Annotated in this window: 92 protein-coding genes and 1 pseudogene (1 of these 93 running past the window's edge); 59 read left to right on the top strand and 34 right to left on the bottom strand. The window is 69.2% G+C overall.

Annotated features, from left to right (window positions below; all coding sequences use genetic code 11):
* Nucleotides 1-238: 238 nt before the first annotated feature.
* The 6 genes from ASG72_RS04790 to ASG72_RS04765 form a co-directional block, all read right to left on the bottom strand.
* Nucleotides 239-1,354, bottom strand: coding sequence for an ABC transporter ATP-binding protein (locus tag ASG72_RS04790; protein WP_056709525.1), 1,116 nt, complete (start codon nucleotides 1,352-1,354; stop codon nucleotides 239-241).
* Nucleotides 1,355-1,356: 2 nt separating this feature from the next.
* Nucleotides 1,357-3,081 carry an iron ABC transporter permease gene (locus ASG72_RS04785; RefSeq protein WP_156395794.1) on the bottom strand — a complete coding sequence of 575 codons (1,725 nt, stop codon included), beginning with the start codon at nucleotides 3,079-3,081 and terminating at the stop codon, nucleotides 1,357-1,359.
* A gap of 115 nt (nucleotides 3,082-3,196) precedes the next feature.
* Nucleotides 3,197-4,522 carry an extracellular solute-binding protein gene (locus tag ASG72_RS04780; RefSeq protein WP_056709520.1) on the bottom strand — a complete coding sequence of 442 codons (1,326 nt, stop codon included), beginning with the start codon at nucleotides 4,520-4,522 and terminating at the stop codon, nucleotides 3,197-3,199.
* 138 nt (nucleotides 4,523-4,660) lie between these two features.
* Nucleotides 4,661-5,602 carry a glutaminase gene (locus ASG72_RS04775; RefSeq protein ID WP_056709518.1) on the bottom strand — a complete coding sequence of 314 codons (942 nt, stop codon included), beginning with the start codon at nucleotides 5,600-5,602 and terminating at the stop codon, nucleotides 4,661-4,663.
* Nucleotides 5,603-5,618: 16 nt separating this feature from the next.
* On the bottom strand, nucleotides 5,619-6,356 hold the full coding sequence (locus ASG72_RS04770) for a methyltransferase domain-containing protein (protein ID WP_244488694.1): 738 nt from the start codon (nucleotides 6,354-6,356) through the stop codon (nucleotides 5,619-5,621).
* 192 nt (nucleotides 6,357-6,548) lie between these two features.
* Nucleotides 6,549-7,244, bottom strand: a complete 696-nt coding sequence (locus tag ASG72_RS04765) for a Crp/Fnr family transcriptional regulator (RefSeq protein WP_244488693.1) — start codon at nucleotides 7,242-7,244, stop codon at nucleotides 6,549-6,551.
* Between the two features lie 297 nt (nucleotides 7,245-7,541).
* On the opposite strand from ASG72_RS04765, the gene ASG72_RS04760 reads away from it, so the two are divergent.
* The 3 genes from ASG72_RS04760 to ASG72_RS04750 all read left to right on the top strand — a co-directional run bounded on the left by ASG72_RS04760 (nucleotide 7,542) and on the right by ASG72_RS04750 (nucleotide 10,714).
* Entirely contained in the window at nucleotides 7,542-9,314 is a 1,773-nt protein-coding gene (locus ASG72_RS04760) for an ABC transporter ATP-binding protein/permease (RefSeq protein ID WP_056709511.1), read from the top strand.
* Between the two features lie 101 nt (nucleotides 9,315-9,415).
* Nucleotides 9,416-9,697: a hypothetical protein gene (locus ASG72_RS04755; protein ID WP_056709505.1), complete on the top strand. Its 282-nt coding sequence runs from the start codon at nucleotides 9,416-9,418 to the stop codon at nucleotides 9,695-9,697.
* A 138-nt stretch (nucleotides 9,698-9,835) separates the two neighbouring features.
* Nucleotides 9,836-10,714: a transglutaminase family protein gene (locus tag ASG72_RS04750; RefSeq protein WP_056709504.1), complete on the top strand. Its 879-nt coding sequence runs from the start codon at nucleotides 9,836-9,838 to the stop codon at nucleotides 10,712-10,714.
* Nucleotides 10,715-10,731: 17 nt separating this feature from the next.
* On the opposite strand, the gene ASG72_RS04745 is transcribed toward ASG72_RS04750, so the two are convergent.
* From ASG72_RS04745 to ASG72_RS04735, 3 genes are read right to left on the bottom strand one after another with little or no spacing between them, the layout of a single operon-like run.
* Nucleotides 10,732-12,384: a sensor histidine kinase gene (locus tag ASG72_RS04745; RefSeq protein WP_056709503.1), complete on the bottom strand. Its 1,653-nt coding sequence runs from the start codon at nucleotides 12,382-12,384 to the stop codon at nucleotides 10,732-10,734.
* A complete protein-coding gene (locus ASG72_RS04740; protein ID WP_056709502.1) occupies nucleotides 12,384-12,944 on the bottom strand; it encodes a sigma-70 family RNA polymerase sigma factor in 561 nt (186 codons plus the stop codon). The genes ASG72_RS04745 and ASG72_RS04740 overlap by 1 nt, the downstream gene beginning before the upstream one ends.
* The gene (locus ASG72_RS04735; protein WP_056709500.1) at nucleotides 12,941-13,156 is read right to left on the bottom strand and encodes a NepR family anti-sigma factor; all 216 of its coding nucleotides are present in this window, start codon (nucleotides 13,154-13,156) and stop codon (nucleotides 12,941-12,943) included. The genes ASG72_RS04740 and ASG72_RS04735 overlap by 4 nt, the downstream gene beginning before the upstream one ends.
* A 242-nt stretch (nucleotides 13,157-13,398) precedes the next feature.
* Between ASG72_RS04735 and ASG72_RS04730 the strand changes: the two genes are divergently transcribed.
* On the top strand, nucleotides 13,399-14,196 hold the full coding sequence (locus ASG72_RS04730; RefSeq protein WP_056709498.1) for a response regulator: 798 nt from the start codon (nucleotides 13,399-13,401) through the stop codon (nucleotides 14,194-14,196).
* Between the two features lie 32 nt (nucleotides 14,197-14,228).
* On the opposite strand, the gene ASG72_RS04725 is transcribed toward ASG72_RS04730, so the two are convergent.
* On the bottom strand, nucleotides 14,229-14,507 hold the full coding sequence (locus ASG72_RS04725; protein ID WP_056709492.1) for a hypothetical protein: 279 nt from the start codon (nucleotides 14,505-14,507) through the stop codon (nucleotides 14,229-14,231).
* A gap of 119 nt (nucleotides 14,508-14,626) precedes the next feature.
* Here ASG72_RS04725 and ASG72_RS04720 point away from each other — a divergent pair, with 119 nt between their 5' ends.
* Together ASG72_RS04720 and ASG72_RS04715 are read left to right on the top strand one after the other, a co-directional pair.
* Complete coding sequence (locus ASG72_RS04720; RefSeq protein WP_056709487.1) at nucleotides 14,627-15,100, top strand: DUF992 domain-containing protein; 474 nt, start codon at nucleotides 14,627-14,629, stop codon at nucleotides 15,098-15,100.
* 202 nt (nucleotides 15,101-15,302) lie between these two features.
* Nucleotides 15,303-15,614 carry a hypothetical protein gene (locus ASG72_RS04715; protein ID WP_056709486.1) on the top strand — a complete coding sequence of 104 codons (312 nt, stop codon included), beginning with the start codon at nucleotides 15,303-15,305 and terminating at the stop codon, nucleotides 15,612-15,614.
* A gap of 15 nt (nucleotides 15,615-15,629) precedes the next feature.
* On the opposite strand, the gene ASG72_RS04710 is transcribed toward ASG72_RS04715, so the two are convergent.
* The 4 genes from ASG72_RS04710 to polA form a co-directional block, all read right to left on the bottom strand.
* The gene (locus ASG72_RS04710; protein ID WP_056709485.1) at nucleotides 15,630-17,006 is read right to left on the bottom strand and encodes a CHASE3 domain-containing protein; all 1,377 of its coding nucleotides are present in this window, start codon (nucleotides 17,004-17,006) and stop codon (nucleotides 15,630-15,632) included.
* A 73-nt stretch (nucleotides 17,007-17,079) separates the two neighbouring features.
* A complete protein-coding gene (locus ASG72_RS04705) occupies nucleotides 17,080-17,499 on the bottom strand; it encodes a hypothetical protein (RefSeq protein ID WP_056709484.1) in 420 nt (139 codons plus the stop codon).
* A gap of 3 nt (nucleotides 17,500-17,502) precedes the next feature.
* Entirely contained in the window at nucleotides 17,503-17,868 is a 366-nt protein-coding gene (locus tag ASG72_RS04700; RefSeq protein ID WP_056709483.1) for a hypothetical protein, read from the bottom strand.
* Between the two features lie 188 nt (nucleotides 17,869-18,056).
* Nucleotides 18,057-21,107, bottom strand: a complete 3,051-nt coding sequence (gene polA, locus ASG72_RS04695) for a DNA polymerase I (protein ID WP_056709482.1) — start codon at nucleotides 21,105-21,107, stop codon at nucleotides 18,057-18,059.
* A 95-nt stretch (nucleotides 21,108-21,202) separates the two neighbouring features.
* On the opposite strand from polA, the gene ASG72_RS04690 reads away from it, so the two are divergent.
* Entirely contained in the window at nucleotides 21,203-21,883 is a 681-nt protein-coding gene (locus ASG72_RS04690; protein ID WP_056709480.1) for a nitroreductase family protein, read from the top strand.
* Nucleotides 21,884-22,174: 291 nt separating this feature from the next.
* Nucleotides 22,175-24,613: a methyl-accepting chemotaxis protein gene (locus tag ASG72_RS04685; RefSeq protein WP_162246191.1), complete on the top strand. Its 2,439-nt coding sequence runs from the start codon at nucleotides 22,175-22,177 to the stop codon at nucleotides 24,611-24,613.
* Nucleotides 24,614-24,670: 57 nt separating this feature from the next.
* Here ASG72_RS04685 and ASG72_RS04680 read toward each other — a convergent pair whose 3' ends face one another.
* On the bottom strand, nucleotides 24,671-25,075 hold the full coding sequence (locus ASG72_RS04680; protein ID WP_056709476.1) for a cytochrome c family protein: 405 nt from the start codon (nucleotides 25,073-25,075) through the stop codon (nucleotides 24,671-24,673).
* A 266-nt stretch (nucleotides 25,076-25,341) separates the two neighbouring features.
* Here ASG72_RS04680 and dxs point away from each other — a divergent pair, with 266 nt between their 5' ends.
* The 8 genes from dxs to ASG72_RS04640 are packed head-to-tail and all read left to right on the top strand — an operon-like array spanning nucleotide 25,342 to nucleotide 34,810.
* Complete coding sequence (gene dxs, locus ASG72_RS04675) at nucleotides 25,342-27,294, top strand: 1-deoxy-D-xylulose-5-phosphate synthase (protein WP_082540078.1); 1,953 nt, start codon at nucleotides 25,342-25,344, stop codon at nucleotides 27,292-27,294.
* On the top strand, nucleotides 27,291-28,250 hold the full coding sequence (gene ispH, locus ASG72_RS04670; RefSeq protein WP_056709475.1) for a 4-hydroxy-3-methylbut-2-enyl diphosphate reductase: 960 nt from the start codon (nucleotides 27,291-27,293) through the stop codon (nucleotides 28,248-28,250). Before dxs ends, ispH begins: the two co-directional genes overlap by 4 nt.
* 52 nt (nucleotides 28,251-28,302) lie before the next feature.
* The gene (gene bchI, locus ASG72_RS04665) at nucleotides 28,303-29,292 is read left to right on the top strand and encodes a magnesium chelatase ATPase subunit I (RefSeq protein ID WP_056709473.1); all 990 of its coding nucleotides are present in this window, start codon (nucleotides 28,303-28,305) and stop codon (nucleotides 29,290-29,292) included.
* Entirely contained in the window at nucleotides 29,289-31,049 is a 1,761-nt protein-coding gene (locus ASG72_RS04660) for a magnesium chelatase subunit D (RefSeq protein WP_082540077.1), read from the top strand. Before bchI ends, ASG72_RS04660 begins: the two co-directional genes overlap by 4 nt.
* Before the next feature lie 25 nt (nucleotides 31,050-31,074).
* Nucleotides 31,075-31,962, top strand: coding sequence for an alpha/beta fold hydrolase BchO (bchO, locus tag ASG72_RS04655; RefSeq protein WP_056709469.1), 888 nt, complete (start codon nucleotides 31,075-31,077; stop codon nucleotides 31,960-31,962).
* Nucleotides 31,963-31,980: 18 nt separating this feature from the next.
* Nucleotides 31,981-33,528 (top strand): phytoene desaturase, encoded by a 1,548-nt coding sequence (locus tag ASG72_RS04650; RefSeq protein ID WP_056709467.1) that lies wholly within the window; start codon nucleotides 31,981-31,983, stop codon nucleotides 33,526-33,528.
* Nucleotides 33,509-34,570, top strand: coding sequence for a phytoene/squalene synthase family protein (locus ASG72_RS04645; protein WP_056709465.1), 1,062 nt, complete (start codon nucleotides 33,509-33,511; stop codon nucleotides 34,568-34,570). Before ASG72_RS04650 ends, ASG72_RS04645 begins: the two co-directional genes overlap by 20 nt.
* A 12-nt stretch (nucleotides 34,571-34,582) precedes the next feature.
* The gene (locus ASG72_RS04640; protein WP_056709463.1) at nucleotides 34,583-34,810 is read left to right on the top strand and encodes a hypothetical protein; all 228 of its coding nucleotides are present in this window, start codon (nucleotides 34,583-34,585) and stop codon (nucleotides 34,808-34,810) included.
* Here ASG72_RS04640 and ASG72_RS04635 read toward each other — a convergent pair.
* Entirely contained in the window at nucleotides 34,758-35,669 is a 912-nt protein-coding gene (locus tag ASG72_RS04635) for a carotenoid 1,2-hydratase (RefSeq protein ID WP_200939900.1), read from the bottom strand. The two genes, ASG72_RS04640 and ASG72_RS04635, sit on opposite strands and share 53 nt — an antisense overlap.
* A 2-nt stretch (nucleotides 35,670-35,671) precedes the next feature.
* On the bottom strand, nucleotides 35,672-37,153 hold the full coding sequence (crtD, locus tag ASG72_RS04630; protein ID WP_056709462.1) for a 1-hydroxycarotenoid 3,4-desaturase CrtD: 1,482 nt from the start codon (nucleotides 37,151-37,153) through the stop codon (nucleotides 35,672-35,674).
* Between the two features lie 111 nt (nucleotides 37,154-37,264).
* Between crtD and ASG72_RS04625 the strand changes: the two genes are divergently transcribed.
* The 11 genes from ASG72_RS04625 to pufM all read left to right on the top strand — a co-directional run bounded on the left by ASG72_RS04625 (nucleotide 37,265) and on the right by pufM (nucleotide 47,137).
* Nucleotides 37,265-38,134 (top strand): polyprenyl synthetase family protein, encoded by an 870-nt coding sequence (locus tag ASG72_RS04625; protein ID WP_056709461.1) that lies wholly within the window; start codon nucleotides 37,265-37,267, stop codon nucleotides 38,132-38,134.
* Entirely contained in the window at nucleotides 38,134-39,258 is a 1,125-nt protein-coding gene (locus tag ASG72_RS04620; protein ID WP_056709458.1) for a methyltransferase, read from the top strand. The genes ASG72_RS04625 and ASG72_RS04620 overlap by 1 nt, the downstream gene beginning before the upstream one ends.
* An 86-nt stretch (nucleotides 39,259-39,344) precedes the next feature.
* A complete protein-coding gene (gene bchC / locus ASG72_RS04615) occupies nucleotides 39,345-40,277 on the top strand; it encodes a chlorophyll synthesis pathway protein BchC (protein WP_056709457.1) in 933 nt (310 codons plus the stop codon).
* The gene (locus ASG72_RS04610; protein WP_056709455.1) at nucleotides 40,274-41,290 is read left to right on the top strand and encodes a chlorophyllide a reductase iron protein subunit X; all 1,017 of its coding nucleotides are present in this window, start codon (nucleotides 40,274-40,276) and stop codon (nucleotides 41,288-41,290) included. The genes bchC and ASG72_RS04610 overlap by 4 nt, the downstream gene beginning before the upstream one ends.
* An 8-nt stretch (nucleotides 41,291-41,298) precedes the next feature.
* Nucleotides 41,299-42,837, top strand: a complete 1,539-nt coding sequence (gene bchY, locus ASG72_RS04605; RefSeq protein WP_056709453.1) for a chlorophyllide a reductase subunit Y — start codon at nucleotides 41,299-41,301, stop codon at nucleotides 42,835-42,837.
* Nucleotides 42,837-44,273, top strand: a complete 1,437-nt coding sequence (bchZ, locus tag ASG72_RS04600; protein WP_056709452.1) for a chlorophyllide a reductase subunit Z — start codon at nucleotides 42,837-42,839, stop codon at nucleotides 44,271-44,273. The genes bchY and bchZ overlap by 1 nt, the downstream gene beginning before the upstream one ends.
* 85 nt (nucleotides 44,274-44,358) lie before the next feature.
* Entirely contained in the window at nucleotides 44,359-44,598 is a 240-nt protein-coding gene (locus ASG72_RS20585; protein WP_156395792.1) for a hypothetical protein, read from the top strand.
* A gap of 132 nt (nucleotides 44,599-44,730) precedes the next feature.
* The gene (gene pufB / locus ASG72_RS04595; protein ID WP_056709450.1) at nucleotides 44,731-44,949 is read left to right on the top strand and encodes a light-harvesting antenna LH1, beta subunit; all 219 of its coding nucleotides are present in this window, start codon (nucleotides 44,731-44,733) and stop codon (nucleotides 44,947-44,949) included.
* Nucleotides 44,950-44,964: 15 nt separating this feature from the next.
* Complete coding sequence (pufA, locus tag ASG72_RS04590; protein ID WP_056709448.1) at nucleotides 44,965-45,165, top strand: light-harvesting antenna LH1, alpha subunit; 201 nt, start codon at nucleotides 44,965-44,967, stop codon at nucleotides 45,163-45,165.
* Between the two features lie 133 nt (nucleotides 45,166-45,298).
* Nucleotides 45,299-46,123 (top strand): photosynthetic reaction center subunit L, encoded by an 825-nt coding sequence (gene pufL, locus ASG72_RS04585; RefSeq protein ID WP_056709446.1) that lies wholly within the window; start codon nucleotides 45,299-45,301, stop codon nucleotides 46,121-46,123.
* Between the two features lie 45 nt (nucleotides 46,124-46,168).
* Nucleotides 46,169-47,137 carry a photosynthetic reaction center subunit M gene (gene pufM / locus ASG72_RS04580; RefSeq protein WP_056709444.1) on the top strand — a complete coding sequence of 323 codons (969 nt, stop codon included), beginning with the start codon at nucleotides 46,169-46,171 and terminating at the stop codon, nucleotides 47,135-47,137.
* Nucleotides 47,138-47,264: 127 nt separating this feature from the next.
* On the opposite strand, the gene ASG72_RS04575 is transcribed toward pufM, so the two are convergent.
* From ASG72_RS04575 to ASG72_RS04565, 3 genes are all read right to left on the bottom strand, one after another.
* Nucleotides 47,265-48,197, bottom strand: a complete 933-nt coding sequence (locus ASG72_RS04575; RefSeq protein ID WP_056709441.1) for an aldo/keto reductase — start codon at nucleotides 48,195-48,197, stop codon at nucleotides 47,265-47,267.
* A 228-nt stretch (nucleotides 48,198-48,425) separates the two neighbouring features.
* Entirely contained in the window at nucleotides 48,426-50,249 is a 1,824-nt protein-coding gene (typA, locus tag ASG72_RS04570) for a translational GTPase TypA (RefSeq protein ID WP_056709439.1), read from the bottom strand.
* Nucleotides 50,250-50,400: 151 nt separating this feature from the next.
* Nucleotides 50,401-51,687, bottom strand: coding sequence for a TAXI family TRAP transporter solute-binding subunit (locus ASG72_RS04565; protein WP_082540076.1), 1,287 nt, complete (start codon nucleotides 51,685-51,687; stop codon nucleotides 50,401-50,403).
* A gap of 114 nt (nucleotides 51,688-51,801) precedes the next feature.
* Here ASG72_RS04565 and ASG72_RS04560 point away from each other — a divergent pair, with 114 nt between their 5' ends.
* From ASG72_RS04560 to ASG72_RS04530, 7 genes are all read left to right on the top strand, one after another.
* A complete protein-coding gene (locus ASG72_RS04560) occupies nucleotides 51,802-52,473 on the top strand; it encodes a phosphoribosylanthranilate isomerase (protein ID WP_056709436.1) in 672 nt (223 codons plus the stop codon).
* A 22-nt stretch (nucleotides 52,474-52,495) separates the two neighbouring features.
* A complete protein-coding gene (trpB, locus tag ASG72_RS04555; RefSeq protein WP_056709435.1) occupies nucleotides 52,496-53,713 on the top strand; it encodes a tryptophan synthase subunit beta in 1,218 nt (405 codons plus the stop codon).
* Between the two features lie 118 nt (nucleotides 53,714-53,831).
* Nucleotides 53,832-54,677: a tryptophan synthase subunit alpha gene (trpA, locus tag ASG72_RS04550; protein WP_056709433.1), complete on the top strand. Its 846-nt coding sequence runs from the start codon at nucleotides 53,832-53,834 to the stop codon at nucleotides 54,675-54,677.
* A 27-nt stretch (nucleotides 54,678-54,704) separates the two neighbouring features.
* A complete protein-coding gene (gene accD / locus ASG72_RS04545) occupies nucleotides 54,705-55,610 on the top strand; it encodes an acetyl-CoA carboxylase, carboxyltransferase subunit beta (protein ID WP_056709431.1) in 906 nt (301 codons plus the stop codon).
* A gap of 27 nt (nucleotides 55,611-55,637) precedes the next feature.
* On the top strand, nucleotides 55,638-56,960 hold the full coding sequence (locus tag ASG72_RS04540) for a folylpolyglutamate synthase/dihydrofolate synthase family protein (RefSeq protein WP_056709429.1): 1,323 nt from the start codon (nucleotides 55,638-55,640) through the stop codon (nucleotides 56,958-56,960).
* 35 nt (nucleotides 56,961-56,995) lie between these two features.
* Entirely contained in the window at nucleotides 56,996-57,856 is an 861-nt protein-coding gene (locus ASG72_RS04535) for an aldo/keto reductase (protein ID WP_244488692.1), read from the top strand.
* Between the two features lie 230 nt (nucleotides 57,857-58,086).
* Nucleotides 58,087-58,683, top strand: coding sequence for a hypothetical protein (locus tag ASG72_RS04530; RefSeq protein WP_056709426.1), 597 nt, complete (start codon nucleotides 58,087-58,089; stop codon nucleotides 58,681-58,683).
* A gap of 423 nt (nucleotides 58,684-59,106) precedes the next feature.
* Here ASG72_RS04530 and ASG72_RS04525 read toward each other — a convergent pair whose 3' ends face one another.
* Nucleotides 59,107-59,856, bottom strand: coding sequence for a sulfite exporter TauE/SafE family protein (locus ASG72_RS04525; RefSeq protein ID WP_056709424.1), 750 nt, complete (start codon nucleotides 59,854-59,856; stop codon nucleotides 59,107-59,109).
* Between the two features lie 230 nt (nucleotides 59,857-60,086).
* On the opposite strand from ASG72_RS04525, the gene ASG72_RS20220 reads away from it, so the two are divergent.
* Nucleotides 60,087-60,752, top strand: a complete 666-nt coding sequence (locus tag ASG72_RS20220) for a L,D-transpeptidase (protein WP_244488691.1) — start codon at nucleotides 60,087-60,089, stop codon at nucleotides 60,750-60,752.
* A 51-nt stretch (nucleotides 60,753-60,803) separates the two neighbouring features.
* Here ASG72_RS20220 and ASG72_RS04515 read toward each other — a convergent pair whose 3' ends face one another.
* Together ASG72_RS04515 and ASG72_RS04510 are read right to left on the bottom strand one after the other, a co-directional pair.
* A complete protein-coding gene (locus tag ASG72_RS04515; RefSeq protein ID WP_056709421.1) occupies nucleotides 60,804-61,706 on the bottom strand; it encodes a hypothetical protein in 903 nt (300 codons plus the stop codon).
* A 23-nt stretch (nucleotides 61,707-61,729) separates the two neighbouring features.
* Nucleotides 61,730-62,467 carry an IclR family transcriptional regulator C-terminal domain-containing protein gene (locus tag ASG72_RS04510; RefSeq protein WP_200939886.1) on the bottom strand — a complete coding sequence of 246 codons (738 nt, stop codon included), beginning with the start codon at nucleotides 62,465-62,467 and terminating at the stop codon, nucleotides 61,730-61,732.
* Between the two features lie 111 nt (nucleotides 62,468-62,578).
* On the opposite strand from ASG72_RS04510, the gene ASG72_RS04505 reads away from it, so the two are divergent.
* The 6 genes from ASG72_RS04505 to ASG72_RS04480 all read left to right on the top strand — a co-directional run bounded on the left by ASG72_RS04505 (nucleotide 62,579) and on the right by ASG72_RS04480 (nucleotide 67,113).
* Complete coding sequence (locus ASG72_RS04505) at nucleotides 62,579-63,436, top strand: CoA-transferase (RefSeq protein WP_280137734.1); 858 nt, start codon at nucleotides 62,579-62,581, stop codon at nucleotides 63,434-63,436.
* On the top strand, nucleotides 63,436-64,212 hold the full coding sequence (locus ASG72_RS04500) for a CoA-transferase subunit beta (protein WP_056709415.1): 777 nt from the start codon (nucleotides 63,436-63,438) through the stop codon (nucleotides 64,210-64,212). Before ASG72_RS04505 ends, ASG72_RS04500 begins: the two co-directional genes overlap by 1 nt.
* Entirely contained in the window at nucleotides 64,209-64,919 is a 711-nt protein-coding gene (gene pcaH / locus ASG72_RS04495) for a protocatechuate 3,4-dioxygenase subunit beta (protein ID WP_056709412.1), read from the top strand. The genes ASG72_RS04500 and pcaH overlap by 4 nt, the downstream gene beginning before the upstream one ends.
* Complete coding sequence (gene pcaG / locus ASG72_RS04490; RefSeq protein ID WP_056709410.1) at nucleotides 64,909-65,499, top strand: protocatechuate 3,4-dioxygenase subunit alpha; 591 nt, start codon at nucleotides 64,909-64,911, stop codon at nucleotides 65,497-65,499. The genes pcaH and pcaG overlap by 11 nt, the downstream gene beginning before the upstream one ends.
* Before the next feature lie 24 nt (nucleotides 65,500-65,523).
* Nucleotides 65,524-66,432, top strand: coding sequence for a ribokinase (locus tag ASG72_RS04485; protein WP_056709408.1), 909 nt, complete (start codon nucleotides 65,524-65,526; stop codon nucleotides 66,430-66,432).
* Between the two features lie 165 nt (nucleotides 66,433-66,597).
* Nucleotides 66,598-67,113: a TIGR02281 family clan AA aspartic protease gene (locus ASG72_RS04480; RefSeq protein WP_056709406.1), complete on the top strand. Its 516-nt coding sequence runs from the start codon at nucleotides 66,598-66,600 to the stop codon at nucleotides 67,111-67,113.
* Between the two features lie 71 nt (nucleotides 67,114-67,184).
* Here the strand turns inward: ASG72_RS04480 and ASG72_RS04475 are convergent, their stop codons facing one another.
* The 3 genes from ASG72_RS04475 to ASG72_RS04465 form a co-directional block, all read right to left on the bottom strand.
* Entirely contained in the window at nucleotides 67,185-67,805 is a 621-nt protein-coding gene (locus tag ASG72_RS04475; RefSeq protein WP_056709405.1) for a TadE/TadG family type IV pilus assembly protein, read from the bottom strand.
* Between the two features lie 7 nt (nucleotides 67,806-67,812).
* Nucleotides 67,813-68,421 (bottom strand): TadE/TadG family type IV pilus assembly protein, encoded by a 609-nt coding sequence (locus ASG72_RS04470; RefSeq protein WP_162246190.1) that lies wholly within the window; start codon nucleotides 68,419-68,421, stop codon nucleotides 67,813-67,815.
* 192 nt (nucleotides 68,422-68,613) lie between these two features.
* Entirely contained in the window at nucleotides 68,614-69,120 is a 507-nt protein-coding gene (locus ASG72_RS04465; protein WP_082540072.1) for a pilus assembly protein N-terminal domain-containing protein, read from the bottom strand.
* Nucleotides 69,121-69,534: 414 nt separating this feature from the next.
* Between ASG72_RS04465 and ASG72_RS20215 the strand changes: the two genes are divergently transcribed.
* From ASG72_RS20215 to ASG72_RS04425, 9 genes are all read left to right on the top strand, one after another.
* Nucleotides 69,535-69,699 (top strand): Flp family type IVb pilin, encoded by a 165-nt coding sequence (locus tag ASG72_RS20215; RefSeq protein ID WP_082540071.1) that lies wholly within the window; start codon nucleotides 69,535-69,537, stop codon nucleotides 69,697-69,699.
* 169 nt (nucleotides 69,700-69,868) lie between these two features.
* Nucleotides 69,869-70,378, top strand: a complete 510-nt coding sequence (locus ASG72_RS04460; RefSeq protein ID WP_056709402.1) for a prepilin peptidase — start codon at nucleotides 69,869-69,871, stop codon at nucleotides 70,376-70,378.
* Between the two features lie 143 nt (nucleotides 70,379-70,521).
* Complete coding sequence (cpaB, locus tag ASG72_RS04455; protein ID WP_056709964.1) at nucleotides 70,522-71,298, top strand: Flp pilus assembly protein CpaB; 777 nt, start codon at nucleotides 70,522-70,524, stop codon at nucleotides 71,296-71,298.
* Nucleotides 71,295-72,752 (top strand): type II and III secretion system protein family protein, encoded by a 1,458-nt coding sequence (locus tag ASG72_RS04450; RefSeq protein WP_056709400.1) that lies wholly within the window; start codon nucleotides 71,295-71,297, stop codon nucleotides 72,750-72,752. Before cpaB ends, ASG72_RS04450 begins: the two co-directional genes overlap by 4 nt.
* A 61-nt stretch (nucleotides 72,753-72,813) precedes the next feature.
* Complete coding sequence (locus ASG72_RS04445) at nucleotides 72,814-73,521, top strand: CpaD family pilus assembly protein (RefSeq protein ID WP_244488690.1); 708 nt, start codon at nucleotides 72,814-72,816, stop codon at nucleotides 73,519-73,521.
* A complete protein-coding gene (locus ASG72_RS04440; protein ID WP_056709397.1) occupies nucleotides 73,521-74,786 on the top strand; it encodes an AAA family ATPase in 1,266 nt (421 codons plus the stop codon). Before ASG72_RS04445 ends, ASG72_RS04440 begins: the two co-directional genes overlap by 1 nt.
* A 52-nt stretch (nucleotides 74,787-74,838) precedes the next feature.
* Entirely contained in the window at nucleotides 74,839-76,272 is a 1,434-nt protein-coding gene (locus ASG72_RS04435) for a CpaF family protein (RefSeq protein WP_056709395.1), read from the top strand.
* A 28-nt stretch (nucleotides 76,273-76,300) separates the two neighbouring features.
* Entirely contained in the window at nucleotides 76,301-77,278 is a 978-nt protein-coding gene (locus ASG72_RS04430) for a type II secretion system F family protein (RefSeq protein WP_056709393.1), read from the top strand.
* A 9-nt stretch (nucleotides 77,279-77,287) separates the two neighbouring features.
* Nucleotides 77,288-78,265, top strand: coding sequence for a type II secretion system F family protein (locus ASG72_RS04425; RefSeq protein WP_056709391.1), 978 nt, complete (start codon nucleotides 77,288-77,290; stop codon nucleotides 78,263-78,265).
* 147 nt (nucleotides 78,266-78,412) lie between these two features.
* Here the strand turns inward: ASG72_RS04425 and ASG72_RS04420 are convergent, their stop codons facing one another.
* Complete coding sequence (locus ASG72_RS04420) at nucleotides 78,413-79,228, bottom strand: tetratricopeptide repeat protein (protein ID WP_244488689.1); 816 nt, start codon at nucleotides 79,226-79,228, stop codon at nucleotides 78,413-78,415.
* Nucleotides 79,229-79,405: 177 nt separating this feature from the next.
* On the opposite strand from ASG72_RS04420, the gene ASG72_RS04415 reads away from it, so the two are divergent.
* The 3 genes from ASG72_RS04415 (at nucleotide 79,406) to ASG72_RS04405 (ending at nucleotide 82,125) form a co-directional block, all read left to right on the top strand.
* Nucleotides 79,406-80,806, top strand: a complete 1,401-nt coding sequence (locus tag ASG72_RS04415) for a leucyl aminopeptidase family protein (RefSeq protein WP_056709389.1) — start codon at nucleotides 79,406-79,408, stop codon at nucleotides 80,804-80,806.
* Nucleotides 80,807-80,884: 78 nt separating this feature from the next.
* Nucleotides 80,885-81,238, top strand: coding sequence for a MarR family transcriptional regulator (locus tag ASG72_RS04410; protein WP_056709387.1), 354 nt, complete (start codon nucleotides 80,885-80,887; stop codon nucleotides 81,236-81,238).
* A gap of 29 nt (nucleotides 81,239-81,267) precedes the next feature.
* Nucleotides 81,268-82,125 (top strand): C40 family peptidase, encoded by an 858-nt coding sequence (locus tag ASG72_RS04405; protein ID WP_056709385.1) that lies wholly within the window; start codon nucleotides 81,268-81,270, stop codon nucleotides 82,123-82,125.
* A gap of 84 nt (nucleotides 82,126-82,209) precedes the next feature.
* Here the strand turns inward: ASG72_RS04405 and mutS are convergent, their stop codons facing one another.
* Nucleotides 82,210-84,861: a DNA mismatch repair protein MutS gene (gene mutS, locus ASG72_RS04400; RefSeq protein WP_244488712.1), complete on the bottom strand. Its 2,652-nt coding sequence runs from the start codon at nucleotides 84,859-84,861 to the stop codon at nucleotides 82,210-82,212.
* 338 nt (nucleotides 84,862-85,199) lie between these two features.
* Between mutS and ASG72_RS04395 the strand changes: the two genes are divergently transcribed.
* Nucleotides 85,200-87,035 (top strand): methyl-accepting chemotaxis protein, encoded by a 1,836-nt coding sequence (locus tag ASG72_RS04395; protein WP_056709381.1) that lies wholly within the window; start codon nucleotides 85,200-85,202, stop codon nucleotides 87,033-87,035.
* Nucleotides 87,036-87,263: 228 nt separating this feature from the next.
* The gene (locus ASG72_RS04390; RefSeq protein ID WP_056709379.1) at nucleotides 87,264-89,549 is read left to right on the top strand and encodes an NADP-dependent malic enzyme; all 2,286 of its coding nucleotides are present in this window, start codon (nucleotides 87,264-87,266) and stop codon (nucleotides 89,547-89,549) included.
* Between the two features lie 79 nt (nucleotides 89,550-89,628).
* Here the strand turns inward: ASG72_RS04390 and ASG72_RS04385 are convergent.
* Nucleotides 89,629-89,796 (bottom strand): annotated as a pseudogene (locus ASG72_RS04385) (plasmid stabilization protein); the annotation flags it as partial.
* Between the two features lie 81 nt (nucleotides 89,797-89,877).
* Here ASG72_RS04385 and ASG72_RS04380 point away from each other — a divergent pair.
* The 3 genes from ASG72_RS04380 to ASG72_RS04370 all read left to right on the top strand — a co-directional run bounded on the left by ASG72_RS04380 (nucleotide 89,878) and on the right by ASG72_RS04370 (nucleotide 92,054).
* Entirely contained in the window at nucleotides 89,878-90,489 is a 612-nt protein-coding gene (locus ASG72_RS04380) for a LysE family translocator (RefSeq protein ID WP_056709375.1), read from the top strand.
* A gap of 93 nt (nucleotides 90,490-90,582) precedes the next feature.
* A complete protein-coding gene (locus ASG72_RS04375) occupies nucleotides 90,583-91,287 on the top strand; it encodes a CoA transferase subunit A (RefSeq protein WP_056709373.1) in 705 nt (234 codons plus the stop codon).
* 113 nt (nucleotides 91,288-91,400) lie between these two features.
* Nucleotides 91,401-92,054 carry a 3-oxoacid CoA-transferase subunit B gene (locus tag ASG72_RS04370; protein WP_056709371.1) on the top strand — a complete coding sequence of 218 codons (654 nt, stop codon included), beginning with the start codon at nucleotides 91,401-91,403 and terminating at the stop codon, nucleotides 92,052-92,054.
* A gap of 433 nt (nucleotides 92,055-92,487) precedes the next feature.
* Here ASG72_RS04370 and bluB read toward each other — a convergent pair whose 3' ends face one another.
* Entirely contained in the window at nucleotides 92,488-93,141 is a 654-nt protein-coding gene (bluB, locus tag ASG72_RS04365) for a 5,6-dimethylbenzimidazole synthase (protein ID WP_056709369.1), read from the bottom strand.
* Nucleotides 93,138-94,457, bottom strand: a complete 1,320-nt coding sequence (locus tag ASG72_RS04360; RefSeq protein WP_056709367.1) for a cobyrinate a,c-diamide synthase — start codon at nucleotides 94,455-94,457, stop codon at nucleotides 93,138-93,140. The genes bluB and ASG72_RS04360 overlap by 4 nt, the downstream gene beginning before the upstream one ends.
* A gap of 110 nt (nucleotides 94,458-94,567) precedes the next feature.
* Between ASG72_RS04360 and ASG72_RS04355 the strand changes: the two genes are divergently transcribed.
* The gene (locus ASG72_RS04355; RefSeq protein ID WP_056709366.1) at nucleotides 94,568-95,665 is read left to right on the top strand and encodes a cobalt-precorrin-5B (C(1))-methyltransferase; all 1,098 of its coding nucleotides are present in this window, start codon (nucleotides 94,568-94,570) and stop codon (nucleotides 95,663-95,665) included.
* Between the two features lie 8 nt (nucleotides 95,666-95,673).
* Here ASG72_RS04355 and cobM read toward each other — a convergent pair whose 3' ends face one another.
* The 3 genes in view from cobM to ASG72_RS04340 are tightly spaced (each overlapping or abutting the next) and all read right to left on the bottom strand, a layout consistent with a single transcriptional unit that may run on beyond the window.
* On the bottom strand, nucleotides 95,674-96,438 hold the full coding sequence (gene cobM / locus ASG72_RS04350; protein WP_056709364.1) for a precorrin-4 C(11)-methyltransferase: 765 nt from the start codon (nucleotides 96,436-96,438) through the stop codon (nucleotides 95,674-95,676).
* A complete protein-coding gene (locus tag ASG72_RS04345) occupies nucleotides 96,435-96,824 on the bottom strand; it encodes a cobalamin biosynthesis protein (RefSeq protein WP_056709362.1) in 390 nt (129 codons plus the stop codon). The genes cobM and ASG72_RS04345 overlap by 4 nt, the downstream gene beginning before the upstream one ends.
* Nucleotides 96,821-97,102, bottom strand: partial view of a bifunctional cobalt-precorrin-7 (C(5))-methyltransferase/cobalt-precorrin-6B (C(15))-methyltransferase gene (locus ASG72_RS04340; RefSeq protein WP_056709360.1) — the 3' portion only. 969 nt of this gene lie beyond the right edge of the window; 282 of the gene's 1,251 nt are visible here — the last part of the coding sequence; its start codon lies beyond the right edge, outside the window; the stop codon is at nucleotides 96,821-96,823. The genes ASG72_RS04345 and ASG72_RS04340 overlap by 4 nt, the downstream gene beginning before the upstream one ends.

Here is a 97,102-nt window from a genome sequence, read left to right as displayed (position 1 = left end):
CCCCTCTCCTTACAGGAGAGGGGTTCCCGCGCTTGATCATCAGGAAAAGGGAGACATCAGGAGGAGGGACATCCCCCGTTCCATCTCGTCGAGAGGCCGCCGCAAGCGCGCGCGAACCCCTCTCCTTACAGGAGAGGGGTTCCCCGCGCTTGGTCATGAGGGAAGCCGCTTCCGCTACGTCAGTTCCGCCGGCCCCCAGCACCTCCGGGCACCAGGGAGACGCAGAAGCGGCTGCAACTCAATCCGCCAGGAGCAGCAGCGAGTCCGTTTCCAGATCCAGCATGGCCTGCGCCCCGGGGTCGAGCAAAGCGCGGCCCGAGGTGAAGGCGGCGTCGACGGCGACCTCCGTGCCGGCCACCGCCACGAAATAGCGCATGGTCGAGCCCAGGAATTCGCGGCTCAGGACAGTGCAGGGCAGGGCCGCGCCGGCGATCGGCGCACCGAGCGGCACCAGCCGCGCATGCTGCGGCCGGAACACCAGCTTCGCCCCGGCCGGGCAGATCCGGTCGCCGATCGGGATGCCGGCGCCGCCCGGCAGCGCGAAGCGGCGCGCGCCGCCCTCGCCCTCGACCCCGCCCGCCAGGATATTGGCGGTGCCGAGGAAATTCGCGACGAAGAGGTTGGCCGGGCGCTCATAGAGCTCCATCGGCGTGCCGACCTGCTGGATCGTGCCGTCATTCATCACCGCGATGCGGTCGCAGATCGTGTTGGCCTCCTCCTGGTCATGGGTCACGAAGATCGTCGTCAGCCCGAGCCGCTGCTGCAGATCGCGCAGTTCGCGGCGCACCTGGACCCGCATCTTCGCGTCGAGATTGGACAGCGGCTCGTCGAGCAGCAGCACCTTCGGCTCCACGGCGACGGTGCGGGCCACGGCGACGCGCTGCTGCTGCCCGCCGGAGAGCTGCGAGGGGCGGCGATCGGCGAGATGCGACAGGCCGACCAGCCCGAGCGCGACATCGACCCGCCTCGCCACCTCCGCCCGCGACACGCCGCGCTCCTCGAGGCCGAAGGCGACGTTGCGGCGCACGCTCATATGCGGCCAGAGCGCATAGGATTGGAACACCATGCCGACATCGCGCTTCCAGGGCGGTAGCGCCGAGATGTCCCGTCCGCCGATCATCACCCGTCCCGTATCGGCCTGGTTGAAGCCGGCGATCAGCCGCAGCAGGGTCGTCTTGCCGCAGCCCGACGGGCCGAGAAAGGCGAAGAATTCGCCGGGCGCGATCGACAGATCGATGTCCTTCAGCACGTGATTGGTGCCGTAGGACAGGTTCACCCCCGAAATTTCCACGGCGACGGCCGGGGTCGAGAGGGTCGTATCCGCAGCGGCGCGGATTGCCGGATCGGCGCTCATCGTCACTGTCCCATGCCCTTCGCCTTCTGGCTGCGTTCGATGATGATATGCGAGAGGAGCGTGCAGGCGGCGACCAGCAGCACCGCGACGACGCCGAGCGCGGCGCCTGGCCCGCGCCCCGCCGCCGATTGCATGAAGACATAGAGCCCATAGGCCAGGGGCGCGTCGGAATTGGACTGCACCAGCATCAGCGTCGCCGAGAGCTCGACCGCCGCGGTCGAGAAGGAGGTGACGAAACCGGCCAGGATGCCGCCGGCCATCAGCGGCACGACGATCCGGCGAACGGTACGGGCCTTGGTGGCGCCGAGATTCTCCGCCGCCTCCTCGAGCGAGACGGAGATCTGCTGCAGGGCGGCATAGCAGGCGCGCAGCGCATAGGGCAGCCGCCGGATCGCCAGCGCCAGCACGATGGTGATCCAGAGCGTCGCCAGCGGCGTGCCGTCGGGCAGAGTGACGCCGTAGAAGGTCCGGAGATAGCCGATGCCGAGCACCACGCCGGGGATGGCGAGCGCCGCGGTCGCCATCCAGTCGAGCCATTCCCGCCCGATCAGCCTGGTGCGCAGCACGAGATAGGCGATCGCCACCCCCAGCACCACGTCGATGGCGCCGGCGATGCTGGCATAGATCAGCGTGTTCTTGATGTAGACCGAGCTCTCGCCGAAGACCCGGCCGTAATGCGCCAGGGTATAGGCGTCCGGCAGCGGCGAGAACGACCAGATCGTGGCGAAGGACAGGAGCAGCAGCCCGAGATGCGGCGCCAGCACCAGCGCCAGGATCAGCGCCACCACGCCATAGCCGAAGATCGCCTCGCCCGTCGTCATCCGCCGCCGCGCCAGCCCGCCGCCGCCGCGCTGGGTGGTGGCGTAGTCGCGACCCTTCATGGCGCGCGCCGAGAGCCACATGGCGAGGACCGAGGCGACGATCAGCACCACCGAGATGACATAGCCCATCGGGTCGGCGATGCCGATCGAGGTGACGCGGAGATAGGCCTGCGGCGCCAGCATGTCCTTGACGTTGAGCAGCAGCGGCGTCGCGAGATCGTCGAAGACCTTGACGAAGACCAGCGAGGCGCCGGCGAGATAGCCCGGCATGGCGAGCGGGAAGACGATGCGCCGGAACAGCCGGAAGCCGGAGCATCCGAGGTTCTGCGCCGCCTCCTCCATGGCCCGGTCGATATTGCGCAGGCTGGCCGAGAGGTTGATCAGGATGAACGGGAAATAATGCACCGACTGCACGAAGATGACGCCATTCAGCCCCTCCATGAAATCGAGCTTGAAGCCGAGATACTCGTCGAGGAGCAGGTTGATCGAGCCGTTGCGGCCGAAGAACAGCTGCATCGCCACCGCGCCGACGAAGGGCGGCATGATCAGCGGCAGGAAGCCGAGCGTCTGGACGATGGCGGCGCCGCGGAAGGCGTAGCGCGTCGTCAGATAGGCCAGGGGCAGGGCGAAGACCGAGGCCCAGACCACCGACATCGCCGAGACGTAGAAGGAATTCCACAGCGAGCGCATGAACAGCTCGGTGCGAAAGAAATCGTAGAAATTCACCAGGGTGAAGGTCGAGCTGCCCTTCTCGGTGAAGGCGACATAGATCACCGTCGCCACCGGCAGCACCAGGAACATCAGCAGGAAGGCGGTGATGGCCAGCGCCAGCGCGATCTGCCCCGGCGTGGCCGTGAGGCGGCGGGCGCGCGCTGCGGCGGGAAGGGTCTGCGAGACGATGGCCATGCGCATCCTGGTCGATGACGGCAAGGGCGCGGCGCGCACCGGGGGCACCGCGCCGCGGCGATCCCGATGGGCACCAGCCCGATGATGAGGGGGTGAAGGCGGCCCGTCGCGGGCCTCAATTCGCGGCCTTCAGCGCCTCCTCCGCCTTGGCCTTGGCCTTGGCGTATTGCTCGCGGGCGAAGCCGGCCCATTGGTTCTCGATCTCGGCCTGCCGCGCGCCCTTCTGCTTGTCGCCGGTGAAGGCGCCGCGCAGCTCGGGGCTCGCCGCCTGCGCTTCGCTCACCGGCATCGCCGCCAGCAGGAGCCGCGCCTCTTCGGCGAGCGCCTTGGCCTTGTCGTTGGGCTTCTTGGCCAGCGCCGCCTCGACCTCGTGCAGCACCTTGTTGACGCCCTTCAGCGCGTCGAGCTGGAAGGAGATCAGCTGGTCGAACAGCGTGTCGACCACGGCGGTGCGCTGTTCGGATTTGTCGACGTCGAAGCCGATCATCTTCTGGAAGCGCGGATCGGTGAAGGGGTTGGGGTAGTCGGGGCCGGCCTTGGCATAGACGGCCGGGTTGACCGGCAGGCGGCGGATGCCCTTGTCGAGCAGCACCTCCTGGCCGGCCGGCGACAGCAGGAACTCGATGAAGGCCTCGGCCGCCGCCTTGTTCGGCGGGTTGGCGACGATCGCGACATTGGCCGGCACCACCGTGGTGACGCTGGGATAGACGAATTTGACGGGGAAGCCCGAGGCCTGCGCCGAGAAGGCGAAGAAGTCGATGACGATGCCGACGCCGACCTGGCCGGAATTGACCTGCTCCGGCACACCGAAGGAGCGCTCGCTGATCCCCCGGAAATTGCCGGCCATCTCCTTGATGGTGCGCCAGCCCTTCTCCCAGCCCTCGCCCTGCAGGATCGTCTCGATCGTCAGATGGGTCGTGCCGGAGCGCGACGGGGCGGCGATCGAGACATGGTCGTAGAAGGCGGGCCTGGCGAGATCCTGCCAATCCTTCGGCTCGGGCAGGCGGTTCGCTCTGGCATAGCGCTCATTCCACATGATGCCGTAGCCCGAGGCCGCGAAGCCGAAATAATAGCCCTCGGGATCGTTGATAGGGTAGGAGCCGATCTTCTCGGGGATGCCGGCCGCCTTGGGCTTGTAGGCGGAGAGCAGCTTCTTGCCCTTCAGCACCTCGAAGGCGTCGGGAGCCGAAGCCCAGAACAGATCGACCTGGTTGTTGGCCCGGGTCTCCTCGACGAATTTCACCCCCGCATTGGTGTTGCGGTTCTGGACCTCCAGCGTCACGCCGGGAACGGCGGCCTCGAACGCCTTCTTGATCGGATCGGTGACGTCCTTCGAGAACGAGGTCACGACCGTGACCTTGCCGCCCGGCGCCTGCGCCAGGGCGCTGGTGGCGGTCAACAGGCCGAATGCGGCCGCAAGCGCGAACCTACGCGAAATCATGTGCTCTCCTCCCTGGCCGGCCGCGGCCATGGGGCCGCGCGGCACGTCGAACCGCCTTGCTGCGGTGTTGGTCACAAAACTGTCATGAAACGCCGACCAGTGTCACCCTCTGTTTCGGGGGCGACCGGTCCCGCCCCGTCAGGCCTGCCCGCTCGGCGCGAAGACCGACCAGCCGGTCGCTTCCGCCAGCCGCTCGAGCGCCAGCGTCCCCAGCATCGAATTGCCGTTGGCGTTCAGCCCCGGCGACCAGACGGCGATCGAGGCCTTGCCCGGAGCGATCGCCAAAATCCCGCCGCCGACGCCGGATTTGCCGGGCAGCCCGACGCGGAAGGCGAAATCGCCGGAGGCGTCGTAATGGCCGCAGGTCAGCATCAGCGCGTTGATCCGGCGCGCCCGCTGGGGCGAGACCACCCGCGCCGCCTGCCGGCCATGGCTGCCGCCCTGCATCAGGAAGCGCCCGGCCATGGCGAGCTGCCGGCAGCTCATCGCGATGGCGCATTGGTGGAAATAGACGCCGAGCGTCAGCTCCGGCGCATGGCGGATATTGCCGAAGGCCCGCATGTAATTCGCCAGCGCGATGTTGCGGAAGCCGGTCTCCTGCTCCGCCCTTGCGACCGCCTCGTCGATCACGATCGTCTCGTCATCGGCGAGATAGCGGACGAAGCGCAGCAATTCGCCGATGGCGAGCTTCGGCGCATGGCCGGCGAGGTTGACGTCGGCGACGACCAGCGCCCCGGCATTGATGAAGGGATTGCGCGGGATGCCCTGCTCGCGCTCCAGCTGCACGATCGAGTTGAACGGCGTGCCCGAGGGCTCGCGCCCCACCCTGCGCCACAGCGCATCGCCGATCTTGCCGAGCGCCTGCGTCAGCGCGAACACCTTCGAGACGCTCTGGATCGAGAAGGGCTGCTCGGAATCGCCCGCCTGATGGACCGTGCCGTCCGCGAGCACGACGCAGAGCCCGAATTGGCGAGGATCGATCCGCGCCAGCGGCGGGATATAGCTCGCCACGGTGCCGCGCTCGCTGCACGCCGCCATCTCGGCTGCGATGTCCGAGACGAGCCGCGCCAGATCGGTCACGCGCGCGGCCCCGCTGTCAGCCGGCCCGGCGATAGACCCAGACGCGGGCGGGCGGAATATTGCGCAGCACCCAATCCGAGACCTGCGATTTCAGGCCCGCGCCCTTGCGCGGCACCGGCGAGATCACGGAATAGGTGAACTGGATGAAGGGCGCCCCGTCGACGGCGAGCGAGAAGGCGTCCTTGACCAGGGCGCTCCGCTGGGCGGGGGGCCGGGTGAACAGCGGCAGGCTGGAGACGATCGCGCTCGCCTTCTCCGTGAGATGGCCGGCGAGCGTCGTCGACAGCGCATAGGCATCGCCCTCGACGATGGTCGCGCGCGGGAAGCGCTCGCGCAGGAGCGCGCAGAATTCCGGGCTGTACTCGACCAGGATCAGCCGGGATTCGTCGATGCCGCGGGCGATCAGCGCCTCGGTCACCGGGCCCGTGCCGGGGCCGATCTCGATCACCGGGCCGGGGCTGGCGGGGTCGACATAGGAGGCCATGCGCCGCGCCAGGAACGGGCTCGACGGCGTCACCGAACCGGTCCGCAGCGGGTCGTCGATCCAGGATTTGATGAAGCGGGCCTCGTCGCCGAGCTTGGTGCGGGCTTCGCCCGCCGCGCGCGAGACGCGCGTCTTCAGCTTGGTGGCCGTGCCGCGCACTTCGTCCTCGACCTTGTAGCGGGCGGCGCTTACCCGCAGCCGCGCCTCGGCGACGCTGTCCATGAAGTCGGCGGCCGTGACCCGGACCTCGCCCTCGATCCGCGCGGCCATGCCGCTGCCCCCGAGAGGGACTGGACGGCGCCGGCGCTGGGGAAGGGTGGTGGACATTGAGCCTCGTGTCCCGCCGCGAGCGCAGCGACAATGACAGTGCAATGACGTTAACCAGCAGACATATGGGGTCAAGAGGCTTGATTGGCCAGAGGCTTCTCGAGCGACCGGCCGAATTCGCCGGCTCCGCTCGCCTCAGAGCAGCGGGCGCGGTTCCAGCTCGCGGTCGAAGAGCGAGGCCATCCTGGCCGTCAGACGCGGGTTGAGCAGGGTCAGCCGGCCGCCGGACATGGCGAACAGCCCCGCGCGCCGCAGCCGCGCCCAGGTCTTGCTGGTATGCACCAGGGACAACCCCAGCGCATCGGCGAGCTGCTGCTGCGTCAGCGGGAACTGGAAACTATGGTCGTTCACCAGCCCCAGCGCATCGGCCCGGCGGTAGAGCGAGATCAGCAGCGCGGCGATCCGCTCCGAGGCGTTGCGCTGCCCCACCGACGTCAGATTCTCGTCGATCAGACTCTCCTCGCGCGAGCCCAGCCAGGCCACCTCATAGGCCAGGGCAGGCATCTTGACGAAGAGGTCCCAGATCCGCTTGCGCGGGAAGGTGCAGAGCTCGACATCGGTCAGCGCCTCGATGCCATGGGCGGAGGCGCTGAGCAGCGAGGCCTGCAGTCCCACCAGATCGCCCGGCAGCAGGAAATTCAGGATCTGCCGCCGGCCATCGGCCAGGGATTTGTAGCGGAAGGCCCAGCCGGAGAAGAGCGTGTAGAGCTCGGCATCCTCCTGCCCGGGATGGATGATGTCGGTGCCCGCGGCGACGAAACGATGCTCCAGCTTCGTCGCCTGAATGAAGCGCACCTCCTCATCGGATTTGTCCTTGAAAGCGGGTTTCATCCGCAGCGGACATGCGAGGCAGGGCACGGCAGGTTGGCCGCGGTGATCCGGCTTCATCATCGTCTATGAGAACTCCCGTCTCGTCACGTCACCCTTTGCGCAATTGCTGCGGCAGTTCAATAACTCAAGTAAGTTTCTCCCCCTCTCGCGTGGGGTCGGACTCCGTAACGGCAGTCCGTTGACGTGCGGAACCCCGAGGCCGGTCTAGACGTTGTCAAACGCGCCCGATCGAGCGGCGCTGCCCCCTTGAGAAGCCCGTGCATGTCGCCGAATCCTCCTGTCGCGAAACGCTCCCGCATGGGCCGTTTTTTCCGGACCGCTCTGGGCTTCTGGAGCGGCGCGACCCGGCTGCGGGCCTGGCTCCTGACCGGAACGGTGCTGCTCTTCGCCGCAGCGCAGATCGCGACCGCCGTCGCCGTCAATGGCTGGAACCGGCTGTTCTTCGACGCGCTCGAAAAGCGTGACGTCGCCGCGGTCTGGTCGGCCGTCGGCTGGCTGCCGCTGCTGGTGGTCGCTTCGGCCCTGACGCTGTCCTCCCTGGTCGTCAGCCGGATGCTTCTCCAGGCGCGCTGGCGGGAATATCTGACCGACCGGCTGGCCGGCTGGTGGATCGCCGATCAGCGCTATTACCGGATGCAGTTTACCGCGACCGAACAGACCGCGCCGGAATTCCGGATCGCCGAGGATGTCAGGCTCTCGGTCGAGCCGCTGGTGGAATTCGCCATCGGCCTGATCAGCGCCGCCGTCACCGCGGCGACCTTCGCCGCCATCCTCTGGCACGTCGCGGGCTCGGCCCGCTTCACCATCGGCGGCACCGAACTGGTGATCCCGAGCTATATGGCGCTGGCGGCGATCGTCTATGCGATCATCGCCTCCTTCGCCGCCTATTTCGCCGGGCGCCCGCTGGTCGGCCGGATCTCGGCCAAGAACGAGGCCGAGGCGCAGTTCCGCGCGGAGATGACGAGACTGCGGGAAAACGCCGAGAGCATCGCGCTGATCCGCGGCGATGCCGATGAGCGGCTCTCTGTGCGTGAGAATTACCGCCGCGTGCTCTCCGCCTGGTTCGGGGTGATCCGCCAGCAGGGCGTCGTCGCCCTCGTCCTCAACACCAATGGCGCGCTGTTCCCGATCGTGCCGCTACTGCTGATCGCCCCGAAATATCTGTCGGGCGAGGTCACGCTCGGCGCGGTGATGCAGGTCGTCGCGGCGTTCAGCGCCGTGCAGGCGGCACTGATCTGGTTCGTCGACAACTTCGTCCGCCTGGCCGAATGGTTCGCCTCCGTCGCCCGTGTCGACGAGCTGCAGGAGGCGATGGAGGCGCTGGATGTCGGCACCATCATGGAGGGCGAGACGCAGATCGCGCTGACCGAGAGCGAGGATGGCGCCATCCATCTGGAAAACCTCTCCGTCGCCCACAGCAATGGCCGCGTCGTCATCGCCGACGCCTCGGTCGTCATCAATCTCGGCGAGAAGGTGCTCGTCGTCGGCGAGAGCGGCACCGGCAAGAGCACGCTGATCCGGGCGCTGGCGGGGCTCTGGCCCTGGGGCTCGGGCTCGATCGCCGTGCCCCGCGGCAAGTCGATCGCCTTCGTGCCGCAGAAACCCTATCTGCCGATCGGCACGCTGCGCACGGTGGCGCTCTATCCGGAGGCCGAGAAACCTGTCGCCGACGAGGTTGTGGTTGCCGCGCTGAAGCGGTGCGGGCTGGCCTATATGGCGAAGCGCCTCGACGAGACCGAGCGCTGGGACCAGATCCTCTCCGGCGGCGAGCGCCAGCGCATGGCCTTCGCGCGCCTGCTGATCCAGCGCCCGGACATCATCATCATGGACGAGGCCACCTCCGCCCTGGACGAGGACAGCCAGGATTCTCTGCTGCGGCTGTTCGATCAGGAGCTCGCCCATGCCACGCTGATCAGCGTCGGCCATCGCCCGGGGCTCGAGGATTACCACGAGCGCAAGATCACGCTGGAGAAGCGCCTCGCCGGCGCCCATCTCACCTCGCGCCGGCTGGGCAAGTCGCTGTGGCGGCTGTTCAGGCAGCACAAGGCCGCCAACGACACGGCGACGTGAACGGCGCGCGCTGCGCCTCGGACGGAACCAACCGGATGAATCGGCGTTAACATCTGCAGAAACCGGCCATATCGGCCGATCCAGAGCGCCGGGAGAGACAGATGTTGAACGACAGCCTTGCCCCGATCAAGCGCGGCCTCGCCTTCTTCGGCGTCATGGGCGCCGCGGTCGCGGCCCTGACCTTCGGCGCCGATCTCCAGATTCCAACCGACCAGAGCTCGACCACCGTGGCGCAGGCCAAGCTCGAGCGGAAGGTCCCGACCGATGTCCGCTTCGCCGCCGTCGATCCGGCCCAGCGCAGCGTCGGTGCCACCAAGCGCGCCATCGCCGGCCCGCAGCAGGCTCTGAACCAGACCTCCACCGCCGCCGCGATTCTGCGCTGAGGCGCCGGAACTTTCGTCCGCACACCACGTTGTCATGACAGCGCTCCCCTCGCGCGATCCACTTCAAAGCCGCCTTTGGGCGGCTTGTTTTTTTGGAAAAGATGCGAAGGTCGCGGCAGCTTTTCGGCCGAGGGTTTCATGTATCTCCGCATCCGCCACGCCACCACCTACAGCTATGCAGGCCCGGTCCAGTTCGGCCCCCACCGCCTGATGCTGCGCCCGCGCGACAGTTTCGACCTGCGCGTCGTCGACACTTCGCTGCGCATCACCCCGGCGGCGCGGCTGCGCTGGATGCACGATGCCTATGGCAATTCCGTCGCCATCGCGAATTTCACCGAAAAGGCCGACAAGCTCGACATCGTCAGCGAATTGCTGGTCCAGCGCTTCGGCTCGGCCATGCCGCGCACCCAGATCGAGCCCGACGCGGCAATCACCGGCGTCGTCTATTCCGAGGCGGAACGGGCTGTGCTGCAGCCCTATCTGAACGAGGCGGCGGCCGATCCCGATCAGGTGCTGGAGCGCTGGCTCGCCGATTTCCGCGCCCGCATCGGCCAGGGCAGCGGGCATCTGCTGCGCGACCTCGCCCATGAGATCTATGGTGGGCTCTCCTATGCGCTGCGCTATGACGAGGGCACCCAGCATCCGGCCGACACCATCCGCCAGGGCTCGGGCTCCTGCCGCGACTATGCCTGGCTGTTCATCGAGCTCGCCCGGCGCATGGGCTTCGCCGCGCGCTTCGTCACCGGCTATATCCATGACCGCTCGCCGGACGCCAACGGGCTCGTCTCCAGCGTCGGGCTGACCCATGCCTGGGCCGATGTCTTCATCCCCAATGACGGCTGGGTCGAGTTCGATCCGACCAACGACCTCGTCGCCGACCGGCAATTGCTGCGGGTCGCCGTGGCGCGCATCCCGGAAGACGCCTCTCCGGTCCAGGGCAGCTTCACCGGGCTGACCGGCTCCTTCCTCGGATTGAGCGTCGGCGTCACCATCGAGACGGTCGACGCGCCGGGCTGAGACAACCCCCGAGACCGTCAGACCCGGTGGCGGACCTGCCAGGCGCCGAGCAGCCGCCCCTGCGGCGCGCGGCTCTGCACCGCTTCCACCTGCGCCAGCAGCCCTGCGAACAGCTTGGGCGGCGCGCTATGGGCGACCTCGCGATCCGCCTCGATGGTGATCTCGATCGTCTCCGGGTCGAGATCGACGACCGAGAGCCGCAGCGCGACGCCCGGCTCCGAGCGGAGGCCGCGCGACGCCACGTCGACGATCAGGAATCCGAGCGGGATGATCCGGTCGACGGAGAGCACCGCGCCGGTATCGACGAGGCTCGACAGCCAATTGTCCCGCGCATCGAGCAGATTGGCGATCATTGTCGCGACATCCTCGATGAACAGCTCGACCCGCACCGGCTGCATCTCGCCATCGGCCAAAGTGAAGCGATAGGCGGCGGAGAGCACATGGACGCGGCATTCCGCATCGGCCAGGGCCATGCGAGCCTCGCCGCGATAATCGCGCTTGGTCAGGCCGATATAGCTCTGCACGACCTGCAGGCTGTTCTTGACGCGGTGGTGCAGCTCGCGGACCAGGAACCGATTATCGTCGAGCGCGGTCTGCAGCCGGCGCTGGCGCACCTCCTGCTCGTCGACCATGGTGTTGAAGGCTTCCGCCACGCTGCGGATGTCATAGGGCATGTCCGGCGCCACGACGGCGCGCGCGGTCGAGAGCGTGGTGCGGGCGCGCGCCGCAGCCTCAATATTGCGCAGCCAATGGATGCAATGCCGGTCGATGGCGCGCAGATACACGAGGCAGAGCAGGATCAGCGTCAGCAGCGGCGCGAGCAGCAGCACCAGAAACTGCGTCCGCGCCGCGCGTGCCAGCGCGGTGTCGAAGCTGGCGATCACGTAGAGATCGGGCTCCGCGATCATCCGCGCGGTATAGATGCGGGATTCGCCGCTGCGGCTGTCCGCCTCCCAGCGCGCGGTCTGCGCCGGCAGGACATCCTTCGCCGGCAGCCAGTCGGTGCCGCTGCCGGTCGCGCCGCGCGCGACGATGACGCCGGATTGCCGGCTGACCAGCGCCGATTGCAGCCCGGATTCCGCCTCGCCGAGATTGAACACCTGCTGCAGCAGATCGGGGTCGACCAGCAGCAGCCCTTCCTGGAACGGCTTGGCGAGATCGTCGTCGCGGGCATAGACCGCGAGATAGCGGCGCCCGCCCATCGCCACGTAATCATAGCGCGCCTGGGTCAGCATCGCCCCGGCCCAGACCTCTCCGGCAGGCCGCGCCCGCAGCGAGATCATCGCCTGTTCCAGCTGCGGCGCCTGCACGGTCGGATCCGAGGAAGCGGCGCAGATGCGGGCCTCGCCGAGAATATAGAGCGCGCGGTAGCCGGGGATCTGTTCGAGCAGGCGCCCCGCCGCGGCGGAGCAGGCCTCGGAGCCCTCTTCCGCCTGCCGGCTCAAGGTCGCGCCGCTGGCCAGGAGCGAGCGCAGGATGCCGCGATACCAGACGCGCGCGCGGATGACGTAATCATCGCCCGTGCGCTTATGCGCCGTCTCGATCCCGGAGGTGACCGTCTGATACGTCGTCGTCGCCGTGATCGCGGTCAGGCAGGCGATCGGGAGAGCGATCCCGATCAGCAGTGCCAGAAGCCGGCCGCGGACAGTCCTGAACGACGCCAGCCTCATCAGAGGCCGACGATTTCGGAGCCGCCCCTTTGAATGGCGGCCGTGCTCTTTCGATCGGGCCCGAGATCGTCGACCCCGCCAATCGACAAGAGTTCGGCCAGCTTGGTCCGCGCCCGGTTGACGCGGCTCTTGATGGTCCCGATGGCGACGCCGCAGATTTCCGCCGTCTCCTCATAGGAGAGGCCGGTCGCGCCGACCATGATCAGCACTTCGCGCTGCTCTTCCGGCAGTTTCGCCAGGGCCTTGCGGAAATCGGCGAGGTCGAGATGGCTCTCCTGATTGCCATGCGTCGCCAGACGCTCGGCATAGGTTCCTTCGCTGTCCTGCACCTCGCGGCCGCGCTTGCGGTAGAGCGAGTAATAGGTGTTGCGCAGGATCGTGAACAGCCAGGCGCGCAGGCTGGTACCGGGCTCGAACTTCTCCGAATTGCCCCAGGCCTTCAGCAGCGTATCCTGCACGAGATCGTCGGCGAGCTGCATGGAGCCCGAGAGCGAGGCCGCAAAAGCCCGCAAATTCGGGATCTCCTTGATCAACCCGTCCTTGAAATCAGACGCGCTCATGAGAGGTTCCCGTTCTTGGCCCGCATCTCCTGCGCTTCGAGCTGCGCCAGAAGCACCAGAAACTTGTCCGGGACCGGCGTGTTGACGATGTCGTCGTAATGCGCCTTCAGCGAACGTCCGATCGATTCCTGGATGCGGGGGTCGAGGACGAGCTCGGCCTCGTCACCGCCCTCGCCTCCGGATCTCGCCATCGGCACATTGCTCTTGCTCATGTCAGCCCTCGCGCCAAAGCAGGCCCGCTTTTCCAGCAGGTCCTGCACACAGTCTCAAATAACTGCGGTCGGGGCTTCGCAAACACCCAGTCCGCCGGAAGCCGGTCGCCATGCGCAACCGACACTTCCACGCGTAGACAATGGCTGGTTTCCGGGAAAGTTCCATGATCGGCAAAAAATAAATTGCTTGTCTTGAGGGGGTTGTCAGTGCTCATTTCCGCGACTTCAACGGGATTTTCTGCATGTCGATCGCGAAAGAAATTGCGCCTCATCTGCCGTATCTGCGCCGGTTCGCCCGGGCGTTGAGTGGCACCCAGGCCAGCGGCGATGCCTATGTGGTGGCCATGCTCGAAGCGCTGGTTCTCGACCCGGCCTCCTTCCCCACCGGGCTGGAGCCGCGCATCGGCCTGTATCGCATCTTTCTCCGGATGTGGTCGTCCGTCAGCCTGAACACGGCCGGCACGCCCGTCGCCGAAATTTCCCGCAATCCGGCCGAGCGCAATCTCGAGGCCCTGACCCCGCGCCCGCGCCAGGCCTTCCTGCTGCGCACCGTCGAGGGCTTCTCGATCGACGAGGTCGCTGCGATCATGGATGTCCCGGCCGCGGAAGCCACGGCGCTGATCCAGGCCGCCGGCCAGGAGATCGCCGAGCAGGTCGCGACCGACGTTTTGATCATCGAGGACGAGCCTATCATCGCGCTCGACATCGAGACGATGGTCCAGGAGCTCGGCCATACCGTCACCGGCATCGCCCGCACCCATCGCGAGGCGGTGGCGCTGGTCGCCTCCAAGCGGCCGGGCCTGGTGCTTGCCGACATCCAGCTGGCCGATGGCAGCTCGGGTCTCGATGCGGTGAACGAGATCCTGTCCTCGATCGACGTGCCGGTGATCTTCATCACCGCCTATCCCGAGCGGCTGCTGACGGGCGATAGGCCCGAGCCCGCCTTCCTGATCACCAAGCCGTTCCAGCCGGAGGCGGTCAAGGCCGCGATCAGCCAGGCGCTGTTCTTCGACCGGCGTGCCGGGCGCAAGGCGGCCTGAGCCGTCGCGCCGTGATCCGCCCGGACAATCGGCTAGCAGCCGGCGTGTCGCCGGCTGTCGCCGTGTTCGCTGCGATGCAGGGCTCCCAACTCTTCCTCGGCGCCCACCGGCTGCCAGCGCGCCTGGAACTGACGCGACGCCGCGTCGTCGGCGTGCCTTTGCGCCCCGAGAATGGCGAGAGCCTCCCCCGTGCCGAAGCCCGCGTCCAGCAGCGCCTCGAGAGCGAGGAAGGGCGGCGCTTCGCAATGCCCGTCGTCGCCGAGCAGGATCGGTCGCGGAGCAGCCTTGAGAAATCTGTGAGCTACCAGCATGGGCCTATCCGTGGGATGGTGAGAAACGAACGCCCGCATCTCGCCAGAGTTCCTGCCTATGCCGGGATTATGAGCGGTTTGCGGCGGTTGCAGGCCGATTTCACGTCAGGAGAACAGGCATGCTGACACGCCCTCTCTGGATCTCGGCGGCGATGGTCGCCTGCGCCACGCTGGGATGGGGACCTGCGGCCCTCGCCCAGGGTGGCCCGCCCTCCGGCCGCTTGTCTTGCAACATCAGCCAGGGCCTGGCGCCGGTGGCGAGCGGCCAGCGCCCGGTGAATTGCCGCTATTCGCCGCGCCGCGGCCCCGACCAGCGCTATAGCGCGACCATCCGCAGCTTCGGCATCGATCTCGGCTCGATCAAGGCGACCACCATGTCCTGGCGGGTCTATGGCCCCTATGCGCGGGCCCCGCTGGGCGCGCTCGAAGGCGCCTACAGGACCGGGCGCGGCGTCTCCGGCAATGGGCTCGTCGGCGGGCCCGATGGCGGGGTGGTGCTCCTGCCGCTCGGGCTGCAGGGTGCCCGCGGCGTCAATGCCGCGGTCGGCGTCACGGCTTTCGAGCTGAAGACGCGGGAATCGCGACGTCGTTGAGCGGTGGTTACAGTTTGCTAACGATAAGCCTTCAATTTAAGTCAAATGCGACGTTACCGCGGCCGCGGCGCTGCTTCGGACAGGAACATCGAGGAAAAGCTGACGTTGTCCTGCCAAGTTCCAATGCCTGTTTTCGTGGAAGGAGGGCGGATTGATGTCTGATGTCCGTATCCTGATTGTTGAAGACGATCCTTTTATTGCCATGGACATCGAATCCGCGGTGGCCGAGGAGCTCGGCGACGACGCGGTGATGCTGATCGTCGCCTCGGTCGAGGCTGCCAAGCGCGAAGCCGCCAAGAACTGGTCCTGCGCCCTGCTCGACATCGACGTCGTCGGCGGCAAGACCTTCGACGTCGCTGCGAGCCTGCTGCAGAACGGCGTGCCCTTCGCCTTCGTCTCCGGCTCGACCCCGCTCGACGTGCCCAAGCCCCTGCGTGACGTGCAGTTCCTGCGCAAGCCCTTTTCGACGACCGACATCGTCAGCTTCGTCGCCAGCGCCGTCGACTCGCGCTGAGCGGCCGCGCCGCCCTCAGCCTCGCTTCGGAAAGACGAGGCTGATCCGGGTCCCGGGGCGCGCGGCGGCGGGATCGACCGCAGCGCTCTCCATGGTGGCGCCCATGCTGCGCAGCATCGAGGCGACCACGGTATGACCCAGACCCTTGGCCTCCTTGCCTGATCCGAGGCCGACACCGTCATCCTCGATGGTCAGCAGCAGCGCCTCGTCCTCCGGCGACGCTCCCTTCGTCTCTTGGAAGCTGACGCGGATGCGTCCGGGCTGGCCGGCCGGAAACGCGTGTTTGATGGCGTTGGTCACCAGCTCGTTGACGATCACCACGAAGGAGACGGCGTCCTTTCCCGGCAGGCGGATGGCGCCCATGTCGAGCTCGATCGCGATCGGCCTTCCATCCGCGGCGCGGCCGATCTCGGCCAGGAGATCCTCCATATAGGGCTGCGCGTCGATCTCGTCGGTGGCCAGGTTGAGGCGCAGGCGCCTCTGCCCGGCGGCGATCGCCTGGATGCGCGACTGCGCCTGCGCGAGAGCGTCCTTGACGGCGGGCTCGCCGCTCTGCCGGCTCTGCACGCTCAGCAGCGCCGAGACCATGGCGAGGTTGTTGCCGACGCGATGGCTGACATCGCCGAGCAGAGCCTCGATCCGCAGCCGCTCGTTCTCGAGCTCCTGCGTCCGCTCGCCGACCAGCCGCTCGAGCTCGGCATTGCTGACGGCCAGCAGGCGGCTGCGGCGCTGCCGCATCCGCAATTGCAGCCAGGCGGCGAAGGCCAGCGCCGCCAGCGCGATGACGATGCCGATGCTGGCGAGCAGCCGGCGCTCCGCTTCCCGCTGGTTGAGCTCGACCAGCCGCAAATTCTCGGCGAGCTGGATCTGCTGGGTGATGGAGCGCAGGCTCGTCATCGCCGCTCCGCCGCCGCCGGCGCGCAGCGCGGCGACCGCCTGGGCGACGCGGCCGCTGCGGGCGAGCTCGACGGTGCTTTCCAGCTCCCCGATCTTGGTGGCGGTGAGGGCGCGCAGCTGGGCGACGCGGTCGCGCTGCGCTTGGTCGCCGGCGACCAGATCCTCTAGCGCCTCGAGCTCCGGGAAGGCGCGCGAGCGGCCATTCGCATAGGGTGTGAGATAGCTCTCGTCGGCGGTCAGCAGGAAGCCGCGCTGCCCGGTCTCGGCATCGCGGAGATGGCCGAGGAAGCGCTCGGCCCGCTCGCGGATCGCGATGGAATGGGAGACCTCGTTCGCCGCCTTCTGCGCCCCGGCATTGATCCAGGCCGCGACGGTGATGGAGATGGCGACCACCGCGATGGCGACGATGGTCGAGGTGGCCGAACGCAGCTTCGGCCCGAAGCTCGGCAGGACAGGCAATGCGAAGCGGCCTTGCGGCCCGGCGTGCGAGTTCATGCGGTCTTCTAAACGAACTCGCCGCCAGGCCCTATGTAAAAAGACGTATCTGATCGGCAGGGTCGTGAGGCCGTCAGACCTCGTCGCGGCGGAACAGCCGCCGGCCGATGACCAGCCCCAGCACTACGACGCCACCCACCGCCGCCGTCCGCCAGTTCATGTTCTTGGACTTGGCGAATTTGGCGGCGAAAGGCGCCGCCATCAACGCCGTCTGCGCCATCGGCAGCGGCCGCGACGGCCGCGGCTTGTTCTTCACATAGGAAGCCAGGCCGATGCTGAGGAGCGCGAACAGGAACAGGCCGCCCGCGATCCAGAGGCTCGCCGCGACGACACCCTGCGTAAAGGCGATGTAGCTGTGGAGTGCGCTCAGCCCATAGCCGAGCGCACAGACCATCAGCAGCCCCGCCAGCCCGTAAAGCGCGAGAACCGTGACGTTTCGCTTGACGACGCCGGAGACTTCCGACGCCACATAGGTCCCGAGCGCCCCGAACATGGCTCAGCGCGACGCCAGGAAGCCGACGAACAGGCCGACCGCCGCAGCCAGGCCGAGAGCCCGCATCGGGCGCTCCTGGACCTCCTGCATGATCATCCGCTGGAGATCGCCGACCTGCTCGCGCGCGACGTCGCCGAGCCGGTCCGTATCGACGCCGACCGAGCGCAGCGTCGCGTTGACACCGGCCGCGACCTCCTCGGCCCCGCGCGTCAGGCTGGCCTCGATGTCACCGGCATGGCGCTTCACCTCCTCGCCGGCCTGGCGCGCCTTGTTTGCGGCGGTCTCGGCGGCGGAGCCGATCTCGTCCTTGGCGCGTTCGAAGCTGGAACCGGTTTCGGATTTGTTGGAAGAGGGATTGGTGTTGGCCATGGCGGGTTTTCCTGTCGCTGCTCTCGAAGACGGTGGCGCGGCCTGAGACTGAAGCCCAAAGGAGCCTCAACCCGCGGCGGCGCGTCTCTGGCTAACGCGGTCGCATCCGCTTCGTTCCCGCTTCTCGCGCCGTCGACGCGGCAAAATCCGGCCGCCTGACGCAGGGTCGCCGCAGCAGGGCGGCCGAGTCAATGCGCCTCGTCCCAATTGCCGGCGGCGCGGGCATCGACCTGCAGCGGCACGCGCAGCTGTACGGCGGGGTGCGGGGCATCGACCATCACCTTGCGGATCAGCGGGATCGTCGCCTCGACCTCGTCGTCGGGCACCTCGAAGACCAGCTCGTCATGGACCTGCAGCAGCATCCGCGCATCGAGCTTGGCGGCCGCCAGCGCCCCCTCCATCCGCGCCATCGCCCGGCGGATGATGTCGGCGGCCGAGCCCTGGATCGGTGCGTTGATCGCCTGCCGTTCGACGAAGGCGCGCTCGGACGGGTTGCGCGAGGTCACGGCGGGAAAATGGCAGATGCGGCCGAAGACGGTGGTGACGTGGCCGTTCGCGCGCAGGAAGCTCTTGGTATGCTCCATATAGTCGCGGATGCCGGGGAAACGTTCGAAATATTTGCGGATATAGGCTCCCGCCTCCTCCCGGCCGATGCCGAGCTGGTTGGCGAGGCCGAAGGCCGAGATCCCGTAGATGATGCCGAAATTGATCGCCTTGGCGCGGCGCCGCACCTCGCTCGGCATGCCCTCCACCGGCACGCCGAACATCTCCGAGGCCGTCATCGCGTGAATGTCGATGCCGTCGGCGAAGGCCTGCCGCAATTGCGGGATTTCGGCGATATGCGCCAGCAGCCTGAGCTCGATCTGGCTGTAATCGGCCGAGACCAGCTTGAAGCCCTTCTGCGCCACGAAGGCTGTGCGGATCTTGCGGCCGGCCTCGGTGCGGATCGGGATGTTCTGCAGATTGGGCTCGGCCGAGGAGAGCCGGCCCGTGGTGGTCGCGGCGAGGGCGAAGCAGGTATGCACGCGGCCGGTGCGGGGATGGACATAGGCCGGCAGCGAATCGGTATAGGTCGATTTCAGCTTGGAGAGCTGCCGCCATTCCAGGATCCGCCCGGGCAGGGCATGGCCCTGTTCGGCCAGCTCCTCGAGCACGCCGGCCCCGGTCGCCCATTGCCCGGTCGCGGTCTTCTTGGCGCCGGGCAGGCCCATCTTGCCGAACAGGATGTCGCCGAGCTGCTTGGGGCTGCCGATCGTGAAGGGCTCGCCCGCGAGCGCGTGGATCTCCTCCTCCAGCCGCGCCAGCGATTGCGCGAAATCGCCCGAGAGCCGCGACAGGATCTGCCGGTCGATGGCGATGCCATGCGCCTCCATCCGCGCCAGCACCGGCACGAGCGGGCGTTCCAGCGTCTCGTAGACGGTGGTCCTGCCCTCCGCGGCCAGGCGCGGCTTCAGCACCTGCCAGAGCCGCAGGCTGACATCGGCGTCCTCGGCGGCGTATTCGGTCGCCTTGTCGAGCGCCACCCGGTCGAAGGTGACGGCGGCCTTGCCGGTCCCCGCGACCTGCGCGAAGGTGATCGGCTGGTGGCCGAGATGCAACTCCGCCAGCCGGTCCAGCCCATGGCTGTTGGCACCGGCGTCGAGCGCATAGGAGATCAGCATCGTGTCGTCGATCGGCGTCACCCGCACCCCGTGCTGCGCCAGCACCTGCAGATCGTATTTGACGTTCTGGCCGACCTTGAGCACGCCGGGGTCGCAGAACAGCGGCTTCAGCGCCGCCAGCGCCTCCGCCATCGGGATCTGCCCCTCCAGCAGCCCGCCGCCGAACAGGTCGCTGCCGCCGCGATGCGCCAGCGGGACATAGCAGGCCCGGCCGGGCGCGACCGCCAGCGAGATGCCGACGAGCTCCGCCTGCATCGGATCGAGCGAGGTCGTCTCCGTGTCGAAGGCGACGATGCCGGCCTCGCTCGCCCAGCTGATCCAGCGCAGCAGATCGGGCAGGCTGCGCACGCATTCATAGGCCGAGCGGTCGATCGCTCCGGTTTTCGCCTGGGCCTTGCGCTGCGCGGCCAGGGCCGCCGGGCCGATCCAGACATCCCCGCCGGACGGATCGGGCGCCGCCAGATCGGCCGGTGTCGCGACGGCGAGGCCCGGCGCCTCGACCGTATCGAAGCCGGCATAGAGCGCCTTGAGCTCGGCCGCCCGCGAACCGCCGGGCGCCAGCGCCGGATCGGGATCGATCGCGGCGACGTCGCAATCATAGGCCTCGCCCGCCCGCTTGGTGATGGTGGTGAACTCCATCGCCTTCAGGAAGGCGACGAGCTTCACAGGATCCGGCCGGCCGAGCGTCAGCTCCGACAAGGGCGTCTCGACCGCGACGTCGTCGACCAGCGCGACGAGCTTGCGGGAGATGCGGATCCGCTCGACGATGTCGGGATTGGTCAGCGTCTCCCGGCGCTTGGGCTGTTTGATCTCCCCGGCGCGGGCCAGAAGCGTTTCGAGATCGCCGAATTCGCCGATCAGCTGCGCCGCCGTCTTGATGCCGATCCCCGGCGCGCCCGGCACATTATCCGTCGCGTCGCCCGACAGCGCCTGCACATCGACCACCTTGTCGGGCGTGACGCCGAAATACTCGACCACCTCCGGCTCGCCGATCTTGCGCTCGGCCCGGAACCCCTTGCCCTTGCTGGCGTCGCCGGAAGCGGGGTCGTACATCGCCACGCCCGGCCCGACGAGCTGCATCAGATCCTTGTCGGCCGAGACGATCAGCACGTCGGCGCCTGCCTCCCGCGCCTGCCTGGCATAGGTGGCGATCAGGTCGTCCGCCTCATAGACGTCCTGCTCCACCGGGATCAGCCCGAAGGCCCGCACCGCCTCGCGCATCAGCGGGAATTGCGGGATCAGATCCGCAGGCGGCTCCGAGCGATTGCCCTTATAGGCGGGGTAGATCGCCTTCCGGAAGGAATTCTCGGATTTGTCGAAGACGATGGCGAGATGCGTCGGCTTCACGCCGAGGACGCCGTCTTTCACGAATTGGAAGAGCTTGGTCGCGAACAGCCGCACCGCGCCGGAAGGCAGCCCGTCCGAGCGCGAGAGATATTTCCGGTCCTGATTGATCGACTGGAAATAGGCGCGGAAAATGAAGTTCGAGCCGTCCACCAGGAAAAGATGGTCGCCGGGCTTCAGCGCCGGGCCGGCGGATTTCGGGTTCGGGGAGGGGTCTTGCGCAGCTTCGCTCATGCGGCCGACCTTAAGCGGCGGGCGGCGGCCGGTCCATTGCGCAATCCCGCCGAAACGGGGAAAGCTCGGACAATTCACGTCAGGAGAGAGACGCCATGGCTGCTGCGGCGCCGACCATTCCCCTCGATTTCCAGCCGCTCGACGAGGCCGAGATGCTGCCGCGCGCCCAGGCCCTGCTGGCGCAGATGCGCCGCCGCCGCACGGTACGCGATTTCTCCTCCCGGCCGGTGCCGCGCGAGCTCATCGAGACGGCGGTGCGGATCGCCGGCACCGCGCCCTCCGGTGCCAATCAGCAGCCCTGGCACTTCGCCTGCATCGCCGATCCCGCGCTCAAGAAGGCGATCCGGGCCGGCGCCGAGGAGGAGGAGCGCGCCTTCTATGCCGGCCGCGCCGGGGAGGAATGGCTGGACGCGCTGTCGCATCTCGGCACCGATGCCGACAAGCCCTTCCTGGAGGTCGCGCCCTGGCTGATCGTGATCTTCGCGCAGCGCTGGGGCGTGGATGACGCGGGTCGCAAGGTCAAACATTACTACGTGCCGGAATCGGTCGGCATCGCCACCGGCTTCCTGATCGCCGCCTTGCACGAGCTCGGCCTCGCCAGCCTGACGCATACGCCAGCGCCCATGAACTTCCTCAACGCCCTCTGCGGCAGGCCCGAGCACGAGAAGGCGATGATCCTGCTCGTCGTCGGCTATCCCGCCGAACCCTGTTTCGTGCCGGCGATCGGGCGCAAAGCGCTGGAGGAGATCGCCTCCTTCCCTGTATCGGCGGCCTAAACCGCCTCCCGATCCGGTTAACGAAAGGCTTCGCGAACCCCCTGGATTTTCGGCGATGATTTTGAACAGAATGTAATATCTCCAATTGTATAGGCCATGATGGCACAGAGAAAATTCATCTTTTGAGAATGTAAAGTTGAGAGGTTTCTCCGGCCGACGCGAGGCTGCCCCCTGCGGCGCCTGCGGCTCAGGATCTTGACGGAGAAACCCATGCGACTGCGCATACCCGACCTGAAGATTGGGTCGAAGATTCTTGTCCTGCTCGGTTCCGTTGCCGTCCCTTTCGGCCTGATGACGTTTCTCTACGTCGCCCAGGCGAACAAGGACATCGCCTTCGCCGATCTGGAGCGGCGGGGCGTCGAATATATCGAGGTGCTCTCTCCCGTGGTGACCGCGCTCGCGGCCAGGGAGGAGGCGCCGCTCGCCGCAGCGATCGCGGCGCTGGCCGCGGAATCGAAGAGCTTCGATGTGCTGTTCAAATCGCAGGAGGCCGTGGCGGCGCTGCGCCAGGCGGCGGCCGGGAGCGACAGGGCTCTCGCCCTCGATGCGGCCAAGGCCGCGATCCAGAAGGTCGCCGACGGCTCCAACCTCACGCTCGATCCCGATCTCGACAGCTATTACCTGATGGATGCGGTCGTCCTGCGCATGCCGGAGCTGACGGCTTCCACGCATCATCTGCGCGGCGCGGTCGAACCCTATCTGGCGGGGCGGCGCGGGCTGGCGGAATTCTCGGCGCTGGCCATGGCGTTCAGCCGCTATGAATCCGCCGCCTCGGCGCTGCAATCGGCGCTGGCTTCCAGCATGGACAACAATGCCGACGGCACGGTGCGGGCCGCGATCTCCGCCCCGCTGGACAGGCTGCGCGACGCGGCGCAGGGGCTGTCCAAAGCGCTCCTTACGGGGCGCGAGGCGCTGCTGCGGGGCGAGGCCTTGTCGGGCGCGCGGCAGATCCTCGACGCGGCCGATGCCGTGATCGCGGCCAATGCCCGGCTGATGCATCCGGTCGAGAAGGATCTGGAGCGGCTGCTGCAGCGGCGCATCGACGGCTTCAAGGCCGATATGCGCCTGAAGATGGGGATCGTGCTCGGCTTCTTCCTGCTGACCATCATCCTGGGCGTCTCCATCCTGCGCTCGATCAAGCACCCCATCAACGATCTCGTCGGCACGATCCGCCGCTTCCAGCATGGCGATTACGCCTCGCCGGTGGCCCATGCCGCCAAGCGCAACGAGATCGGGGAGATCGCCCGCGCCTTGCAGCAGTTCCAGCAGCTCGGCGCCGTCCAGGCCCTGAACAATGCCGCGATCGAAGCCTCGGGCACCTGCCTGATGATCACCGATCCGCAGGAGCGGATCGTGGTGATCAGCAGCGGCCTGCACCGGCTGCTGTCCGAGCTCGAACCGGCCTTCCAGGCCGGCGATCCCGGCTTCTCCGTCGCTTCCATGGCCGGGCAGTCGATCGATTGCTACCGCCTGAATCCGCGCCTCTCGCGCCTCGTCCTGAGCGATGACGGGCGCGCGCGCCAGGTGAAATACGAGATCGCCGGCCGCACCATCCATGTCGCGATGAGCTACATCCTCGGCGGCGATGGCGGCGTCATCGGCCACACCATGCTCTGGAACGACGTCACGGCCGATCTCGCGGCGCAGCAGGAGATTGCCTGCGTCGTCGCCGAGGCGGGGCGCGGCGAATTCAGCCGCCAGCTCGATCTCGCCAGCAAATCGGGAGCCGCGCTGGAGATCGCCCAGGGGCTCAACACGGTCTCGGCGACCGTCCAATCGGCGATGCTGGATTTCGCGGCGAGCCTGTCGGCGATCGCCCAGGGCGATTTCAGCCGCATGATCGGCACCGATTACGCCGGCGTCTTCGGCACGCTGCGCGACGAGATCAACCAGACCAATCTGCGGCTCTCGCAGACCATCGCCAAGGTCCAGCAGACCACCCGCACCGCCACCGGCTTCTCGGAGGAGATCCGCAGCGGCTCGGACGATCTCGCCTCGCGCACCGAGGAGCAGGCGAGCGCGCTGGTCGAGACCGCCGCCACCATGGAGCAGCTCGCGGCGTCGGTCCGCTCCAGCGCCCAATCGGCCAGGCAGGCCGCCGGCCGCGCCAGCGAGACGATGGCGCTGGCCGAGCGCGGCGGCGCCATCGCCGGTGAGGCCATCGCCGCCATCGGGCGGATCGAGCAGAACTCGCGCCGCATCACCGACATCACCTCGGTCATCGACGAGATCGCCTTCCAGACCAATCTCCTGGCGCTCAACGCCGCCGTCGAGGCGGCGCGTGCGGGCGATGCCGGCCGCGGTTTCGCGGTGGTGGCCTCCGAGGTCCGGGCGCTGGCGCAACGTTCCAGCGCCGCGGCGAAGGACATCAGCGCGCTGCTGGCGACCTCGGAAGAGGAGGTCGCGGGCGGGGTCAAGCTCGTCCGCTCCGCCGGGGATTCGCTGGCGGATATTCTCACCGCCTCCCAGTCGCTTTCCGCCGCGGTGGCGGAGATCGCCGCCGCCAGCGGCGAGCAGGCGACGGGGATCGAGGAGGTGAGCCGGACGACCGAGCATCTCGACGAGACCACGCAGCGCAATGCGGCGCTGGCCGAGCAGAGCCTGGAGGCGGCGCGCCAGCTCTCCGGCCAGATGCGCGGGCTCGATGCGATGGTGGCGGGCTTCGTCACCGCCGATGGCGGGCGGGGCACCCCGGCCGCGGCCGGTCAGGCGCTGAAACTGGCATCCTGAACGCGAAAGGGCGGGTCCCGGCGGACCCGCCCTCGATCGTCGCGGCCGGCGCAGGCCTCAGGGCTTCTTGCCGTCCATGCCGAACTGCTTGAGATAGGCGACGAGTTCGTTGATCCGTGCCTCGTCCTTCAGCCCGGGATAGACCATCTTGGTGCCCGGGGTCACGCCGCGCGGATCCTTGATGTAGACGCGGAAATTCTCCTCCGTCCAGGTCTTGTCCAGGGCCTTGTAGGCGGCGGAATAGGTATAGCCGGCCGCCGTCCCCGCCTTGCGCTGGCCCGACAGGATGCCGTTGAGCTGCGGCCCGACCCCGTTCTTCGCGGTCTCGCCGACCTGGTGGCAGGCGCGGCACTGCAGGAAGACTTTCTCTCCCGCCGCGGCGTCCTGGGCCTGGGCCGGTGAGACGAGCGCCGGACCGAAGGCAAGGACAATGGCAGCGGCGGCGTAGGTAATGCTGTTCATGGCGGGCGTCCTCCTGGAATCATTCCGATTCGAGACTAGGGCGCTCCACTAACGGGACAAGCCTCCAGTCGGCGGCATTTCGCCGCCCGAACGCCGCGACGCGCGGAGCCGGGCAGCTGCGGGCTCAGACGCTGCCGGCCTGTTCGAAGAGGGCCAGCAAGGCGATTGCATCTCCCGCAACTCCTTCGTACTGTATCGCCAGGCTTACATCAATGTGTTAATTCAGGTTGACAGTTTGGCCGAGAGATCGCGATGGGGGACCACCGATGCCGCAGACGCCCTTGCTCGACCGCATCGCATCTCCGGCCGATCTGCGCGGGCTGAGTCCCGGCGAGCTCCGCCAGCTCGCGGATGAGCTGCGAGCCGAAACCATCGACGCGGTCTCCGTCACCGGCGGTCATCTCGGGGCGGGGCTCGGCGTGGTCGAGCTGACGGTGGCGCTACACCATCTCTTCGATACGCCGCGCGACACCCTGATCTGGGATGTCGGTCACCAGGCCTATCCGCACAAGATCCTGACCGGGCGGCGCGACCGCATCCGGACCCTGCGCCAGGGCGGCGGGCTGTCGGGCTTCACCAAACGCAGCGAGAGCGCCTATGACCCGTTCGGCGCCGCCCACACCTCCACCTCGATCTCGGCGGCGCTGGGTTTCGCCGTGGCGCGCGATCTCAAGGGCGAGGACGGCCATGTCGTCGCGGTGATCGGCGACGGCGCGATGTCGGCGGGCATGGCCTATGAGGCGATCAACAATGCCGGTGCCCTCGGCAAGCGGCTGATCGTCATCCTCAACGACAACGACATGTCGATCGCCCCGCCCGTCGGCGCGCTCTCGGCGCATCTCGCCAAGCTGCTCTCGGGCAAGGCCTATCTGTCTCTGCGCGACCATGGCCGCCAGCTGACGCGGCGCTTCGGCAAGCGGCTCGACCGCGGCATCACCCGCGCGGTGGAGCATGCCCGCGGCTATCTGACCGGCGGGACCCTGTTCGACCAGCTCGGCTTCTATTATGTCGGCCCGGTCGACGGGCATAATCTCGACCATCTGCTGCCGGTGCTGCGCAATGTGCGCGATGCCGGGCAGGGGCCGATCCTCGTGCATGTCGTCACCCAGAAGGGCAAGGGCTACGCCCCGGCCGAGGCGACGGCCGACAAATACCATGCCGTCGTCAGGTTCGACGTCGCGACCGGCGCGCAGGACAAGCCGGTCTCGGCCGTGCCCGCCTATACCAAAATCTTCGCCCAGGCGCTGGTGGCGGAGGCGGCGCGCGACCCCGCCATCGTCGCCATCACCGCGGCCATGCCCTCCGGCACGGGGCTCGACCTCTTCGCCAAGGCGCATCCGGAGCGCTTCTTCGACGTCGCCATCGCCGAGCAGCATGGCGTCACCTTCGCGGCCGGCCTCGCCTGCCAGGGCCTGAAACCCTTCTGCGCGATCTATTCCACCTTCCTGCAACGGGCCTTCGACCAGATCGTCCATGACGTCGCGCTGCAGAACCTCCCGGTCCGCTTCGCCATCGACCGGGCCGGGCTGGTCGGGGCCGACGGCGCCACCCATGCCGGCGCCTTCGACACCGCCTATCTCGGCTGCCTGCCGAATTTCGTGCTGATGGCGCCGGCCGACGAGGCGGAGCTCGTCCATATGGTCGCCACCGCCCGGGCCCATGACACGGGGCCGATCGCCTTCCGCTATCCCCGGGGCGACGGCACCGGCGTGGCGCTGCCGGCCGAGGGCGTGCCGCTCGCCATCGGCCGCGGCCGTGTCCTGCGCGAGGGCACACGCATCGCTCTGCTCTCCTACGGGACGAGGCTGGCCGAATGCCTCGAGGCGGCCGAGCGGCTGGAGCGGCTGGGTGTCTCCACCACCGTCGCCGATGCCCGCTTCGCCAAGCCGCTCGACCGGCCGCTCCTGGCCCGGCTCGCTTTGCATCACGAGGCGCTGATCACCGTCGAGGAAGGCTCCGTCGGGGGGTTCGGCTCCTTCGTGCTGCATGCTCTGGCCGATATGGACCTGCTCTCCCACGGGCTGAAGGTGAAGACCCTGTGCCTGCCGGACCTGTTCCAGGACCACGACACCCAGGCGCGGATGTATGCCCAGGCGGGGCTCGATGCCGGCTCCATCGCCGACACCGCGCTGCGCCTCTGCCGCCCCGTCCTCGCCGCCGGGCGCAGCGCCTCGGCCGGCGCGGCGGCGCTGCGGCTGGTCCAGGAGCCGGCGCGATGAGCCGGCACGGCCTGCGCCCGCTGACGGTGCTGCTGGCGAAGCCGCGCGGCTTCTGCGCCGGCGTGGTGCGCGCGGTCGAGATCGTCGAGCGGGCCGTGGCCCGGCACGGCGCGCCCGTCTATGTCCGCCACGAGATCGTCCACAACACCCATGTCGTCGAGGGGCTGCGCGAAAGGGGCGCGGTCTTCGTCGGCGAGGTCGACCAGATCCCGCGCGGCGCCACCACGATCTTCTCCGCCCATGGCGTGTCCCGCAGCGTCGAGGCCGCGGCGGCCGCGCGCGGGCTCGACGTGATCGACGCCACCTGCCCGCTGGTGAGCAAGGTCCACAACCAGGGCCGGCGCTATGCCGAGCTCGGCTATGACGTGGTGCTGATCGGCCATGAGGGCCATGCCGAGGTCGAGGGCACGCGCGGGCAGATCGCGGGCCGGCTGCATGTCCTGGCGACGCCCGAGGAGGTGGAGGATCTCGTGGTGCGCGACGCCGGCCGCGTCGCCTACATCACCCAGACGACCCTCAGCCTGCAGGATACGCGCGAGGTCATCGCGGCGCTGTCCCGGCGCTTCCCGGGGATCATCGGGCCCGATACCCGCAATATCTGCTACGCCACGCAGAACCGCCAGGCGGCGGTGCAGGAAATGGCGCGCCATTGCGAGCTGATCCTGGTGATCGGGTCCAGCTCCTCGTCGAATTCCAGCCGGCTGCGCGAGGTCGGCGCCCAATGCGGAGTCGAGAGCCGCCTGATCGAGGGGCCGGACGCGATCGATCCGGCCTGGTTCGCCGAGGTCGACACGGTCGGGTTCAGCGCCGGCGCCTCCGCGCCGGAGCGGCTCGTCCAGGAGACCATCGATCATCTGCGCGGGTTTCGCAGCGTAACGGTGAGGGAGCTCGACGGCGAGGAGGAGGAGGTGGTCTTCCGCCTGCCGCCGCGCCTCGCCGAGGCGGTGGCGTCGTGAGAGCCGCGAAACCGACGGCCCAGCGCGCCGAAGCCGGGTGACGGAGAGCCCCATGGCCAAGCCTTTCCCATTCTCGGCCATCGTCGCGCAGGAGGAGATGAAGCGAGCCTTGCTGCTGGCGGCGATCGATCCGAGCATCGGCGGCGTGCTGATCTTCGGCGATCGCGGCACCGGCAAATCCACGGCCGTGCGGGCGTTGGCCGCGCTGCTGCCGCCGATGCGCGCCGTGGTCGGCGATCCCTATAACCGCGCGCCCGATCCCGCCGCCCGCGGCGAGAAGACCCATCTCGTCCCCGTGCCCGTCGTCGATCTCCCGCTCGGCGCGACCGAGGACCGGGTGGTCGGCGCGCTCGACCTCGAAAAGGCGCTGGTCAGCGGCGAAAAGGCCTTCCAGCCCGGGCTTCTCGCCCGCGCCCATCGCGGCTTCCTCTATATCGACGAGGCCAATCTGCTCGAGGATCATCTCGTCGACGTCCTCCTCGACGTCGCCGCCTCGGGCGAGAACGTTGTGGAGCGGGAGGGGCTGAGCCTGCGCCATCCCGCCCGCTTCGTCCTCGTCGGCAGCGGCAATCCGGAGGAAGGCGAGCTGCGGCCGCAGCTGCTCGACCGCTTCGGCCTCTCCGTCGAGGTGACGACGCCGGCCGATCTGCCGACAAGGATCGAGGTGGTGAAGCGGCGCGACGCCTTCGACCGGGATCCCGAGGGCTTCATCGCGCTGTGGCGGGCGAAGGACGCGGCGCTGGGCCGCAGGCTCACCGCCGGGCGCAAGCGCCTGCCCGAACTGGTCACCTCCGACGCCGCCCTGCACCGGGCGGCGGAGCTCTGCCTGCATCTCGGCACCGACGGGCTGCGCGGGGAGCTCACGCTGATCCGGGCGGCCCGCGCCCTCGCGGCGCTGGAGGGCAAGGCGGAGGTGCTGGACTGCCATATCCGCAGCGTCGCGCCGATGGCGCTGCGCCACCGGCTGCGCCGAAACCCGCTGGACGAGGCCCGCGCCACGCTGCGGGTCGACCGCGCCCTCACCGAGGTGTTCGGGCCGTGAGCGGCGCAGGCGCCGCGATCCCCGAGCCGCCCTCGCTCTGGCAGCGGGCGGAGATCGCCATCGCCTTGCTCGCGCTCGATCCCGCGGCTTTGGGCGGGCTCAGCCTGCGGGCGCCGGCCGGCCCGGTGCGGGAGGCGCTGCTGGCGCGGCTGGCGCGGCTCCTGGACGGCCGCCCGCTCCGGCGTCTCCCGGCGCAGATCGCCGATGCGCGCCTGCATGGCGGGCTCGATCTCGCGGCGACCCTGGCGAGCGGCCGGCCGGTCAGCGAACGCGGTCTCTTGGCCGAGAGCGATGGCGGCGTTCTCGTCGCGGCCATGGCCGAACGGATGGAGACCGGGCTCGCGGCGCGGCTCGCCGCGGTGCTGGACAGCGGCGAGGTCGCGGCCGCGCGCGACTTATCTGGCAGCGGCCCGCTCAGCCGCATCGGCATCCTCGCCTTGGACGAGGGGGCGAGTCTCGACGAGGCGCCACCGCCCGCCCTGACCGAGCGGCTCGGCCTGATGCTGGACCTCACCGGCCTCAGCCATCGCGACATCGCGCCGGACGGCATCGACCCGGCCGACCTGACCGATGCGCGCAGGCGGCTGCCTGGCATCACGATCGGCGACGAGGCGATAGAGGCCCTCTGCGCCGCCTGCCTGGCGCTCGGCATCGGCTCCGGCCGCGCGCCCTTGCAGGCGGTGAAGGCGGCGCGGATGCTCGCCGCGCTGGCGGGGCGCGAGGCGGTCGCGCAGGAGGATGCGGCTCTGGCCGCGGCGCTCGTCCTGGCTCCGCGCGCCACGCAGAACCCCGCGGCCTCGCAGCCCGAGGACGCGCCGCCGCCACCGCCCCAGCCCGACCCGGTGGAGGCGGAGGACCCGGCGGCGAAGGACCGGCCGGCGGAGCTCGACGATCTCGTCCTCGAAGCCGCGCGCGCGGCGATCCCTGCCGGCCTGCTGGCGCAGCTCCTTGCCCAGGGCGGCCGCTCCCGCGCCGGCACGGCGGGCAAGGCCGGGCTGATGCAGAGCTCGGCGCTGCGCGGGCGCAGCATCGGCGCGCGTCCGGGCGAGACCGGCCGGGGCGCGCGGCTCGCCATCGTCGAGACCCTGCGCGCCGCCGCGCCCTGGCAGACCCTGCGCCGGCGCGAGCAGCCGGACCGCAGCGGCCTCATCATCCGCCGCGGCGATTTTCGCGTCGCCCGCTACCGGCAGCGCAGCGAGACGGCGACGCTGTTCATCGTCGATGCTTCGGGTTCCTCGGCGCTGCAGCGCCTCGCCGAAGCGAAAGGCGCGGTCAGGCTGCTGCTGGCCGAATGCTATATCCGCCGCGACGAGGTCGCGCTGATCGCCTTCCGCAGACGGGAGGCCGAGCTGGTGCTGCCGCCGACCCGCTCCCTCGTCGCCGCCGAACGTGCGCTCGCCGCGCTGCCGGCCGGCGGTGCCACCCCGCTCGCCACCGCCATCGCCGCCGCCGCCGCTCTGGCGGAGGGCGTCGCCCGCAAGGGCCGGACCCCGGCCTTGGTCTTCATGACCGATGGCCGCGCCAATATCGACCGCGACGGTCAGCCCGGCCGCGTCAAGGCGCAGGAAGATGCGATGCAGGCCGCGCTCGCCCTGCGCGGGGCGGGGCTGCGCGCCCTGCTGATCGACACCTCCCCGCAGCCGCAGCGCCAGGCCGCGGCGCTGGCGCAGGAAATGGGGGCGCGCTACGTGCCGCTGCCGCAGGCCGACGCCGCCAGCGTCGGCCGTGCCGTCGGCGCGCTGCTGCCGGGGCGCTGACCATGCCGCCCCCGATGGCGCCGCCATGAGCGCCCTGTCCTGGCAGCGCGACGGGCAGGATTGGCCGAACCGTGCCGCGAGCCGCTTCGTGACGGCGGCGGGGTTGCGCTGGCATGTCCAGATCATGGGGCAGGGGCCCGTGCTGCTGCTGCTGCACGGCACCGGCGCCGCCACCCATTCCTGGCGCGGCCTCGCCCCGCTGCTGGCGGAGCGCTTCACGATCGTCGCTCCGGATCTGCCCGGCCATGGCTTCACTGAGGCGCCGGAGCCGGAGCGCCTCTCGCTGCCGGCCATGGCCCGCGCCGTCGCCGCCTTGCTCGGGCAGCTCGCCATGTCGCCGGAAATCATCGTCGGCCATTCCGCCGGCGCCGCCATCGCGCTGCGCCTGGTGCTGGACAAGGCGGTGCGGCCGCGCGCGATCGTCAGCCTCAACGGCGCGCTGCTGCCGTTCCGGGGCGTCGCCTCGCAGCTCTTCCCGTCTCTGGCCCGGCTGCTGGTGCTGAACCCGCTGGTGCCGCGCTTCTTCGCCTGGCGCGCGGGAAGTGCCGGCGCCGTCGAAAACCTGCTGGAAGGGACGGGATCGCAGATCGACGCGGCGGGGCTGCGCTTCTACCAGCGGCTCTTCGCCAGCCGCGTCCATGTCGCCTCCACTCTGGCGATGATGGCGCATTGGGACCTGCACGGGCTGGGGCGGGACTTCTCGAAACTCGACCTGCCGATCCTGCTGATCGCGGGGAGCGCCGACAGGGCGGTGCGCCCCGCGGAGGCGGCCGCGCTCGCCGAACGCCTGCCCCGGGCCCGGCTCCACAGGGTCGCGGGCGGGCATCTCGTGCATGAGGAGGATCCCGCTCTGATCGCCCGGCTGATTTACGCCTTCATGGAGGAGCGGAATGACTTGCGCCCATCCAATTGACATATACGATGTCCAATTATGTTGACGCGCCTGCCCCAGCGCCATTACCCGTCCCGCCCCGCCACTGAGGCCGCGCCGGACAGGCGGCCGCATGCGGTGATCATCGGCGCCGGCTTCGGCGGCCTCGCCGCGGCGATCCGTCTCGGCGCCCGCGGCTACCGCGTCACCATCCTGGAAAACCTCGATCAGCCGGGTGGACGGGCGCGGGTCTTCCGCCAGGACGGCTTCACCTTCGATGCCGGGCCGACCATCGTCACAGCGCCCTTCCTGTTCGAGGAGCTGTGGGCTTTATGCGGGCGGCGGATGCAGGACGATATCCGCCTGACCCCGCTGGACCCGTTCTACCGGCTGTATTTCGACGATGGCACGACGCTGGACTGCTCCGGCGACGATGCGGCGATGCGAGACCGGGTCGCCGCGCTGGCCCCCGGCGATGTCGAGGGCTACGCGGCCTTCCTGCGCCGGGCCGAGGCGATCTACCGCGTCGGCTTCGAGCAATTGGCGCATGTCCCCTTCGGCAGCCTGCGCGACATGCTCCGGGCCCTGCCCGGCATGGCGCGGCTGCGGGCCGACCGCAGCGTCCATGCCCTCGCCGCCCGCCATGTTCGCGACGAGCGGTTGCGCACCGCGTTGAGTTTTCATCCGCTGTTCATCGGCGGCAATCCCTTCGCCGTCACGGCGATCTACGCGCTCGTCATCCATCTCGAACGCGCCCATGGCGTGCATTTCGCCCAGGGCGGCACCGGGGCGCTGGTCGCGGGCCTGCTCAGCCTTGCGAAGGGCCAGGGCGCGCGGATCCGCTATGGCGCGCAGGTGCGGGAGATCACCACGGCGTCCGGCCGCGCCACCGGCGTCATGCTCGCATCGGGGGAGCGGATCGGCGCCGAGATCGTCGTCTCCAATGCCGATGCGGCGCATACCTACGGCACGCTGCTGCCCTCCGTGACCAGGCGGCGCTGGAGCGACCGCAAGCTGGCCCGCGCCCGCCATTCGATGAGCGTCGTCGTCTGGTATTTCGGCACGCGGCGCCGCTATGAGTCGGTGCCGCATCACGCCATCCAGTTCGGGCCGCGCTATCGCGGGCTGATCGAGGACATCTTCGAGGCGAAGCGGCTCTCGGCGGATTTCAGCCTCTATCTCCATCGGCCGACCGCGACGGATCCGAGCCTCGCCCCCGATGGCTGCGACGCCTTCTATGCGCTGGTGCCGGTCCCCAATCTGCAGGGCGGCCTGGACTGGGCGGCGGAGGCCGAGCCGTTCCGGCGCCGCATCCAGGCGCGGCTGGAGGCGACCTTGCTGCCGGGGCTGGGCGAGGCGCTCGTCACCTCGCGCCTGATGACGCCGCGCGACTTCGAACGCGAGCTGCTCTCCGCCCATGGCGCGGCCTTCGGGCTGGAGCCGCGCCTGCTGCAGAGCGCCTGGTTCCGCCCGCATAACCGCAGCGAGGAGGTCGAGCGGCTCTTCCTCGTCGGCGCCGGCACGCATCCCGGCGCCGGGCTGCCCGGCGTCCTGTCCTCCGCCAGAATCCTCGACACGGTGGTGCCCCATGCGACAGAACTGGCTTGAGCCCGCCCCCGCCGATCTCGCCGCCTGCCACCGGCTCCTTCGCGCGGGGTCGAAATCCTTCTATGCCGCCTCGCTCCTGCTGCCGCGCGAGATCCGCGGCCCGGCGACGGCGCTCTACGCCTTCTGCCGCCTCGCCGATGACGCGATCGATGACGGCCCCTCCGATCCCGCGACCGTCGAGGCCTTGCGGCGGCGCATCGGCGATGCCTATGCCGGCCGGCCCCAGGATCATCCCGCCGACCGGGCCTTCGCTGCGGTCGTCCGCCGCTTCGCCCTGCCGCAGGCGGTTCCGCTCGCGCTGATCGAGGGCTTCGCCTGGGATGCGGCGGGGCGGCGCTATCAGAGCTTCGCCGAGCTCTGCGACTATGCCGCCCGCGTCGCCGGCAGCGTCGGCGTGATGATGGCGACGGTGATGGAGCGGCGCAGCCCCGAGGTTCTGGCGCGGGCGGCGGATCTCGGCATCGCCATGCAACTGACCAATATCGCCCGCGACATCGGCGAGGATGCGCGGCGCGGCCGGCTCTATCTGCCGCTCGACTGGCTGCGGGCGGAAGGGCTCGACCCCGATCGCTTCCTGCAGGACCCCGTCCCCTCGGCGGCTTTGGCGCGGCTGGTGGAGCGCCTGCTGGGCGAGGCCGACCGGCTCTATCTCGGTGCCGATGCTGGTATCGCCCGGCTGCCGGCCGGCTGCCGGGCCGGAATCCGCGCCGCGCGGCTGATCTATGCCGAGATCGGCGGGGAGGTGCGGCGCCAGGGCTGCGATTCCGTCTCGCGCCGCGCCGTCGTCGGCAGGCGGCGCAAGCTCGCGCTCCTGGCGCGCGCCATGCTGCCCGTCCGTGACGACGAGGCGCGGCTCGCCCTGCCGCCGCTGCCGGCCAATGCCGGGCTGGTCGAGGCCGTCGCCATGATGCCGGCTCCCGCGCGCCCGCCGCTGCGGATCGGCGGCGCGCCCTGGTGGAACTTCACCGCCCGTGCCACCTCCGTCATCGAGATGTTCGAGCGGCTCGGCCGCATCGAGCGGACGGCGATCAGGCGGCCCTGAGCGGAGAAGGCGATGGCCTCCAGCACCCTGATCATCGCGGAAATGCTGCTGACGCTCGGCCTCTGCCTCGGCTTCGGCTTCTGGCAGCTCTGGGATCTGCGGCGCGAGAAGATGAAGGACGCGGCGAAGGCGGCGGAGCGTCGCGCCATGGCGGCGGCGACCCCGGATCCGCCCGCCGAATCCGGCCTCAGCCGCGACGCGGCATCCGGAACGGCAGCATCGCCTGCACCACGGGGCTGACGAAGCGATCCAGCGCCAGGCTCTCATGCATGGCGGTGACGCTCTCGCCCTCGAGCCCCATGCGCACCAGCGAGCGGGCATAGAAGGGCGTGTCCTCCAGCGTGCGGATCAGCGCGGCCGGACGGCCGGGCTCGCTGCGCGTTTCGCGGGGGATCAGCCAGCCGCTCCTGCGCAGATGCGCAGGCGGCGGCAGAGCGAGCGGGGTCGACTGGCCGTCCGGGCCGAAACGCCAGCCGAGATCGAAGCGCGAGCCGTCGCGGCGGGTGCCGCCATAGAGCACCGCCGCGCCGTCCCGCAGCGGCCCGCGCGACCAGTGCCAGTCGCGGAACCCCTCGGCCAGCGGCGCGTCGCCCTGGTTCATGTCGAGATAGCCGGGGCCGCTCCAGCGCAGCGCCGGCCTGTCCAGATCGACCGTGACCTCCGCCAGCGGGGCGATCGGCCACCAGCGATGCCGGCCGTCGGCGTTCAGCAGGACGCGATGGTCGGTGATCGCCCGCGGCGTGATCCGCACCACCCCGCGCACGCGCCGCGGCACCGGCAGCGGCATCCCGATCTCGTCGACCGTCACGGTCAGCGTCGTCCCGTCCCAGCTAAGCGCGCTGGGTCCGATCACCAGCCGCTCGGGGCCGACCGAGACAAGCCTTCCGCCGCGCTCCGTCATCGTCCAGCGGCCGACGCCCGGCCCGTACAGGGCGATGTTCAGCGCGCAATGCTCGCGCGGATCGGCGGGCCCGCCCCGGCGCGCCCAGGCGTAATAGGGCGAGAACACGCTGCCGATGAAAGCGATCAGGCTGATGCCATAGCGGCCGTCGTCGCTGAAGGCATCGGCATACCACCAGGCATAGCCGCCTGCCGGGATGGTCAGGTCGAAGCGAGGTCCGCCGCCACCGCCTGCGCCGCCAGCAGCCCCGACAGCGCCGCCATCGGCACGCCCGGCCCCGGATGCACGCTGCCCCCCGCCCAGTACAGCCCCTTCAGCCGCGAGCGGCTGCCCGGCCGCGCGAAGCTCGCCAGCGCCCCATGCGTCGCCCTTCCGTAGAGCGCCCCGCCGGTCCCCGGATACAGCCTCTCCCAATCCGCCGGCTGCGTCGTCAGCTCCGCCCCGGGGGCGATCGTGAGCCCGCATCGGGCGAGCTTCGTGAACACGCGGTCCCTGCATCGTTCGATCTCCGCTTGCGGCAATGGCGCGCCGTCGCCCGATGGCGGCGCGTTGACGAGGATGAGCAGCCGCTCCGGAACGCCGCCCGCCATCGATCCCTCACCGTCGCGATCCTGCGCGCAGACATAGATGGTCGGGTCGTCCGGCAGCCGGCCGCGCTTGAAGATCGCGTCGAATTCGGCGCGGTAGTCGCGGCCGAACACGACATTGTGCCGCTGCAGCGGAAAGCCGCTGGTCTCGGCGCGCAGTGCGAAGGTCACGGCCGAGAGCGAGCGGGCCCGCGCCGGCACCGGCGCCGCGTGGCGCGCCACGGCGCCGCCGAGCCGGCCCGAGGCGAGGGCGTTCAGATCGGCGTTGCTGATCACGATCGCGGCCGGGATCTCCTCGCCATCGGCGAGCCTGACGCCGCCGACGCGGCCATCGGCGATCAGGATCTCGCCGGCCGCCTGTCCGTAGCGCAAGGTCGCGCCCCGCGCCTGCGCCAGCTCCGCCAGCACCTGCGCCAGCCGGTGCATGCCGCCCTCGACCAGGAAGACCCCCTCCTGTTCGACATGGGCGACCAGCATCAGGATGGCCGGGGCGGCGAAGGGCGAGGAGCCGCAATAGGTGGCGTAGCGGGCGAAGAGCTGGCGCAGGCGCGGATCGCCGAAGCGCCGGCCGAGCGCGCCCCACAAGGTGCCGAACGGGTTGGCCTGCAGCAGCGGGCCGAGCCCCGCCCGCCGGACGAGGGCGAGCGGTCCCGGCCGCTCCCGCGCCATGAAACTATCCTTCAGCGCATCGTGCACGGCGCGGGACTGCTCGCAGAAGGCGAGGAAATTGCCGGCTTCCCTCGGCCCCGCGAATGCGCCGATCGCATCGGCCGAGGCGCGGCGATCGGCGAAGAGATCGAGCCGCTCGCTGTCGCTCCAGGCATGGCGGGCGAGGATGGCGGCCCGCTCCAGCCGCAGATGATCGTCGAGCCCGGCGCCGATGTCGCTGAAGATCCGGTCGAACACCCAGCGCATCGTCATCACGGTCGGGCCGGCGTCGATGACGCTGCCGCCGACCGTGACGCGGCGCATCTTGCCGCCCGGCTCGGCCTCCTTCTCGACCAGCGTCACGGTATGGCCCTGGGCCGCCAGCAGCAGCGCCGCCACCAGCCCGCCGATCCCGGCCCCGATCACCACGATGCGCTGCCGCGCCATGCACCCTGCCTGTCCCTGAGCCGGCCTCGATTGACAAGGCCCCAGCATGTGTCCAGATTAACTTACACATAACGTGACAATGAACATAAACATTTGTGACGGGAGAGGGCGATGGACGCAGGCTCACGCATCGAACAGACCCTCGATCTCGCCCTCGCCGCCGCCCATCGCCAGCATTGCCCGCCGCTGCTCGCGCAGGCGATGCGCCACGCCGTCTTCCCCGGCGGCGCCCGCATCCGCCCGCGGCTGACGCTGGCGGTCGCGGCGGCCTGCGGCGACAGCCAGCCGGCCACCGCGAACGCCGCCGCGGCCGCGATCGAATTCCTGCATTGCGCCTCGCTGGTGCATGATGATCTGCCCTGCTTCGACGATGCCGCGATCCGGCGGGGCAAGGCCTCGGTTCACAAAGCCTTCGGCGAGCCGCTCGCCATTCTCGCGGGCGATGCGCTGATCGTCCTCGCCTTCGAGACGCTGGCCGAGGCCGGCGCCCTGCAGCCGCAGCGTCTCGCCGCGCTGATCCGCGTCGTCGGCGCGGCCGTCGGCAGCCGCGGCGGCATCGTCGCCGGGCAGGCCTGGGAATCCGAGAGCGAGGTCGATTGCAGCCTCTATCACCAGGCCAAGACCGGCGCGCTCTTCGCCGGCGCGACCATGGCGGGCGCCGCCGCGGCGGGCGTCGCCCATCAGGCCTGGCGAAGCCTCGGCGAAAAGCTCGGCGAAGCCTTCCAGATCGCCGACGATATCCGTGACGTCGCCGCGACGCCCGACGAGCTCGGCAAGCCCTGCGGCCAGGACGCCGCGCATCTGCGGCCCAATCTCGCGCTGGAACGCGGGCTCGGGCCGGCGATCGCCCAGCTCGACAGCCTTGTCCTGGAAGCCATCGACGCGATTCCCGCCTGTCCGGGGCGGGTCGAGCTCGGCACCCTGATCGGCCTGACGGCCAGGAGCTTCCTGCCGGCGGGGCTGGCGCGCCGCGCCGCCTGATGCGCGACCGCCTCGCCGCCTGGCGCAACCGGCTGGTCGCGAGCCCGGCCTTCCAGCGCTTCGCGGCGGGGTTTCCGTTGACCCGGCCGATCGCGACCCGGCAATCGCAGGCTCTGTTCGATCTCTGCGCCGGCTTCGTCTACGCCCAGATCCTGGCCGCCTGCGTCGAGCTCGGCCTGTTCGAGATGCTCGAGCCGGAGCCGCTCGATCTCGCCGGCATCGCCTCCCGCACACAATTACCGGAGGCGGCGGCGGTGCGGCTGCTCGACGGCGCCGTCGCGCTCGATCTGCTGGAGCGGCGGGCCGGCGGCCGTTACGGCCTCGCCATGCTGGGCGCGGCTCTGCGCGGCAATCCCGGCATCGCCCGGATGATCGCCCATCACCGGCTGCTCTATGCCGATCTCGCCGATCCGGTCGGGCTTTTGCGCGGCGAAGGCAGGCCGACCCGCCTCGAAGGATTCTGGGATTACGCGACCAGCGCCAGCCCCTCCGACGCCGCGCCCGATGCAGTGGCCGCCTATAGCGCGTTGATGGCGGATTCGCAGCATTTCGTCGCCGACGATCTGGTTGCGGCCCATGATTTCCGCCGCCACCGCGCGGTGCTCGACATCGGTGGCGGGGACGGTGCCTTCCTGCGCGCCATCGCCCGCCACGCCCCCGCCGCGACGCTGACCGTGTTCGATCTCCCCGCGGTCGCGGAGCGGGCGACATTGCGCTTCGCGCAGGCGGGGCTCACCGATCGCGCCCGCGCCATCGGCGGCGACATGCATCGCGATCCGCTGCCCGGCGGCGCCGATCTCGTCACTCTGGTGCGGGTACTGCACGATCACGACGATGATGCGGTGCGGGCGCTGCTGACGCGGCTGCGGCAGGCCATGGTACCGGGCGCGACCTTGCTGATCGCCGAACCGATGGCGGGCCTCCCCGGCACGGCGCGCATGGCCGACGCCTATTTCGGCTTCTACCTCCTGGCGATGGGCAGCGGCCGGGCCCGCACCCCGGCCGAGCTCTGCGCCATGCTGCAGCGGGCGGGTTTCACCGCCGTGAAACCGCTCGCGACGCGCCGGCCGCTGCTGATGGCGGCGATCGTCGCGAGCGTTCCTGACAGCACGAGTGTCAAATAGAATTGACATATGAAATCGTTGTTCTAACCTGACACATCAGGCGGTGACGCGGCTCAACCGAGCGCCACCCTGCCCGGGGTGCCCCTATGCGAGCCTTGGCCGTCCTCCTCGAAAGTCCCCGGCAGCTGGCGCTCAGCCAGCTCGAGCTGATGGCTCCCGGCGAGGGCGATGTCGTGGTCGCCACCGAATGGAGCGGCATCTCGACCGGCACCGAACGCCTGCTCTGGTCGGGCCGCATGCCGGATTTCCCCGGGATGGGGTACCCGCTGGTGCCGGGCTATGAGAGCGTCGGCCGCATCCTCTCGGCGGGGCCCGAGGCGCGGCATCGGATCGGCGAACGCGTCTTCGTACCGGGGTCTCGCGGCTTCAAGGCCGCACGCGGCCTGTTCGGCGGCGCCTCCTCGCATCTCGTCGTGCCCGCCGCCAAGGCCATCGCCATCCCCGAGGGGCTGGAAGAAAACGCGGTGCTGCTGGCCCTGGCCGCGACGGCCCATCACGCGCTCGCCGGCCATGAGCTGCCGGAGCTGATCATCGGCCATGGCGTGCTCGGCCGGCTGCTGGCGCGGATCACCCTGGCGCTCGGCGGGCAGCCGGTGGTCTGGGACATCGACGAGCGGCGCCACGCCGGCGCGCAGGGCTATGATGTGGTCGCCGCGGAGGCCGATCCGCGCCGCGACTATCGCGCGATCACCGATGTCAGCGGCGACGCCGCGCAGCTGGACGCGCTGATCGCGCGGCTGGCGCCCGGCGGCGAGCTCACGCTAGCCGGCTTCTACGAGCAGCCGATCTCCTTCGCCTTCCCACCGGCCTTCATGCGCGAGGCGCGGCTGCGCGTCGCTGCTGAGTGGCGCCAGGCCGATCTCGAAGCCGTGACGGCGCTGCTTGCACAGGGGCGGCTCTCGCTCGGCGGGCTGATCACGCACCGTCAGGCCGCGAGCGAGGCGCAGAGCGCCTATCGCACCGCCTTCACCGATCCGCTCTGCCTGAAGATGGTCCTGGACTGGAGAGCCTGCGCATGAACATCCAGATCCGCAACCCGGTCCCCTCTCCGGCCGCCGCCATGGCGGCGAGGCTGCGGGCGGAAGCCTCCGAGCCGCAGGACGCCGTCGCCACCGCCGCGCCGAGCAAGGAGACGCAGATCATCGCGATCTACGGCAAGGGCGGCATCGGCAAATCCTTCACTTTGGCCAATCTCAGCTACATGATGGCCCAGCAGGGCAAGAAGGTCCTGCTCATCGGCTGCGATCCCAAGAGCGACACCACCTCGCTGCTCTTCGGCGGCAAGGCCTGCCCCACCATCATCGAGACCTCCTCGCGCAAGAAGGCCGCGGGGGAGGAGGTCGCGATCGGCGATGTCTGCTTCAAGCGCGACGGCGTCTACGCCATGGAGCTCGGCGGCCCGGAGGTCGGGCGCGGCTGCGGCGGGCGCGGCATCATCCATGGCTTCGAGCTGCTGGAAAAGCTCGGCTTCCATGATTGGGGCTTCGATTTCGTCCTGCTCGACTTTCTCGGCGACGTCGTCTGCGGCGGCTTCGGCCTGCCGATCGCGCGGGACATGTGCCAGAAGGTCATCGTCGTCGGTTCCAACGACCTGCAGTCTCTTTATGTGGCTAACAATGTCTGCTCGGCGGTGGAATATTTCCGCAAGCTCGGCGGCAATGTCGGCGTCGCGGGCATGGTCATCAACAAGGATGACGGCACCGGCGAGGCGCAGGCCTTCTGCGCAAAGGCGGGCATTCCGGTGCTGGCCGCCATCCCGGCCAATGACGACATCCGTCGCAAGAGCGCGAATTACGAGATCATCGGCCGGCCCGGCGACGTCTGGGCGTCCCTGTTCGAGGAGCTCGGCCTGAACGTCTCGGAGGCGCCGCCGATGCGCCCGACGCCGCTGTCGCAGGATGCGCTGCTCGGCCTGTTCTCGAGCGAGAGCACCGGCCGCGACGTCGTCCTCGTCCCGGCGACCCTGGAGGACATGTGCGGGCCCTCGGCGCTGAAGAAGGCCACCCTCGAAATCGTCTACGACCGGGTCTGAGGCGCGCCATGACAGTCCACCAGCCTCGCCCCGACGCAGCCTCCGCCCCCGCCATCGACGCGGCGGCGACGCAGGGCGACGGGCTCGGCTGCCATTCCGGCAAGCAGGCGCTGCGCGAGGCCGCGGCCGCCGCCGGCAGCAGCGCGATGCTGGAGCAATTCGCCCGGGATTATCCGGTCGGCCCGCATGACAAGCCGCAGAGCATGTGCCCCGCCTTCGGCTCGCTGCGCGTCGGGCTGCGGATGCGCCGCACCGCGACCGTGCTTTCCGGCTCGGCCTGCTGCGTCTACGGCCTGACCTTCACCTCGCATTTCTACGGGGCGCGCCGCAGCGTCGGCTATGTCCCGTTCAACTCCGAGACGCTGGTCACCGGCAAGCTGTTCGAGGATATCCGGGAGGCGGTCTTCCAGCTCGCCGATCCCGCGCTCTACGACACCATCGTCGTCACCAATCTCTGCGTTCCCTCGGCCTCCGGCGTGCCGCTGCGGCTGCTGCCGAAGGAGATCAACGGCGTCCGCATCATCGGCATCGACGTGCCGGGCTTCGGCGTGCCGACCCATGCCGAGGCCAAGGACGTGCTCGCCGGCGCGATGCTCTCCTATGCCCGCAAGGAAGCCGAAGCCGGCCCGGTCGCGGCCCCGCGCGCCGGCAGGCCGGAGCGCCCGACGGTGGCGCTGCTCGGCGAGATGTTTCCGGCCGATCCCGTCGGCATCGGCATGCTGCTCGCCCCGCTCGGCCTCGCCGCCGGCCCGGTCGTGCCCACGCGGGAATGGCGGGAGCTCTATGCCGCGCTGGATTGCGCCGTCGTCGCGGCGATCCACCCCTTCTACACCGCCTCGATCCGCGAATTCGAGGCGGCCGGGCGCGGCATCGTCGGCTCCGGCCCGGTCGGGGTCGAGGGCACGGCCGCCTGGCTCGCCGCCATCGGCGCGGCCTGCGGCGTGCCGGCAGCGCTGGTCGGCGCCGCGCAGAACGCGATCCTCCCGGCGATCGGGGCGGCTCTGGCCAGCAGGCCGATCGGCGGCCGGATCACTTTGTCGGGCTATGAGGGGTCGGAGCTGCTCGTCGCGCGGCTGCTCGTCGAGAGCGGGGCCGATCTGCGCTATGTCGGCACCGCCTGCCCGCGCACCCCCTGGTCGGAGCCGGACCGCGCCTGGCTCGAGCAGCGCGGCGTCCTGGTGCAGTTCCGCGCCACGCTGGAGCAGGATCTGGCGGCGATGGCGGAGTTCCAGCCGGATCTCGCGATCGGCACCACGCCCGTCGTGCAGGCGGCGAAGCAGCAGGGCATCCCCTCGCTGTATTTCACCAATCTGATTTCGGCGCGCCCGCTCTTCGGCCCGGCGGGCGCCGGCTCACTCGCTCAGGTCGTCAATGCGGCGATGGCCAACAAGGACCGCATGGCGGCGATGCAGCGCTTCTTCGACGGGGTCGGCGAAGGCGACAGCGCCGGCATCTGGCAGGACACGCCAAAGCACCATCCCGATTTCCGCGAGAAATTCGCCCGGCGGGCCGCCAAGGCCAGGGCGATGGCCGAGGAGATCCCGTGATGCTGGTCCAGGATCACGATCGCGCCGGCGGCTATTGGGGGGCTGTCTACGTCTTCTGCGCCATCAAGGGGCTGCAGGTCGTCATCGACGGCCCCGTCGGCTGCGAGAACCTGCCGGTCACCTCGGTGCTGCACTACACCGATGCTTTGCCGCCTCATGAACTGCCGATCGTGGTCACTGGGCTGGGCGAGGAGGAGCTCGGACAGCACGGCACGGAGGGCGCGATGAAGCGCGCCAATGCGGTGCTCGACCCGCATCTCCCGAGCGTGGTGGTCACCGGCTCGATCGCCGAGATGATCGGCGGCGGCGTCACGCCGGAAGGCACCAACATCCAGCGCTTCCTGCCGCGGACCATCGACGAGGACCAGTGGCAATGCGCCGACCGCGCCCTGTTCTGGCTGTGGAGCGAATATGGCGCCAAACGCGGCATCGTGCCGAAGGCCAAGCCGCGCAAGGAGGGGGCCAGGCCCAAGGTCAACATCATCGGCCCCGCCTATGGCATGTTCAACATGCCCTCCGACCTCGCCGAGATCCGCCGCCTGGTCGAGGGGATCGGCGCCGAGATCCATATGAGCTTCCCGCTCGGCAGCCATCTCGCCGAGGTGCAGCGCCTGGCCGATGCCGAGGTCAATATCTGCCTCTACCGCGAATATGGCCGGCTGCTCTGCGAGGCGCTGGAGCGCCCCTATCTGCAAGCGCCGATCGGCCTGCATTCGACCACCGCCTTCCTGCGGACGCTCGGCGAGCTGCTGGGGCTCGATCCCGAGCCCTTCATCGCCCGCGAGAAGCACAGCACCATCAAGCCGCTCTGGGACCTCTGGCGCTCGGTGACCCAGGATTTCTTCGGCACGGCGAGCTTCGCCATCGTCGCCAACGAGACCCATGCGCGCGGCATCCGGCATTTCCTCGAGGAGGAGATGGGCCTGCCCTGCACCCTCGCCGTCTCGCGCCGCCCGGGCGTCAAGCCGGATAACGAGGCGGTGCGCGCCAGCCTGAAGCAGAGCCCGCCGCTGGTGCTGTTCGGCAGCTACAACGAGCGCATGTACCTCGCCGAGGCCGGCGGGCGCGGCATCTTCATCCCCGCCTCGTTCCCAGGCGCGGTGATCCGGCGCCACACCGGCACGCCCTTCATGGGCTATTCCGGCGCGACCTATCTGGTCCAGGAGGTCTGCAACGCGCTGTTCGACGCGCTTTTCCACATCCTGCCGCTGGGCACGCAGATGGACGAGGTCGAGGCGACGCCGGCGCGCCCGCATCGCGAACTGCCCTGGTCGGAGGAAGCGCGCGCGCTGCTCGACCAGCTGCTCGAGGCGCAGCCCGTCCTGGTGCGCATTTCCGCCGCCAGGCGCCTGCGCGATGCGGCCGAGGCGCGTGCCCGCAACGCCGGCGAGGACCGTGTCGGCGCCAGCCATATCCGCGAAGGAGCCCCTGCATGAGCAGCGCCTTCGCCCATCCTTTCGGCCGGTCCGGAGCCTGCTCCGGGCGGGGACCGGAACGCCTTCCAGAGGGGGAGACATGCCTATGACCATGCCGATCACCGCACGAAGCTCCGGATCCTCGCAGACCCGCTGCTGGGCAGCCGACCGCCGGATGTGCCGGCGGCTCGTCACCATCACCCTGCCATTCTTCCTCGTCGCCGCGGCCGTGCGGCGCGTCCTGCCCGCGGCGCGGCGCGATCCGCGCAGCGGTCCGCGCCCGTCGCTCTACGCCGAAGCGCGCGCCGACGCCTACGCCACCATTCCCTTCATCTTCATGGGCTGACGCCCGGGACCTGAGGGAGACGCGCTTCCCGCCGGCCCGCCGGGGGGAAGAAAGGCCGGATTTCACACTCCGGCACCCCGCCGCACGGGATCCGTGCGGTACCGGCCGCAAGGCCAAGTGAGAGGACTGATCATGGCAGAGAGAGACACGCTGTCAGGGTTGACCGAAATGGAAGCCAAGGAATTCCACGGCTTCTTCATCACGAGTTTCATCGGCTTCACGGTCATCGCCGTGATCGCGCATTTCCTGGTTTGGTCATGGCGGCCCTGGCTGCCCGGACCCAATGGCTATGCGTCGCTGGATGAAGGCGTGAAGACGGCCCTGTCCACCGCCGTTTCCCTGATTTCGTAACGAGGAGCGGCACCTATGTGGAAAATCTGGCTTCTGTTCGATCCGCGGCGCACGCTGATCGCATTGTTCACCTTCCTGTTCGGGCTCGCCATCCTGATTCATTTCATCCTGCTCTCGACGAACAGGTTCAACTGGATCGAAGGCCCGCGCAGGGCTGCCGCAGCGCTGCAGATCGAGGTTCCGGCCTCGGATGTGGTGATCCGGCGGATCGGCTGACGCCCGGTCCCGACACTGGCGGACGAGGTGAAGCGCCTTCGGGCGCGGGGGCCCCGTCCGCCGAACCGGACATTCGAGATCACCGGCACGAGGCGCCAGCCCGCACAGGCTGCGCCCGGGGGAGGGATGCGCCATGGCCTTGCTGAATTTTGAACGTAAATACCGCGTCAGGGGCGGCACGCTGATCGGCGGCGACCTCTTCGATTTCTGGGTGGGGCCGTTCTATGTCGGCTTCTTCGGCGTCGCGACCATCTTCTTCGCCGCCCTCGGCACGGCGCTCATCCTCTACGGCGCCTCGCAGGGGCCGACCTGGAACCCCTGGCTGATCAGCATCGCGCCGCCCGACGTCAAATACGGCCTGTCGCTGGCCCCGCTGATGGAAGGCGGCCTCTGGCAGATCATCACCATCTGCGCCACCGGCGCCTTCTGCTCCTGGGCGCTGCGCGAGGTCGAGATCTGCCGCAAGCTCGGCATCGGCCTGCATGTGCCCGTCGCCTTCGGCGTCGCCATCCTGGCCTATCTGACCCTGGTCGTCTTCCGCCCCTTCCTGCTCGGCGCCTGGGGCTACGGCTTTCCCTACGGGATCTTCAGCCATCTCGAATGGGTGTCGAATGTCGGCTACCAATATCTGCAGTTCCACTACAACCCCGCGCATATGATCGCGGTGACCTTCTTCTTCACCACGGCCCTGGCGCTCTCGCTGCATGGCGGGCTGATCCTCTCGGCGGTCAATCCCAAGCCGGGCGAGGTGGTGAAGACCCCCGAGCACGAGAACACCTTCTTCCGCGACACCATCGGCTATTCCATCGGCACGCTCGGCATCCACCGGCTCGGCCTGTTCCTGGCCCTGTCCTCGGGCTTCTGGAGCGCGGTCTGCATCATCATCAGCGGCCCGTACTGGAGCGAGGGCTGGGCCGAATGGTGGGATCTCTCCCGTCACTTCACCATCTGGCGCTAGCGCCGCAGCCGCGTTCCCCGCATCCGCCGCCAAGGGATCAAGACCATGGCCACCTACCAGAACATCTTCACCAGCGTGCAGGTCCACGGCTCGCCCGATCTCGGCGTCCCGCTGATCGGCAGCCACTCCAAGCGCGGCTCGACGACGAGCGTTAATCGCTGGCTCGGCATGATCGGCGACGCGCAGATCGGCCCGATCTATCTCGGCTGGACCGGCGTCACCTCGCTGGTCTGCGGGCTGATCGCCTTCGAGATCATCGGCCTCAACATGCTGGCCTCGGTCAATTGGGACCCGGTCCGCTTCGTGCGCGAGCTCTTCTGGCTGCAGCTGGCGCCGCCGCTGCCGGAGCACGGGCTGAAGATCCTGCCGCCGCTGAAGGAGGGCGGCTGGTGGCTGATCACCGGCTTCTTCCTGACCACCTCGATCCTGCTGTGGTGGGTGCGCACCTATGTCCGGGCGCGCCAGCTCGGCCTCGGCACCCATGTCGCCTGGGCCTTCGCCGCCGCGATCTGGCTCTATCTGGTGCTCGGCTTCATCCGCCCGCTGATGATGGGCTCATGGAGCGAGGCGGTGCCCTTCGGCATCTTCCCCCATCTCGACTGGACCCAGAATTTCTCGCTTCGCTACGGCAACCTCTTCTACAACCCGTTCCACGCGCTCTCGATCGCCTTCCTCTACGGTTCGGCCCTGCTCTTCGCGATGCATGGCGCGACGATCCTGGCCGTCTCCCGCTATGGCGGCGATCGCGAGCTGGAGCAGATCACCGATCGCGGCACGGCGACCGAGCGCGCCGCTTTGTTCTGGCGCTGGACCATGGGCTTCAACGCCACCATGGAATCGATCCATCGCTGGGCCTGGTGGTTCGCGGTGCTGACGACGCTGACCGGCGGCATCGGCATCCTGCTGACCGGCACCGCCGTCGATAATTGGTACGAATGGGCGATCAAGCACAAATTCGCCCCGGCCGACCCCAGCATGTGGGCGCCTATCGCGGTTCCGCCCCCGAATCCCTGATCCCGAGCAGGGCGGTGCGGCGACTGGGGAGGCTGGCAGCAGCCTCCCCTTTTTCATGTGCCGATAGTCATGGGGCCGAAGGTCGTTGGGTGGGAACGAGCCGGGAGCGCCGGCGCGGCCTCGGCGCTCAGGCGGTGATCCGGTCGATCTCCGCCAGCTCCTCCGGCGTCAGCGTCCAGGAGGCAGCCTGCACATTCGCGACGATCTGCTCCGGCAGGGTCGCACCGGCGATGATGCTGGACACGGCAGGCTGCGCCGCCAGCCAGGAGAAGGCGAGCTCGACCGGCGTGCGGCCGCGCGCCTCGCAGAAGCTGGTGAGCGCCTCGATCTTCGCCCAGTTCGCGTCGCTGAAGATGGTCTCCGCCCGCTGCGGCAGCTTGGTCAGCCTCGCCCCCTCCGGCATCGGCGCGTTGCGGCGGTACTTGCCGGTGAGCGCGCCGTTCGCCAGCGGGAAATAAGGCAGGAGCCCCAGGCCGAAATGCCGCCCCGCGGGGAGCAGGTCCCGCTCCGCCCCGCGTGCCAGCAGGCTGTATTCGTCCTGGCAGGAGACGAAGCCGGGCAGGCCGAGATCGCGCGCCGTCCATTGCGCATCGGCCATCTGCCAGGCCGGCATGTTGGAGCAGCCGATATAGCGGACCTTGCCCTGGCGCACGAGATCCTCCAGCGCGCGCAGGGTCTCCTCGATCGGCGTCAGCGGATCCGGCGTGTGGAACTGGTAGAGGTCGATCCAGTCGGTCTTCAGCCGCGTCAGCGACTCCTCGACGGCGCTCATGATGTATCGGCGCGACCCGCCCTCGCCGCCATGGAACATCCGCATCCCGAATTTGCTGGCGAGCACGATGTCCTTGCGGCGCGCGCCCAGCACCTCGCCGAGGCAGCTCTCCGAGCCGCCGCGCTCGCCATAGATGTCGGCCGTGTCGAACAGGGTGATGCCGTTGTCGATCGCGGCGTCGACCACCTTGCGCGTCGCTGCGAGATCGATGCGCCCGCCGAAATTATTGCAGCCGAGGCCGATCAGCGAGACGCGGAGGCCTGAACGGCCGAGATTGCGGAATTGCATGGGTCTTAGGCTTTCTGAACGTGGGGCCGCCAGGCGAGGGGGAGTTCGGTCCGCGAATGAGCGCGACTGCGAACAGGATGAAAGCTGCAGCGCCGCGGCGCAAGCAGGGCACAGGCCCGGCACGCAGTCGCCCCGCGCAGAGCCCGCGCAGAGGCGGCCCAAAGGAAAAGGCAGGGCGCCCAGGGGCCCTGCCTTCGTCGATCGTCCGGAATGTCGGGCTGGGGGCCGTCAGGCCACCTCGGCCTTCAGCTTCTGCGAGCGCTTGCGCTCATTGGGGTCGAGCACCGCCTTGCGCAGGCGGATCGACTTCGGCGTCACCTCGACCAGCTCGTCATCGTCGATCCAGGCGAGCGACCGCTCCAGCGTCATCCGGATCGGCGGCGTCAGGCGCACCGCCTCGTCCTTGGAGGTGGTGCGGATATTGGTGAGCTTCTTGCCCTTCAGCACGTTCACCTCGAGATCGTTCTCGCGGGTGTGCTCGCCGACGATCATGCCCTGATAGACCTTCCAGCCCGGCTCGATCATCATCGGGCCGCGATCCTCGAGGTTCCACAGCGCATAGGCCACGGCCTCGCCGGTCTCCATCGCGATCAGCACGCCGTTGCGCCGCCCGCCGATCTCGCCCTTGTAGGGCAGATAGTCGTGGAACAGCCGGTTCATGATCGCCGTGCCGCGCGTGTCGGTCAGGAGCTCGCCCTGATAGCCGATCAGCCCGCGCGTCGGGGCGTGGAACATCAGCCGCAGCCGGTTGCCGCCGGAGGGACGCATCTCCAGCATGTCGGCCTTGCGCTCCGACATCTTCTGCACGACGACGCCGGAATGCTCCTCGTCGACGTCGATGATCACCTCTTCGATCGGCTCCAGCAGCTGCCCGTCGGTGTCGCGCTTCAGCACGACGCGCGGCCGCGAGACGCCGAGCTCGAAGCCCTCGCGGCGCATCGTCTCGATCAGGATGGCGAGCTGCAATTCGCCGCGGCCCGAGACGATGTAGCTGTCCTTGTCGGCCGCTTCCTCGATCTTCAGCGCGACATTGCCCTCGGCCTCCTTGAACAGCCGGTCGCGGATGACGCGGGTGGTGACCTTGTCGCCCTCGGTGCCGGCCAGCGGCGAGTCGTTGACCATGAAGGTCATCGACACCGTCGGCGGATCGATCGGCTGGGCCTTGATCGGCTCGGTGACGGAGGGATCGCAGAAGGTATCGGCGACCGAGCCCTTCACCAGCCCGGCGATGGAGACGATGTCGCCCGGGATCGCTTCCTCGATCGGCGTGCGCTCGAGGCCGCGGAAGGCGAGGATCTTGGTGATGCGGCCGGTCTCGACCACCGAGCCGTCGCCCGACAGCACCTTGATCTGCTGGTTCGGCTTGGCCGAGCCGGAGACGACGCGCCCGGTGATGATCCGGCCGAGATAGGGGTTGGCCTCGAGCAGCGTCCCGATCATGCGGAACGGGCCCTCCTCGATGCGCGGCTCCGGCACATGGCTGAGGATCAGGTCATACATCGGCGCCAGGCCCTGGTCCTGCGGGCCTTCCGGCGAATGCGCCATCCAGCCCTGCTTGCCCGAACCGTAGAGGATCGGGAAATCGAGCTGCTCGTCGCTGGCGTCGAGCGCGGCGAAGAGGTCGAACACCTCGTTGATCACTTCCGTGACGCGGGCATCCGGCTTGTCGACCTTGTTGATCGCCACGATCGGCCTGAGGCCGAGCTTCAGCGCCTTCGAGACCACGAATTTGGTCTGCGGCATCGGGCCCTCGGCCGCGTCGACCAGGACGATGGCGCTGTCGACCATGTTCAGGATGCGCTCCACCTCGCCGCCGAAATCGGCGTGGCCGGGCGTGTCGACGATGTTGATGCGCGTATCCTTCCAGACGACCGAGGTCGCCTTGGCCAGGATGGTGATGCCGCGCTCCTTCTCCAGATCGTTGGAGTCCATGACGCGTTCGATGATGCGCTGGTTGTCGCGGTAGGTGCCGGACTGCTGCAGCAGCTTGTCGACGAGCGTCGTCTTGCCGTGGTCGACGTGGGCGATGATGGCGATATTGCGCATGGACATGCGGAGAGGGCCTTTGTCATGGCCACAAGCCGGCGAGGATCGAAGCCCTGCCGGCGCAGCCCGTTCGTGAGGAAACTGGAATTCGCTGCGCTGCACATAAACCCTGGAGGCCCATTCGGCAACCTCGGCCTGCGGATCGCCGCGAAAGGCCTCAGGCCTCGGCCAGCAGCCGCTGTCTTTCGGCGACCGCGCGCCCGACCTGGTCCATCACCAGCCGGTAGGCGGCGAGGCCCGACCCGTCGAGATCGCCCCTCGCATAGTCGCTGAGCACCCGGGTGAGGATGGTGTCGGCGCGGCCCTCGAAGGCCATCAGCTCCCGCTCCTCGTCGCAGCCGCGGATCAGCGGCAGCAGCGCCAGCAATTCGTCGAGCCCCGCCATGGCGCGCCGGCGCCTGGCCGCGCTGTCGCGGCTGAGGAGCGCGGCCCCGCCGGTCCCGACCATCGAGAGCGCCATGACGCCGAGATAGAACCAGTCGCCATAGCGGTCGAAGAAGGTTTCCTGCTCGCCGTCGATATAGGCGGCGGCGCCGGGATGCACCGGCAGCGGCGCGTCCTTGTCGGTGGCGGGCGTCTCCAGCCCCTGGATCAGCGGCAGCTCGCCCGCCAGCTTGACGCGCAGCCCCAGGATCGCGCTGACGAGATCGCCGACCACCCCTTCGTCGAGATCCTGCGAGGCGACGAGGCGGGAGGTGATGGCGATGGTCGGCAGGTTCTCCGCCGGCCGGGGCGGATCGCCGCCCAGCGCCCCGCGCACGATCTCGCCGGTCTCGATCGTCCGGATCCGGGCGGCCAGCGCATCGGCCTCGCGGATCGGGATCAGCATCGGATCGTCGCCGAAGGCGGAGCGCAGCCGGTTCGTGCCCTCGCCGCCGGTGCGCGCGCCGATGGCGTTGATCGCGAACAGAGCGTCGACCTGGCCGGACCGGCCGTTCGAGACCACCTCGTCCGGCGTCAGCCCGACGATCTGCACCTCTTCGGCTCCCACCTCATATTGCGAGAGCACGAGCTTGAGCAGGTCGATATTGCCGGCCGGATTGCGCACCACGCCGATCCGCTTGCCCCGGAGATCGGCGATGCGCGCGATGCCGCTCTCCCGGCGCGCGATGAAGAAGGGGAAGGAGCGGCGGGTGATCAGCGCCGTATCAGCCTTGGCCGGCAGGGCGATGTCGGGCCTGACGATCGCCAGCTCCGCCGCGCCCTCGTCGACCTTGGCGGCGCTCTCGGCCGAGCCTTCGGTCAGCACCAGCCGGATCCGGATCGAGGCCTTCTCGCGGTTCAGCCCCTGCACGAAGCCCGCGGCCATGCGGGCATCCTCCGAGCCGAGCGGCCCGACCGCTAGCCGCAGCGTCCGCGGCTGGTTGGCCAGATAGAAGCCGGCCGCAGCCAGGCCGAGCGCGGCCAGCACACCCGCAAGAGCCAGAAATCCGCGCCGCCCCATGCCTTGCCCACCCCGACGCCGGCCGGCGCAGCGCAGCGGCCCAGTTGCAGAATGGCTTTGCGGGCGATCATGTCGCAAGTGCGGCGCGTCGCGCAATCATGCTACAGAGCCGGGATGAACGCCTGTGCACAGCCATTCCGTATCAAGATCTGCGGTCTCTCGACGCCGCAGACGCTGGCGGCCGCGCTCGACGCCGGCGCCGACATGATCGGTCTCGTCTTCCACCCCCGCAGCCCGCGCTTCGTCACCCTGGACAAGGCGGCCGAGCTCGCGGCGCTGGCCCGCGGCCGGGCAGCGATCGTGGCGCTGCTGGTCGATCCCGATCGAACGAGGATGGACGAGATCCTGGAGCGGGTGCGGCCCGACTGGCTGCAGCTACATGGCGGCGAGACGCCCGCCCAGGTCGCGGCGATCCGGACCGCGGCTTGCCTCCCGGTGATGAAGGCGGTCGGAATCTCCGAACCTGGGGACATCGCCGCGATCGCGCCCTATCGCGCCGTGGCCGACCTCATCCTGCTCGACGCCAAGCCGCCCCGTGACGCGGCCTATCCCGGCGGCCATGGCCGGAGCTTCGACTGGCGCATCCTGGCCGGTCTCGACCCCGCCCTGCGCTTCATGCTATCGGGCGGGCTGGATCCGGCGAATGTCGGCGCAGCGATCCGCGAGGTCGGACCGGCCGGCGTCGATGTCTCCACTGGCGTGGAATCGGCGCCCGGCGTCAAGGATAGCGAGAAGATCACCGCATTTGTCGCGGCCGCCCGCGCGGCCGCAGAGATGACCGTTTGAGCGTATCGAAGGCAGCCAGCAGATGAACGCCCCTCAGAACCCGAACACCTATCGCTCCGGCCCGGATGAGAACGGCCATTTCGGCCTGTTCGGCGGCCGTTTCGTCGCCGAGACGCTGATGCCGCTCGTGCTTTCGCTGGAGCAGGCCTATGAGGAGGCCAAGGCCGATCCGGGCTTCCAGAAGGACATGCAGTCCTATCTCAAGCATTATGTCGGGCGCCCCTCGCCGCTGTATTTCGCGGAGCGGATGACCGAGCATCTCGGCGGCGCCAGGATCTATTTCAAGCGCGACGAGCTGAACCATACCGGCGCGCACAAGGTGAACAACGTGCTCGGCCAGATCCTGCTGGCGCGGCGCATGGGCAAGAAGCGCATCATCGCCGAGACCGGGGCCGGCCAGCACGGCGTCGCCACCGCCACGCTCTGCGCCCGCTTCGGGCTGGAATGCATCGTCTATATGGGCGCGGTCGACGTCGAGCGGCAGAAGCCCAACGTCTTCCGCATGAAGATGCTGGGGGCCGAGGTCGTGCCGGTGCAATCCGGCTCCAAGACGCTGAAGGATGCGATGAACGAGGCGCTCCGCGACTGGGTCACCAATGTCGCGACCACCTTCTACTGCATCGGCACCGCGGCCGGCCCGCATCCCTACCCCGCCATGGTGCGCGACTTCCAGTCGGTGATCGGCAAGGAGACGCGCGAGCAGATGCTCGAGGCGGAGGGCCGCCTGCCGGATTCGCTGATCGCGGCGATCGGCGGCGGCTCCAACGCCATCGGCCTGTTCCACCCCTTCCTGGACGATCCCGAGGTCAAGATGTGGGGTGTCGAGGCGGCCGGCCACGGCCTGTCCTCGGGGCTCCATGCGGCGTCGCTCACCGGCGGACGGCCCGGCGTGCTGCATGGCAACCGCACCTATCTGCTGATGGACGACGACGGCCAGATCACCGACGCCCATTCGATCTCGGCCGGGCTCGACTATCCCGGCATCGGCCCCGAGCATGCCTGGCTGCATGACAGCGGCCGCGTCAGCTACATCTCCGCCACCGATCAGGAGGCGCTCGACGCCTTCCAGCTCTGCTCCAAGCTCGAAGGCATCATCCCGGCGCTCGAGCCGGCGCATGCCCTGGCCAAGGTCATCGACCTCGCGCCGCAGCTGCCCAGGGACCATCTGATGGTGATGAATCTGTGCGGCCGGGGCGACAAGGACATCCCGCAGGTGGCGGAGATCCTGGGCGGGATGTGACGGCGCCGGCACGGCGCCGCGCCCTCGCCGCGACCCGCGCCGGCGAGGAACCCGCCCCGCCGCGCCCGGCCAGCTGTCCTCTCGCCAAGCCCGCCCCAGCCATGCTAACCGCTCTGCCATGACAACGACCGGCCATACCCGCATCCAGACCCGTTTCGCCGCCTGCGCCGCTGAGGGCCGCGCCGCCCTGGTGACCTTCGTCACGGCGGGCGATCCGGATCACCAGACCGCGACGGCGATCCTGCACGCCTTGCCCGGCGCCGGCGCCGACATCATCGAGCTCGGCGTGCCCTTCACCGATCCGATGGCGGACGGCATCCCGATCCAGCTCGCCGGACAGCGCGCGCTGAAGGCCGGACAGACGCTGGCGAAGACGCTGGCCATGGTCGAGGGCTTCCGCAAGGCGGGCCACGACACGCCGATCGTGCTGATGGGCTATTACAACCCGATCTATGTCTATGGTGTCGAACGCTTCCTGCAGGATGCCAGGGCCGCCGGGGTGGACGGGCTGATCGTGGTCGATCTGCCGCCGGAGGAGGATGTCGAGCTCTGCCTTCCCGCTCTGGCGGCCGGCGTGAACTTCATCCGCCTCGCCACGCCGACCACCGATGACAGGCGCCTGCCGAAGGTGCTGCAGAACACCTCCGGCTTCGTCTATTACGTCTCGATGACCGGGATCACCGGCGGCACCATCGCGAGCTATGACGCGGTCGGCGAAGCGGTGGCCCGCATCAAGCGCCACACCGATCTCCCCGTCGCCGTCGGCTTCGGCGTCAAGACGGCCGAGGATGCCGAGGCCATCGCCCGCGGCGCCGACGGCGTCGTCGTCGGCTCGGCCCTGGTCGAGCGCGTCAGGGCCTCGCTGGATGGCGAGGGCAGGGCCACGGAAAAGACGGTTTCGGCTGTCACCTCGCTGGTGGCGGAACTGGCGGCCGGCATTCGCCGCGTCGCCAAGGCGGCCTGACCGGCGCCGCGCCAGCAGGAGTGAGCGATGAACTGGATCTCCGAAGTCGTCCGGCCGCGGATCAAGACGCTGTTCAAGCGCGAGACGCCCGAGAACCTCTGGGTCAAATGCCCCGATTCCGGGCAGATGGTGTTCCACAAGGATGTCGAGGCCAATGGCTTCGTCATCCCCGGCTCCGACCATCATCTGCGCGTCACCGCGGTCAACCGGCTGCGCATGACCTTCGACGAAGGCAAATGGCTGGATGTCCCGCTGCCGGACGTCGCCGTCGACCCGCTGAAGTTCCGGGATGAGAAGCGCTATGTCGACCGGCTGAAGGACGCCCGCGCCAAGACCGGCGCCGTCGATGCCTTCAAGGTCGGCTATGGCCGCGTCCAGGGCCTGCCGATGACGCTGGCGGTGCAGGATTTCCACTTCATGGGCGGCTCGCTCGGCATGGCTGCGGGCGAGGCCTTCATCAAGGGGGCCGAGACGGCGCTGGAGAAGCGCACCCCCTATGTCGTCTTCGCGGCGTCCGGCGGGGCGCGCATGCAGGAGGGCATCCTCTCGCTGATGCAGCTGCCGCGCACCACGGTGGCCGTGCGCCGGCTGCGCAAGGCCGGATTGCCCTATCTCGTCGTGCTCACCAACCCGACCACCGGCGGCGTCACCGCTTCCTATGCGATGCTCGGCGACATCCACATCGCCGAGCCCGGCGCGCTGATCGGCTTCGCCGGTCCGCGCGTCATCGAGCAGACCATCCGCGAAAAGCTGCCGGACGGTTTCCAGCGGGCCGAATATCTGAGGGATCACGGCATGGTCGACATGGTCGTCCACCGCCACGACATCCCCGCGACGCTGGCGCGGCTGGGGCGGATGCTCACCGGGCAGCCGGCGGCCGAAGCCGCGCCGGTGGCGGAGACGCCGGCGCAGCCCGTGGCCGAAGCGGTCTGAGCCGTAACGAAGGTTCCCGAACGCGCGATGGGGTCGTCCGACACGCTTCTGGCGCGCTTCATGGCGCTGCATCCCAAGCTGATCGACCTGTCGCTGGGGCGCAGCCTCAGGCTGCTCGAGCGGCTGGGTGATCCGCATAAGCGCCTGCCGCCGGTGATCCATGTCGCCGGCACCAATGGCAAGGGCTCGACCATCGCCTTCATGCGCGCGATCCTGGAGGCGGGCGGGCTGAGCGCCCATGTCTACACCTCGCCGCATCTGGTGCGGTTCCATGAGCGGATCCGGCTCGGGGCCAAGGGCGGCGGCCGCTTCGTCGACGAGGCGGTGCTGGTCGAGGCGCTGGAACGCTGCGAGCGCGCCAATGCCGGCGAGCCGATCACCTTCTACGAAATCACGACGGCGGCGGCCTTTCTGCTCTTCCTCGAGCATCGCGCCGATGTCGTGCTGCTCGAGACCGGCCTCGGCGGGCGGCTCGACACGACCAATGTCATCGCCAACCCCGCCTGCGCCGTGGTCACCCCGGTCTCGCTCGACCATGCCGAATATCTCGGCGACACCGTCACCAAGATCGCCGCCGAGAAGGCCGGCATCTTCAAGCGCGGGGCGCCTGCCGTGATCGCGCCGCAGGAGCCGGAGCCGACCGCGGTGCTCGAGGCGGCGGCCGAGCGCGTCGGCGCCGCCAGGATCCTGATCGGCGCGCAGGATTTCCATGTCCACGAGGCCGGCGGCCGGCTGGTCTATGAGGATCAGGACGGGCTGCTCGACCTGCCGCTGCCGCGGCTCGCCGGGCGCCACCAGCACGTCAATGCCGGCACCGCCATCGCCGCCTTGCGCGCCGCCGGCTATGGCGGCCTGCCGGCGCACGCCTTCGAGCAGGGCATGATGACGGCGGATTGGCCGGCGCGGCTGCAGCGCCTGGCGCGCGGCCATCTGGTCGATCTGCTGCCGCAGGGCGCCGAGCTCTGGCTGGATGGTGGCCATAACCCCGATGGCGGCCGCGTGCTGGCCCAGGCCATGGCCGATCTCGCCGACCGCAATCCCGCCCCGCTGGTGATGATCGCCGGCCTGCTCTCGACCAAGGACGCCCGCGCCACGCTGGCGCATTTCAAGGGGCTGGCGCAGGGGCTGCTGGCCGTGCCGATCCAGAACGCGCTCGTCGCCCGCCCGGCCGAGGAGGTCGCGGCGCTGGCGCGGGAATCGGGGCTCGTGGCCGAGGTGGCGGGCTCGGTCGAGCAGGCTCTGCGGGAGATCGCGGCGCGTCCCTGGCCGGCGCCGCCGCGCATCCTGATCTGCGGCTCGCTCTATCTCGCGGGCGAGGTCCTCTCCGCCAACGGAACGCTCCCGGCCTGATCCCGTTTGTCCCCGAACCCCGAACGGAGACTGCGATGACGCGCGCCACCACGACGATGCGACCCTTCGGGAGCGGCGGCCGCGAGGTCCCGGTCATCGGGCAGGGCAGCTGGAACATCGAGCTCGCCGACCGGGCCGGCGCGATCGCCGCGCTGCGACGGGGGCTCGATCTCGGCCTGCTCCATATCGACACCGCCGAAATGTACGGCTCCGGCCGCTCCGAGGAGATCGTCGGAGAGGCCGTCGCCGGGCGTCGCGACACGGTCTTCCTGGTGTCGAAGGTGCTTCCGCACAATGCGTCGAAATCCGGCACGCTGCGCGCCTGCGAGCAGTCCCTGCGCAGGCTGCGCACCGACAGGCTCGACTGCTACCTGCTGCACTGGCGCGGGTCCTACCCGCTCGAGGAGACCTTCGAGGCCTTCGAGACGCTTAAGCGCGACGGCAAGATCCTGTCCTGGGGCGTCAGCAATTTCGATGTCGAGGATCTCGAGGAGGCGCTGACGCTGGCGCCATCCGATGCGATCGCCTGCAACCAGGTGCTCTATCATCTGCGCGAGCGGGCGATCGAGCATGCGCTGCTGCCCTTCTGTGCCGGGCAGGGCATCGCCGTCACCGCCTACAGCCCCTTCGGCCAGGATGATTTCCCCGCTCCCGGCAGCCCCGGCGGGCGCGTGCTGGCGGAGATCGCCCAGGCGCATGGCGCGACGCCGCGGCAGGTCGCGCTCGCCTTCCTCACCCGCAACGACGCCGTCTTCGCCATCCCCAAGGCGGCGAGGCCGGTCCATGTCGAGGAGAATGCCGGGGCGCTTTCGCTGGCGCTGACACCGGCCGAGATCGGGCGGATCAACCGCGCCTTCCCGCGCGGCCCGAAGCCGCGCTCGCTGCCGATGCTGTAGCTCGCGCCGCGCCGGCTCAGCATCCTGTCATCGGCCACGTCCGCCCTTATAGCCGCAGAGGTGCGTCTTCAGGACTGCAACAAGTTGGCAAAGTTGCCGCAAACCTCAAGGAGTCCATTAACCATATCGCCTGTGGACGACGATCGTAGTCGTGACTTATAAGCCCCAACTTTGGCTTGCAAGCCCGCACGAATCATGAGACCTTATAGTCTCGCAGTTTCGAGACTCATATGCCGACGCTCCAAGAATTTATCCATGGCCGCATGAAGGAGCTTGCCTCATCAGAGCAGCTTCTCCGCCATCAATTGAAGGCTATCGACGCAGAGCGCACGCAGCTTCGTGCGGCGGCTCAGGCTGCTGGGCTGCACGTCGAGCTGGCTAGCGAAGCGGAGGGGCCGAAGACGTTCGGCCCTTTCTCTGTGGAGGCCATTGAAGCTGAGTTCATGCGTCTGCTTGGGCGCCTCCCAAGCAAGCGAGGAATCCCTGAGAAGACTATTAAAGAGGCAGTGATTGAGGTTTTAGAGGTGATCGGAGGCGGGCTGACTGCCAGCGACATCTTGGCGGCCATCAATGCAAAATTTGGTACGGACTACCCGCGAACGTCCCTTAGTCCGCAGTTGTCGCGCCTTAAGTCCGAAGGGAAGCTTACCCGTGAGGGTAACTTGTGGAGCTTGGCCCTCGATGGGCCGAAAACGATTGAGCCCGATCATCAAACGTCTGAGGGGACGAATGACCGGGCTCAAGATACTGAAACCAACAGCGCGACCGTGGAGCCGGTCGAGGAGGTGGCACATGAGAATATGAAGACGCGTGACATCTTCAATTAAATCACATAGGCGGCTCGGGTGTTAGCGCATCCGGGTCGTTCTGCGGGGGTGTATGGTCGGAATGATGGCTATCGCCTACATGTCCAAGGGCTCATGTCCCCTTACCTCCACCAGTACGCTCGCTTTGCATGTGCATGCAAAGCGAGCGAATTTTTGATAGCGTATCTATGCTAAGGCGTCCAGTGGGCCAACGTTTTTCGCTAACGGAGCGTGATGGTTTTGCTCGTTTTCAATCAATCCCTGCGGCCTTTGGGAGCATGCCTTCCAACTTATAACCACTGGGGACGAGGCGACCCGTTTCGTAATTCCGCATCATCTAGAGCGAAACGCGAGCGGCGCTTGCTACCTAAGGCTACGTCCAAATCCAAACTGCGTTAGAGGACAGCCATAAGTGAGTTTTTTCTTTCCAGTGCTAGATCGACGCTAGAGCAGCGCGCGCCGCAGCAGATCCAGGCCGACGATCGTCAGCACCAGCTTGATCGTCAGCAGGAACCAGCGCTCCGGCAGCCGCTCCAGCAACCGCGTCCCGGCCAGCGTTCCGGCGAAGCCGGACAGGATCATCGCCGCCACCAGCGGCAGCCAATCCGCGAAGGAGAAGCCGAGCAGGCCGAAGGCGAAGACCTTCAGCAGATGCTGGATCGTGGTGCAGACGGCATGGGTGGCGATCAGCTGGCGCTTCTCAAGGTTAAGGGGCAGCAGCAGCGCCTGCACGAACGGCCCGGTGGCGCCGACGAACATGGTGATGAAGGTGGAGAGCGCGCCGCCGATCAACAGCCCGGTCGATGCCAGCCCCGGGATCCGCGGCTTGCGGATCCAGGCCATGGCGAGGATGAAGACCCCGAGCAGCCCGAGCAGCACTCGCTCCGGCAAGGCGACCACGAAGAGCGCGCCGAGCGCGACCCCGGCCAGCGAGCCCAGCGTGAACCGCGCCACCAGCGGCCAGAGCGCATGCGCGCGCTGCACATAGGAGCGGCCGAGATTGGAGCCGACCTGCACCAGCCCATGCACCGCGATGATCACCCCGGGGGGCACGGCCCCGGCCAGCGCGCCCAGCATCACCGTTCCGCCGCCGATGCCGAAGGCGGCCGTGAAGGCCGAGGTCACGAAGCTGACCGCGATCAGCAGCAGCGCGATCATCGGCGGCACGCCGGCGGGAAGCAGGATTTCGAACATGGGACCGGCCGGCTGACGGTGAGGGCGGGGTTACGAGGCGAAGCGGTGCTACACCTTGGCCGCGGTGCCCGATAGGGCCCGCTCCGCGCGGCCGGTTTGGCGCGGCTTAAACCACGTCCGCGCTTGGCGCTTTACAAGCCTGTCGCGGGGGAGTTTCCTGAAGCCATGGCGGCGGCGCCCAGGCGCTCGACAACGCCGAATTCACAGGGTTTCGGTCTCGGAGTTGTGTCATGCGTCGCGTACTCGGCATCCTGGCCGTCATGGCCCTGTCGCTGTTTGCCGCCCCCGCCAGGGCCGGCGTCGATGTCCGCGTCGACATCGCGGCGCAGCGCATCCAGGTCACCACCACCGATGGCGAGAGCTATAATTGGGCGATCTCCTCGGGCCGCAAGGGCTATCGCACGCCCAACGGCGTCTTCCGCCCGACCAGGCTGGAGAAGAACTGGTATTCCCGGAAATATGGCGGGGCCATGCCCAGCGCCGTGTTCTTCCATGGCGGCTATGCGATCCATGGCACGACCGCGGTGCGCGCGCTCGGCCGGCCCGCTTCGCATGGCTGCATCCGCCTGCATCCGGCCAATGCGGCCAAGCTCTTCGCCTTGGTCAAGAAGCATGGCGCCGGCCAGACGCGGATCGCGCTGAACGGCGTCGCTCCCGACGGCTATTCGCAATTCGCCAAGGCGTCGACCGGCGCCAAGACCAAGCTCGCCAAGGCCTCGACCGGCAAGTCCAAGCTCGCCAAGGCTCCGGCCAGGATCAAGCAGCCGGCGCTGGCCGGCCAGGGTCGCGGCGCGCCGAACTGGAACGCCGCCCGCGGCGAGATCCTGCTGAGACCAGGCCTTCCGGCCGGCGCCTATGGCTATCAGCCGCAGCAGGCCTGGCCGAACTGGCGCTGAACGCTCGCCGAGAGCCGCCGCGGAGAGTGCGGCTGTCGCGCCGGCCTGCGCTCAGGCCTCGACGCGCGCGACGCCCGCTTCGATCCGTATCCATCCGGCCAGGGTCTCGCCGGGCCCGAGCCTGGTGAGCGGCGCGACATCGCGGGCGGCGGCTTCGCTGGGTGAGCCGATCGCATGGCTCTGGGGCTCGACACAGAGGAAATTTGCCCCGGCCGGCGACCACACCACGGGGCAGCGCAGGGTTTCGCTCGCGCTGAGCCGGATGGCGAGGCCGCTGGACGGCGTTTCGATCTCCGCCACGCCGTCCCAGCCCAGGAAGCTCCAGGCCGTCTCCCGGCCGGTTCCGAAGACCGGCCCCTGCGCATAGGGGCCGCCCCCGTCGAGAGCGCGATGGCCGCTGGCGCGAAAGCCCTCGCCGAAGACCAGCGCCGCCTGCGCCCGCATCCGCAGCCGCGTATCCGCCGCGCAGGCGAACCAGGGATGGTGCCCCATCCCGTAAGGTAGTGCCGTCTGCGCCAGATTGGTCACGGTCATACCGATGGTCATACCGTCGTGATCCAGCCTGATCTCCTGCACGGCGCGGTATCGATAGGGGTCCGGACCGTCGCTGCGGACATGTTCGAGCACGGTATGACCGGCATCCTGCTTCAGCACCTCCCAGCCGGACTGCCAGCCGAAGCCGTGAATGGTGCCGGCGGGATCGTTGGGGGGGACCGCGAAGCGGCGCGCGCCGTCATCGACCACACTGCCGAAGGCGCGGTTGGCGAAGGGCAGCATCGCCCAGGTCCCGAAATGGTTCGGCTGCGCCGTCGAGGGGGCGCGGTCGCTCTCCGGCCGCAGGATCTGGTGCGTCCGGCCATCGGGCGCGCGCCAGCTCAACGCGCCGACCATCCCGCCGCAGGCGGGGTGGATCAGCGCGGCATAGCGCGCGCAGGCGATCTCGATGGCTGACATGGCCGGCTCCCTCGCATCCCGCCTCATCCGATCAGCGGCCGCAGCAGCGCCTGGGTCTGGCGCATTTTCGGCAGGAACAGCCGTTCCATCTCCTGCGCCGTATGGCGCTGCGCCTGGGCGGAGAGGTTGAAGGCGGCCACCACCTCGCCGCGTGCATTCAGCAGCGGCATCGCCAGCGAGACCAGGCCGAGCTCGAGCTCCTGGTCGACCAGCGCATGGCCCTGCCGCCGCACCCCGGCCAAAATCTGCATCAGCGCGTCGATATCGGTGATCGTCCGGGCGGTCTGCGGCTGCAGCCCGCCCGCCAGCATCAGCGCCCGCGCCTCCGGCTCGGGCCTCGCCGCCAGCAGAACCCGCCCCATCGAGGAGCAGAAGCCCGGCAGGCGCGAGCCGACGGAGAGCCCCACCGACATGATCCGGCGCTGGGCCGAACGCGCGATATAGACGATCTCATGCCCGTCGAGCAGCGAGGCGGAGCAGGATTCATGGGTGTCCTCGGAGAGACGCTCCAGGAAGGGCTGCACCAGCTGCGGCAGCGCGGTGGAGGACAGCCAGGCATAGCCGAGCCGCAGGACACGCGGGGTGAGGCTGAAATATTTGCCGTCATAGGCAGTGTAGCCCAGCCGCGTCAGGGTCAGCAGGCAGCGTCTCGCAGCGGCCCGCGACAGCGCGGTGGCGCGCGCCACATCGGCGATCGCCCGGCGCGGATGTCGGCCGTCGAAGCAGGCGATCACCGCCAGCCCCTTTTCGAGCGCCGCCATGTGATCGCGGTCAGGTGCCTCCGCCGCCATGTTGACCCGCCGAAAACCCTTGCCTAAAGTGCGAATATCAAAACAATGTGCGATAAGCGCACAGATCGAGGAGATGTCAAGGTGGCGGAATTCCTCTCCCTCAGCGCCGGCATCGAGGCGGTGCTCAGCGATGGCTGCTCGGTGGCGATGGAGGGCTTCACCCATCTCATCCCGCATGCGGCCGGCCATGAGGCGATCCGCCAGGGCCGAAGGCGGCTGACCCTGATCCGGATGACCCCGGATCTGGTCTATGACCAGATGATCGGCATGGGCCTGGCGGAGAAGCTCGTCTTTTCCTGGGGCGGCAATCCCGGCGTCGGCTCGCTCCACCGCTTCCGCGATGCCGTCGAGAATGGCTGGCCCCACCCGCTCGAGATCGAGGAACACAGCCACGCCGCCATGGCCAATGCCTATGAGGCCGGGGCCGCCAACCTGCCTTTCGCGGTGTTTCGCGGCTATAAGGGCGTCGACCTGCCGAAGGTGAACAAGAGGATCGCCTCGGTCACCTGCCCCTATACCGGCGAGGTGCTGGCCACCGTGCCGGCGCTGCGGCCCGACGCCGCCATCATCCACGCGCTGAAGGCCGATCGCGAGGGCAATGTCCTGCTGGAAGGCATTGTCGGCGTGCAGAAGGAGGCCGTGCTGGCGGCCAGGCGGTCGCTCGTCACGGTGGAGGAGATCGTCGATGATTTCGGGCCGCGCAACGCCAATGCGGTGATCCTGCCCTCCTGGACGGTCACCGCCATCGCCCATGTCCCGGGCGGCGCCTACCCCTCCTACGCCCAGGGCTATTACAAGCGCGCCAATGATTTCTACATCGCCTGGGACGCGATCTCGCGCGATCGCGACAGTTTCAGGGCCTGGATCAAGGCCAATGTCCTGGAAAAGGGGCCGGACGCCTTCGCCCAATACGCGCAGACGCGGCGGGAGGCCGCCTGATGAGCATCATGGCCACCCCCTCCGAGATGATGACCATCGCCGCCGCGCGGCTGCTGACCGATGAGGATGTCTGCTTCGTCGGCATCGGCGCGCCCTCGGCCGCCTGCAATCTGGCGCGTCTGACGCATGCGCCGAAGATCACGCTGATCTACGAATCCGGCACGCTCTCCACCCGGCCGAGCGTGCTGCCGCTCTCGATCGGCGACGGTGAGCTCTGCGACACCGCTCTGACCACCGTCTCGGTGCCGGAAATGTTCCGCTACTGGCTGCAGGGCGGGCGCATCACCATCGGCTTTCTCGGCGGGGCGCAGATCGACCGCTTCGCCAATCTGAACACGACGGTCGTCGGTCCCTATGACGCGCCCAAGGTCCGGCTGCCGGGTGGCGGCGGCGCACCGGAGATCGCGATCCATTGCCGCGAGATCTTCATCACCATGGCGATGGGTTCGCGCGCCTTCGTCGAGACGCTGCCCTTCATCACCTCCTTCGGCCATGGCACCGGCAAGGGCGACCGGGCGGCGCTGGGGCTGACCAGCAGAGGCCCCACCAAGGTCATCACCGATCTCTGCGTGCTGGAGCCCGACCCGGAAACGGCGGAGCTCACCGTCGTCTCGCTGCATCCCGGCGTGACGCGCGATCAGGTCCAGGCCGGCTGCGGCTGGCGCCTGCGCTTCGCGACCGAACTCGCGGAGACACCGGCCGCGACCGCGACGGAGCTCTCCGTGCTGCGCGACCTGCATCTGCGCACCAGACAGGCCCATGGGGTGGCGGCATGAGCCTGATCTATCCCCGCGACAGCCTGAAGGCGCATCCGCCCAACGCCTCTCCGGACTACAAGAGCACGCTGAAGCGGGCGCCCTCGCAGCCGCTCATCCTGCTGCCGCACACGCTTTCGGAGACGACCGGGCCGGTCTTCGGCCATGGCTGCGTCGCCGACGGCGATTCCGACCTCACCCGCCAGCATGCCGGCGAGCCGCTGGGCGAGCGCATCATCGTCACCGGCCGCGTCATGGACGAGGATGGCCGCCCGGTTCCGGAGACCCTGGTCGAGATATGGCAGGCCAATGCGGCCGGGCGCTACATCCATGTCCGCGACCAGCATCCAGCCCCGCTCGATCCGAATTTCACCGGCGCCGGCCGGGCGCTCACCGATGCCGAGGGCCGCTATCGCTTCGTGACGGTCAAGCCCGGCGCCTATCCCTGGCGCAACCATCACAATGCCTGGCGCCCGGCCCATATCCATGTCTCGCTGTTCGGCCCGAGCTTCCTGTCGCGCATCATCACGCAGATGTATTTCCCGGGCGATCCGCTCTTCGCCTATGACCCGATCTTCCAGTCGGTCACCGATCCCGCGGCACGCGAGCGGCTGGTCTCGCGCTTCGATATCGGCGCGACGGAGCCGGAATGGGCCCTGGCCTATCGCTTCGACATCGTGTTGCGCGGCCGCCAGGCGACGCCGATGGAGGAGCCTCATGAGCATTGAGTCCGGCGGGGCCGATCGGCCGGGCGGCATCACCCCCTCCCAGACGGTGGGGCCGTTCTTCGCCTATGCGCTGACGCCGCGGGCCTATGGCGGGCGGGAGCTGGCGACCGAGCTTCTGGCGTCGGAGGGCGTGCCCGGCGAGCGCATCAGCATCGAGGGCCGCGTGCTCGATGGCGATGGCGCGCCCGTCGGCGATGCCATGCTCGAGCTCTGGCAGGCCGATGCGCAGGGCCGCCATCAGCCGCAGGGCAATGCCGGCTTCACCGGATTCGGCCGGGCCGAGACCACGGAAGAGGGGCGCTTCCGCTTCGAGACCGTGCGCCCCGGCCCCGTGCCCGGGCCGGGCGGGACGCTGCAGGCGCCCCATCTCAGCCTCTCGATCTTCGCCCGTGGCGTGCTGCTGCGCCTGATGACGCGGATCTACTTCGCCGATGACCCGGCCAACGCCGCCGATCCGGTGCTGGCCCTCGTCCCGCAGGCGCGGCGCGAGACGCTGATCGCAAGGCGCGAGCCCGGCGGCGGCTACCGCTTCGATATCCGCTTGCAGGGAGAGGGTGAGACGGTGTTCTTCGAGGCCTGACCCGCAGCAGGACCACCGCCTCGCATGATCATCGTCTTCGGCTCGCTCAATGTCGACCTCGTCACCCCCGTCGCGCGCTTGCCCGGGCCGGGCGAGACGGTGATCGGGCCGGCCTATGCGCTGCATCCCGGTGGGAAGGGCGCCAACCAGGCGCTGGCGGCGCGCCGGGCCGGGGCCGAGGTCGTCCTGCTCGGTGCGGTGGGGCAGGATGCCTTCGCGGAGATCGCGCTGTCGCTGCTGGCGCGAGACGGTGTCGATCTCGCTCATGTCGCGCGCGTCGCGGCCCCCACCGGGGCCGCCTTCATCAGCGTCGATGCCGAGGGGGCCAACCAGATCGTGGTCGCCGCCGGCGCCAACGCGCTGGCCGAGCCGTCGGCGCTGCCGGCCCTCGCCTCGAGCGATGCCGTGATCCTCCTGCTGCAGCGGGAGACGCCGGAGGCCGGCAATCTCGCCGCCGCCCGCCTCGTCCGGCAGGCCGGCGGGCGCGTCATCCTGAACCTCGCGCCGGCCGGCGTGCCGGAGCCGGAGCTCCTGGCCCTCACCGACATCCTCATCGCCAATGAGCACGAGGCGCTGGTCCTGGCGCAGGCGCTGGGCTGGCCCGATCTCGACCCGGAGGAGATCGCGCGGCGCCTCGACGCCGAGCACGGCGTGATCAGCATCGTCACCCTCGGCGCCGATGGCGTCGTCGCCTGGCAGAGCGGGGTACGTCGACGCCTGCCGGCGCCGAAGGTCGCGGTGGTCGATACGGTGGCGGCGGGCGACAGTTTCGTCGGCGCCTTCGCCGCCGCCCTGGCGCGCGGCTACGGCCTCTCCGGCGCCTTGCAGCGCGGGCTGGCCGCCGGCTCGCTCGCCTGCACCCGGCCGGGCGCGCAGCCGAGCATTCCCCTCGCCGAGGAGATCGAGCGCATCGTCGGCAATGACTTTCTGTGACGGGGGCGGCTCACGCCCCCGCGCGGCCGGAAGAAATCGTTAAGCCTCCGGCCGGGAAGCCGCGCATCCTGGCCGATCCGTCGCGTTTCGGACCATCGCATTCACCGTTCCTCAGTGTCTCTGGGCTTTTCATCGTCCGGAACTGAGGGAAAGGGTGGCGACGCCATGTCTCAACGGCCGATCCTGTGGGCGCTCGGCATTGCCGGCTCGGTCGCCCTCGGCGCCGTCGGGTTCAGCCAGAGGGCCGCGAGCACGCTGGGCCTGGAGCCCGAGCCCGTGCCGGCCGCGGCGCGCAACGCCGGCCCAGCCGACCCGACGCTCACCGTCGCGGCGGATTATCGCGGCCATTACCTCGTCCGCCCCGAGATCGAGCGCTTTCGCATCCACATGATGGTCGATACCGGCGCCAGCGTGGTGGCGCTGAAGGCGAGCGACGCCCGCGCCCTCGGCATCAAGCCGGCGCCACGCGACTTCACCATGTCGCTCAGCACGGCGAATGGCGCCGTCAGGGGCGCCCGCGTCACCCTGCGCGAGGTCAGGCTCGGCGACATCGTCATCCGCAATGTCGAGGCGGTCGTCCTGCCCGAGGGAGCCCTCGGCATCAGCCTGCTCGGCAATTCCTTCCTGAGGAAACTCAAGGGCTATGAGGTGCAGACCGGGCGGATGGTGCTGCGCGGCTGAGCCCGCGCGCCCCTGCGGCGATGCCCACCTCTCCGCTGCCGCTCAGGCGGCGCAGCGAAAAGCGCTAAACGTCAGAAATTCGGACAGAGCGCCCGGCCGACCCGCTCGACCTGCTCGATATTCTCGGTGCCGCCGACGCTGCCGGTGCGCGGCCGCATATACATCGGGTCGTTGCCGAGGGTGACCGCGCCGGTCATGAGATAGCCGATCGCCGGCACGAAATTATAGCTGGCCTTGGCCATGATCAGCGAGGTGCCCGGCACCTTCAGCGCCGCGGGAATGGTGACGGTGGCGCCGCGCGCCAGCGCTGTGGAATTGCTCTGCTCGCTCCAGCAGACGCGCGCCGTGCCGCCGGCATCGATGATGATGCTGGAAATCGTCATGCTGGGCGGCGAATCCGTATAGGGCATCATGATCGTCTTGGCGGCGTTGAAGATGTCGTTGATGCCGTCGGTCGAGAGGGTGGTGCTCTGGGAGGCGAGGTCGCCGAGCGCCCGCGTCAGCTGCGTCACCTTGCGGTCGGCCATCACGCCCTGGCCGATCTCGACGATGCCGAAATAGGCGGTCAGCATCACCGGCAGCACGAAGGCGAATTCGATCGCCGCGACGCCGCGCTGGCCGTGGGCCAAGCGGCGGGCGAGCCGGCGCAGGGCGGCGCGGTTGCGGCGGAGCGAGAAGGCACGGATCATCATGCGGGCCTCAATTGCCGATCGTGAAGGGCTCGGTGCGGAAGGTGCTGGAGGCGACGATCGCCCGTTTTCCGCCGGTGAGATCGGCCAAAGCCGAGCTCCATTGCGTGAAGAACAGCGGATATTCCAGCACCGCGCGCACGACCACGATCTGGTTGGGCTGAGGCTGGTTGTAGCCGAAGCCGGCGGTGTTCAGCGCGCCTCCGTTGACGACGCTGCCGGTCCCGGTCTGAGCGGCGGCGAAGCTGGTATGGGTGCGCACGTCGATCTGCAGCTTGGTGCAGTCGATCAGCCCGGTGCCGGACGAGCAGACGGCGTTGCGGAAGGCCTGGGTATTGGCCGCGGCGCTGCCCTTGTAGAGCGATTGCGACTGTCCCGTCAGCAGGGAGCGCGAGGCCTGGGCGACGCCCTCCTCGAGCACCTGGCTGGTCCAGAGCAGCAGCGCCATCTCGACGATCGCCGCCAGCAGCATGAAGAAGGGCATGGCGACGAGCCCGAATTCCACGGCTGTCGCGCCGCTTTCGGCCCGGCGGAAGCGCCGCAGCAGGCGCGGCCCGCTCGGCCGGCGCAACTCCGGCCCGGGGCCGCCACTATCGGGTTTCATCGCATCGTCGCTCATGCTGGCAGGCATCCATGTGATGACTGGAGAACTGCGGAGCCCGGGTCCATGGGATGGACGAGCGCCACGGCCTCGCCCGAACCCGGGCCAAGCTGGCATGATGTCTAGCGGAAAAGGATTTCGGATCCGTTATGGCGGCGATTGCCGGTTTCCGCGCGGGTTTAAGCTCCCGCTAACCTTGCGCCACGCCGCTCAATTGCCTTTGCCGCTGGCGAGTGCGTTGCGCGACCGCGTCTGCCCGCCGACATCGCTGAAGAACTTCGTGGCGTCGCCGAGCTGGACCGCCGGCTGGCAGGAGGGGGTGCAGGAATAGCTCTCCCGCTCCAGGCCGCGTTGCACCGTCAGCATGGAATTGGAAGCCGCGCCCACGCGCACGAGGGATTCCGCCAGCAGCGTGCCGGCGGCATCGAGCGCGATCAGGTTGGTGACGCCGAAGCTCTTGCCGGTCACGACCATCACGCCGTTACGCTGCACCGAGACGTCGGCGATGCCGGGATTGCCGACGATCACGGTCTGGGCCCGCTCCGGCAGGCGTACCACCTTGGCGTGGTCGACGACGACCTCGACGGTCTCGGCCGCGGGAGCGGCCTGGACGGCGGTCGCCACGAGGCCGAGCGCCAGCAGCAGGGCGGGGACGACGCCGTTCGCCCGGCGCGACGCCGCGCTGGCTCGCCTGTAGAACGGTTCCGGACTGAACATGCGCGACGCCCCAAGAATTGCACCCCCGGAAGGAAAGCGCAAAATGATGAACAAATCTCTAAGGGTGCCGGTGCGGCAGTTTTCTCGGATGGTCGCTTCGGCCGAATACCTCGCCGGAGCGAGGTTTCATTCTGTCTTGGCCGCTTGCAGCCCCGATTGCAGGGGCTGAAAGGCCGATTATTCCGGCGAAAATCAGCCGATAGCAAAATATAAAACGGTTGACGTTGCGAAAATTAAAAGTTTCAACGTTTGGAATTATCTATTAACCACCAAATCAGGCGTTTCCTGTGGCGCCCAATTCTTTGTTTCGTTTAACCGATCAGCAAGGGATGCCGGGTAATGTCCAATTGTCGCTGACCGAAGCCGACAGAGCGAAGGCAGCCGTCAAACCGTGGTGTAACAAGGAGTACTGACATGACCAACCTGTTCAAGAGCTTCATCAAGAACGAGTCCGGCGCCACCGCCATCGAGTACGGCCTGATCGCTTCGCTCGTCGCCGTTGCCGCGATCACCGCCATGAGCACCGTCGGTGACAACCTGATCAGCACCTTCACGAAGATCAGCGACAAGCTGGGCTGATCCGCCCGCCGGGCCCATGCCCGGATTGGTGCAGGACTGCAGACGCCCCGGTTCGCCGGGGCGTTTTGCGTTGCTCCCCCGCCTGCGCGCGTCGATTCCGCGCTTGCGCGGTATCATTTCGTCAATCCCGCTTTGCTAAGGGTGAGGCGGTCCCGAAGGAGATGAGCCGATGTCGATGCCGTTCCTGGCCATGCTGGTGTTCTTCCCCGGCGCGATGGCCTATGCCGCCGCCAGCGATCTGGTCTCGATGACGATCTCGAACAGGCTCTGCCTGTTGCTGTTCGCCGGCTTCATCGTCTGCGCCACCCTGGCGGGCCTTTCTCCCCAGCAATTCGCCGCGCATGTCGCGGCCGGCGCCCTCGTGCTCACGCTCTGCTTCGGCCTGTTCGCGGCCGGCTGGATCGGCGGCGGCGACGCCAAGCTCGCGGCGGTCACCGCGCTCTGGTTCGGCTTCGACCAGCTCGTTCCCTATCTCGCCTATGCCGCGATCTTCGGCGGCTTCCTGACCTTCGCCATTGTGACGCTGCGCTCGTCGCCGCTGCCCGATTTCGCGGGCTGGCCCTGGCTGCGCCGGCTGCACTCCGCGAAGGAAGGCGTGCCCTACGGCATCGCCCTGGCGTTCTCGGCGCTGCTGGTCCTGCCCGAGACGCCGATCTGGCGCGCCGCCCTCGCCGGCTGAGGCGGCCCGCGGGCGGGGTCTACCCTAAGGGCAGGGCGATCCCGATCCGCCGAAAAAGATACGTGTCCTTAACCATAAGTTGACGATTCCCGCTGCACGATCCTCGCAAGACGCCAATTGGTTTGGCCGAGGGTCAGTCGCTCATGAGTCCCGCCCGCATCATCATCCTCGTCGTCGCCCTGGCGGCCGGCCTGGGCGCCGCGCTGCTCATGCAGCGGCAGCCCGGCAAGCCGGCCGAGGTCACGAAATCCGTTCCGGAGCCGACCGTGCCGGTGCTGGTCGCCGCAGCGACCATCCCGCTCGGCAACAAGCTCGCCGCGGGCGATCTGCGCTGGCTGGACTGGCCGCTCTCCAGCGTCCCCGCCGGCGTGATCCGCAAGGACGAGACGCCCGGGGCGGAACAGGAGATCGCGGGCCAGCTCGCCCGCTTCCCGATCATCGCCTCCGAGCCGATCCGCCGCGAAAAGCTGATCCGCACCGACGGCACCGGCTTCCTCTCCGCCGTGCTTCCGGCCGGCAAGCGCGCCATCGCCATCAGCACCGATAATCGCGGCTCGGCCACAGCGGGCGGCTTCATCCTGCCCAATGACCGGGTCGACGTCGTCAGCACGACGAGGCCCGAAAGCGCCTCCGGCGAGCAGGCCTCCTATGTCAGCGAGGTGGTGCTGAAGAACATCCGGGTGCTCGCCATCGGCCAGAACATCCAGGAGAGCAACGGCGAGAAGGTCGTGACCGGCGAGACCGCCACGCTCGAGATCGACCCGAGGCAGATCGAAGTCATCGCCGAAGCGCAGAAGACCGGCTCGCTCTCCCTGGTGCTGCGCAGCCTCCAGGACGCGGGGGAGGTCGTGACCGGCGCCGATGAAGGCGGCCTCACGCTCGTCCGTTACGGCGTCACCACCAAGGGCGTGAAACCATGATCGCTGACCGCATCCTCCTTCCCGCCCTTCTCGCAGCCGCCCTCGTCGCTCCGGCCCAGGCGCAGAGCGGCCGGGCGAGCACGACCGGCCCGGCGCCGGTGCTGAATGTCGGGACGAGCGAGCACGCCATCGCCCGCAAGCTCGATCTCTCGATCGGCCGCTCCATCGTCGTCGAGCTGCCGCGCGACGCCAAGGAGGTCTTCGTCGCCAATCCCAAGGTGGCGAATGCGGTCGTCCGCTCGGCGCGCAAGATCTTCATCATCGGCATCGCCGACGGCTCGACCTCGATGTTCGTCATCGACGCCGAGGGCCGCCAGATCTCGGCGCTCGAGATCGAGGTCGGGCGCGACCTGAACGTGCTGCGCCAGACCCTGCGCTCGGCGCTGCCGCGCGCCCAGATCGAGGTCAAGCCGGCCGGCAACTCCATCCTCCTGGTCGGCGACGTCACCAACGCCTCGGAGGCGACGCAGGCCGTCGACATCGCCAACGCCTTCGTCGGGCAGTCGGGCGGGCTGTTCAGCTCCACCAAGGGCGCGGTGATCAACTCGCTCTCGATCCGCGGCCGCGATCAGGTGATGGTCAAGGTCGTGGTCTCGGAAGTCTCGCGCAAGGCGATCAAGCAGCTCGGCATCAACTCGAACGGCGAATGGCGGCTCGGCAATTTCAGGCTGACGCCGTCCCTCGACAACCCGTTCCCGCTGCAGCCCCAGGCGCTGGCGGCGACCGCCATCGGCGCCGGCATCGGCAACTCCACCAATTTCACGCTGAAGGCGCTGGAGCGGGCCGGTCTGTCGCGCGTGCTGGCCGAGCCGACCGTCACCGCGATCTCGGGCGAGAGCGCCAAATTCACCGCCGGCGGCGAAGTCCCGGTGCCGAAGGGGCAGAACTGCAGCGCCGACACCTTCGGCCGCCTGACCTGCCAGCTGCAGATCGAGTACAAGCCGATCGGCGTCGCGCTCAACTTCACGCCGATCGTGCTCTCGGACGGCAAGATCAGCATGCGCATCGCCACCGAGGTGACCGAGCTCGACTTCGAGAACCAGATCCGGCTCAGCGGTTCGAACCAGGACCTCAACGTCCCGGCCTTCCGCGTCCGCAAATCGGACACCACCGTGGAACTGCCCTCGGGCGGCACGCTCGCCACCGCCGGCCTGATCCAGCGCGTCGGCCGCACCTCGCTCAACGGCTTTCCCGGCCTGATGAACATCCCGATCATCGGCACGCTGTTCCGCTCGCGCGACTACCAGCGCGAGGAGACGGAGCTGATGATCACGGCGACCCCCTACATCGCCAAGCCGATGGAGCCCAACCAGGTCCAGCGCCCGGATGACGGCTTCGTCGAGACCCATGACGCGCAGGCGATCCTGCTGGGACGTCTGAACCGGCTCTACGGCTCCGGCGCCGGGGCCCGCCCCCAGGCCTATAAGGGCCGGGTCGGCTTCATCGCGGATTGAGCGCCCAGCAGGCGAGAAGGACAGACGGACCATGACGGCTCGATCCAGCAAGGCGGCGACCATGCCTCGTTTCACCGCGATTCTGCTCATCGGCGCCTCACTCGGCGCCTGCGCTCCCAAGGCCGATCTGACGGCCTCGCTCGCCCCCGACGACGTGCGCGAGCGTCATCCGATCGTGCTGCGCGACGCGCCGAAATCGCTCGACGTCTTCGTCGGCCGCGCCGGCGGCGGGCTGGACGAGCGCCAGGCCGAGGATGTCGCGGTGTTCGCCCAGGATTACCGCCGCTCCGGACGCGGCGGTCTGGTGGCGCAGGTGCCGACCGGGACGCGGCGCGACGCCGCGGCCAGCCATACGCTCCAGGGCATCCGCGCCGCGCTCGCCCGCGGCGGCGTGCCGGGCTCGGCGCTCTCGGTCAGGAGCTACGCGGTCAACGATCCCGGCCTCGCCTCGCCGATCCGGCTGACCTTCGCCTCGCTTCAGGCCGGCCTCCCGCATCAATGCGGGCAATGGCCCGCCGATCTCGGCTCCTCGAACTATCGCACCAGCGCCAGCAACGAGCCCTACTGGAATCTGGGCTGCTCCAGCCAGGCGACGCTCGCCGCGCAGGTGGCCGATCCGGTCGATCTGGTACGGGCCCGCGCCGAAGGCCGCCCCGACATCGCCAAGCGCATGGGCGCCATCACCAAGCTGCGCGAGGGCAAGGATCCGTCGACGGAGTATCGCCAGCAGACGCCGCAGATCAACTCTGCCGTGGGTGGAAGCCGCTGATGGACACGCTGCAGGACCAGGATCTCCGCTCCGAGATCACGCCCGGCGAGGTGCTGATCGCACCCTTGCCGCGCGTTACCATCCAGGCCTTCTGCGAGACGCCCGGCGTCGCCGCGATCATGCAGGCCGCGGTCGCCGACCGGCGCATGGCCAAGACCCATGCCCGCATCCAGATGGGCGGGCCGGCCGCGGCGGTCGAGGCCTTCCGCACCGCGCCGACCCCCAACGTCATCGTGCTGGAGACGGTCTCCGACCCGAATGCCCTGGTCGCCCATCTCGACGCGCTGGCGCAGAGCTGCGATTCCGGCACGAAGGTCGTGGTCATCGGCCATGTCAACGACGTGCAGCTCTATCGCGACCTGATCCGGCGCGGGGTCAGCGAATATCTGATCGCGCCGCTCGGCACGCTCGACGTGCTGCGCACCCTGTCCGAGCTCTATGCGGCGCCCGGGGCGCAGGCGGTGGGGCGGATCATCGCGGTGATGGGCGCCAAGGGCGGCGTCGGCTCCTCGACCCTGGCCCACAACATCGCCTGGACGATCGCCTCGAGCCTCGATTCCTCGACCGTCATCGTCGATCTCGACATCGCCTATGGCACGGCCGGGCTCGACTTCAACCAGGATCCGCCGCAGGGCATCGCGGAAGCGGTCTTCGCGCCCGAGCGTCTCGACGCCAACATGCTCGACCGCCTGCTCTCCCGCTGCAGCGACAATCTGGCCCTGCTGGCCGCCCCGGCCATGCTCGACCGGACCTGCGACCTGCCGGAGGACGCTTTCGACCAGCTCTTCGACCTGCTGCGCGCCAGCGTGCCGACCGTTGTGCTCGACGTGCCCCATCTCTGGACGGCCTGGGCCAAGCGGGCGCTGCTCGCCGCCGACGAGGTGATCATCGTGGCGGAGGCGGAGCTCGCCTCCCTGCGCAACACCAAGAACCTGCTCGATCTGATGCGCAGCACGCGCCCCAATGATTCCCAGGCGCGTCTCGTGCTCAACAAGGTCGGCGTGCCGAAGCGGCCGGAGATCGATGCGAGCGAATTCTCCAAGGCGGTCGGCACCGAGGTGCTCTGCTCCGTCCCCTTCGACGCCCAGATCTTCGGCACGGCGGCCAATAACGGCCAGATGATCGCCGAGGTGCAGGGCAAGGGGAAGGTCAATGAGGGGCTGGTGCAGATCGCCAGCGCCGTGACCGGCCGCAGCGAATCCAAGCGCGGCCGCGCCAGCCTGCTGGAACCGCTGGTCGCCAAGCTGATGCGGCGGAAGGCTTGATCGATGAGCGGATCACGCCACGCCGCCGTCCCTGTCGTCAGAGAGGGCTGAGATGTTCGGAAAGCGATCCACCGGCGCCAGCGCGCCCGTTCCGGTGGTGAGGGAAGCGCCGCGCCCGGCCGCCCGCGTCGTCGCCGCCGCGCCGCCGCCGGAATCGCGCCGGACGCCTTTGGTCGTCGAGAATCCGCATTCCGACGAATACTACCAGATGAAGAGCATGATCTTCGGCGCGCTGATCGAGGCGATCGACCTCTCTCAGCTCGCCAAGCTCGATGCCGAATCCGCCCGCGAGGAAATCCGCGACATCATCAACGAGATCATCTCGCTGAAGAACGTCGTGCTGTCGATCGCGGAGCAGGAGGAGCTGCTCGACGACATCTGCAACGACGTGCTCGGCTACGGGCCGCTGGAGCCGCTGCTGGCGCGCGACGACATCGCCGACATCATGGTCAATGGCGCGGCCCGCACCTTCATCGAAGTCGGCGGCAAGATCACGCTGACCAATATCCGCTTCCGCGACAATGCCCAGCTGATGAACATCTGCCAGCGCATCGTCAGCCAGGTCGGCCGCCGCGTCGACGAATCCTCGCCGATCTGCGACGCCCGCCTCGCCGACGGCTCGCGCGTCAACGTCATCGCGCCGCCGCTCGCCATCGACGGCCCGGCCCTGACGATCAGAAAGTTCAGGAAGGACAAGCTGACGCTCGACCAGCTCGTGCGCTTCGGCGCGATCTCGCCGCCGGGCGCCGAGCTGCTCAAGATCATCGGCCGGGTCCGCTGCAACATCGTGATCTCGGGCGGTACCGGCTCCGGCAAGACCACGCTGCTGAACTGCCTGACGAACTACATCGACGAGGACGAGCGCGTCATCACCTGCGAGGACGCGGCGGAGCTGCAGCTGCAGCAGCCGCATGTCGTGCGCCTCGAGACGCGCCCGCCCAATCTCGAGGGCACGGGCGCGATCACCATGCGCGACCTCGTCAAGAACTGCCTGCGCATGCGCCCGGAACGGATCATCGTCGGCGAGGTGCGCGGGCCGGAGGCCTTCGACCTGCTCCAGGCGATGAATACCGGCCATGACGGCTCGATGGGCACGCTGCACGCCAACACCCCGCGCGAATGCCTCAGCCGTATCGAATCGATGATCACCATGGGCGGGTTCTCGCTGCCGCCGAAGACGTTGCGCGAGATGATCTGCTCCTCCATCGACGTGATCATCCAGGCCCAGCGCCTGCGCGACGGGTCGCGCCGCATCACCCACATCACCGAGGTGATGGGCATGGAAGGCGACGTGATCATCACCCAGGACCTGATGACCTACGAGATCATCGGCGAGGACGCGGCCGGCAAGCTGGTCGGCCGCCATCGCTCGACCGGCGTCGGCAGGCCGCGCTTCTGGGAGCGGGCCCGCTATTACGGCGAGGAGCAGCGCCTGGCCACGGCGATCGACTCGCTCGATCTCGAAGGCGACGGCGTGCCGGCCTGACGGCCGGCCGCGTGGAGAGCGACAGACCATGAACACAAGCGTCATCGCCGTCATCATCCTGTCGACCCTCGCGATGGCGGGCGTGGTCTACGCGCTGTTCTACCCGATGCTGAGCGGGCAGGCGCGGGCGGAGAAGCGCCGCAAGGAATTCGCCGCCCCGGTCGCCAGCCGCGGCGTCGACCGCGACGCCCAGACCCGGGCCAAGCGCGGCCAGATCGCCCAGAGCCTCAAGGAGATCGAGGCCCGGGAATCCGAGCGGAAGAACCTGACGCTCGAGACGCGGCTGCTGCAGGCCGGGCTGAACTGGAACCGGAAGAAATACTACGTCATCAGCGCGATCAGCGCCGTGACGCTCGGCCTCGTCCTGCTGATCGCGAGCGGCAGCCCGATCCTCGGAGGCATCGGGCTCTTCGTCGGCGGCTTCGGCCTGCCGGCCTGGTATCTGAAGCGCGCCAAGGCGAAGCGGCTGAAGATGTTCGGCATCGAGTTTCCCAACGCTATCGACGTGGTGGTGCGCGGCATCAAGGCCGGGCTGCCGCTGAACGACTGCCTGCGCATCATCGCCGCCGAGGCGGCGGAGCCGGTCAAGACCGAATTCAGGCTGATCATCGAGAGCCAGTCGCTGGGGCTGCCGCTGACCGAGGCGGCCAACAAGCTGTTCGAGCGGATGCCCTGCGCCGAATCCAATTTCTTCGGCATCGTCCTGGCGATCCAGCAGAAGACCGGCGGCAATCTCTCCGAGACGCTCGGAAACCTGTCTCGCGTGCTGCGCGAGCGCCGCAAGATGCGCGACAAGATCCAGGCCGTCTCGATGGAGGCCAAGGCCTCCGCGGCGATCATCGGAACGCTGCCGCCGGCCGTGGCGGTGCTCGTCTATCTCACCACGCCGAAATACATCGAGCTGCTCTGGCTGACGCAGACCGGCAAGGTCGCGATGCTCGCCGGCGGCATCTGGATGCTGATGGGCATCCTGGTGATGCGCAAGATGATCAACTTCGATATCTGAGGCGGCGCCATGATCGAACTCATCGCCGGCAAGCTGGCGGATACGCAGTTCCTGCTCGCCATGCTGGTCGCCGTGGCCGCGGCCGCGACCGTGATCACCGTGGCGATCCCGCTCACCGAGGGCTCGCATCTCCAGAAGCGCATGAAGAGCGTTGCCACCGAGCGCGACAAGATCCGCGCCCGCGAGCGCGAAAGGCTGAGCCGGCAGAAGGAGAAGGTCAGCCTGCGCCAGGAACCGAAGGAGTTCATGCGGCGCATCGTCGACAGGTTCAAGTTGGGCGACTGGCTGGGCACGGAATCGGCCAAGAAGCAGCTCGTCATGGCCGGCTATCGCGGGCCGCAGGCCGAGATCGCCTTTCTCTTCTTCCGGCTCGTCATGCCGATCGGGCTGTTCCTGGTCGCCCTGTTCTACGTCTTCGCCGTCAATGGTTTCGGCCAGCCGCCGCTGATCCGCTTCGGCATGGCGCTGGCCGGCGCCTATGTCGGCATCAAGGCGCCTGAGGTCTTCCTCTCGAACCAGATCGCCAAGCGCCAATTATCGATGCGAGGTGCCTTCCCCGATGCGCTCGACCTGCTGCTGATCTGCGTCGAATCCGGCATGTCGATGGAACACGCCTTCCGCAAGGTCTCACAGGAGATCGGCGGCCAGTCGGTCGCGCTGGCGGAGGAATTCGCGCTCTGCACGGCGGAGCTCTCCTATCTCACCGAGCGTCGCCAGGCCTATGAGAACCTCGCCCAGCGCACCGGGCTGGAAGGCGTGAAATCGGTGTCCACCGCGCTGATCCAGGCGGAGCGCTACGGCACGCCGCTCGGCACCGCGCTGCGCACGCTCGCCCAGGAAAGCCGCGACCAGCGCATGATGGAGGCGGAAAAGAAGGCGGCGGCGCTGCCCCCCAAGCTGACCGTGCCGATGATCCTATTCTTCCTGCCGGTGCTCTTCATCGTGATCATGACCCCGGCGCTGATCCAGGTCATGAAATGGAAGTGACGGCCCGCGCCGCGCCCGACGTGCGGCGATGACCACGCGCCGTCGCCGGCGCGCGCTCGCGGCCGATCCGGCCAATCAATTTCGAGAATCTGAAATCTTCTGGCAGGCGAGGCGGGCCGGCTCCGCCGACCCGCTGGACGGGCGAGCCTAGCCCTCGACGGCCGCCTGCGCCTGGGCCTGGGACGGCTGCGCGCCGCGCGCCTTGCCGCCCGCCTTGAGCAGGTCCCAGCTGTTCTGCTGGCTGACGCTGCGCTTGAGATAGGCGACCGTGGCGGCCGCCTCGGCCGGGCTCTGATCCTGGCGGGCGAGCGTTTCGGCCTCGGCGAAGCGGCCCTGCAGCCCCAGCACCAGCACGAGATTCTGGCGGATGCGCGCATCGCCGCGCCCGGAGGCGTTGGCCTCCTTGAGCACCCGCTCGGCTTCCGGCAATTGCTTGGACAGCGCCAGCGACAGCCCGAGATTGGACATCACCGTCGGCTCGCCCGGCGCCAGCTTCAGCGCCGCCTGGTAGAGCTGCTGTGCGCGGGCATTGTCGCCGAGCTGGTCGGCCACCGTGCCCTGCGCCGACAGCACGCGCCAATCCGGCCGCTCCGGCGAATGCGCCCGGGACAGCACGTCCTCGGCCTCCTTCAGCCGGCCGTTCTCGGCCAGCGAGCGGCCATAGGCGCCGAGCATTTCGAGATCGTTGCTGTGGACCAGCACGGCCTTCTGCAGGATCGCCAGGGCCTGGGCGTTCTGGTCCTGGGCGCGGAGCGCCCGCGCATAATAGAACGCCGCGTCGCGCTCGCGCGGATTGGCGTCGTAGCGCTTGCCCCAGCGCTCGCTCTCGGCCGCCCATTCGCTCTTGCTCTGCGGCTGCGTGACGGCGCTGCGGCCGATCGAGCCGGTGATGTCGCCGAGCCCGGCCCGGCTCTGGCAGCCCGCTCCCGCCAGCGCGGCGAGGCCGGCCGCTGCGAGTAGCACGGCCCGCAGGCGAGGGCGCGGGGTGGAGGCGGGGGCGCACGCGGCTGACGAGCGGGATGACATGACGCGAATAGCCTCGCAGCATTGGAAGTTCTGGTGACCCCGGTGATAAAACGTTAACCCTAACGCATTCTTAACCGGCCCGACCGCCGCCCCTCCAGATGGTTCGTTTCGCACGTGCACAGCCTCCTTACCGCCGCCGCTCCCGCCGCCATTCCGCTGCATGTCGTGTCCAGGGCCGGCTGGCCCGAGCTGCAGGGGAAGCTGCAGGCGGAAGGCCGCAACTTCGCGCTGGCCCAGGGCTTCAACGCCAGACCGGGGCAGCATCTCGTGCTGCCCGACGCCTCCGGCTCCATCGCCGCGGTGCTGCTGGGGGTCGAGGGGCGTGACGCCCGTCGCCGCGACCCCTTCGCGCCGGGGCGGCTCGCGGCCCTGCTGCCGGCGGGCGATTACGCGCTGCGCGGGGAGATCGACGATCCCGCCTCGGCGGTGCTGGCCTGGCTGCTGCAGGGCTATCGCTTCGACCGGTATCGCAAGCCCTCGCTGCCGGTCGCGCGGCTGGTCGTGCCGGAGGGCGTCGACGCGGCCGAACTCTCCGCCATCGCCGGCTCGGTGATGCTGGCCCGCGATCTGATCAACACCCCGGCCAATGATCTCGGCCCGGCGGAAATCGAGGCCGCGATCCGCGAGCTCGGCCGGGAATGCGACGCCACGGTGGTCAGCATCGTCGGCGACGATCTGCTGGCCCGCAATTTCCCGATGATCCACGCCGTGGGGCGCGCCTCGCCGCGCGCGCCGCGGCTGGTCGATCTGGTCTGGGGCGACGCGTCCCATCCCAAGGTCACGCTGGTCGGCAAGGGCGTCGCTTTCGACACCGGCGGGCTGAACCTCAAGCCTGACGCCTCGATGCTGCTGATGAAGAAGGATATGGGCGGCGCCGCTTCCGCGATCGCCGCGGCGCGGATGATCATGCTGGCCGGGCTGCCCGTGCGCCTGCGCCTGCTGGTGCCGGCGGTGGAGAATGCGGTCTCGGGGACGGCCTTTCGCCCGGGCGACGTGCTGCAAAGCCGCAAGGGCCTCTCCGTCGAGATCGGCAATACCGACGCCGAGGGCCGCCTGATCCTGGCCGATGCGCTGGCCCTGGCCGATGAGGAGGAGCCGGAACTGCTGGTCGACTTCGCCACCCTGACCGGGGCGGCCCGCGTCGCGCTGGGGCCGGAGCTGCCGCCCTGCTACACCCATGATGACGGGCTCGCCCAGGAGATCATGCGGATCGGCATGGCGGTCAATGATCCGGTTTGGCGGATGCCGCTCTGGCCGCCCTATGACGCGCTGCTCGACTCCAAGATCGCCGACGTCAACCATGTCTCGAGCGGCGGCATGGCCGGCTCGGTGACGGCGGCGCTGTTCCTGAACCGCTTCGTGGAGAAGGCGCGCTCCTACGCGCATTTCGACATTTACGGCTGGGTGCCGACGGCGGGGCCGGGACGGCCGGTGGGCGGCGAGTGCCAGGCGGCGCGGCTGGTCTATGCGCTCGCCAGGCAGTTCTATCCGGCGCAGGCGAAGCGGGCCGGTTAAGCCTGTTGCACGACGGCGATTGCGCGCCGCGCCCCCGCCGGTAATGATACGGACCCGTAACGATCGGGATCCGTCATCATGCCCTTGGAGATCAGGCCGTCCCAGGCGCTCAAGCTCTGGCGGCAGGTGCATCTCGATCTCGTCCGAGACGGGCAGGCGGATCTCTCCGCACGCCAGACCGCGATCCTGCTCACCATCTATCTCGAACTGCCGCCGCATACGGTGCGGGGGCTGGCCCAGCAGCTCGGCGTGACAAAGCCCGTGGTCACCCGCGCCCTCGACACCATGGGCAAGCTCGGGCTGGTGACGCGCAAGCGCGACGAGTTCGACCGCCGCAACGTCGTGATCCAGCGCACCGTGGCCGGCGCTCTCGCCGTGGAGCGGCTGGCCGATCTGATCACCGACCATGCCCGCGAGATCGGCGGCTCGTAAGCCCGCCGGCCACCCGCTAGATTGCCGCCATGACCCTGATTCTCGATCCCCGCCTCACCCCGGCACGCGCCGATCTCGCCGCCAGCCATTTGCGCGGACAGGTGGAGGCGCGGGCCTTCGCCGACCCCGAGCCCGGCTTCGTCGTGGCGCCCTCGGCGGCGCTGCGGCGGGAACCGCGGCCCGACGCGCCGCTCGACACCGAGGCGCTGCGCGGCGAGGCGGTGCAGGTCTATGAGCGTTTCGAGGGCTGGGCCTGGGTGCAGCTCGCGCTCGACGGCTATGTCGGCTACCTCCCGGACACGGCCCTGCGCGCGCAGGCGCCGGCGCCGACCCACCGGGTCAGCGCGCTCAGGACCTTCGTCTATCCCGGCCGCTCGATGAAGCTGCCGCCGCTCGAGGCGCTGTCGATCGGCGCGCGGGTCGCGGTGACGGGCGCGGTCGACGAGTTCCTCGTTCTCGCCGATGGCGGCCATGTCATCGCCGCCCATCTCGCGCCGTTGGACAGCGCCGAGCCCGATTTCGTCGCCGTGGCCGAGCGTTTCCTGCATGTGCCCTATCTCTGGGGCGGAAAGACCAGCCTCGGGCTGGATTGCTCGGGGCTGACGCAGCTGGCGCTGGCCTCCGCCGGCATCGCCGCCCCGCGCGATACCGATCTCCAGGAGGCGGCGCTGGGCCGCGCGCTGGATGTCGACGAGAGCCTGGCCGGGCTGCAGCGCGGCGATCTGGTGTTCTGGAAGGGCCATGTCGGCATCATGACCGACGCGGAGACGCTGCTGCACGCCACCGCCTATACGATGACGGTGATGCGCGAGCCGCTGCGCGTCGCCCGCGACCGGATCGCGGCCAAGAGCTTCGGCGCGATCACCAGCATCCGCCGGATCGGCTGAGCCCGCGCCGCCGGCGCGGCAGTGGGGCTGGCGAGCCCGGACGCCGCATGACGAGCGGCCGTGCTTCGACGGCCGGATCCCGACTCAGCCGAGCGCCTTCAGGCGGTAGAGAGCCTCCAGCGCCGCGCGCGGCGTCATCTCGTCGAGATCCAGCCCGGAAAGCGCCTGGCGCAGCGCGTCTTCGGCCGGGGCCGGCGCGGCCGGCGCGGCCGCCCTCCGCAGCGGCGCGGCGAAGAGCGGCAGGTCGTCGACCAGCGACGCGACCGGCTTCTCGCGCTCGGTCTTTTCGAGCTCGCCGAGAATGGCGCGCGCCCGCTCGACCACGGCGGGCGGCAGGCCGGCGAGCTTGGCGACCTGGATGCCGTAGGAGCGGTCGGCCGCGCCGGGCACGACCTCGTGCAGGAAGATCACCTCGCCATTCCATTCGGTGACGCGGACCGTGGCGTTGCTGACCCGCGCCAGCCGGTCGCCCAGCGCCGTCAGCTCGTGATAATGCGTCGCGAACAGGCTGCGGCAGCGATTGACCTCGTGCAGATGCTCGATCGCGGCCCAGGCGATCGAGAGCCCGTCGAAGGTCGCGGTACCACGGCCGATCTCGTCCAGGATCACCAGAGCGCGCGGCCCGGCCTGGTTGAGGATGGCGGCCGTCTCGACCATCTCGACCATGAAGGTCGAACGCCCGCGGGCCAGATCATCCGCCGCACCGACGCGCGAGAACAGCCGGTCGACGATGCCGATATGCGCGGATTCGGCCGGGACATAGGCGCCCATCTGGGCCAGCACGGCGATCAGCGCGTTCTGCCGCAGGAAGGTCGATTTGCCGGCCATGTTGGGGCCGGTGATCAGGCAGATGCGGCCGCCCTGCGCCTGGTCCGGCGGCGAGAGCTCGGTGTCGTTGGCGACAAAGGGCCGCCCCTCGCGCTTCAACGCGGCCTCGACCACCGGGTGGCGGCCGCCGGTGATGCGGAACACGGCGCTGTCGTCGATCAGCGGCCGCGTCCAGCCCGCGCCGGCGGCGAGCCCGGCGAGCCCGGCCGCCACGTCGATCGCGGCCAGCGCCTGGGCGGCCTGCTTGATCGGCTCGGCCTGCGCCAGCACCGCGTCGCGCAGCTCCGCGAACACCGCCAATTCCAGCTTCAGCGCCCGGTCGGCGGCCGAGGCGATCTTCGCCTCGAGCTCGCCGAGCTCTACCGAGGAGAAGCGCATCGCGTCCGACATGGTCTGGCGATGCACGAAGACCTCGCGCCAGGGCTCGCGCAGGAAGCTCTCGCCGACGGCCTGAGGCACCTCCACGAAATAGCCGAGCATCGCATTATGCTTGATGCGCAGCGTGCGGCAGCCGGTCTCGGCGGCGTAGCGGGCCTGGAGCTGCGCGATCACCTTGCGCGAATCGATCTGGAGCAGCCGTAGCTCGTCCAGCGCCGGATCAAAGCCCTCGCGCAGGAAGCGGCCGTCGCGGCGGTTCAGCGGCAGCTCCTCCGCGAGCGCCTCGTTCAGCAGGCGCGGCAGCGCAGGGTCGGCCTGCGCCAGCGCCTCCGCCGCCTCGCGCAGCGCGGCCGGCAGCGCCTCCCGCGCGGCGAGCCGCTCGCCGATCTCGCGGGCGGCGTCGAGCCCGGCCCCCAGCGCCGCGAGATCGCGCGGGCCGCCACGGTCGAGCGCCAGCCGGGACAGGGCCCGCGCCACGTCCGGCACGCGGGCCAGCGCCGCCTGCAGCGCCTCGCGCAGCGCCACCTCGCCGACCAGCAGCGCGACCGCGTCCTGCCGCGCGACGATCGCGGCGGCGTCGGTCAGCGGCCCGGCCAGCCTTTCGGCCAGCAAGCGGGCTCCGCCCGGCGTCACCGTTCGGTCGATCGCGGCCAGCAGGCTGCCGGTGCGCTCCCCGCCCAGCGTCCGCGTCAGCTCGAGATTGGCGCGGGTGGCGGCGTCGATCAGCATGGTCGTGCCGCCGCCGTCGCGCACCGGGGGCGACAGGCTCGGCCGCGCGCCGAACTGGGTGCGCTCGACATAGGCGAGCGCCGCCCCGGCGGCCGCGATCTCGGCCCGCGAAAAGCTGCCGAAGGCATCGAGCGTCGCGACCCCGAAAAACTCCCGCAGCCGCCGCTCCGCCGAGGCGGCATCGAGCCCCTCACGGGCCAGCGGCGTGACCGGCAGCGCCACCTCCTTCCAGAAGGCCTTCAGCTCCGGATCGTCATGGATGGCGTCGGGGCAGATGATCTCGCGCGGCTCCAGCCGTGCGAATTCGATTGCCAGCCGGTCCTGCGGCGCTTCCATCACGGTGAAGCGGCCGGTCGAGATGTCGATCGCGGCGAGCCCGTAGAGCGCGGCGGAATCGCTCGACCGGCGCCGGGCCAGCGCCAGCAGCAGGCTCGCCCGGCCGGGTTCCAGCAGCCGCTCCTCGGTGATCGTGCCCGGCGTCACCAGCCGGACGACGTCGCGCCGGACCACGGATTTGCCGCCCCGCTTGCGCGCTTCCGCCGGGTCCTCGGTCTGCTCGCACACGGCGACGCGGTGGCCGGCGGCGATCAGGCGCTGCAGATAATCATCGGCCCGGTCGACGGGCACGCCGCACATCGCGATGTCCTCGCCGAGATGCTTGCCGCGCTTGGTCAGCACGATGCCGAGCGTCCGCGAGGCGATTTCGGCGTCGCCGAAGAAGAGCTCGTAGAAATCGCCCATCCGGTAGAACAGCAGGCAATCGGGATTGGCGGCCTTGATCTCGATATATTGCGCCATCATCGGCGTGACGCGGCCTTGATCGCTCGCGGCGCGGCCTGCATCGGGCGTGGCGCGGCCTGGATCGGGCGTGGCTGCGCCCTGTCCGGTGGCGTCCGATCCTGTGTCGCTGAAGCCGTGCATCGGCGCGGACGCTACCCCAGCCGGCTCCCGTCAGGAACCCGATTCGCGGCCCGCGAGGCCGGTCACCCACAGGCGCGACCATGCGATGCTGCCATTCGGACTAGGCCGAACGACCAAGGGTCAGTTAAGAGATACTGATGATTTAGTCTTTGTCAAAGCATTCTGCCTTAAGAGGAGGTTGATTCGACGCCGAGGAGTCTATTCGTGTTCGCATCTCCATGCTGATCGAACTGTTGCGTAGCCTCTCCTATCTGTTGATCGCGGCGGTGCTGGTTCCGCTCGCGTCACAATATCTCGGCCAGCGGCACTTGCTGAGACAGATCGTCATCGGGCTGATCTTCGCTGCGGGAGGCTGCATCAGCATGCTTGACCCCTTGATCGTCAAGGAGGGTGTCTTCGTCGATGCGCGCAATGTGGTGACGGTGCTCGCCGGCCCGCTGGGAGGGCCGGTCACGGCGCTGATCACCGCCGCTGCGCTGGCGGCGCTGCGGATCGGGCTCGGCGGCGAGGGGGTCGTATCGGGGGTCGTCGGCATCCTGCTCTGCGCCGGCGCCGGCTGTGCCTACCGGCTGCATCTACGCGGGGAGCGGCGGCTGGCGCGGCTGCGCGACCATGCCGTCCTCGGCATGGTGGCCGGCATCGTGCCGCTGCTGATGCTGTCTTTGCTGGGCGACCGGGCGCTGGCCTGGACGCTGGCGACCAGCACGGCCGCGCCGTTGGCCCTGACGATTTCGATGCTCGCCGCCGTGCTGGTGGGGTTCGTCATCAGCACCGATCAGGAGCGGATGGAGGCGCGGCGCCAGCTCGAGACCTTCGCCGCCAATGCGCCCGGCGCGCTGTTCCGCAAGACCATGAAGCCGGACGGGCGGATCTCCTATCGCTTCATCCATGGCGGCATCGAGAAGCTGCTCCCGATCACGGCCGAGGCGGTCGCCCGCGACCCGTCTTGCTGGCTGCGCTGGATGCACCCCGAGGACCGGGCGCGGCTGGATGCGACGACCGAGCGGATCCGCAAGAGCCGCAGCCTCGAGGATTGGCGCTTCGAAGCCCGGCATCAGCTCGATGACGGCACCACCCGCTGGATCCGCGGCGATGCCGCCGCGCGGCTCCTGCCCGACGGCTCGATCTGCTGGGACGGGATTTTGAGCGACGTCACCTCGGAGAGGCTGCTCGAAACCCAGCAGCGGGAGGAGCAGAGCCGGCGCAGGCTCGCGCTGGAGGAGCTCGCCAACCAGCTCGAGCTCACCGTCGGCAAGGCGCTGCAGGCCGCCGGCGAATCGACCCTCGCCATGCATGATGCCGCCAACCAGCTCGCGGCCAGCGCCGACAAGACCAGCCTGCGCGCCAGCGACGTGACGCGCGAGGCGGAAGCGGCGTCGAAGCGCGTGGTCAGCGTCGCCGTCGCCGCCGAGGAGATCCACGCCTCGATCCGCGAGCTGACGCGCCAGACCAGCCTGGCCGCGACGACGGTGGGCGAGGCGGCGAGCTATGTCCGCAGCACGCGCCGCGACGTCACCGGGCTGAAGGAGGCCGCCGACAAGGTCAGCACCGTGCTCGCCTTCATCGCCGAGATCGCCCAGCGCACCAATCTCCTGGCGCTGAACGCGACGATCGAGGCGGCGCGGGCCGGGGCGGCCGGGCGCGGCTTCGCCGTGGTGGCGGGCGAGGTCAAGAACCTGGCGGAACAGACCCAGAAGGCGACGCGCGACATCTCCGACACGTTGCAGGAAATCCGCTCCGCCACCGCCACCGCCTCGGAAGCCGTGGCCCATATCGAGCACACCATGACGACGATCGAGGATACGGCCGGCATCGTCGCCGACGTCGTCAGCCGCCAGGCCGGCATCGCCTCCGCCATCGCAGCCGATGCCCAGGCCGTCGCCGGCAGCACGGGCAGCGTCACCTTGAGCGTCGGCTCGGTCAGCGGCGAGGCGCGGCTGACCGGCGAGGCCGCGGCCCGCGTCGTCGAGGCGAGCAGCCGCGTCAGCGAGCAGACCGTGGCGCTGGATCGCTATGTCGGGGACTTCGTCCGCAGCGTCCGCGGCCGCCTCTGACCCATTGCCCGCACGGCCCGCCCCCGCGCCGCCGGCCGGGCGCGTCCTCCCCTCGCGCCGCATGGCGGCCGGGCGTCGCGTCACTTGTGGCGCGCCGGGGGCTTGCCTATGGTCGCCGACCGCGGGAAGCCGGGACGAAAGCTCCGGGCGGCCCCAAGAACACCGCCGCCATCGCGCAGCGACGCATGCGGCAGCCTGCCCTGGAAACGCGCGAAGAAGAGCCTCTCGATGACCGACCGCCCGCCGATCAAACACGCCCGCCCGACCTTCACGGACCAGGAGGCGTTGCTGTTCCATTCGCAGGGGCGGCCGGGCAAGCTCGAGATCATCCCGACCAAGCCGATGGCGACGCAGCGCGATCTCTCGCTCGCCTATTCCCCGGGCGTCGCGGTGCCGGTGCTGGCGATCGCGGAAGATCCGTCCAAGGCCTATGACTACACCACGCGCTCGAACCTCGTCGCCGTCATCACCAACGGCACCGCCATTCTCGGCCTCGGCAATCTCGGCGCGCTGGCCTCCAAGCCGGTGATGGAGGGCAAGTCGGTGCTGTTCAAGCGCTTCGCCGACGTCGATTCCATCGATCTCGAGGTCGATACCGAGGATGCCGACAAATTCGTCGACGCGGTGCGGTATCTCGGCCCCTCCTTCGGCGGCATCAATCTCGAGGACATCAAGGCCCCGGAATGCTTCATCATCGAGCAGCGCCTGCGCGAATTGATGGACATCCCCGTCTTCCATGACGACCAGCACGGCACCGCGATCATCGCCGCGGCCGGGCTGATCAACGCGCTCGACCTCACCGGCCGCGACATCCAGTCGACGCGGCTCGTGGTCAACGGGGCCGGCGCCGCCGCCATCGCCTGCACCGAGCTGCTGAAGGCGATGGGCTTCAAGCCGGACAACGTCATCCTCTGCGACACCAAGGGCGTGATCTACCAGGGCCGCACCGAGGGCATGAACCAGTGGAAATCCGCCCATGCCGCGGTGACCGACCGGCGCACGCTCGCCCAGGCGCTGGAGGGCGCCGACGCCTTCTTCGGCCTCTCCCAGAAGGGAGCCGTGACGCCGGAAATGGTCGCGTCCATGGCCGCGAACCCGATCATCTTCGCCATGGCCAATCCGGATCCCGAGATCACGCCGGAAGAGGTCCATGCGGTGCGCGACGACGCGATCATGGCGACGGGCCGCTCGGATTATCCGAACCAGGTCAACAACGTCCTGGGTTTTCCCTACATCTTCCGCGGCGCCCTCGACGTCCGCGCCAACACGATCAACATGGAGATGAAGATCGCGGCGGCCGAGGCTTTGGCCCTGCTGGCGCGCGAGGACGTGCCCGACGAGGTCGCCGCCGCCTATCAGGGCTCGCGCCCGCGCTATGGCCGCGACTACATCATCCCCGTGCCCTTCGACCCCCGGCTGATCCATGTCGTGCCCGTCGCGGTGGCGCGGGCGGCGATGGAGACCGGGGTGGCGGGCAAGCCGATCGTCGACATCCCCGCCTACAAGGCCCAGCTCTCGGCCCGGCGCGACCCCGTCGCCGGCACGCTGAACCGGATCTTCGAGCGCGTGCGGCGCTATCCCAAGCGCGTCGTCTTCGCCGAGGGCGAGGAGGAGCAGGTCATCCGCGCGGCGATGTCCTTCGTCGGGCAGGGGCTCGGCCACGCCATCCTGGTCGGGCGCGAGGAGCGCATCAACGAGACGGCGGCGCAGCTCGGCGTCGATCTCGCCGCCAAGGGCATCACCATCGCCAATGCCAGGCTTTCGCATCGCAACGCGGCCTACGCGCAATATGTCTATGAGCGGCTGCAGCGGCAGGGCTATCTCTTCCGCGACTGCCAGCGGCTGATCAACCAGGACCGCAACCATTTTGCCGCCGCCATGGTCGCGCTCGGCGATGCCGATGCGATGGTGACCGGCGTCACCCGCAATTATTCGATCGCGCTGGAAGAGGTCCGCCGCGTCATCGACGACCGTCCCGGCCACAGGCTGATCGGCGTCTCGATCGTGCTCTCGCGCGAGCGCACCGTGCTGGTCGCCGACACCGCCATCACCGAGATGCCGACGGCCCAGGAATTGTCCGAGATCGCCATCGAGGCGGCGGGCGTGGCGCGCCGGCTGGGCTATGAGCCCAAGGTCGCGATGCTCGCCTTCTCGACCTTCGGCCATCCGGCCGGCGAGCGCTCGGAAAAGGTGCGCGAGGCGGTCAAGATCCTCGACGGCCAGCGCGTTGATTTCGAATATGACGGCGAGATGGCCGCCGATGTCGCACTCAACCGCGATCTGATGAGCCAGTACCCGTTCTGCCGGCTCACCGGCCCGGCCAATGTGCTGATCATGCCGGCCTTCCACTCCGCCTCGATCTCGACCAAGATGCTGCAGGAGCTCGGCGGTTCGACGGTGATCGGCCCGCTGATCGTCGGCCTCGACAAGCCGGTGCAGATCGTCCCGCTCGGCGCCAAGGACAGCGACATCGTCAACATGGCGGCGCTGGCGGCCTTCAACATCGGCGGCTGACAGCCTCGCCATCGGCGCCGCGAAACCGGAGGCGTTTCGCGGCGCCTCCGCTTCCCGCCGATGCGGCTCAGTGGGTCTTGCGGCCCGAGCCCGATTGCTTGCCGCCGCCATCCTGCTTGTTGACGGTGGCCCAGGCGCGGCGCTCGGCCTCGCCCTCGGACAGGCCGCGCTTCTCGTAACTCTCCTCGATATGCTCCGCCTTGCGCTTCTGCTTGGCGGTATAGGCTGATTTGTCACCCTGGGGCATGGCGCTTCTCCCTGCTTCGGCTATTCTCCCGTCAAACGTTGGCGGCCGGTGCCAGTTCCGGCCGGCGGGAGGGCGCGGTCTATGAGCTATGAATTCCTGCTGACCACGCTGATCATCGTCGCCTCGCCGGGCACGGGCGCGATCTACACCATCGCCGCCGGGCTGGCGCGCGGCACCAGAGCGAGCCTGATCGCGGCGCTGGCCTGCACGCTGGGGATCATCCCGCACATGGCCGCGGCGATCACCGGTCTCGCGGCGCTGCTGCACACCAGCGCGCTGGCCTTCGAGCTGATCAAATATTGCGGCGTCGCCTATCTCCTCTACATGGCCTGGGTGACGCTGGGCGAGCGCGGCGGGCTGACCGTGGAGGCCGAGCAGGCGCCCCGCTCGGTGCGGCAGGTGCTCGCCACCGGCATTCTGATCAACATCCTGAACCCGAAGCTGTCGATCTTCTTCTTCGCCTTCCTCCCGCAATTCGTGCAGGCCGGCGAGCCGCGGGCGCTGGCCCGGATGCTGGAGCTGAGCGGGGTCTTCATGCTCGCGACCTTCGTGGTCTTCGCGCTCTACGGCGTGTTCGCGGCGGCGATGCGCAGCCATGTCGTCACGCGGCCCGGCGTCATGCTCTGGATGCGGCGCAGCTTCGCCGCCGCCTTCGCCGGGCTCGGCCTCAAACTGGCGCTGACCGAGCGCTGAATCTCGGCCGCCGGCCCCGCGGCGATGTTGCAACGGCACCATCGGCTCGGCTAGTGCTGGACGGCGATCCAATCCAGCGCCGAAGGCAATGCGATGAAGAAGGTTTTTCCTGACGCCAAGGCGGCTCTCGCCGACGTCATCAAGGATGGCATGACCATCATGGCCGGCGGTTTCGGCCTCTGCGGCATTCCCGATGTCCTGATCGAGGCGGTGCGCGACAGCGGCGCCCGGGACCTGACCTTCATCTCCAACAATGCCGGCATCGACGGCGCCGGCCTCGGCATCCTGCTCGAGACGCGCCAGATCCGGAAGATGATCTCCTCCTATGTCGGCGAGAACAAGCTCTTCGCCCAGCAATATCTGGCCGGTGAGCTCGAGCTCGAATTCACGCCCCAGGGCACGCTGGCCGAACGCATCCGGGCCGGCGGCGCCGGCATCCCGGCCTTCTACACCAAGACCGGCGTCGGCACGCTGGTCGCCGAGGGCAAGGAGGAGCGCGAGTTCGACGGCGAGCGCTACATCATGGAGCGCGGCCTCTTCGCCGACATCGCGCTCGTCCACGCCTTCAAGGGCGATACCGAGGGCAATCTCGTCTATCGGAAGACGGCGCGGAACTTCAATCCGATGATGGCGTCGGCCTCGCGCATGACCATCGCCCAGGTCGAGCATCTGGTGCCGGCCGGCGAGATCGACCCCGACCACATGCATACCCCCGGCATTTTCGTGAAGCGGATCGTGCATGTGGAAAACCCGGTCAAGCGCATCGAGCAGCGCACGACCCGCAAGCGCGCCGCCTGATTCATCTCGCGAGCCCCCGACCCGGGGAGCAGCCGCAGGCCGGCTCCCGGCCGCCGACGCGGCGTCCCGGAAGCGGGGGCTCAGGACACGATCGAACCATCGAGGACAAGACCATGCCCTGGACCCGTGAGCAGATGGCGGCCCGTGCCGCGAAGGAACTCAAGGACGGCTACTACGTCAATCTCGGCATCGGCATCCCGACGCTGGTCTCCAACTACATCCCCGCCGGCGTCAGCGTTCAGCTGCAATCCGAGAACGGCATGCTCGGCATGGGGCCTTTTCCGTATGAGGGCGAGGAGGATCCCGACCTGATCAATGCCGGCAAGCAGACCATCACCGAGCTGCCGACCACCAGTTTCTTCTCCTCGGCGGATTCGTTCGGCATGATCCGCGGCGGCCATATCGACCTCTCCATCCTCGGCGCGATGCAGGTGGCCGAGAATGGCGATCTCGCCAATTGGATGATCCCCGGCAAGGTGGTGAAGGGGATGGGCGGCGCCATGGACCTCGTCGCCGGGGTGAAGAAGGTCGTGGTGGTGATGGAGCATGTCGCCCGCAACAAGGACGGCACGGAATCGCCGAAGCTGCTCACGGCCTGCGACCTGCCGCTGACCGGCGCCGGCGTGGTCGACATGGTGATCACGGATCTCGGCGTCTTCACCATCGACGAGACCGGCGGCGGCATGACGCTGATCGAGCTGGCCGAGGGCGTGACCCTCGACGAGATCAAGGCCAAGACCGAAGCGTCGTTCAAGGTCGCGATCTGAGCCGCGAGGAGCGTCGGCGGGAAGGGGGCCGACGGAGCGAACGCGGGCGACGTGGAGCTTCACGCTCTGGATTGCTTCGCTACGCTCGCAATGACGATCCGTCATTGCGAGGAGCGTCAGCGACGAAGCAACCCAGGGGGGCGTGGAGCGCCATGAGCTGGGTTGCTTCGCTAACGCTCGCAATGACGGGTGAGCGTCATTGCGAGGAGCGTCAGCGACGAAGCAACCTAGGGGCCGCAGAGCTCGACGAGCTGGGTTGCTTCGCTGCGCTCGCAATGACGCCCTTACCGTCATTGCGAGGAGCGTCAGCGACGAAGCAACCCAGGAAGGCGTAGAGCTCGACGGTCTGGGTTGCTTCGCTTCGCTCGCAAGGACGGGTTAGGGGTCCCGCGCTTCACGCTCTGGACCGCTTCGCCGCCGCCCGCAAGGCCCCTTACCACCCACGCAACGACCCGCGCGACCTCTCCCAGCCGGCGCGTACCAGCTCCGGCACGTCCTGCGCCTCCTGCGGCCAGCCCAGGCAGAGATAGGCGATCAGCTTCCAGGATGACGGTGCGCCCAGCGCCTCCCGCACGGCGTCCGGCTCCAGGATCGAGACCCAGCCCAGCCCGACACCCTGGACCCGCGCCGCCAGCCAGAGCTGGGTGATCGCGGCGACGACCGAATAATCCAGCATCTCCGGCATGGTCCGGCGCCCGAGCCCATGCCCCTGCTGCGTGCCATGGTCGCAGAACACGGCGAGCTGCTCGGGGGCCTCCTGCAGCCCGGCGAGCTTGAGGCCGGCATAGAGCCTGGCCCGCTCGCCCTCGTAATCCGCCAGAGCGGCGGCATTGCAGCGCGCGAAGCTCGCCTGCACCGCGGCGCGCTGCTCCGGGGCGGTGACCCGCAGCCAGCGCCAGGGCTGGGAATAGCCGACGGAGGGCGCGAGCTCCGCCTGGTCCAGCAGCGTCTCGACCAGCCCCTCGGGCAGCGCGTCGCGACGGAAGCGCCGGACGTCGCGGCGCCAGGCCAGCAGGGTCTTGAACTGCGCGGCGAAAGCCTCGTCGAAACGAGGCGGGGCCTCGGCTCCCGGTCCGGCTTCGCTCATTGCGCCACCGCGATGGCGTGGAAGAATGATCCGGTGACGAGGCCGCGCCGGCTGCCCGCCGGTTTCGGAGCCGCGCCATGCGGATCGGTGACCGTTGCGAAGGCCTCGTCCTCTCCTGTCGCGGCGATCGTGGCATAGTGGAATTCATGCCCGGTCAGCGCGCTGCCGGCCGCGCCGAGCGGCCCGTCCGCCTGCAGCACCGCACGGCGGTAACCCAGATTCATCTTGCGCGTGGCGAAGCTGGTCTCGACGCCGAGCAGCCCGGCCATGGCGTGAGCGACCCCATCCGCATCGGTCAGGCTGCGGCCCAGCACCATATAGCCGCCGCACTCGCCATGGACCGGGCGCGTCTCGGCGAAGGCCCGCAGCCCCGACAGGAAGCGCGCCGCGCCCGCCAGCCGTGCCGCATGAAGCTCGGGATAGCCGCCCGGAAGCCAGCAGGCATCGCAATCTTCCGGAGGCGCCTCGTCGGCCAAAGGCGAGAAGGGCACCAGCGCGGCGCCTTGCGCCCGCCACCCGGCCTCGACATGCGGATAGACGAAGCTGAAGGCGGCATCCCGGGCGATGGCGATGCGTCGCCCCGGCGCCGGCAGCGGGCGCGCCGCCGGCCCTGGTGGAGGCAGCGTCGTCGCGGCTGCGGCCGCGACCAGCGCATCGAGGTCGATCGCCGCCGTGACCGCATCGGCCAAGGCCTCGAGCCGCGCCTGCAAATCCGCGGTCTCGCCGGCCTGCACCAGGCCGAGATGGCGCTCGGGCAGGATCAGGCTCGCCTCGCGCGGCAGGGCACCGAGCACGGGCAGGCCGATCCGGGCCATGCCCTGGCCGACGAGACGGCCATGGCGCTCGCTCGCGACCTTGTTCAGGATCACGCCGGCGATGCGGATGCGCGGGTCATAGTGCATGCAGCCCAGCGCGATGGCGGCGGCCGATTGCGCCTGGCCCGAAACATCGATGACGAGCACGATCGGCCAGCCCAGCAGCGCGGCGATATCGGCGCTGGCACCGGTCGCACCCTCCGGGCCCGGCACGCCGTCGAACAGTCCCATCGAGCCTTCGGCGATGACGAGCTCGCTTTCGGCGGCGGCTTCACCGGCGATCTGGCGCAGCAGCGCCGGCGGCATCGCGAAGGAATCGAGATTGGCGCTCGGCGCGCCGGTCGCAGCGGCATGGAAGGCAGGGTCGATATAGTCCGGCCCGCATTTCAGCCCGCGCACCGTCAGCCCGCGCCGCACCAGCGCGCGCTGCAGCCCGAGCGTGATCGTGGTCTTGCCGGAGCCCGAGCGTGGCGCCGCGATGATCAGGCCGCTGGCGGTCATGCCGGTCTCCCCCGCTGCGCGCGGTTGCGCCGCGCGACGTCGCGGCCCCGCGGGCCAGCGCCGAACCGCCGGCGCTGACGCGCGGCTCCGGCTGCGCTATGCAGGCCTGAATGAGCGATTTTCCTGCAGGACCGTTGCGGCGCGGCTGGACCACCGGGACCTGTGCCGCCGCCGCGGCCAAGGCCGCCTATTGCGGCTGGGTCACCGGCGTCTTTCCCGATCCAGTCGACATCACCTTGCCCGGCGGGCAGCAGCCGGCCTTCGCCCTGGCGCTGCAGGAGCGGCGCGCGGACGGCGCCCGCGCCGGCATCGTCAAGGATGCGGGGGATGATCCGGACGTGACCCATGGCGCGCTCGTCATCGCGGAGCTCACCGGCGCCCCGCCCGGCGCCGGCATCCTGTTCCGGGCGGGCGAGGGTGTCGGCACCGTCACCCTGCCGGGCCTGCCGCTGCCGGTCGGAGAGCCCGCGATCAATCCGATGCCGCGCGAGATGATCCGCCAGGCCCTGGCCGAGGCGCGGGCACGATGCGGCGGCCCGGCCGACGTCACCGTCACCATCGCGATCCCCGGTGGCGAGGCGATCGCGCAGAAGACGATGAACCCCCGCCTCGGCATTCGCGGCGGCCTGTCGATCCTCGGCACCACGGGCATCGTCATCCCGTTCTCCTGCGCCGCCTGGATCCATTCGATCCATCGCGGCATCGATGTCGCCCGCGCCGCCGGGCTCGGCCATGTCGCGGGCGCCACCGGCGCGACCTCCGAGGCCGCGGTGCGGGCGCTGCACGGGCTGCCGGAACAGGCGCTGATCGACATGGGCGATTTCGCCGGCGGCATGCTGAAGTATCTGCGCGTCCACCCGGTCGCGAAGGTCACCGTCGCAGGCGGCTTCGCGAAGATGGTGAAGCTCGGCCAGGGCATGCTCGATCTGCATTCCCGGGCCGGGCCGGTGGATCTCGCCTGGCTGGCCGAGCGTGTGACGGAAGCCGGCGGCAGCGCCGCCCTGGCGCAATGGGTGCCGCAGGCGAATACCGCGCTCGAGGTGCTGCAGCGAGCCCAGGCCGAAGGGATCGACCTGGCCGCGACCGTGGCCGAGCATGCCTGGCGGCGCGCCGCGCGCACGCTCAGTGCCGAGGCGGCGCTGGAGATCGCGGTGTTCGACCGGCAGGGCGCGCTGCTGGCGCGCACCCCCTTCCGCAAGCCGGGCTGAGCGCGGCCTCATACCCCGCCTCCGGGCCGGAAGCGCCGGTCGTAGCCGGCCGAATAGAGCGCGCTCTCGGCGAAGCCCTGTTCGGCCAGCGCCGGCCCGACCAAAATCAGCGCCGTGCGTTCCAGCCCGGCCTGTTTCACCGCCTCGGCGATCGTCGCCAGCGTGCCGCGCAGCACGGTCTCGTCCGGCCAGGAGGCGCGGAAGACGATGGCGACGGGGCAGTCCTCGCCATAGAGCGGCGTCAGCTCCGCCACGATGTGCTCGACGACATGAATCGAGAGATGGATGGCCAGCGTCGACCCGGTCGCGGCGAAAGCCGTGAGGGTCTCGCGCTCCGGCATGGCGGAGGCGCGGCCGGAGGTCCGCGTCAGCACCAGCGACTGCGCGACGCCGGGCAGGGTAAGCTCGCGCTTCAGCGCCGCCGCCGCCGCCGCGAAGGCCGGCACGCCCGGTGTGACGCTGTAGGGAATGCCCAGCCGGTCGAGCCGGCGCATCTGCTCGGCCGTCGCGCTCCAGACCGAGAGATCGCCGGAATGCAGCCGCGCCACATCCTGCCCCGCCTCATGCGCCGCCCGCATTTCGGCGATGATCGCGTCGAGATCGAGCGGGGCGGTGTCGATGATCCGGGCCTGCGGCGGGCACCAGCCGAGCATCGCCCGCGGGATCAGCGACCCCGCATAGAGGCAGACCGGGCAGGCGGCGATGAGATCGCGCCCGCGCAGGGTGATCAGGTCCGGCGCACCGGGACCGGCGCCGATGAAATGGATGGTCATGGCGCGCTCCTCGCCAAAGCGCAGGTGACGCGGGCGGTGGCGATGCGCGGCTGGACGAGCCGGCCGCCCGGCCCCGCCGCGGCGAGAGCGGCCGCCTCCGCCACCGAACCGACGCCGTAGAGCGCGCTGATGCGCGTCGAGCGGGTCGCGCAGCCCGCCTCGAAACCCTGCAGCGCCTCGTCGGGAATGGCCGTCACCGGGCAGCCGCAGGCGGCGGCGACCGCCGCGAGCCCCGGCTCGCCGATTCTGGCCTGCAGCGTCGCGATGCGGGCGAGCGCGCCGGCCTCGAGCCCCGCCAGCGCCAGCGCTTGGGCCAGGCACTCGGCGATGTCCTGCTCCGGCGTATCCGGGCGCAGGCCGATCCCGGCGATCAGTTCACCGCTCATGGCTTCACCACCCGCCATTGCGTCACCGGCATCGCGCTGCGCCAGCCATGCATGGTGCCGACCCGGTCGAGATGGGCGAGCCCGATCCGGCGCAGGCTGCCGCCATGGCGGGAGAACAGCGCCGCGAGGCGAGCCTCCCCCTCCAGCGTCACGACATTGGCCACCAGCCGCCCGCCCGGCTTCAGTGCCGCCAGGGCCGCCTCGGCGACGCCCTCATCGGCGATGCCGCCGCCGATGAACACGGCATCGGGCTCGGCCTGCCCGGCGAAGCCGTCCGG

The sequence above is a fragment of the Allobosea sp. Leaf344 genome (assembly GCF_001426225.1).
Taxonomy (GTDB): Bacteria; Pseudomonadota; Alphaproteobacteria; order Rhizobiales; family Beijerinckiaceae; genus Allobosea.
This window is presented reverse-complemented; position numbering and strand designations above follow the sequence as displayed.

Coding starts and splice junctions, on each gene's coding strand:
- ASG72_RS04720 (WP_056709487.1), top strand. CDS start 14,627: ATGCTGACACGCCCTCTCTGGATCTCGGCGGCGATGGTCGCCTGCGCC.
- ASG72_RS04730 (WP_056709498.1), top strand. CDS start 13,399: ATGTCGATCGCGAAAGAAATTGCGCCTCATCTGCCGTATCTGCGCCGG.
- ASG72_RS04435 (WP_056709395.1), top strand. CDS start 74,839: ATGTTCGGAAAGCGATCCACCGGCGCCAGCGCGCCCGTTCCGGTGGTG.
- pufB (WP_056709450.1), top strand. CDS start 44,731: ATGGCAGAGAGAGACACGCTGTCAGGGTTGACCGAAATGGAAGCCAAG.
- ASG72_RS04755 (WP_056709505.1), top strand. CDS start 9,416: ATGTTGAACGACAGCCTTGCCCCGATCAAGCGCGGCCTCGCCTTCTTC.
- ASG72_RS04410 (WP_056709387.1), top strand. CDS start 80,885: ATGCCCTTGGAGATCAGGCCGTCCCAGGCGCTCAAGCTCTGGCGGCAG.
- ASG72_RS04445 (WP_244488690.1), top strand. CDS start 72,814: ATGCCTCGTTTCACCGCGATTCTGCTCATCGGCGCCTCACTCGGCGCC.
- ASG72_RS04450 (WP_056709400.1), top strand. CDS start 71,295: ATGATCGCTGACCGCATCCTCCTTCCCGCCCTTCTCGCAGCCGCCCTC.
- ASG72_RS04710 (WP_056709485.1), bottom strand. CDS start 17,006: ATGAACTCGCACGCCGGGCCGCAAGGCCGCTTCGCATTGCCTGTCCTG.
- dxs (WP_082540078.1), top strand. CDS start 25,342: ATGCCGCAGACGCCCTTGCTCGACCGCATCGCATCTCCGGCCGATCTG.
- ASG72_RS04765 (WP_244488693.1), bottom strand. CDS start 7,244: ATGAAACCCGCTTTCAAGGACAAATCCGATGAGGAGGTGCGCTTCATT.
- crtD (WP_056709462.1), bottom strand. CDS start 37,153: ATGGCGCGGCAGCGCATCGTGGTGATCGGGGCCGGGATCGGCGGGCTG.
- bluB (WP_056709369.1), bottom strand. CDS start 93,141: ATGAGCGAAGCCGGACCGGGAGCCGAGGCCCCGCCTCGTTTCGACGAG.
- ASG72_RS04465 (WP_082540072.1), bottom strand. CDS start 69,120: ATGTTCAGTCCGGAACCGTTCTACAGGCGAGCCAGCGCGGCGTCGCGC.
- ASG72_RS04610 (WP_056709455.1), top strand. CDS start 40,274: ATGAACATCCAGATCCGCAACCCGGTCCCCTCTCCGGCCGCCGCCATG.
- ASG72_RS04650 (WP_056709467.1), top strand. CDS start 31,981: ATGTTGACGCGCCTGCCCCAGCGCCATTACCCGTCCCGCCCCGCCACT.
- cpaB (WP_056709964.1), top strand. CDS start 70,522: ATGAGTCCCGCCCGCATCATCATCCTCGTCGTCGCCCTGGCGGCCGGC.
- ASG72_RS04440 (WP_056709397.1), top strand. CDS start 73,521: ATGGACACGCTGCAGGACCAGGATCTCCGCTCCGAGATCACGCCCGGC.
- pcaG (WP_056709410.1), top strand. CDS start 64,909: ATGAGCATTGAGTCCGGCGGGGCCGATCGGCCGGGCGGCATCACCCCC.
- ASG72_RS04760 (WP_056709511.1), top strand. CDS start 7,542: ATGGGCCGTTTTTTCCGGACCGCTCTGGGCTTCTGGAGCGGCGCGACC.
- accD (WP_056709431.1), top strand. CDS start 54,705: ATGAACTGGATCTCCGAAGTCGTCCGGCCGCGGATCAAGACGCTGTTC.
- pcaH (WP_056709412.1), top strand. CDS start 64,209: ATGAGCCTGATCTATCCCCGCGACAGCCTGAAGGCGCATCCGCCCAAC.
- ASG72_RS04395 (WP_056709381.1), top strand. CDS start 85,200: ATGCTGATCGAACTGTTGCGTAGCCTCTCCTATCTGTTGATCGCGGCG.
- ASG72_RS20585 (WP_156395792.1), top strand. CDS start 44,359: ATGACCATGCCGATCACCGCACGAAGCTCCGGATCCTCGCAGACCCGC.
- ASG72_RS04475 (WP_056709405.1), bottom strand. CDS start 67,805: ATGATGATCCGTGCCTTCTCGCTCCGCCGCAACCGCGCCGCCCTGCGC.
- cobM (WP_056709364.1), bottom strand. CDS start 96,438: ATGACCATCCATTTCATCGGCGCCGGTCCCGGTGCGCCGGACCTGATC.
- ASG72_RS04460 (WP_056709402.1), top strand. CDS start 69,869: ATGTCGATGCCGTTCCTGGCCATGCTGGTGTTCTTCCCCGGCGCGATG.
- ASG72_RS04575 (WP_056709441.1), bottom strand. CDS start 48,197: ATGCAATTCCGCAATCTCGGCCGTTCAGGCCTCCGCGTCTCGCTGATC.
- ASG72_RS04480 (WP_056709406.1), top strand. CDS start 66,598: ATGTCTCAACGGCCGATCCTGTGGGCGCTCGGCATTGCCGGCTCGGTC.
- ASG72_RS04485 (WP_056709408.1), top strand. CDS start 65,524: ATGATCATCGTCTTCGGCTCGCTCAATGTCGACCTCGTCACCCCCGTC.
- bchY (WP_056709453.1), top strand. CDS start 41,299: ATGACAGTCCACCAGCCTCGCCCCGACGCAGCCTCCGCCCCCGCCATC.
- ASG72_RS04770 (WP_244488694.1), bottom strand. CDS start 6,356: ATGGCCGCGCGGATCGAGGGCGAGGTCCGGGTCACGGCCGCCGACTTC.
- ASG72_RS04380 (WP_056709375.1), top strand. CDS start 89,878: ATGAGCTATGAATTCCTGCTGACCACGCTGATCATCGTCGCCTCGCCG.
- polA (WP_056709482.1), bottom strand. CDS start 21,107: ATGAGCGAAGCTGCGCAAGACCCCTCCCCGAACCCGAAATCCGCCGGC.
- mutS (WP_244488712.1), bottom strand. CDS start 84,861: ATGATGGCGCAATATATCGAGATCAAGGCCGCCAATCCCGATTGCCTG.
- ASG72_RS04510 (WP_200939886.1), bottom strand. CDS start 62,467: ATGGCGGCGCTCGAAAAGGGGCTGGCGGTGATCGCCTGCTTCGACGGC.
- ASG72_RS04360 (WP_056709367.1), bottom strand. CDS start 94,457: ATGACCGCCAGCGGCCTGATCATCGCGGCGCCACGCTCGGGCTCCGGC.
- ASG72_RS04725 (WP_056709492.1), bottom strand. CDS start 14,507: ATGCTGGTAGCTCACAGATTTCTCAAGGCTGCTCCGCGACCGATCCTG.
- ASG72_RS04700 (WP_056709483.1), bottom strand. CDS start 17,868: ATGGCCAACACCAATCCCTCTTCCAACAAATCCGAAACCGGTTCCAGC.
- ASG72_RS04735 (WP_056709500.1), bottom strand. CDS start 13,156: ATGAGCAAGAGCAATGTGCCGATGGCGAGATCCGGAGGCGAGGGCGGT.
- pufL (WP_056709446.1), top strand. CDS start 45,299: ATGGCCTTGCTGAATTTTGAACGTAAATACCGCGTCAGGGGCGGCACG.
- ASG72_RS04470 (WP_162246190.1), bottom strand. CDS start 68,421: ATGAGCGACGATGCGATGAAACCCGATAGTGGCGGCCCCGGGCCGGAG.
- ASG72_RS04715 (WP_056709486.1), top strand. CDS start 15,303: ATGGACATCGAATCCGCGGTGGCCGAGGAGCTCGGCGACGACGCGGTG.
- typA (WP_056709439.1), bottom strand. CDS start 50,249: ATGTCCATGCGCAATATCGCCATCATCGCCCACGTCGACCACGGCAAG.
- ASG72_RS04370 (WP_056709371.1), top strand. CDS start 91,401: ATGCCCTGGACCCGTGAGCAGATGGCGGCCCGTGCCGCGAAGGAACTC.
- bchO (WP_056709469.1), top strand. CDS start 31,075: ATGAGCGCCCTGTCCTGGCAGCGCGACGGGCAGGATTGGCCGAACCGT.
- ASG72_RS04790 (WP_056709525.1), bottom strand. CDS start 1,354: ATGAGCGCCGATCCGGCAATCCGCGCCGCTGCGGATACGACCCTCTCG.
- ASG72_RS04785 (WP_156395794.1), bottom strand. CDS start 3,081: ATGGCCATCGTCTCGCAGACCCTTCCCGCCGCAGCGCGCGCCCGCCGC.
- ASG72_RS04425 (WP_056709391.1), top strand. CDS start 77,288: ATGATCGAACTCATCGCCGGCAAGCTGGCGGATACGCAGTTCCTGCTC.
- ASG72_RS04345 (WP_056709362.1), bottom strand. CDS start 96,824: ATGAGCGGTGAACTGATCGCCGGGATCGGCCTGCGCCCGGATACGCCG.
- ASG72_RS04625 (WP_056709461.1), top strand. CDS start 37,265: ATGGACGCAGGCTCACGCATCGAACAGACCCTCGATCTCGCCCTCGCC.
- ASG72_RS04680 (WP_056709476.1), bottom strand. CDS start 25,075: ATGAACAGCATTACCTACGCCGCCGCTGCCATTGTCCTTGCCTTCGGT.
- ispH (WP_056709475.1), top strand. CDS start 27,291: ATGAGCCGGCACGGCCTGCGCCCGCTGACGGTGCTGCTGGCGAAGCCG.
- ASG72_RS04525 (WP_056709424.1), bottom strand. CDS start 59,856: ATGTTCGAAATCCTGCTTCCCGCCGGCGTGCCGCCGATGATCGCGCTG.
- ASG72_RS04540 (WP_056709429.1), top strand. CDS start 55,638: ATGGGGTCGTCCGACACGCTTCTGGCGCGCTTCATGGCGCTGCATCCC.
- ASG72_RS04355 (WP_056709366.1), top strand. CDS start 94,568: ATGAGCGATTTTCCTGCAGGACCGTTGCGGCGCGGCTGGACCACCGGG.
- ASG72_RS04745 (WP_056709503.1), bottom strand. CDS start 12,384: ATGAGGCTGGCGTCGTTCAGGACTGTCCGCGGCCGGCTTCTGGCACTG.
- bchZ (WP_056709452.1), top strand. CDS start 42,837: ATGCTGGTCCAGGATCACGATCGCGCCGGCGGCTATTGGGGGGCTGTC.
- ASG72_RS04750 (WP_056709504.1), top strand. CDS start 9,836: ATGTATCTCCGCATCCGCCACGCCACCACCTACAGCTATGCAGGCCCG.
- ASG72_RS04640 (WP_056709463.1), top strand. CDS start 34,583: ATGGCCTCCAGCACCCTGATCATCGCGGAAATGCTGCTGACGCTCGGC.
- ASG72_RS04565 (WP_082540076.1), bottom strand. CDS start 51,687: ATGGGGCGGCGCGGATTTCTGGCTCTTGCGGGTGTGCTGGCCGCGCTC.
- pufA (WP_056709448.1), top strand. CDS start 44,965: ATGTGGAAAATCTGGCTTCTGTTCGATCCGCGGCGCACGCTGATCGCA.
- ASG72_RS04705 (WP_056709484.1), bottom strand. CDS start 17,499: ATGTTCGGGGCGCTCGGGACCTATGTGGCGTCGGAAGTCTCCGGCGTC.
- ASG72_RS04690 (WP_056709480.1), top strand. CDS start 21,203: ATGGCTGCTGCGGCGCCGACCATTCCCCTCGATTTCCAGCCGCTCGAC.
- ASG72_RS04375 (WP_056709373.1), top strand. CDS start 90,583: ATGAAGAAGGTTTTTCCTGACGCCAAGGCGGCTCTCGCCGACGTCATC.
- pufM (WP_056709444.1), top strand. CDS start 46,169: ATGGCCACCTACCAGAACATCTTCACCAGCGTGCAGGTCCACGGCTCG.
- ASG72_RS04530 (WP_056709426.1), top strand. CDS start 58,087: ATGCCGACGCTCCAAGAATTTATCCATGGCCGCATGAAGGAGCTTGCC.
- ASG72_RS04740 (WP_056709502.1), bottom strand. CDS start 12,944: ATGAGCGCGTCTGATTTCAAGGACGGGTTGATCAAGGAGATCCCGAAT.
- ASG72_RS04645 (WP_056709465.1), top strand. CDS start 33,509: ATGCGACAGAACTGGCTTGAGCCCGCCCCCGCCGATCTCGCCGCCTGC.
- ASG72_RS04515 (WP_056709421.1), bottom strand. CDS start 61,706: ATGTCAGCCATCGAGATCGCCTGCGCGCGCTATGCCGCGCTGATCCAC.
- bchI (WP_056709473.1), top strand. CDS start 28,303: ATGGCCAAGCCTTTCCCATTCTCGGCCATCGTCGCGCAGGAGGAGATG.
- ASG72_RS04430 (WP_056709393.1), top strand. CDS start 76,301: ATGAACACAAGCGTCATCGCCGTCATCATCCTGTCGACCCTCGCGATG.
- trpB (WP_056709435.1), top strand. CDS start 52,496: ATGAACGCCCCTCAGAACCCGAACACCTATCGCTCCGGCCCGGATGAG.
- ASG72_RS04685 (WP_162246191.1), top strand. CDS start 22,175: ATGACGTTTCTCTACGTCGCCCAGGCGAACAAGGACATCGCCTTCGCC.
- bchC (WP_056709457.1), top strand. CDS start 39,345: ATGCGAGCCTTGGCCGTCCTCCTCGAAAGTCCCCGGCAGCTGGCGCTC.
- ASG72_RS04405 (WP_056709385.1), top strand. CDS start 81,268: ATGACCCTGATTCTCGATCCCCGCCTCACCCCGGCACGCGCCGATCTC.
- ASG72_RS04390 (WP_056709379.1), top strand. CDS start 87,264: ATGACCGACCGCCCGCCGATCAAACACGCCCGCCCGACCTTCACGGAC.
- ASG72_RS04535 (WP_244488692.1), top strand. CDS start 56,996: ATGACGCGCGCCACCACGACGATGCGACCCTTCGGGAGCGGCGGCCGC.
- ASG72_RS04560 (WP_056709436.1), top strand. CDS start 51,802: ATGAACGCCTGTGCACAGCCATTCCGTATCAAGATCTGCGGTCTCTCG.
- ASG72_RS04780 (WP_056709520.1), bottom strand. CDS start 4,522: ATGATTTCGCGTAGGTTCGCGCTTGCGGCCGCATTCGGCCTGTTGACC.
- trpA (WP_056709433.1), top strand. CDS start 53,832: ATGACAACGACCGGCCATACCCGCATCCAGACCCGTTTCGCCGCCTGC.
- ASG72_RS20215 (WP_082540071.1), top strand. CDS start 69,535: ATGACCAACCTGTTCAAGAGCTTCATCAAGAACGAGTCCGGCGCCACC.
- ASG72_RS04620 (WP_056709458.1), top strand. CDS start 38,134: ATGCGCGACCGCCTCGCCGCCTGGCGCAACCGGCTGGTCGCGAGCCCG.
- ASG72_RS04500 (WP_056709415.1), top strand. CDS start 63,436: ATGAGCATCATGGCCACCCCCTCCGAGATGATGACCATCGCCGCCGCG.
- ASG72_RS20220 (WP_244488691.1), top strand. CDS start 60,087: ATGCGTCGCGTACTCGGCATCCTGGCCGTCATGGCCCTGTCGCTGTTT.